The 98,787-nt window shown below is 37.3% G+C and carries 72 protein-coding genes and 3 tRNA genes; 43 read left to right on the top strand and 32 right to left on the bottom strand.

All coding sequences use genetic code 11. The features are described 5' to 3' along the window. From PLJ10_04615 to PLJ10_04585, 7 genes are all read right to left on the bottom strand, one after another. The coding region (locus PLJ10_04615) for a hypothetical protein (GenBank protein HOK08926.1) at nucleotides 1-1,466 on the bottom strand (1,466 nt) is incomplete at its 3' end. Continuing rightward, on the bottom strand, nucleotides 1,456-2,385 hold the full coding sequence (locus PLJ10_04610) for an ABC transporter ATP-binding protein (protein ID HOK08925.1): 930 nt from the start codon (nucleotides 2,383-2,385) through the stop codon (nucleotides 1,456-1,458). The genes PLJ10_04610 and PLJ10_04615, both read right to left, overlap by 11 nt. A 10-nt stretch (nucleotides 2,386-2,395) precedes the next feature. Next, the gene (locus PLJ10_04605) at nucleotides 2,396-5,797 is read right to left on the bottom strand and encodes a hypothetical protein (GenBank protein HOK08924.1); all 3,402 of its coding nucleotides are present in this window, start codon (nucleotides 5,795-5,797) and stop codon (nucleotides 2,396-2,398) included. After that, entirely contained in the window at nucleotides 5,794-6,720 is a 927-nt protein-coding gene (locus PLJ10_04600; GenBank protein HOK08923.1) for an ABC transporter ATP-binding protein, read from the bottom strand. The genes PLJ10_04605 and PLJ10_04600 overlap by 4 nt, the downstream gene beginning before the upstream one ends. Next, nucleotides 6,713-7,117, bottom strand: coding sequence for a GntR family transcriptional regulator (locus PLJ10_04595; protein ID HOK08922.1), 405 nt, complete (start codon nucleotides 7,115-7,117; stop codon nucleotides 6,713-6,715). Before PLJ10_04595 ends, PLJ10_04600 begins: the two co-directional genes overlap by 8 nt. A 283-nt stretch (nucleotides 7,118-7,400) precedes the next feature. Continuing rightward, a complete protein-coding gene (locus tag PLJ10_04590) occupies nucleotides 7,401-8,453 on the bottom strand; it encodes a hypothetical protein (protein HOK08921.1) in 1,053 nt (350 codons plus the stop codon). 421 nt (nucleotides 8,454-8,874) lie between these two features. Continuing rightward, on the bottom strand, nucleotides 8,875-10,404 hold the full coding sequence (locus PLJ10_04585) for a PilT/PilU family type 4a pilus ATPase (protein HOK08920.1): 1,530 nt from the start codon (nucleotides 10,402-10,404) through the stop codon (nucleotides 8,875-8,877). A 434-nt stretch (nucleotides 10,405-10,838) separates the two neighbouring features. Here PLJ10_04585 and rpmH point away from each other — a divergent pair, with 434 nt between their 5' ends. From rpmH to mnmE, 6 genes are all read left to right on the top strand, one after another. Then, the gene (gene rpmH, locus PLJ10_04580) at nucleotides 10,839-10,997 is read left to right on the top strand and encodes a 50S ribosomal protein L34 (GenBank protein HOK08919.1); all 159 of its coding nucleotides are present in this window, start codon (nucleotides 10,839-10,841) and stop codon (nucleotides 10,995-10,997) included. 30 nt (nucleotides 10,998-11,027) lie between these two features. Beyond that, a complete protein-coding gene (gene rnpA / locus PLJ10_04575) occupies nucleotides 11,028-11,384 on the top strand; it encodes a ribonuclease P protein component (protein ID HOK08918.1) in 357 nt (118 codons plus the stop codon). Continuing rightward, on the top strand, nucleotides 11,377-11,637 hold the full coding sequence (yidD, locus tag PLJ10_04570) for a membrane protein insertion efficiency factor YidD (protein HOK08917.1): 261 nt from the start codon (nucleotides 11,377-11,379) through the stop codon (nucleotides 11,635-11,637). Before rnpA ends, yidD begins: the two co-directional genes overlap by 8 nt. Before the next feature lie 81 nt (nucleotides 11,638-11,718). Then, on the top strand, nucleotides 11,719-13,635 hold the full coding sequence (yidC, locus tag PLJ10_04565; GenBank protein ID HOK08916.1) for a membrane protein insertase YidC: 1,917 nt from the start codon (nucleotides 11,719-11,721) through the stop codon (nucleotides 13,633-13,635). Between the two features lie 68 nt (nucleotides 13,636-13,703). Beyond that, nucleotides 13,704-14,762 (top strand): RNA-binding cell elongation regulator Jag/EloR, encoded by a 1,059-nt coding sequence (gene jag, locus PLJ10_04560; protein HOK08915.1) that lies wholly within the window; start codon nucleotides 13,704-13,706, stop codon nucleotides 14,760-14,762. Nucleotides 14,763-14,804: 42 nt separating this feature from the next. Beyond that, complete coding sequence (gene mnmE, locus PLJ10_04555) at nucleotides 14,805-16,187, top strand: tRNA uridine-5-carboxymethylaminomethyl(34) synthesis GTPase MnmE (protein HOK08914.1); 1,383 nt, start codon at nucleotides 14,805-14,807, stop codon at nucleotides 16,185-16,187. A gap of 192 nt (nucleotides 16,188-16,379) precedes the next feature. On the opposite strand, the gene PLJ10_04550 is transcribed toward mnmE, so the two are convergent. After that, nucleotides 16,380-16,456: transfer RNA gene (locus tag PLJ10_04550), tRNA-Val, on the bottom strand. Nucleotides 16,457-16,618: 162 nt separating this feature from the next. Here PLJ10_04550 and PLJ10_04545 point away from each other — a divergent pair. The 14 genes from PLJ10_04545 (at nucleotide 16,619) to speB (ending at nucleotide 31,945) form a co-directional block, all read left to right on the top strand. Further along, a tRNA-Glu gene (locus PLJ10_04545) sits at nucleotides 16,619-16,696 on the top strand. A gap of 85 nt (nucleotides 16,697-16,781) precedes the next feature. Beyond that, nucleotides 16,782-16,857: transfer RNA gene (locus tag PLJ10_04540), tRNA-Gln, on the top strand. A gap of 58 nt (nucleotides 16,858-16,915) precedes the next feature. Further along, nucleotides 16,916-17,875, top strand: a complete 960-nt coding sequence (locus PLJ10_04535; protein HOK08913.1) for a ribose-phosphate pyrophosphokinase — start codon at nucleotides 16,916-16,918, stop codon at nucleotides 17,873-17,875. Nucleotides 17,876-17,895: 20 nt separating this feature from the next. Next, a complete protein-coding gene (locus PLJ10_04530; GenBank protein HOK08912.1) occupies nucleotides 17,896-18,546 on the top strand; it encodes a 50S ribosomal protein L25 in 651 nt (216 codons plus the stop codon). A gap of 128 nt (nucleotides 18,547-18,674) precedes the next feature. Beyond that, entirely contained in the window at nucleotides 18,675-19,250 is a 576-nt protein-coding gene (gene pth / locus PLJ10_04525; protein HOK08911.1) for an aminoacyl-tRNA hydrolase, read from the top strand. A gap of 19 nt (nucleotides 19,251-19,269) precedes the next feature. Continuing rightward, on the top strand, nucleotides 19,270-19,809 hold the full coding sequence (gene ilvN, locus PLJ10_04520) for an acetolactate synthase small subunit (protein ID HOK08910.1): 540 nt from the start codon (nucleotides 19,270-19,272) through the stop codon (nucleotides 19,807-19,809). Between the two features lie 210 nt (nucleotides 19,810-20,019). After that, nucleotides 20,020-20,769, top strand: a complete 750-nt coding sequence (locus PLJ10_04515) for a C4-type zinc ribbon domain-containing protein (GenBank protein ID HOK08909.1) — start codon at nucleotides 20,020-20,022, stop codon at nucleotides 20,767-20,769. A gap of 41 nt (nucleotides 20,770-20,810) precedes the next feature. Continuing rightward, on the top strand, nucleotides 20,811-22,112 hold the full coding sequence (locus tag PLJ10_04510; GenBank protein ID HOK08908.1) for a folylpolyglutamate synthase/dihydrofolate synthase family protein: 1,302 nt from the start codon (nucleotides 20,811-20,813) through the stop codon (nucleotides 22,110-22,112). A 64-nt stretch (nucleotides 22,113-22,176) separates the two neighbouring features. After that, a complete protein-coding gene (locus PLJ10_04505) occupies nucleotides 22,177-24,186 on the top strand; it encodes an alpha-galactosidase (protein ID HOK08907.1) in 2,010 nt (669 codons plus the stop codon). Between the two features lie 210 nt (nucleotides 24,187-24,396). Continuing rightward, nucleotides 24,397-25,299 carry a hypothetical protein gene (locus PLJ10_04500; protein ID HOK08906.1) on the top strand — a complete coding sequence of 301 codons (903 nt, stop codon included), beginning with the start codon at nucleotides 24,397-24,399 and terminating at the stop codon, nucleotides 25,297-25,299. A 113-nt stretch (nucleotides 25,300-25,412) separates the two neighbouring features. After that, nucleotides 25,413-28,934 carry an alpha/beta hydrolase family protein gene (locus PLJ10_04495; GenBank protein ID HOK08905.1) on the top strand — a complete coding sequence of 1,174 codons (3,522 nt, stop codon included), beginning with the start codon at nucleotides 25,413-25,415 and terminating at the stop codon, nucleotides 28,932-28,934. A 424-nt stretch (nucleotides 28,935-29,358) separates the two neighbouring features. Further along, nucleotides 29,359-29,754 (top strand): adenosylmethionine decarboxylase, encoded by a 396-nt coding sequence (gene speD, locus PLJ10_04490; GenBank protein HOK08904.1) that lies wholly within the window; start codon nucleotides 29,359-29,361, stop codon nucleotides 29,752-29,754. A gap of 187 nt (nucleotides 29,755-29,941) precedes the next feature. After that, nucleotides 29,942-31,021, top strand: coding sequence for a deoxyhypusine synthase family protein (locus PLJ10_04485; protein HOK08903.1), 1,080 nt, complete (start codon nucleotides 29,942-29,944; stop codon nucleotides 31,019-31,021). 9 nt (nucleotides 31,022-31,030) lie between these two features. Next, nucleotides 31,031-31,945 carry an agmatinase gene (gene speB / locus PLJ10_04480; GenBank protein ID HOK08902.1) on the top strand — a complete coding sequence of 305 codons (915 nt, stop codon included), beginning with the start codon at nucleotides 31,031-31,033 and terminating at the stop codon, nucleotides 31,943-31,945. Between the two features lie 107 nt (nucleotides 31,946-32,052). Here the strand turns inward: speB and PLJ10_04475 are convergent, their stop codons facing one another. The 3 genes from PLJ10_04475 to PLJ10_04465 form a co-directional block, all read right to left on the bottom strand. After that, nucleotides 32,053-33,033, bottom strand: coding sequence for an ABC transporter permease (locus PLJ10_04475; GenBank protein ID HOK08901.1), 981 nt, complete (start codon nucleotides 33,031-33,033; stop codon nucleotides 32,053-32,055). 50 nt (nucleotides 33,034-33,083) lie between these two features. After that, a complete protein-coding gene (locus tag PLJ10_04470; GenBank protein ID HOK08900.1) occupies nucleotides 33,084-34,496 on the bottom strand; it encodes an L-fucose/L-arabinose isomerase family protein in 1,413 nt (470 codons plus the stop codon). A gap of 115 nt (nucleotides 34,497-34,611) precedes the next feature. Next, a complete protein-coding gene (locus PLJ10_04465) occupies nucleotides 34,612-35,748 on the bottom strand; it encodes a hypothetical protein (protein HOK08899.1) in 1,137 nt (378 codons plus the stop codon). A gap of 162 nt (nucleotides 35,749-35,910) precedes the next feature. On the opposite strand from PLJ10_04465, the gene PLJ10_04460 reads away from it, so the two are divergent. The 3 genes from PLJ10_04460 to PLJ10_04450 are packed head-to-tail and all read left to right on the top strand — an operon-like array spanning nucleotide 35,911 to nucleotide 38,933. Continuing rightward, on the top strand, nucleotides 35,911-36,939 hold the full coding sequence (locus tag PLJ10_04460; GenBank protein ID HOK08898.1) for a Gfo/Idh/MocA family oxidoreductase: 1,029 nt from the start codon (nucleotides 35,911-35,913) through the stop codon (nucleotides 36,937-36,939). 33 nt (nucleotides 36,940-36,972) lie between these two features. Next, nucleotides 36,973-38,085 (top strand): 3-dehydroquinate synthase, encoded by a 1,113-nt coding sequence (gene aroB, locus PLJ10_04455; GenBank protein ID HOK08897.1) that lies wholly within the window; start codon nucleotides 36,973-36,975, stop codon nucleotides 38,083-38,085. A gap of 26 nt (nucleotides 38,086-38,111) precedes the next feature. Then, nucleotides 38,112-38,933: a tetratricopeptide repeat protein gene (locus PLJ10_04450; protein ID HOK08896.1), complete on the top strand. Its 822-nt coding sequence runs from the start codon at nucleotides 38,112-38,114 to the stop codon at nucleotides 38,931-38,933. A 25-nt stretch (nucleotides 38,934-38,958) separates the two neighbouring features. Here PLJ10_04450 and PLJ10_04445 read toward each other — a convergent pair whose 3' ends face one another. Genes PLJ10_04445 through PLJ10_04435 form a run of 3 tightly spaced genes read right to left on the bottom strand, consistent with a single transcriptional unit; the run spans nucleotide 38,959 to nucleotide 40,145 of the window. Next, on the bottom strand, nucleotides 38,959-39,363 hold the full coding sequence (locus tag PLJ10_04445; protein ID HOK08895.1) for a NifB/NifX family molybdenum-iron cluster-binding protein: 405 nt from the start codon (nucleotides 39,361-39,363) through the stop codon (nucleotides 38,959-38,961). A gap of 35 nt (nucleotides 39,364-39,398) precedes the next feature. Continuing rightward, entirely contained in the window at nucleotides 39,399-39,725 is a 327-nt protein-coding gene (locus PLJ10_04440; protein ID HOK08894.1) for a hypothetical protein, read from the bottom strand. 24 nt (nucleotides 39,726-39,749) lie between these two features. After that, nucleotides 39,750-40,145: a DUF134 domain-containing protein gene (locus tag PLJ10_04435; protein ID HOK08893.1), complete on the bottom strand. Its 396-nt coding sequence runs from the start codon at nucleotides 40,143-40,145 to the stop codon at nucleotides 39,750-39,752. Nucleotides 40,146-40,346: 201 nt separating this feature from the next. Between PLJ10_04435 and aceE the strand changes: the two genes are divergently transcribed. Genes aceE through lpdA form a run of 3 tightly spaced genes read left to right on the top strand, consistent with a single transcriptional unit; the run spans nucleotide 40,347 to nucleotide 45,845 of the window. Further along, a complete protein-coding gene (gene aceE, locus PLJ10_04430) occupies nucleotides 40,347-43,040 on the top strand; it encodes a pyruvate dehydrogenase (acetyl-transferring), homodimeric type (protein HOK08892.1) in 2,694 nt (897 codons plus the stop codon). Nucleotides 43,041-43,065: 25 nt separating this feature from the next. Further along, entirely contained in the window at nucleotides 43,066-44,391 is a 1,326-nt protein-coding gene (locus PLJ10_04425; protein ID HOK08891.1) for a 2-oxo acid dehydrogenase subunit E2, read from the top strand. A gap of 26 nt (nucleotides 44,392-44,417) precedes the next feature. Next, a complete protein-coding gene (gene lpdA / locus PLJ10_04420) occupies nucleotides 44,418-45,845 on the top strand; it encodes a dihydrolipoyl dehydrogenase (protein HOK08890.1) in 1,428 nt (475 codons plus the stop codon). Between the two features lie 333 nt (nucleotides 45,846-46,178). Here the strand turns inward: lpdA and PLJ10_04415 are convergent, their stop codons facing one another. Beyond that, entirely contained in the window at nucleotides 46,179-46,658 is a 480-nt protein-coding gene (locus tag PLJ10_04415) for a CYTH domain-containing protein (GenBank protein HOK08889.1), read from the bottom strand. A 24-nt stretch (nucleotides 46,659-46,682) separates the two neighbouring features. After that, nucleotides 46,683-48,617 carry a hypothetical protein gene (locus PLJ10_04410; GenBank protein HOK08888.1) on the bottom strand — a complete coding sequence of 645 codons (1,935 nt, stop codon included), beginning with the start codon at nucleotides 48,615-48,617 and terminating at the stop codon, nucleotides 46,683-46,685. Between the two features lie 397 nt (nucleotides 48,618-49,014). Here PLJ10_04410 and PLJ10_04405 point away from each other — a divergent pair, with 397 nt between their 5' ends. Both PLJ10_04405 and PLJ10_04400 read left to right on the top strand, forming a co-directional pair. Then, entirely contained in the window at nucleotides 49,015-51,987 is a 2,973-nt protein-coding gene (locus PLJ10_04405) for a response regulator (protein ID HOK08887.1), read from the top strand. 123 nt (nucleotides 51,988-52,110) lie between these two features. Next, entirely contained in the window at nucleotides 52,111-52,599 is a 489-nt protein-coding gene (locus tag PLJ10_04400; GenBank protein HOK08886.1) for a cytidine/deoxycytidylate deaminase family protein, read from the top strand. Between the two features lie 291 nt (nucleotides 52,600-52,890). Here the strand turns inward: PLJ10_04400 and PLJ10_04395 are convergent, their stop codons facing one another. The 6 genes from PLJ10_04395 to PLJ10_04370 form a co-directional block, all read right to left on the bottom strand. Further along, the gene (locus tag PLJ10_04395) at nucleotides 52,891-54,099 is read right to left on the bottom strand and encodes a DegT/DnrJ/EryC1/StrS family aminotransferase (GenBank protein HOK08885.1); all 1,209 of its coding nucleotides are present in this window, start codon (nucleotides 54,097-54,099) and stop codon (nucleotides 52,891-52,893) included. Between the two features lie 4 nt (nucleotides 54,100-54,103). Next, nucleotides 54,104-54,997 carry an NAD(P)-dependent oxidoreductase gene (locus tag PLJ10_04390; GenBank protein ID HOK08884.1) on the bottom strand — a complete coding sequence of 298 codons (894 nt, stop codon included), beginning with the start codon at nucleotides 54,995-54,997 and terminating at the stop codon, nucleotides 54,104-54,106. Nucleotides 54,998-55,035: 38 nt separating this feature from the next. Further along, nucleotides 55,036-56,991 (bottom strand): metallophosphoesterase family protein, encoded by a 1,956-nt coding sequence (locus tag PLJ10_04385; GenBank protein ID HOK08883.1) that lies wholly within the window; start codon nucleotides 56,989-56,991, stop codon nucleotides 55,036-55,038. Nucleotides 56,992-57,077: 86 nt separating this feature from the next. Further along, nucleotides 57,078-58,685 carry a sodium/solute symporter gene (locus PLJ10_04380; protein ID HOK08882.1) on the bottom strand — a complete coding sequence of 536 codons (1,608 nt, stop codon included), beginning with the start codon at nucleotides 58,683-58,685 and terminating at the stop codon, nucleotides 57,078-57,080. A gap of 154 nt (nucleotides 58,686-58,839) precedes the next feature. Continuing rightward, complete coding sequence (locus tag PLJ10_04375) at nucleotides 58,840-60,327, bottom strand: hypothetical protein (GenBank protein HOK08881.1); 1,488 nt, start codon at nucleotides 60,325-60,327, stop codon at nucleotides 58,840-58,842. Nucleotides 60,328-60,413: 86 nt separating this feature from the next. Beyond that, the gene (locus PLJ10_04370) at nucleotides 60,414-61,271 is read right to left on the bottom strand and encodes a prolyl oligopeptidase family serine peptidase (GenBank protein ID HOK08880.1); all 858 of its coding nucleotides are present in this window, start codon (nucleotides 61,269-61,271) and stop codon (nucleotides 60,414-60,416) included. 122 nt (nucleotides 61,272-61,393) lie between these two features. Between PLJ10_04370 and PLJ10_04365 the strand changes: the two genes are divergently transcribed. Beyond that, nucleotides 61,394-63,232 (top strand): helicase-associated domain-containing protein, encoded by a 1,839-nt coding sequence (locus PLJ10_04365; GenBank protein ID HOK08879.1) that lies wholly within the window; start codon nucleotides 61,394-61,396, stop codon nucleotides 63,230-63,232. An 18-nt stretch (nucleotides 63,233-63,250) separates the two neighbouring features. Here PLJ10_04365 and menD read toward each other — a convergent pair whose 3' ends face one another. Together menD and PLJ10_04355 are read right to left on the bottom strand one after the other, a co-directional pair. Then, nucleotides 63,251-65,032, bottom strand: coding sequence for a 2-succinyl-5-enolpyruvyl-6-hydroxy-3-cyclohexene-1-carboxylic-acid synthase (menD, locus tag PLJ10_04360; protein HOK08878.1), 1,782 nt, complete (start codon nucleotides 65,030-65,032; stop codon nucleotides 63,251-63,253). Nucleotides 65,033-65,053: 21 nt separating this feature from the next. After that, nucleotides 65,054-66,472 carry an isochorismate synthase gene (locus PLJ10_04355; protein HOK08877.1) on the bottom strand — a complete coding sequence of 473 codons (1,419 nt, stop codon included), beginning with the start codon at nucleotides 66,470-66,472 and terminating at the stop codon, nucleotides 65,054-65,056. A 208-nt stretch (nucleotides 66,473-66,680) separates the two neighbouring features. Here PLJ10_04355 and PLJ10_04350 point away from each other — a divergent pair, with 208 nt between their 5' ends. Then, nucleotides 66,681-69,719 carry a sulfatase-like hydrolase/transferase gene (locus PLJ10_04350; protein HOK08876.1) on the top strand — a complete coding sequence of 1,013 codons (3,039 nt, stop codon included), beginning with the start codon at nucleotides 66,681-66,683 and terminating at the stop codon, nucleotides 69,717-69,719. A gap of 174 nt (nucleotides 69,720-69,893) precedes the next feature. Here the strand turns inward: PLJ10_04350 and PLJ10_04345 are convergent, their stop codons facing one another. The 5 genes from PLJ10_04345 to PLJ10_04325 form a co-directional block, all read right to left on the bottom strand. Beyond that, the gene (locus PLJ10_04345) at nucleotides 69,894-70,109 is read right to left on the bottom strand and encodes a hypothetical protein (GenBank protein ID HOK08875.1); all 216 of its coding nucleotides are present in this window, start codon (nucleotides 70,107-70,109) and stop codon (nucleotides 69,894-69,896) included. Nucleotides 70,110-70,257: 148 nt separating this feature from the next. Beyond that, entirely contained in the window at nucleotides 70,258-74,469 is a 4,212-nt protein-coding gene (locus PLJ10_04340; protein HOK08874.1) for a hypothetical protein, read from the bottom strand. A 34-nt stretch (nucleotides 74,470-74,503) separates the two neighbouring features. After that, nucleotides 74,504-78,325, bottom strand: coding sequence for a hypothetical protein (locus PLJ10_04335; protein HOK08873.1), 3,822 nt, complete (start codon nucleotides 78,323-78,325; stop codon nucleotides 74,504-74,506). 70 nt (nucleotides 78,326-78,395) lie between these two features. Continuing rightward, nucleotides 78,396-78,992: a leucine-rich repeat domain-containing protein gene (locus PLJ10_04330; GenBank protein HOK08872.1), complete on the bottom strand. Its 597-nt coding sequence runs from the start codon at nucleotides 78,990-78,992 to the stop codon at nucleotides 78,396-78,398. Between the two features lie 57 nt (nucleotides 78,993-79,049). After that, a complete protein-coding gene (locus PLJ10_04325; protein HOK08871.1) occupies nucleotides 79,050-79,241 on the bottom strand; it encodes a hypothetical protein in 192 nt (63 codons plus the stop codon). Between the two features lie 497 nt (nucleotides 79,242-79,738). Here PLJ10_04325 and PLJ10_04320 point away from each other — a divergent pair, with 497 nt between their 5' ends. The 4 genes from PLJ10_04320 to PLJ10_04305 all read left to right on the top strand — a co-directional run bounded on the left by PLJ10_04320 (nucleotide 79,739) and on the right by PLJ10_04305 (nucleotide 84,170). After that, nucleotides 79,739-80,017 (top strand): metal-sensitive transcriptional regulator, encoded by a 279-nt coding sequence (locus PLJ10_04320; protein ID HOK08870.1) that lies wholly within the window; start codon nucleotides 79,739-79,741, stop codon nucleotides 80,015-80,017. Between the two features lie 36 nt (nucleotides 80,018-80,053). Further along, nucleotides 80,054-82,495 carry an FAD-dependent oxidoreductase gene (locus PLJ10_04315; protein HOK08869.1) on the top strand — a complete coding sequence of 814 codons (2,442 nt, stop codon included), beginning with the start codon at nucleotides 80,054-80,056 and terminating at the stop codon, nucleotides 82,493-82,495. 27 nt (nucleotides 82,496-82,522) lie between these two features. After that, nucleotides 82,523-83,290, top strand: coding sequence for a DUF1638 domain-containing protein (locus PLJ10_04310; protein ID HOK08868.1), 768 nt, complete (start codon nucleotides 82,523-82,525; stop codon nucleotides 83,288-83,290). Nucleotides 83,291-83,402: 112 nt separating this feature from the next. Then, on the top strand, nucleotides 83,403-84,170 hold the full coding sequence (locus tag PLJ10_04305) for a DUF72 domain-containing protein (protein HOK08867.1): 768 nt from the start codon (nucleotides 83,403-83,405) through the stop codon (nucleotides 84,168-84,170). A gap of 43 nt (nucleotides 84,171-84,213) precedes the next feature. Here PLJ10_04305 and PLJ10_04300 read toward each other — a convergent pair whose 3' ends face one another. Continuing rightward, on the bottom strand, nucleotides 84,214-85,458 hold the full coding sequence (locus tag PLJ10_04300; GenBank protein HOK08866.1) for a Gfo/Idh/MocA family oxidoreductase: 1,245 nt from the start codon (nucleotides 85,456-85,458) through the stop codon (nucleotides 84,214-84,216). Between the two features lie 21 nt (nucleotides 85,459-85,479). After that, on the bottom strand, nucleotides 85,480-86,724 hold the full coding sequence (locus tag PLJ10_04295; protein ID HOK08865.1) for a Gfo/Idh/MocA family oxidoreductase: 1,245 nt from the start codon (nucleotides 86,722-86,724) through the stop codon (nucleotides 85,480-85,482). Between the two features lie 185 nt (nucleotides 86,725-86,909). Here PLJ10_04295 and PLJ10_04290 point away from each other — a divergent pair, with 185 nt between their 5' ends. The 9 genes from PLJ10_04290 to PLJ10_04250 all read left to right on the top strand — a co-directional run bounded on the left by PLJ10_04290 (nucleotide 86,910) and on the right by PLJ10_04250 (nucleotide 97,329). Then, a complete protein-coding gene (locus tag PLJ10_04290) occupies nucleotides 86,910-87,530 on the top strand; it encodes an SIS domain-containing protein (GenBank protein ID HOK08864.1) in 621 nt (206 codons plus the stop codon). A 25-nt stretch (nucleotides 87,531-87,555) separates the two neighbouring features. Beyond that, entirely contained in the window at nucleotides 87,556-88,308 is a 753-nt protein-coding gene (locus PLJ10_04285; protein HOK08863.1) for an inositol monophosphatase family protein, read from the top strand. Next, the gene (locus tag PLJ10_04280; GenBank protein HOK08862.1) at nucleotides 88,305-88,784 is read left to right on the top strand and encodes a YhcH/YjgK/YiaL family protein; all 480 of its coding nucleotides are present in this window, start codon (nucleotides 88,305-88,307) and stop codon (nucleotides 88,782-88,784) included. The genes PLJ10_04285 and PLJ10_04280 overlap by 4 nt, the downstream gene beginning before the upstream one ends. A 46-nt stretch (nucleotides 88,785-88,830) precedes the next feature. Next, complete coding sequence (locus tag PLJ10_04275) at nucleotides 88,831-89,763, top strand: SDR family oxidoreductase (GenBank protein ID HOK08861.1); 933 nt, start codon at nucleotides 88,831-88,833, stop codon at nucleotides 89,761-89,763. Nucleotides 89,764-89,784: 21 nt separating this feature from the next. Beyond that, a complete protein-coding gene (locus tag PLJ10_04270) occupies nucleotides 89,785-92,919 on the top strand; it encodes a PD-(D/E)XK nuclease family protein (protein ID HOK08860.1) in 3,135 nt (1,044 codons plus the stop codon). After that, nucleotides 92,897-96,292, top strand: coding sequence for a UvrD-helicase domain-containing protein (locus PLJ10_04265; GenBank protein ID HOK08859.1), 3,396 nt, complete (start codon nucleotides 92,897-92,899; stop codon nucleotides 96,290-96,292). The genes PLJ10_04270 and PLJ10_04265 overlap by 23 nt, the downstream gene beginning before the upstream one ends. After that, a complete protein-coding gene (locus PLJ10_04260; GenBank protein ID HOK08858.1) occupies nucleotides 96,289-96,879 on the top strand; it encodes a hypothetical protein in 591 nt (196 codons plus the stop codon). Before PLJ10_04265 ends, PLJ10_04260 begins: the two co-directional genes overlap by 4 nt. Nucleotides 96,880-96,977: 98 nt before the next feature. Further along, nucleotides 96,978-97,106: a hypothetical protein gene (locus PLJ10_04255; GenBank protein ID HOK08857.1), complete on the top strand. Its 129-nt coding sequence runs from the start codon at nucleotides 96,978-96,980 to the stop codon at nucleotides 97,104-97,106. 79 nt (nucleotides 97,107-97,185) lie between these two features. Beyond that, complete coding sequence (locus PLJ10_04250; protein HOK08856.1) at nucleotides 97,186-97,329, top strand: hypothetical protein; 144 nt, start codon at nucleotides 97,186-97,188, stop codon at nucleotides 97,327-97,329. A 2-nt stretch (nucleotides 97,330-97,331) separates the two neighbouring features. Here PLJ10_04250 and PLJ10_04245 read toward each other — a convergent pair whose 3' ends face one another. Further along, entirely contained in the window at nucleotides 97,332-98,156 is an 825-nt protein-coding gene (locus PLJ10_04245; GenBank protein HOK08855.1) for a sugar phosphate isomerase/epimerase family protein, read from the bottom strand. Nucleotides 98,157-98,787 lie beyond the last annotated feature (631 nt).

Here is a 98,787-nt window from a genome sequence, read left to right as displayed (position 1 = left end):
ATGGCAAGCAATATTATTAATATGCTTGATGGATTAAACATTATTAGCCATACAATAACCCCAGATAATAATACCAACCCAGTAACAAATACTATCAGAGGGAATGTAAAATATGTCATGTTTGAGAAAGGCATCTGAGATATAAATGTATCCATTCCAAGAATAAGATGTGTAGGGAAAACGTGTGTTTTAATCACTATATAAAGATATATAAACGTAATAAGCCAGATAATCGGTAAGATAATAAATAGGTTGATATTTCCAGCCAGCAAATGTACATAACTTCGTTCTTTACGAGTTAAAGGTAACTGAGATAACTGGAATACTCCTTCTTTAAATTTTCTTTTCATTGGCCGACTAACTTTTAAGTACCAGACAACCCCAGCTAATAACAAGGCGATAAGAGGGAATATCAGAAATACAAAATCAGGATAACCGAAATAGAAAGGTCTAAAATTCTTGCCGACATACATCACAGTAAATAAAATTAGACCATAAAATATGGATAGGAAGCCCCAAAAGATAAAAGTCCATCGTGGGATAATAAAACCAGTATCTTTTAATTCAAACCAGATTTGAGCAATCCTTGGATTAGGGAATCTTTTGATAAACAGTTCTGGGTTTGCCCATGTCAGAACACCTATTAATCGAGAAGGGATTAAGGTTTCCAATTGTTCTCTAACCCCTGACCTTATTCGTGAGACAATTTTTATGCTTAAAAACCAAATAATAAGGAAGTATATGATAGACAATATAATGAATAGGATAAAATAGAATGTGGGCATTACTATTATGGTTTCATAAAATGAATTAGTAAAAGGTACATAGCCCACAAATAAGGATAATACATCAAACAAAACTCTGTAGTTAATAATAAATAATGTAATGCCAGCACATGTGAAAACGAGGCCAAGTAACCCTGTTAAGACTGGGAAAAAAATAAAGAGCCAACATAAAAACTGAACCGTTAAATATACAATTCCATGTATAAAACAAGGGTAAATAAGATGCACATAAAATAGGACTTCAAATGGAATTTTTTTTGAAAAATCACCATAGTAGTAGAAGTCATTGAATGTACTTACGTTCCACGGTGTATTGAGAAGTAGACCATATCCTAATACAACCCTACATAGAACAGTAACTGCTATAATCAAAATAAATCTTGTCAGTAATGATACTGATACAAGCAAGTAAGGTGTAACTGGAAGGGTTAAAATTCGACGTGGAAAGCCAATATGCATCTCTCCTGAATTGCCTATCTGTAAGAGTAGAAGAAAAGAAGTAACATATACAACTATATAACAAAGGAGGTCTACATCTTGCCAGTGAATAAAAGGTAATGACACGAAAATTCTCTGTAATAAAGAAATTAATATACATGACCCTAAGACAACCGATACAATACTACCCCCTACGTAGAGCTCTTCCCATAATAATGCTTTCCATGGAGAATTAAATTTCATGATTCAACTCCTTATCCTGTTTTTTTACATAAGCAATAAAAATATCTTCTAACGATGGAGTAGTAATGTCTATAATGTCACCACCTTTTTTCTGTATCTCCTCTTTTCCTTTGTCTTCACTCCCTTCATACATTACCTGATATCTATACCCCATTTTGCTTACTCGAATTACTCCTGGGATATTATTCAATTGTAAGTCACCATTTTTTGGTCTTATTCCGAACATATGATACTGAGATTTAATTTGGTCTAACCCGCCGTTTAACACAACATGCCCGTGATGAATCATGCATACATCGTCTGCAACCCGCTCTACCTCGTCCAATAAATGCGAAGAAAATAGCACCGTTCGACCTTCCTCCGCTACCGAACGAACCACCGCAGATAATATGTCCATCCGTGCCACTGGGTCTAAACCCGACGACGGCTCGTCCAATAACAATAAGTCCGGCCGATGTGCCATCGCTACCAATAAACCCGTCCTCGCTAACTCCCCTCGCGATAATGCTCGTATCCTCCGCTTCGGGTCTAATTCAAATTGCTCCAACAACCGATACGCATACTCCATATCCCAACTCGGATAAAAAGCAGACATATAGCGGATAAACTGCTCTATCCGCATCCAACGTGGCATATCCCGTGTCTCGGATAAATACCCAATACGACTCAACACTTCCTTCGGATGTAGAACAGGGTTCAAACCAAATACAAGTACCGAACCCTCCTCTGCGTAATATGCTCCTAATATATGATTGATTAACGTCGTTTTACCAGCTCCGTTCTCCCCAACCAAACCAAATACCCGACCACGATGCACTTCTATAGATACATTTTTTAAGGCTACCTTTTTGCCAAAACATTTTGCAAGTCCTTTAGTCTCTATTACTATATCATCTTTTGATTGAAAAATATTCTCCATATTATTTTTCCTATTCATACTCTTTTTTTGGTTGAAAAGCATAAGAATAAAAAGGCTGAGTCCGCATATCTAATGGATATATGATTGAGACAATATCTTCGTATTGTTTTACGGGCATATTCGGCGCATAAAAATATTTACCTGTCACTATACCTCCCCCATCATCAGAACCATCATCTCCATAACTATAAACAATAAAACCTGTCTTATTTAACTTTCGAATTGTCAGAGGAAAACCATTATTCCAAGGGTCACAAGGAACTTCATTCATATACTTTGGAAAGAGTACCTCTAAATTTGGAGGGAGGGTATTATGCTGTAGACGATACAATTCTGTAGCTAATGCAGTTTTTATAACTAAATATCTAACTTTTGCATACATATCATCTTTGAAGTGATAAGTGCGGGGTCTATACTCCTCTAATGGGTAATTTATATAACTGTAGATGAAAAATTTCGATAAATTCTTTAATTGTTCATGATCCACATAACCATTCTCTTTTACAAACTCCCAAAGCTGAATAAAGCCATCGAAGCATCTGTCTGTTTCTCTCCGTTCATACAATCTCAAACCTAATAAATCTAAAACACTTAAATACTTTTCTTCTATGGCATTGCAAAGGTCTTCTTGCATAAAAATATTTGCCATCCATCTCTCATATAACGTTTCAGGAGTATTAGCCAATGATGACAATCGACGCACTTCAGATTTGTTAATTTTAATAAATTTTGACCAATATTCTTTTGGTGAATTTGCTAACTTAAACAATCTTTTTCTTCCCATTTCTAATCGTGTTATTTTATAATCGCATGTTTCCAATGGAACTTCATCAAGAATTTCTATAAATTTCTTAATAACCTCTTCTGGCACATCAATATGATTTAAATACCACTCACAAAATCCAGCAATTTTGAGCATTATCCAATCGCGATGGAAATTTATTTTAGAGTCAATATCTATTGTTTTAACAAGGGTAGACACGTCTTTTAATACGTCTATCATCCCGTTAATATCCCCATCAACACCTTTTAATAGTGCCTCTAAAACAAGTTCACCAGCGAACATGTTTAGTTTCACGTAAGGGTCAAATTCCTTATAATCTGGTTCTTGTATTAAATCAATGGGATACTGGCTTTTCGTCACATCGTGCTTCAAAATCTCGTGAAGTCTTGATGTGATTCTGGTTCCGTATGTTTCATGATAATTTTTACTTGCAGTGTATACGAGACCAGGCAAAGGCGTTTCTGTTTTCATAAATTGTGTCCAGCATTGCCTATAACCAACACAACCATCAACCATGAACACAAAATTACATGTGTTCGGATTTGCGGATTCATAATCTTTGACGATTTCATCGTAGAGTGGAAACAATTCCATAATTTTTAAGGCTACGTTTTCATCATCAGGAATCTTCTTTGATATAGCATCAACGGAAGTAGAAGTATAAGAAAATGTTACTGGTTGGGTTGAATAATTTAGGTACTTCCATATATCCACACGATTGATAAAGATAAATAGAAGTGCTACGAAAAATACAATATTAGCTCTCCAGAAGAATCTTGGTAATTGATTTGGCGAGAATATGATTGCAAAATTAGGTTGTTTCCAAAATCGATGCCAACGGAAACCGAAGAAACGTAATAGAACCGACAGCCAAGGAAGAAGCAGAACAATAGTGAAGCCGATATATAACTTCATCAGCCATAACTGTTCGCGGATAGAATCGACCTTATAATTCCACGGATATATACTTACAAAAATAATTGTAAAAAGAAATAACACATAAAGCCAGTCTGTCTTTTTGAGAAGTTTCATTTGGTAAACTCGAAGTATTAAGAACAGACAAAGAATATAAATCAGGAAAAGATAATTTGCCTCTATTGGATGTAAAATATGAACTAAAAACTGAATTTTATTGAAAAGATAAACCGCAACGTCATGCCAAACCCAATCCTTTTTCATGGTGAGTCTTTCGAGAGTGAAAAGGATGGAATCGGAATAACCATAAAGTAAAAGCCATCCACCTAAAACAGGTAGAATTTCTTTGCATGCCAAAATTGCCCATAACAAAAAGGATAGTGTGAGGTAAGATAAGATAAAAATTGATAGTGTCTCAATAATCCCTGTTATTGAAAGGTATATAGGTTGATGAAGTATGTTTCGGAATGTGATACCAAGATTACTTAATAAGGGATAGGACTCTACATAAGAAAAGGGTTTCCCTGTAGCAATATATATTGCATTTAATACAAATACAAACCCCACCGCAAAAAGAACATCGATAAATAATACTGATAAATAAGCAAAGACTGAATAATATTCATTGATAGGCACATGCTTTGTAAGCCCGGAATATTTTTCATGTTCTTTCCCCATTCGTAATGTATAGCGCAAATAGCAATAAATACTTGCAAGGCATAAAGCGATAAACGGTGCCTTTATAAAGGCGGTATTTAAAAAGTATTTGAAAACATAGTTAAAATCGGTATACATCCAATTGCCGTATCTGTCATTCACATCAAACCACGAATATAAGTTAACCGCCAACCATAGAAGGAATGTCCATTTGAGTAAGAATAGTTTGTGATAATGTAGTTCGTACCAAAAAACTGATGAAAATTCAGATTTAAATGGTTTTATTCTTGAAGTACGTGACTTAAATGGATTTAAAAATGTGAGATTTGGTGCTACACTTAGAAAGTCAACAAGTATATTATGTCTATAACATTTTATAATGAGTAAACTGGCTGGGTATACAAAAGCAACGGATATTGCAAGAGTTACAAGTGGATGTGAAATAAAGAACCGACGAATCGTTAAATAGGAATAATATCCAAACGAATAAATAGATAAAAATTCACTATCAATACGTAAAACAATAGCCACAATTAAGATTATTAATATATAGAAAATCGGTTTTGAATAGTGGAATAACCAGACAAATAATTGTAAGAATAGAAACAGACTTCCATCCGTTGCTAAATTAATCAAAAAAAAGCGGTCAAAAATGTGATTAAATATCTGATATCCAACAAAACTATTACGTGGAAAAAATAAATATATACATACACTTCTTAGGACAAAAACGTGGAATAAGAGGAGCCCCAATCGTAAAAATAAAATTAATGTTACTGGTAAAAAAACATTAATCGGCAAATAAAATAATCGTTTCTGATATCCAGTCCGAAGTTCACCAAAATTCCCACGCACAAGCAAAATTAATAACCCATTTAGCCCTGGCAATGCATAGGTAAATATATCAATATCACTCAAATAATATGTAACGTGCGGGTCAAGATACTTCTGAATAAATGCCAATGCTAAACCAATAAATAAAAGTAGAAAAGATATAGACCCTGAAATATAGAATTCTTCCCAAAATAGTGCTTTCCATGGGGAATTAAGTTTCATAGGTTTACCTCCTTTTTATGGCATTTAACATACGCTATAAACACATCTTCCAATGATGGAGGCTGAATATTGATGATAACCCCACCTTTCTGCTGGATTTTTGACTTGCCTTCTTCAATGTCCCCTTCATATAACACCTGATAACCATGCCCTAACTTTAGAACACGGACAACACCCGAAATCGTCTCAAAATCTGCGTCCTCGCCAGATTTTTGAACTTCATATATATGAAACCGATTCCGTATCTCATCCAACCCGCCGTTTAACACAACATGCCCGTGATGAATCATGCATACATCGTCTGCAACCCGCTCTACCTCGTCCAATAAATGCGAAGAAAATAGCACCGTTCGACCTTCCTCCGCTACCGAACGAACCACCGCAGATAATATGTCCATCCGTGCCACTGGGTCTAAACCCGACGACGGCTCGTCCAATAACAATAAGTCCGGCCGATGTGCCATCGCTACCAATAAACCCGTCCTCGCTAACTCCCCTCGCGATAATGCTCGTATCCTCCGCTTCGGGTCTAATTCAAATTGCTCCAACAACCGATACGCATACTCCATATCCCAACTCGGATAAAAAGCAGACATATAGCGGATAAACTGCTCTATCCGCATCCAACGTGGCATATCCCGTGTCTCGGATAAATACCCAATACGACTCAACACTTCCTTCGGATGTAGAACAGGGTTCAAACCAAATACAAGTACCGAACCCTCCTCTGCGTAATATGCTCCTAATATATGATTGATTAACGTCGTTTTACCAGCTCCGTTCTCCCCAACCAAACCAAATACTCGACCACGACGCACTTCTATGGATACATTTTTTAAGGCTATCTTTTTGCCAAATGTTTTATTTAATTTTTCTGTTTTAACAATTATTGAATCATTAATAGCTTCTGATGATTTAATCATTGTCTTTCTCCTTATCTATATTAAGTTTTATTTTTTCACTTCGTTTTTGAATAAGTTCTATCAATTGGGGTAAAGAAAAATTAAGATGTTTTGCTGAAACTAATAATGAATCAATATGCTCATAGAGGATTCGACATCGTTCTTCTTCTGAAAACAATACCCTTAGAGGGGCAACATACGTTCCAGCACCCTGACGTGTATATATCAACCCTTGATTTTCTAATTCCCGATATGCCTTTGCAACTGTGTTTGGATTGATAAGCAATTGTTGAGCTAATATACGGACAGGAGGTAATTCATCATCCGCTTTTAAAGAGCCTGTCGCAATGAGATATTTGAACTGCCGAACAATCTGGATGTATATCGGTGTTCCATCATGAGTATTAATTCGAATCATATTTTTAATCCTTATGTATTATTGTATTATTATTATAATACAATTATAGTCTTTTGTCAAGAGGATTTTAAATTTTTTTATATTTTCATAATTTATTGATAACAATTGACTTATGAGGCAATTATTGTCAAATTGATTTGATTTGATTTAATTTTGGATGAATTTTATCATCAAAAATCTGCTTTTTTATGGTACCCTACCCAAATCAAAATTTAAAGATATTTTAGTTAAATTTCTCTCATTTTTTATAAGCGTTAATTTCTATTTTAATTTTTACAGACAGTTAAGGAATGAGCCCTTTTAATTTCAAATCCTGTGTTAACCATTCTGCCATTATCTGGTTGGTTTTAGGAGTAGGATGGCCGTCAATTCCTAAATATTCATTTTTCTCAATTAATGAGTTAACAATTTTACTTTTATCTTCATCGACAGAGAAATCAATAACGATAAATTTATCCAAATCTGAGAGATAATTCCTTAATAAAGGGATAGCATTTGAACTTCCCGGATTGAATAAAAAGACAAAATGCAATTCTGGAAAATAAGTGGAGAGGATATCTTTTGTCTTTTCCAATATTTTTACAAACAGAATAATATCTTCATCCTTATATTCCAATTTCATATCATGTTGTGATATAAAAAATATTTTTTTCATCAATACTGATGAGTTAATCAGCCTGCTAAGTAGATATTGCATCGGGTATACTTCCATAAAGAGTCCTTTATACGAAAGTTCATCCTTTTCAAGTACAACACAAGGTAAGCGTCTTCCCCAACTACCTATTAAATTAAACTTTCCTGATACTCTATCCAAATGGTGTGGAATAAAAAGGTAGACAAGAAAGCATGGTAGAGATTCGACCTCAGTAAAAAAGTCAGGCTCTGATACTTTTAGATACATTTGTTGAGGGGAACCTGAGGGCATTCCGTAATTATAGACTTTTATTGTAGGATTAAGTTTTGCAAAGTATGAAGGAAAGGTTTCATCATCATTTACACCAACCCCAAAAGTATAAGAACATGGGAAAAAGAGAGCAAGTTTTGTTTTTTGACTATTCTCCTCCTGAGGGGTAATTCTTCGTCCTTTTTCATCTATTGTATAATGATATATTACTTGTTTTTCTCCTTTCTGTATTTTGCAATAGCCATTTACATCAGGTCTTAATTTTCTTCCAAGCTTTGAATCTGGTATTAAGATAGATGGTTCTTCATGGATAGTTATCTTTTCATGTTCGAAAAGAAATAATCTACAAATAAGTTCTGCGGTTAAAAAAATACATGCTAATAGGAAGCACCCAAATAAAAAAGCGAGAATATTAGATAAATATTTTTTCATTTTTATTAAGTCTTTTCATGATTAATAATGGGTTTACATATTATTAAACAGAAATATTTAGTAATCGCAAATGTATTAAATAGAGGTGGGATTTATAATACAATTACAGCATTTTGTCGAGAGGCGTTTTAAAATTTTTTAGTTAAATTTCACTTATTTTTTATAAGTGTTAATTATCATTTAAACGCTGAAGACAGTTAAGGAATGAGCCCTTTTAATTTCAAATCCTGTGTTAACCATTCTGCGAGATAAGTATAAATAATAGATTAAGGATACATAGTAAGAATATACATCCAAGGAAAAAAGCAAAGAGATTAGATATGTACTTATTTTTTATTTTCATTTACTACATTTTCCCTATAATAATTATTATCAGTTGGAAGGATTTTACAAAATACTCATGAACAAAATAAGTAAGAAATTATACCTTGAATGCCTCGTGTTCACCTTTACCCTTTATTGAGTCAAGTCGTGGCACGGAGTAGGTACCCATAAGAAGTTGGTCAAAGGTACTACGGTCTGTTACTGCTTCTCGGGCATGCTCAAGCGTAATAAGCCCCTGCTTATACATTTTGTGGATATACTGTTCAAAAATAAAGGAATGGGATACTGTTTGTTGCATCCCGACGCGGATAAGGTCTGTATCCCCTGAAAGAACACCATCATTAATAGCTTTGATGTCATTATACATAATCTCAAGGGCAGGTATACGACCACCACCAACTTTAGGAATAAGACGCTGGCAGATAATACATCGTATACAATCCCTTAACTGCAATCGGACGAGGTCTCTTTCAGAAGGGTCAAAAAAACTGACGATTCGATTGATGACTTCGGAAGCAGTATTTGAGTGCAGGGTGCTGATAACTAAATGTCCTGTCGCAGCCGCATTAATTGCAGAGCGAATGGTATCTGGGTCTCTCATTTCACCAATAACAATGACATCTGGGTCATGTCGGAGTGCACCTGTTACCGCATCATTAAATGTTAACACGTCATCACCCATATTTCTTTGTGAAACAACGGATTTTTTATTTACATGAACATATTCAATTGGATTTTCGATTGTCAAAATGTGATATGACTTATGTGTATTTATCCAATCAATTACCGCTGCGACTGTGGTAGTCTTTCCGCTACCTGTCATCCCTGTTACTAAGACAAGCCCATGATTTATATCTGCAATTTCCAACATTGTATTTTTGGGGATGTTCAATTCTTCAAAGGAAGGTATTCGTTCAGGTAAAAATCGGAAAGTGCAATGAGGTGCACCCATTTTATAAAAGGCAGATACACGAGCATATCCAAGTCCTGCTTGATGGTAACTAAAACTGGTCTGATTGGACTTTTCGAATTCTTCGCGGTAGCGGTCGGGGATAATTTGTCGGATTAAATCTAATATCTGTATTGCCGATAATGGTCCCATCAACTCGGAATGCTTCATATCACCATCGACACGAAACAGCGGACATTCCCCAGGGGATAAATGCACATCACTCGCTTTGTATTGAATCATCGCTTGAAATAGAAGTTCTGGACTAATCCGGTCAATTCGGTAACGGTCCCCGCGAACTTTCCATACCTCCGGAAGGGTAATACACTGACAGACTTTATCAATTGCTTCAAATACTTTTGGAAGGCTTGCTGGTGTCACCTCATCGCGTGTAGAAACAATGAGCCATTCTTGTTGCCGTTCTGCAGAACACACAGCCGAATTCTCTTTTACAACGCCTAAAATCCGCACAAGACACGCTTCTGGAACTCGCATCCGAAGAATCCATCTCGTAAAATCCCCCTGAAAATCATCCCGCTCTGCTTCAAACTCCATATTATTCGCTTTTGCAAGAATGAAACGTGGAATCCCTTCTTTCAAACGGATCTGTTCTTCTATAACCTTCACAATAACACGAACTGTAGGTGTCTGACCTGTTCCAATAATAAATTCTGCCATAGAGGTCTCCCTCAATTTAATTAAATAGGACTAAATTATTTTCATGTTATTTAATTTCATAATTATTAATTTTAAGTTTTTTTCATATTTCCTTAATAGGAATAATACATTATTAGAACAAGAATTTCAATTTATTATTGCAAATTCTAATATTTTATGGTATTGATGAGAAAACAGTAGATTTTTAAAACAACATTTTTTACTACTATACTATAACTCAAATATATAAAATGTTAGGTTCCTTTTTATATTATCTTACCTATAAGTAAATTTGAATCCATAATTTTTATATTTGAAATGATATACATAAAGATTATATAATAAATATCTTAATTTGCGATTGAAACATTAAATTTATTAAGGGGATAATATTTTTAAGAGATATATAACAAATTTAAATTTTTAATGAGTATCAAAAGTAAAAGGAGTCACGAGTGAAAAGAACGTATCAACCATCAACTACACGAAGGTTAAGAACCCATGGTTTTCGTGCTCGTATGGCAACCCGTTGGGGTCGAGCGGTATTAAGTGCCCGTCGTAGAAAGGGTCGTAAGTATTTAACGGTATCAGACCGTGTTGAGAAAAAATATTAATAAACAATACCATGGAGGGTGAAATAAATTGTGCCCCGTCAATTCAGCTTTTCCAAAGAATATCGACTTCGAAAGAAAAAGGATTTCGAGTATGTTTTTGAGAAGGGAAAGCGATTTTCGGGGAAAGGTTTGGTTTGCTACTGGTTTTCCGATGAAGTGTCGGGCAACAAACTGGGAATTGTAGTTTCAAAGAAGGTAGGACAGTCGGTGGAAAGAAACAGAATTAAAAGATATATTCGTGAGTATTACCGACTCAATCGGCCACGTTTTTTGAAAAGTGGAACCTTGATTGTAGTTGCCCGCCCTGAAGTTTCGAACTGGGACCATCAACAGATTGATGCAGAGCTGGAACAACTCCTTAAAACGGCGGAGATTCTCGATGGCTAAAGTTGCAATTTTATTAATTAAAGCTTATCAGAAGGGGTTATCTCCTTTATTAGGGCAACACTGTCGGTTTTACCCGAGTTGCTCAAATTATGCCATCGAATCTTTCCAGCGATATGGATTTATCAGAGGAATAATATTAACTATCTGGCGGATTTTAAGATGTCAACCTTTTTGCAAAGGTGGTTATGACCCTGTTCCTCTGGAATTCCTTAGCTGTAAGAAGCATCACTCCTATAAAAGTCCCCTTTCATAGTATTTTCACTTCATATCGGATTGTAGTAGCAGTACCCTCCAATGAGTTAATACCGTATATTATGTAATGGAGTTTTAGAACATGTTTGGAGATGATGATAATAAAAAAGTATTCCAAAACCAAATAATAGGGTTATTATTACTCACCGCTATTGTGGTTGTTTGGAGTTACTTTTTTATTCCCAACCCTCCCAAAACCACCCCAGAAGACAAAACCAAAACTTCTGAGGGTGCCAATACAGCTCCTTTAGAAGTTAGCGAGAAACATACTGCTGTTAACGATAAACAGAATGTAGACCAGAAAACAGAAAAAACCTCACTTACCGAAATAAATTTACCACCTGAACCTGATTCCATTGATGAAGAACAGACTAAAGTTCTTTTGTCAAAGGATGACATGGAAATCATTTTCACCAGAGTCGGAGCACGGGTTAAATACCTAAATATCTATTTAAAGCCCAATCGCAATGATTTAGTTCAGCTTATCCCAATTTGGAGGAATACACCAGACAAGGACTCAGTATACCCCTTTGGACTACGTTTCCACGACCATCCATTAGCAGATGTCTTAGATACAAAAATTTGGGATGTGCAAGTTGATGATAAAGAGCATGTTGCTCATTTTTCATATACTATCCCTGAATATATAAAAGTTGAAAAAATATTTTCCTTCGGCGAATCTCCTTTTACATTAGATGTGCGTATTCGAATCTCCAATCTCGCAACAAGTATATTTCCAGCAGAGGAGCAAAATCGTGTAAATCCGGTGTTCTCTCTAAACTGGGGTCCTAACGTAAAGTCGGGAGATAATAATAAAGGAATACCACAGACAGTCATCTTTGAACGAAAAGGTGAACTCCTGAGATATGTAACATCAAAATTTACTCCAAAACCTGACCCATTAGCTTTTTTAGAGAGGGTTTATGATTTAAGGTGGACTGCAATTCGAAGTGCTTACTTCGTTATTGCTATGAAACCTGAATTTAACGGGGCTCAAGGGTGGATAACAGGAGGACCGAGACATTTCCGTGTCGGCGTTGGTGTAACACAATGTCAAGTCTCGCCAGGGGAAACACAGGAATTTTTAATAAAAGCCTATGTTGGTCCTAATCGTGGTTCTCTTCTTGCGAAAGCGTGGACAGGATTAGACCAGGTGTGGGAATTTTTCACCTCTGTTAAAGTTATGGACAAATTTGCAAAAATCCTTCTCGGTATTTTGAATTTCTTTTATGAATGGACGATACCAAATTATGGTGTGGCTATTATTCTACTCACCATCCTTGTTCGATTGGTCGTTTTTCCATTGACATGGAAAAGCATGGTTAGTATGAAGAAGATGCAAAAACTGGCACCAGAAATAGAAAAATTAAAACAGGAAATTGGTGATAATCAACAGGAACTACAAAAAAGGATGATGGAACTTTATCGTGAACGGGGTGTTAATCCATTGGGTGGTTGTCTCCCCTTATTCCTTCAGTTACCAGTTTTTATCGCTCTTTATCGAATGCTCTGGAGTGCGGTAGAGTTAAGAGGTGCCCCTTTTATCTTCTGGATGAATGACATGTCCCAACCAGACCGATTAATAAATTTACCGTTCTCGATTCCTTTCCCATTTAGTGGTGGTCATTTAGAAAGTATTAATTTATTACCAATATTGATGGGTATTTCAATGTACTTAAGTCAGAAATTGACACCAGGTGCTACCGCAGTTCAAACGCCACAACAGCGGATTATGATGAATATCATGCCGATATTTTTTACACTTATCTGTTATAACATGGCATCGGGATTAAGTTTATATATTCTGGTAAGCACATTGTTAGGAATTGCTCAAAATTACATTATCCCGACAAAAGATGTAGATATAACGCCTCGGAAAACACCCTCCGCACGGAGGCATTTTTATACTGCTGCACAGGAAAAGAAACGGCAGTGGGCAAAGGAATTACGTCGAGAACGTAAATTAAAACAGAGGAAAGTTAATGAAGATGATAAATAGCTTAATATACAGCAGTTTATTGATAAATAAAAACACTAACCCGTAAAATTTATGATGGAGAATGTGCCATGAGACAAGTAGAATCTATAGGCGAAACACTTGAAGAAGCCAAGCAAAAGGCACTGGAAGAATTGGGTATCAAATTAGAAGATGCCGACAGCATCGAAGTGCTTGATGAAGGGAGTAAGGGTTTCTTAGGGATTGGCGCACGCCCTGCAAAAGTACGCATCACCACAAGTAAAGCCCCCGAAGTGAAACCGGAGAGCAAAAAATCAAAAGAGCCCTCTGAGAAATCGGAAAAAGGAACAGCAAAACAAGTTAAGAGCAAAGAGAAAGCGTCTGACCGAGTTCAAACAAAATCGACATCCAGCACTGCCTCTCAAAAAACTCAAAAAGTTGAGAAAGAAGAAGTAAAAACAGCGAACCAAGAACAACAAGCCCAAAAAGATTCAAAAGAAAAAGCAAGTAAAGTTAGCATTACTGATGCTCAAGGTAATGAAACTGCATCCCTCTTAAAAGAAATTTTGCAGAAGATGGGAATAGAGGCTGAAGTTCGATTTGTTCGCACTAAAGAGGGAACTCCCAAATTAGACATTGAGTCACAGGAAGGGGCATTGCTTATCGGCAGAAAAGGTTCTAATCTTGAGGCGATAGAGTTCATTATCAACCGAATTGTTTCTGGTGCGGAAGAAAATGAATCTATTGAAAAATTCGTTGTTGACACAGAGAATTATCTTGCAAGACGGAAAGAATCCCTAAAACAATTAGCCTTAAATTATGCTGAACGGGTTCGCAAGTCGGGACGGAAAATTAAACTTTCACCAATGCCTCCTCATGAACGGCGTGTTATTCACCTTACCCTCCAAGATGATAATACCGTAGAGACATTTAGCATTGGAAAGGGTGATAATCGCTGTGTAGTTATTGCTCCTAAATATCGTCCACGAAACCGTTTCCAACGTGATAGACGGGACAATAGGCGAGATAATACCAATCGTTATCCCGGTGGTAGAAGACAAAATGATAGACGTGGTGGAAGAAGAGACTACAGACCTGATTGGAGAAGGAGAAATCCAGGTAGGTCTCCTTATAGCGATGACACAGAACCTGGCCAGATTTCAGAGTAATATTCTATCTAAAAATTATTCTATTCCAAGAAGGGAAACATAATGGGGTATGAATTAAGAGATGATACAATTACTGCTATCTGTACCCCATTAGGGATAGGTGCTATAGGTATCATTCGCGTCAGTGGCTCCGACGCCATACCTATCGTGTCAACTCTTTTCAAGCCAGATGGGAAAATTAATATATCCGAAATCAAGAGGGGCTTAGTCACAGGTAAGGTTATAGATGAGCATGGAAAAATTATCGACAACGTGCTTATCCTAATAATGAAGGCTCCCCATTCTTATACTGGTGAGGATGTCGTCGAAATTCAAGCACATGGAAACATGCTCATATTAAAAACGATTATTAATGCTCTTCTAAAAAAAGGCGCACGTATTGCGGAACCGGGAGAATTTACTAAACGAGCCTTCCTAAATGGAAAATTGGACTTAACCCAAGCAGAGGCTGTTTTAGACCAGATACTTGCCAAGACAAAAAAATCACTTGAATTATCCCGTTCTGCCTTTGAAGGACGCCTTTCAGAAAAAATTCAAACATATAGTGACCAAATTAAAACCATATTGGCTCAGGTTGAAGCTATAATCGATTTTCCAGAAGAGGACATACCGAAAGAAATCTGGGAACAGTCTATTCATTCCCTTAAGCATTTATCCTCTGACATGGAACATCTTTCCGAAACCACAGAAAAAGGGAAAATTATACGAGAAGGGGTCATTGTCGTTATTGCAGGGAAACCGAACGTGGGAAAATCGAGTTTGTTCAATGCTCTGCTCCAAGAAAGCCGTGCAATTGTTTCACCTTATCCAGGCACGACACGTGACCATCTGGAAGAATATGTGTCCTTAGGAGGTGTCCCCGTCCGTTTAATTGACACCGCGGGACTAAGAGAAGTTTCAGAACCCATAGAAAAAGAAGGCATCGAACGAGCATGGAAAGCCGTTGAGAATGCTTACACTATTCTATTTGTCGTCGATGCAACCAATATAAATAATGAAGATGTTCAACTATACAAATCGTTGAAAGAAAATATGGATAAAACAGTATTATTAGTAGTAAACAAAACGGATTTAAATGAAAATCCTGAGATACCTCCTCTACTTTTAGAAAACATCAAGACCATCGTTTACACCTCAGCAAAGACAGGTGTTGGAATAGACGAACTGGAAAAAGAATTAGTGACAGTCCTTTTAGGAGAACAAGAAATATCAGAAGATATTATCCTTTCTCATGAACATCAAAAACACAGTTTACTAAGAGCCAAAAAATGTGTTGAAAATTGTATTCAAAAAAAAGAATTATCACCAGAATTGATAGCTTTTGAACTACGCGAAGCCCTTCATGCATTAGGTGAAATTACAGGTGAAACTGCCACAGAAGAATTGTTAGATATAATTTTCTCCTCCTTCTGCATAGGGAAGTAAAAACTGGAGACATATAATTTACATTGTTATTAAAGCATTATGAAACACTAAATAATAATATCGCTTCTTCATCTAATTTTTTTAATTTTACATAGTCCGAATAAAGATAACAAGACAGGAATAAAAATTAATTTTATTTCGAGAAGATTAAAAACAAAAACAATTTATTGTTTAATCAATTTATAAAAAACATGGTGGGCGATACTGGACTTGAACCAGTGGCCTCTGCCGTGTGAAAGCAGCGCTCTAACCACCTGAGCTAATCGCCCACAATAAATATGAATAATAGCATACCAAAAATAGGTTTTTTTTGCAAGTTAACCATTTTTTTGAGAACTGTTTCTATGTATGGAACCCGCATAAAAAATGGTTATTTGAAAAAATGAACTTATTTTTGGTAAAATATAGTTCCAATTTTTTAATGTTTTTGCGTCCCCATCGTCTAGCCTGGCCTAGGACATCGCCCTTTCACGGCGGCAACAGGGGTTCAAATCCCCTTGGGGACGCCAGTTTTTTATTCTGAATCATATTTATTAGAAATCGATATAGATTTGAAAAAAAGGTAGATTTTTTTATATACTTTTATCCTACGATTGGGGCGTCGCCAAGTTGGTAAGGCACCGGGTTTTGGTCCCGGCATTCGTTGGTTCGAATCCAGCCGCCCCAGCCATTTTTTTCTATAAATATTTTTTGTTAACTTTCAAAATTAATTATGATGAGAGCGTTATATGACATGTGCGGGTGATTTACAAATTTTTTCTGGTAATGCATCCAGAAAACTTACAGAAAGTATCTGTGAGTATTTAGGAACCACTCCGGGCAAAGCGATTGTTGACCGTTTTAGTGATGGAGAGGTTCAGGTTCAAATTTGTGAGCATGTGAGGGGAAGAGATGTCTTTTTAGTGAATAGTACCTGTCCCCCTGTTAATGACCATTTAATGGAATTATTGATTATGATAGACGCGGTACGTAGAGCCTCTGCGGACCGGATAACTGCTGTTATCCCCTATTTTGGCTATGCACGCCAGGACCGAAAAGATAAAGGAAGGGTTCCAATTACTGCCAAGTTGGTTGCCAATTTAATAACAGCCGCTGGGGCGAATCGAGTTTTAACAGTTGATTTACATTGTGGACAGATACAAGGTTTCTTTGATATTCCCTTGGATCATTTACGAGGTGATGTCGTTTTCGTTGAAGAGTTTTCTAAACAGCATTTTAATAATGACTTTGTAGTGGTATCTCCAGATATGGGCAGTGTCGCACGAGCCCGAGAGTTTGCATCAAGACTGGGTTTACCTCTGGCTATTGTTGATAAAAGACGTCCAAAGGAAAACCAGTCCGAAGTAATGAATATTATTGGTGATGTTGAAGGATACCATGCGATTCTTTTTGATGATATGGTAGATACAGCAGGAACACTTGTAAAGGCAGCATATGCCCTTAAAGCACATGGTGCTCTAAGTGTTCGTGCCTGTGCGACACATCCCGTTTTAAGTGGAAAAGCAATTAAATCTATTCAAGAGTCACCTATTGAGGAAATATTTGTATGTAATTCCATTGAATTGAAGCCAGAAGCTATAGATACGGGAAAATTTAAGGTTTTAACATTAGCCCCGTTAATTGCTAAGGCTATAAAGAATATCCACAATGAACAATCTGTAAGTAGTCTTTTAACACAACATTTATAAACATGTATGGAGAAAAAATTATGGAAATCCCAACAATTAAAGTTCAAGTTCGTTCTGGTGAGGGGAAAAGTCATGCAAAGAAGGTGCGTAAAGAGGGAAATATTCCATCAGTCCTTTATGGAATGAAAGAACAAAATGTCTTACTTAAGATGGATGCACGTACCTTCACCAAAATGCTCAGTCATTTAGAAGGGAAACATCCTATTGTAAAATTAGAGGTAGAAGGGAATTCATTCTTAGACTCACCAGCGATTATAAAAGACATTCAACGTCATCCAGTTACTGATTCCATCTTACATGTTGATTTTCAAAAAATACGTTTAGACCAAAAAATACATACCGCTGTTCCGATTATTCTTGTAGGGCAGTCCGAAGGTGTAAAAATGGGTGGCGTTTTAGACCATCAGCTTCGAGAGGTAGATATCGAGTGCCTTGCACTTCAAGTTCCATCACATATTGAGGTTGATGTTACTACATTAAAATTAGGACATGCTATCCATGTTTCAGATGTTATTCCACCCGAAGGTGTAAAAATATTGACGGAACCTGAACGTGTGGTTGTATCTGTCCATGTGCCTCGGACTATGGAAGCAAAGATGGCTACTGAAGAAGAGAAACCAGAAGAAGCCGAAGAGGCAAAAGAAGAAGCTGAAGAGAAAGAAAAGGAATAATCAATCTTTTTATTTATTTTTGTCTGAGGTACATGGTTTTTATAGCATCTTGACTTTTCAAAATGAAAAGTTTAAAGATGCTTTTTATTTTATTATGTTTCAAACTTTTATTCTGGAACGCACTAATAATGAAAGTCATCGTTGGATTAGGAAATCCAGGTAAAAAATACGAACGAACACGACATAATATAGGATATAGAGTTGTGGATTGCTTGGCTCAACAGATAAGTTGCACTCTTTCCCGTGAAGATTTTCATGCCCATATAGGGTTCGGGAAAATAGGAAATGAGAAAGTGTGCCTAATGAAGCCGACTACATATATGAATCTCAGTGGAGAGTCTGTACGAAGTATAAAGGATTATTATAAACTTGACGCAAAAGACTTTTTGATTGTCCTTGATGATGTGGAATTACCTTTAGGCACAATCCGTTTACGTCCACAAGGAAGTTCAGGTGGACATAAAGGTCTTCAATCCATTATTGATTGTTGTCATACTGATGAAATTCCACGTCTTCGATTGGGTGTCGGTAAACCCGAATCTCCGAGTATGGATTTAGCTGACTTTGTGCTAATGCCTTTTGATGAGGCTGAAATAACAGCCGTGGAAACAATGATTCAAACAGCAGTTAACGCTTCTGAACATTGGGTTTTAGAAGGAATTGAAAAAACAATGAATCAATTTAACAAAAGAGAAAATAACTAAAATAGAAGGGATAATAACCATGACAACAACACATGAACAAACTCACACAATTAGTATCCTTGTCGAGAACCATTTTGGCGTTCTGGCTCGCGTTTCAGGGTTATTCAGTGCGCGTGGATATAACATCGATAGTCTTTGTGTCGGTGAAACAGAAAATCCAGAAATATCCCGTATGACGGTAACTGTGCGCGGAAATGAAAATGTGCTATCTCAGATAATAAAACAATTAAACAAACTGGTAGATGTTATTGAGGTTCAGGATTTAACCAAATCTGCCTTTGTCGAACGTGAGTTGGTTATGATAAAAGTAAAAGCAGACCGCAAAGTTCGCGCTGAAGTTGTTGAAATATGTAATATTTTCCGTGCTCGTGTCGTTGATGTGGGTACACAAGCAATGATAGTTATGATTACAGGTGCCAAAGGGAAAATTCAGGCATTCATAGATATGATGAGGTCTTTTGGTATTATTGAATTGGTTCGTACTGGAACTATCGCAATTGAACGGTGCGGTTCAAATGGGTATAATACTAGCAATGATGATGACGAGAATGATAATTGAAAATTGAATATTTTAATGAATTTACCTGATGTAAGCATGTTAACAAAACAATTGAAACAGCGACGTATTTATGATTTAGGGATAAATACCCCAAACGTGGTATCTATCCCATGCCGATATAAATCCTTTCGGGTAAGGCATTGAACACAACAGCCACAGCAATTTTTTGCTGTGGCTTTTTTATTATAAATTACAAAAGGAAAAGGAATTATGAAAACTCAAATAAAAAATCTGCTCGAACTTCAAAATATCGACCTTCATATAGAATCCTTATTGGCAAAGGAAAAAGAAATACCAAAGCAACGAGACAAATTAAAAATACAAGAAAAAAAACTGATTCAAGAAATAGAAGAAAGCGAAAAGAATCATAAAAAGCTAATTTTAAATCAACGTGAATGTGAACGAAGTATTGCCCAACTCCAAGAACAAATAAAAAAGTATGATACTCAACTTCAAGGGGTAAAGAAGAACGAGGAATATCAGGCATTGTTAAAAGAAATTGATGAAATAAAAAAGCAGGTTGGATTAAAAGAAGAAGAATTAATACAGATTATGTATCAAATTGACGAAGCGAACCATTTTGCACTCGAAACAAAAAAAAGAATCGAAGCAGAAATCCAACAATTGAGACAGCAGGAGAATAAAATAGACCAGGAATTACAAGAGGTCGTTCAAGAAAGAAAAGGACTGGAAAGCAAAAGGGCAGAGGCAGAAAAGATGGTGAACGCAGAATTTTTAACCCACTACCGTAGAATAAAACAACGGAGGAAAACAGGTCCCGTAGTTGTTCCACTTAAAGATGAGATATGTTCTGGTTGTTTCATGCAAGTTCCACCCCAAATCGTAAATGAAATTATGGCAGGGGAAAAAATACATACCTGCCGACATTGTGGAAGAATTTTATATTATCCTGATTCGTTAGCAGACGAAGAACCTATTATTATTCATCAAGAATCTTAAAATAAGAGTTCCTCAAATGAACACAAAACTCATTTCTATTTATGGATATTTTCTCTACTAATCTGCCTAATGATGATATTGCATTTCTTCACTCATTGGTATTGCATGGGGTTAAGTTAGGTCTGGATAGTATTACTACCCTCTTAAAACATGTAGGGGAACCACACAAAAAGTTTTTATCTTTGCATATTGGAGGCACTAACGGAAAGGGAAGTACAGTAGCATATTTGGATAGAATTCTCAGAGAGCAAGGTTTCCGTGTAGGTAAATTTACAAGTCCGCATTTAATAAACCTATCAGAAAGATTCCAAGTAAATGGGGTACCAATCCCACCAGAGGAATTACATGACCAAATTGAATTTTTCCGTACTTTGACAACAACTGTGGGAATATGTCCTACCTTCTTCGAGTTTTGCACTGCCATTGCATTTCATTGGTTTGCACAACAGAAAGTTGACTGGGCAATTATTGAAGTGGGCATGGGAGGACGACTGGATTCAACCAATGTTATTTATCCTGAAGTAAGTGCTATTACTAATATTGCATTAGAGCACACACAATATCTCGGAGATACCTTAGAAAAGATTGCATGGGAAAAAGCTGGAATTATCAAAGAAGGGGTTCCTGTCGTAACAGCTGAAACAAAATATGAGCCCTTTAAGGTTATTCAAAAACAGGCGGAAGAATTAAAAGCACCATTGTGGCAAATAGAAAAAGATTTCCATATCCAGTGGGAAAAAACTGAAAATTTTTCCAGGTTAAATTATTATAGTTCTGTTCGGAAAATAGAAGGGGCTGTATCTGGTTTATGTGCTTCATATCAGAGAGAGAATGCTGGCGTCGCTCTGGCTATGATAGATTGGTTACAATTAAGAGGGTTCTCAATTAAAGAGGAGGCTATTCTCCATGGTCTTGCTAATGTGCGTTGGCCTGGACGATTTGATTTGGTATCACAATCTCCATGGGTTCTACTCGATTCAGCACATAATCCAGACGGCATGAAACAAATTGTGAAAGAAGTGAACAATGTTGTTGTGATTTTAACAGTAGCTGATGACAAAGATATTGGTGGGATTGTTCAAACATTAGCACCCATTACCAAAAAGTTCATAGTGACCCAATTCTATGGAAAGCGAGCAATGATAGTAGAGGACATCGTTGAAAACATTATTCCAACAGGAGTCCCATATATAGTAGAAAAAGATTTCCACTCTGCTTTGAAATATGGATGGGAACGAGCCCTACAAAAAGACAAATTGCTTATAACAGGTTCTATTTATGCGGTAGGTCAAACCTACCAATGGCTTATTGAAAATGGTATTATCAACAAAATCGAGTTTTAATTATATTTTTTAAGAGTATAATGTAAAGTAACATTTCGATTATAAATATAGAAAGGAGTTTATTATGTTCTGGCGATATATGCTATTAGCGATATTGGTTCTTTTAGGAATTCCATTAGCATTTGGACAAACCTCCGCTAATCAAGATGAATTAAAAATGGCAAAAGACTGCTTCGAACGTTGGTTCGGCGAAAAACTACAAAACAAATCAGACCTGTTCCCAGGCTCTCTAATAATTAATGGTGAATCTGTCACAAGCAAAGTGGACTCTTGGCAACGAGAAATCACACCAAAAGAGAAGAGTAGTGTTATATGTCGGACATTAACGCTAACCCTACCTGAAATCGGTTTCGTAGTTCGTTATGAAGGGGTATACTATCCTGATTTCCCTGTCATCGAATGGACTGCATACTACAAAAACATTTCTAAAGAAGATTCTCCATTAGTACAAGACCTTAAAACGATTGACCAAAGTTTCCCTGAATTTGCAGGTCAAAAAGTAATACTGCATCGGAACAAAGGGGATAATTGCACCGCGGATAGCTACGAACCGATTATAGAAGAAATAAATAAAGAGTCTGAAATAACATTATCTAACACAGGCGGACGCCCCACACAAATCACATTTCCCTATTTTAACTTTCAAAGAGACGACGGTGGGCTTATTTTCGTTATTAGTTGGGCTGGTCAATGGTCATGTAAATTTAAAAGAGATGCAAATGGAGTTTTGAACATTCAAGGAGGACAGGAACTTACACATTTCATATTGCATCCAGGAGAAGAAGTTCGTGGACCTATGGTAGTATTGCTTTACTATTCTGGAGACAAACGACGCGGACAAAATTTATGGCGACAATGGATGATTGCCCATAATTTACCCCATCCCCACGGAAGCCCTCCTAAGGTACCTTTACTTCTCGCATGTAGTTCTCATCAATATGGAGAAATGGTTAACGCTAATACGGATACACAGTTAATGTTTATTGAAAAATATCTTAAACGAGGATTTCCCCTTGACTATTGGTGGATGGATGCAGGTTGGTATCCTTGCGATGGGCAATGGCCCAAAACAGGGACATGGGAAGTAGACCAAACCCGATTTCCTGGTGGATTTAAGCCTATCTCCGAATTTGCTCACAATAAAGGGGTCAAAATACTTGTATGGTTCGAGCCTGAGCGTGTTCATGCGGGGACATGGCTCGCCGAAAATCATCCAGAATGGATTTTAGGCGGAAACAATGGGGGATTGTTAAACCTCGGGAATCCTCAGGTACGGGAATGGCTTACAAATCACATAGATACCCTTCTTACTAACGAAGGTATTGATTTATACCGACAGGATTTCAATATAGACCCATTGAAGTTCTGGCGGGAGAATGATACCCCAGATAGGCAGGGAATTACCGAGATTCAGCATGTAGAAGGATATTTTGCATACTGGGATGAACTGTTGCGTCGTCATCCCAATATGTTAATTGATTCCTGTGCCAGTGGTGGTAGACGCAATGATTTAGAAACTTTACGACGGGCTGTGCCTCTCCTACGAAGTGATTACATTATGGAGCCTATCGGCAATCAATGCCATACCTGGGCGTTATCTGAATGGTTCCCATTTTACGGCACAGGTACTTCTAAAACATCAGACTATGAAGTCATAAGTGTATTATGCCCCAGTTTTACTGCCTGTTTTGACCAAAGGGATGACAATATAAACTGGGAACGATTGCAAGAACTTATGCAACAACGGAATGTATATGGAGAAAATTACTTTGGCGATTATTACCCATTAACCCCTTACTCACTCAGTAAAAATGTTTGGATTGCCTGGCAATTTAATATGAGCAAAAAAGGCACAGGGTTTATCCAGGCTTTCCGTAGAGAAGGATGTGACAACAGCGAGATAAGTTTGCCCCTTTATGGGCTTAACTCAAATAAAAAATATAAAATTACACCTTTGACAAATAATGCCAAATCATTAGAAATTAATGGTGATGAGTTAATGAAAAAAGGAATTCCGTTACAAATACCCGAAAAGCCTGGAGCATTAATTGTCATATACCAAACAACAGATTAACCTTTAATAAAAAGGACAAATATTATCACAAACCTTACTTATAACGTTTTCTTACTGTAATTTAAAATTTCCAATTATAATTAACAGAGAATAAACATTATTTCATAATTTAAAAAAATTATTCATGGTTTATGGTATACTTCAACCGTGAAAATATTATTTGTATCAATGGTTTTTAATAATGTGTTATATATTTAGGATAAAATAATAATGCGAAGTAAGAATAATGTTTTTTTAATTGTATTATCTATTAATATTTTTATTTTATTTTTGATAGTAAATACTTCATTTGCAGGAGAAAAAGAATCGCAGAGAGAAGAACTAACGGGGTGTGAGATAACGGGAGATATAACTATCTCACAAGACTTATCTGGAGAGGGGGTCTACATTAATGAAACGAAGTTATATTATATTCCTGGTAGTGCCGTTATTGTCACAACAAATCTAACAAAAAATACATCAGAACAGATAACAGCCTTAGGTTTAACTTCTCTCTTTCCTAACGGTTGGAAGTTTTTAGGTGTTTCCTCTGTAAATTCTCCTCCAATATATCCTGTAAATGATAAGATTACATCGAATGGCACTGACCCCTTTGAATTTGCTTGGATTTCTATCCCCTCATTCCCATTCAGTTTTAGTTTTACTGTACAAGTTCCTTCAGATATGCAGGGTCCTTGCCAAATAATCTCACAGGCGTTGTTTCGTACGACAAATGTCCAATTTTGTTCAAATATTGTTCAAACTTCATTTGCAGGGGATATGCACCCCCCAGAAGGTGAAGGACTACAAGAAGGAATTGCAGAAGGAAATGGAGAAGGCATTGGAGAAGGACTACAAGAAGGAATTGCAGAAGGAAACGGAGAAGGCATTGGAGAAGGCTCTACGGAAGGCAAACAAGAAGGCACAAATGATGGGGTTAAGGATGGAGAAGATAGTAGAGAAGGGACATCTTCAACAGAAGGGGAAGGTAGTATAGATACACCTTCAGATAAAGCCTGTGGTTGCACTGACACATCAGAAGATAAATATCTATGGCAAAAATATCTAATCGACTTTTTATTGGTTGGGATGCTTTTAATTATTATGAGTGGCACTGAAAATCGAAAAAGGTAAATCTCTAACAAAAAAATCACGTAGTCGGACAAATAAGTGTGATATTTGTCCGACCATTTTTTTGAGGCTATGTATATGCTAATATTAATTATAACTTAGGAAAAGGAAACGCTATGAGACATCAAGTAAAAAAACTTTTTTTGGTTTTATTTCTTTATTTAATATGTACTTGCACTTTTATTCTTTCCGCTTCAGAAGAAAATACCCATCAGAAAGAATTGTGGTTCCAAAAGTTTCAATTTGAACCAATAACATCAGGGGAAATATCGCCAAAATCTGAAATCAAAGATGAAGAAGTTATCTTCACAATAAAAACAAAAAATGTAGGAAAACAATTTGTTCGTGCTTCTATTCCATTTCCATACAAAAAAATGAAAGTGACAGATAAAGTAGTATTACAATCACAAGGAAGAGAAATCCCTGCAGATTGTCGTGTTCTTACTACCTACGGAGGTGGAGAAGGTTATGTCCGCAGGGCATTACTCTCGTTTACAGATAATTTTGAAAGAAAGGAGAAGCAATATATTGTTATCTGCGACAAATTAGCCTCATCAAAAAAGTTGGACAATAGCACATCATTACAAATAGGTGGCAATTCTTTCGAATATGACGGCAAACAAATCATTGTTAATAATGACAAAGATAAACCTTTAAAAATAACGTTAATTTGTCCAATAACAAACAATAGGGAAATAAAAAAGGAAATTATAGAACAAGGGGATCAATATTTATGGGCTCGCTGGCTACAGTGGGATGATGCTTTCCCTAAAATTATTGAATTACGAGCAAATGCAGAAGGGCAATTTGCGGTGCGAGTATTTTTACAACGATGTGCAAAGGAAGATGGCTATGCACCAGAGTTTGGTTTACGTATTGAAGGCGAAGGACATATATCAAAGATTCTTGGAGATAGCATTACACTGTTGGACAACTACTTTGAACATGAACTAAAAGAAGGGAAAGACATTTCATTTCGGACAGAAACAGGCAAAAAATTATGTTTTCCAGATGCAGTAAACTGGCGAAAAGGCTCCATTTACAGCAAACCTACTTCCAATGGGTGGAACGTTACTTATTTGCGAAGTCGGGAAATAGACAAAGTTCCACACCAACCAATGGCATGGCGTACTGCGTGTTTGTATATCGGTCCTTCAGATATGAGTGAATGGAATGAATTATTGGAACCACCAGTGATTTGTTGTGTCCCAATTTCTATGTGGAAATCTATATATCATTGTGAAGAATGTCCGGAGCCGGAGAATGAATTATTAAAAGAAATTGTCCGTTGGCATAGAAACGCTATGGCAATACCAAGGCTTTATGGAGATGATTTCGGGAATGTGTCCACTATGCCCGTAAACTCTGTTTTTGGGATGAACCGATTGAATCATAATACAGAAATATTTTATGAATCTCTACGAACAGCAAACCCAGAAATACGAAAGACCTTCTTACTGTGGTGTCAAAATTATACACAGTTGTCAATATGGTGGGGCGAGTTAGAAAAAACAAATTTTGGAGGAACGCGTTATAACAATATTCGAGGCAGAGACCCCAAAATACATGAAGATGACAATAATTTTATGTGGCGTTCTAATGACTCTGTTACCTTCTGCACAAAAGGCTTTGACAATTTACTTTTTGCGTATGAGGAGACTGGTGACCCATTTTATGCATGTGGTTTAAAGTGGCAGATTGAATATGCAAAAGAGAATGTTCACGCCAATACAGGGGAATGCAGAAATGTAGGGGTTGTAAAAGATTTTATGATTCTATACCATGCTTTGGGGAAACAAGAATATGTACAACATGCCTTACGACTGTTCCGTGAATTACGTGAAAAATTATGTGATAATCATTTATTTTCTCAAGGTGGTGAACCATTAAAAAAAGATGTGCCATTTATTCAAAATGACCAGACTGGATATAAAAATCCGTTCCCGAAACCTTATATTTTGGGCTATGCATTGCAGGGATTGCCAGATTTGTATAAGGAATTCCCAGATGAACCTCGTTTATATGAAACCATAGAATCTATTGCAAAGTTTATTGCGGAAAGTGGCGACCCTGTAGGTGGTTGGCGTTATCCCCATCCACGTTCACCACTTACATTCATTGGACAAGGGATTGAACATGCCCAGCAATTGGTAGATGCTTGTTCCGTGTTAAAGGAAAAGTCCCCTTATTTTGACCTTTGTTTAGATAGAATTGAAACTGTTTTACAGGCACGGGTTGCAGGTTTAATACGGAACCAATGTGTCTTGAACAGTTTAGGACCATGGGAATATGCAACAGGTAAGGTAGAAGCAGGAAAAAATTTAGAAGAAATATACAAAACGTTTGAGGAACGCGATTATTCAAGAGATTATACAGAGGGAAATATCTCCTGCACAGATGTCTTGCCTCCCGAAGGAGTAGTTTTCTTTGCAAGTGTTCTGAATTATTACCTGAAACACAGGGACGCAGAGCGTGTTTTGAATATTTCACACCCTGAATTACGGACAATCTTGATGCGTATGACATTACCGAAAACAGAAACAAATATAGAGACAGGCAAAAATTGTTCTATCGAAAAAACACTTCCTAAATTTACGGCAGATTGGCTAAAAAATTATGTGCCTTCTTTTCGTTATGAACAGGGGAAATTTACTAATTTCGAAGATTGGAAGAAGGAAGGTCGTAAGAAGGTTTTTGAATGTCTCGGTTCTCCACCACCGTTTACCTTGTTCAGACCCGAATTAATTATAGAGGAAGATCGAAAATCTTATGTTGCACGGAAACTGATTATGAACATATCTGAATGGGAACGTATACCAGCCTATTTGCTAATCCCGAAAGGGACACCTCCTTTCCCTGCGGTCGTGTGCTTGCATGACCACGGTGCACATTTTAGTATCGGTAAAGAAAAGGTCGTCCAGCCTATAGCGGAACGTGATGAGGTAGTTGATGATGCAACAGATTGGGTAAATAAATATTATGGTGGTAGATTTATCGGTGATGAACTTGCAAAGCAAGGCTATATTGTTCTCGCAATTGATGCCCTATTTTGGGGTGCACGTCAGGAATGTGAAGGTAGTCAGTATGAACATCAACAACAATTAGGGTCAAACATATTTCATTTAGGAACATCATGGTTGGGGATTATAACATGGGATGATATTCGTTCTGTGGAGTTTTTGAAAAGTCTACCAGAGGTTGATGGTGAACATATAGGTGCAATAGGACTTTCCATGGGAGCACATCGCACATGGATGCTAAGTGCATTATCGGATAACATTAAAGCAGGCTGTGCTATTTGCTGGATGGCTACCACACCATCATTGATGGTACCTGACAATAATCAGACACGAGGGCAATCCGCATATTCAATGTTAGCACCAAATCTGTATTTGTATCTGGACATACCCGATGTTGCCAGTTTAGCATGTCCGAAACCAATGTTGTTCTTCAACGGCACAAAAGATATTTTATTTCCATTAGAAGGTGTAGAAGAAGCATATAAGATTATGGGGAATGTCTGGCAGACTCAAGGAACACCAGAAAACTTGCATACAAAAATATGGAATGTCCCTCATGAATTTAACCGCGAAATGCAAGAAGAAGCATTTCAATGGCTAAATAAACATCTAAAATAAGATTAACATTTCCAATAAAAAGTACATTTTATTTTTTTGAAAAAATACATTTTAAATATTTTTTGAAAAATTTCTTTTATTTTTTTTATTAAGAATTTGTTTTTGTAACAAAAAAATTTTTGTAACAAAAAAATAACTAAAACTGTATATTTATGAAAGCCTCATAAATAGAGGCTTTCATAAATATGACTGTTTTTAAAAAAAATTTAAAATTTTTGTAACTTTTAACTTGATTTTTCGTATTAAATTTTGTAACATTCTACCAATTTAAAATATATAGCCTGCATATCTCCGTGTGATATGGAGGCGGCACAAGCCGACCCCAAGCCCTAAGCTCCTTAGTGAGGCGACCAGCGTAAGGCGGCAACGCGGTACCAACTAAAAACAATAAACCTATAGGAGGGTTTATGAATTGCACAAGGGCATGCATCTTATTATCGATTGTCGGAATGTGTCGCGCGACCTATGCTTAAATGACAAGCTGGTGTTGAACGTGATGGCTCGTGCTGCGGAACGAGCCGGCGCGACTGTAATTTCGCAAGTTCGTTACAAATTTGGGAGTGATTCCCCCCCCGGATTTGCCGCCTTGGTCATGTTAGATGAAAGCCATTGCTCTGCTCATACCTATGCAGATTTAGGGCTCATCGCTATGGACATCTTTACTTGTGGAAAGACAGACCCACGGATTGTGTTCCGTTATATCCAAGAAGAATTAGATCTCGGAGATGTTACAATCCGTGAGTTGCCTCGGTTTCCCATTGAAGAAGAGATACCGTCGTCAATTCACAAAATTGAGTCCTTTGCAATGGCAAACAAATAATTTTTTCTGGATGCTTGGGACAGATAATTCCTGCCAAAATAGATAGGGTGTTTTTTTCTCTAAATAGAGCAGGAATAACGTTACAAAACAAGCAAAGGGAGAGTATTCTCTTAGGCTATACCTTCCTTTGTTATTCGATTTCTGTTTATAATACTCTAAATACAATGCAGATAATAGGAGAGTAGCCATGCATCGTGAATTACATGATGGTCGCGAAGATGGCCTTATGCCTCTTGAAAGTCTGGATTTGTCTAAAATACATCGGTTTAGTGACCTCATCAAAGCAATGAGAAAGACTGCTTTCACTGGAAGAACATTAGGAGAAGCATTCGAAGTATTATTGCAAATGTTTCGTGATGAGGATTGCAGTGTTGTTCTTACTCTTTCAGGAGCTATGACCGTGGCAAAACAAGGTATGATTATTTGTGAAATGATTAACCGTGGTTTGGTTCAAGCGGTCATCGCAACAGGTGCACTTATTGCCCACGGTGTTACCGAAAGCATTGGACTTACTCACTACGCTGTAAATCCAGAGGTAGATGATAAGGAACTTTTTGAAAAAGGTTATAACCGCGTATACGACACATTAGAGATGGAAGCCAATTTAAATGATGTATGTGAAGTGGTAGCTCGAGTGTTGGATTTAATCGAACCTGAAGACGGCTTCTGGTGTTCTTATCGCTTCTGCCATGCTATCGGAAAAGAATTAGAAGATTTAAATTATGGTCCTGGCATCTTACGAAGTGCTTATAATAAAAATGTTCCCGTTTACATACCCGCCTTTACTGATAGTGAAATGGGACTGGACTTTTCTACGTGGGCAATGAAAAAAGCCATTGAAAAAAGGCAGCAAGAAAACAATGTTTGGGACCCAGAAGAATTATTTCAGGCTGTGCCTAATTTTAACCCATTTTTAGATTTACAACATTACGCCCGATTAATCGGTAGAGCAAAACGATTAGGAATTATAACCATCGGCGGTGGTGTTCCCCGCAATTGGGCACAACAAGTAGGACCTTATTATGACATAACCGCAAACCGATTAAATGTAGAGATAAAACGACCTCGATTCCAATACGGCGTCCGTATTTGTCCTGAGCCTGTTTATTGGGGAGGCTTATCAGGTTGCACCTATTCCGAAGGCGTGAGCTGGGGCAAATTTGTGCCACTCGAAGAAGGTGGTAGATACGCAGAAGTATTAGCAGATGCGACACTTGTTCTGCCTTTCTTAATGAAATGTGTTTTTGAAGAATTAGACGCAAATTAAGAGGGCTGTATGAATAGAAGTGGAAAAACATATTTGTCTGAAAAAGAAAATTTCATGGCGTTGTCTCAAAATTTTTCTCATTCGGACACTGCAAATGTTATAGTGTTGCCTGTACCATTTGAAAAAACATCAACATTCGGAAAAGGCTCAAAAAAAGGACCAGAAGCAATCATCAACGCCTCACACGAAGTAGAATTATACGATACTGTATTAGGGTACGAGCCATATAAAACATGCGGAGGAATTGCTACATTATGCCCTCTACGAACTACTTCCATCTCAGGTTCAAATTTGGCAAAAACATTAGAAAAAGAGGTGAGCTACTGGCTAAATAAGAAAAAATACATTGTTACCCTTGGTGGTGAACATTCAAGCATTGTAGGTTCAGTTTACGCACATATAACTACATATAAACCCCTCACCATTATTCAGTTGGATGCCCATAGTGACTTGCGAGATGCATACCTAAACGACAAATGGAACCATGCTTGTGCTATGGCACGTATTTTAGACCGACATAATGAGAAATTAATTCAGGTGGGTATACGGAGTGAAGCACCAGAAGAGCCAGAAATCTTAAAACAAGAAAAGAACCGTGTCTTCACCTTCTACGCCCATAAACTAAAAGAACGAGAAAAGATATCTATAAAAGAAATCGTAGACCTCTCCGATGAACAGGTATACATCACATTAGATTGTGATGTTTTTGACCCAAGTATTATCCCATCTACTGGGACACCGGAACCCGGAGGTCTAACTTGGGAATGGATTAATCATTTCTTCTCTGTCTTATCAAAAGAGAGAAAAATTGTCGGATTTGATGTAAGTGAACTCAGTCCCATTCCCTTCCTGCACCATCCACAATTCACCATAGCAAAACTAATTTACAGACTTATTGGACTCATCTTTCCACCTAAAAAATAACGAACCCCTATCCTATAAGAAAATCCCATACATTACACTCTATCTTTTTTATATGAAAAATTACATAGTAAAATGACAATATGACATCGAAATTCAACGTCAGAGGGTTAGCTTTGTATGGTTCCAGATAGACGTTTGCGGAGATTATCGTAGAAAACAAGAATTACAAGTAGAGCACCGACAAATACTTGTTGCCAATAGGCATTAATGTTTTCAATATTACAGAAATTTCTGAGAACCATGATAATCAGAGCCCCTGCTAACGCAGAAATAGCACCACCTTCACCTCCCATCAGGCTTGCACCGCCAATAACACATGCGGCAATGGCATCTAATTCGTAGGTTTGCGCAGCGTTTGGGTCGGCAACGCTGGTCCGTGATGCTAATACCAGACCCGCCAATCCTGCCATGGCTCCACATAAGACATAAGCAATGGTACGAACAAGCTCCACACGTATTCCAGAGAGTCGCGTTGCAGTTATATTTCCGCCAATAGCATAAAGTGCTCTACCGAAACGGGTCATCGTAAGGACGAACGCAAATATAACTGCTAAACTACCTGTGATTGAAACTGGTATCCACCAGTATAATGTTCCGCCCAACCATGAGAAGCTGTTAGGCAAGCCGAAAATGGTCTGAGCACCACTAATAACCAAAGTAACCCCACGTGCTGCCATCATCATACCTAATGTGGCAATAAACGGAGGTATTTTCCCCTTAGTAATTAATAACCCATTAATAAAACCAGCAAAACCTCCACAGGCAATTCCCACAAAAATACCGATTATTACCACAAGATAATCGGGATAGTTGGCTTGGTGTAAGTTTTTCATCAATAGGCATGCAGACATACTTGCAAAAGCAGCGACACTTCCGACAGAAAGGTCAATTCCTGCTGTTAAGATAACCAATAATTCTCCAACACACATAATCCCAATTACAGAGGTACGATATGCAACACTGGTCAAATTTTCTACTTTTCGGAAATCAGGTGAAATAAACGCAAGAATAATACATAATATTGCAAAAATAATTAGAGGAGATTGTCGGGATAATGTTCTTTTCACACGACTGAATTCTTTTGGCATATTTAAACCCTTTTTAGTTTTATCGCTCTACCAAGTATGCATTATTTTATCTAACTAAAATGATAATACACATCCCAGCCAAGATATTTCTCCCATGCCTCATAAACGCTTTGTGCTGATTTGCCGAGTGTTACTGCCACATGGTGTTCAAATCCGTTAATACAGATATAGTGAAGAAGTGTTTGAAGATTAATAATCTTGGCAACACCATAACCACCGAAAGAATTTAATTTGTCATTAGTAAATTCTCCTTCACCAACAAATGCTTGAATTTCACCCAAATCTTCACGTGTACAGACACGTGCGAAAGTCATAGGGCTGGATATGATTTGCCCTGTAACAGTTCCATACGTATTTTCTTTTCCAACGGAACCTGCAATTATCGCCTGATAATCCATCGCTGGCTTTTTAAAGAATGATTTGGGTAAATTGGAACAGTGGAACATAACACAACGGTCTGGGTCATTTTTGTAATTGTTGTTCCAATCCAATAATGCACTGGGACGTTGCGAAGCAAGGGACAGAGAATACATTGAAATAGCTCCGCATACATCTACTTCACATGCACTTGGTATAAGTTTTTCACTTAGCATACTCATACATGTGCAAGGCACTACTCCGAAATATGTTTCAAGTGCAGTCCAACATTGGATAGCCGTGGCATCCAATTCCTTTTCTTTAATCCATCGTTCCGTGACAATAGAAAAGCGAGCCATCCGCTCGATTGCTGTCACTGGAATTGACTTAACAGATATATATTCTGAGATTTCTTTGCACTTTTCTTTGACCAACGTGTCATTTGCAGAAAGCTTCTCCGCTTGTCCCAAAATTTCAGATAGGTCTATTGTTTCAATGGATATGCCGTAATTTTCAAGGAGTTTTTCGCTGTATCGAACCGTATTAAATGCAGAAGGACGTGCCCCCATTGCACCAACACGGCAGTTTTTTAGTCCACGGACTACTCTACATGTCCCTGCAAATGTGTGCAAATCTTCTAAAAACTCGGGGGAGTTTAGTGGTTCTGTGTGAAATGTTGTTAAAGTAAAAGGAATGCGGTATTGATTTAGGTTTGCACAAACGCTGATTTTACCACAGAACGAATCCCTTCTCCGACTAATACTCATTTCATTAGGGTTGTCTGGTTGTGCATGAATTAATATTGGCACTTGTAGGTTGGCTAAACGTAATGTATTGGCAACAGCACGCTCATCACCAAAATTTGGTAGTGTAACAATAATTCCATCAATATCATCCCTATGTTTTTTAAATAAATCAGCACATATTTTTGCATCTTCCCATGTCTCAACTGCTCCATACTTTGTATCCTCTTCACCAAGTATTACAATACCAAAACCTTGTTTTTTCAATAGTTTCACAATTTCAGCATGCCCTTCTTTGGCAAGGATGTCAGGGAAGAACCCTCGATTTCCGACGATAACTCCAAAAGTAAGATTCTTGTTCATAATTCTTTTCCTTATTTGTTTTCTTCTTTTATAGTATATTAATCACGGATTACATTTAGTCTCAAATTATGGCTGTCATTTTTGGATATACCTGTGATATTTCTTAATTGTCTTTTCACATTTCTGATTCGGAAACTTCTCGACACATAAAACGGATACGATTATACCGAAAATTATAATCAGGGTCTCCTCCAATCTGGCAGGAATAGAAAAGATATATCATATCTTTTCCTTTCTCATTGATTACAATTGCTTCGGGCACATGCGTCGCAGGAGTATCTGGGTCAGGGTCAATATAACCTGTAATCTGCCAATGGACACCATCTTTTGATATGGCTTCAGTAATTTTTCTTCCTTTCCAGCCATGATGTTCATATCCACCAGGGTCTGCATAGGCATAATAAATGTTTTTAACCTTGACAACATCAGGGTTTGGAAATTCCCAAAGGCAAGGATTTTCGCCAATACGAATCAATTTCCAATCTTCAGACTTCATGAAATCTCCATGATTCTCAGCATAGCCCATTGCAGTTCCACGTGGTGTCCAGTAATCAAACCAAATTTTAAACTTGCCGTCTTCATACATAATTGAGGGACGATGGTAAGTACCCCATAAAGTAACATCTCCTGCCTTATCTTTGGAACCTAACTCGCCAACATATTCCAAAATAGGCTTTTCCGAACGTTTCCAGTGTACCCCATCATCAGACACGGCACCCATAACACAATAGAAATCGCCATCCGTATCGTTAGGTGTATCCGCAGGAATTCTGTCTTTATCATGCCCAGTAGCACTATATGCCATGTAGTATTTATTCCCTACTTTAATAACAGATGGGTCACCATTATGCCATTCATCAAAATAGGTTCCCGAAGTACTAAATAACGGCTTCCACAACTTCGGATTGCAGGTAATATCCCATGTATTATCACCCGAATATACCTCCCATGGTCCTTCCAATTTCTTTGACCGTGCCATAAAAATAGCATCACAACCCTTAAAGTCAGGAATGTTTCTATTGCAGTCCTCAACTGCCCAACCAAAAAACCATGCTTTGAATGGATATTCTGCATCAGGTTCATGAAGTACATGAAAATTGTACATATTACCAAAGCCACTCAAAATATTTTTATAATTCTTTTGCCATAAGGCTGAACAATTCTTAATCTGGTTATTACTGGTAATCCGAAACTCCAAAATAAAACATAAGCAGAGTAATGAAATTGTAAAAACAATTCGTTTGCTAATCATTCTTATATCCTTTCTATTTCCTTGGTTTATCATTTAATAGGTTTATTTAAACAAGTTAAATTATGTAAATAGAATACGTTTTTGGGATAATAATGTCAATTTACAAAAAATAGCCAATTAAATTGATAAATGACAAAATAATGTTTAGAAGGAGATAGCTACATGAGCAAGAAGGTACGAGTTGGAGTCATCGGTTGTGGTGCGATAGCTGAACGAGTTCATGTGCCTGATTACCATGCTTGTCCGCAAGCAGAACTGGTTGCATTTTGTGATGTAGATGAAAAGAAAGCAAAAGCATTGGCAGAACAATTCGCACCTCAAGCACGCATTTATACCGATTATCAAAAAATGTTTAAGGATGGAGGCATTGATGCAGTTTCAGTATGCACACCCAATATTTATCACGGACCTGCCACTATCTGTGCCATAAAAGCAGGGTGTCATGTTTTGGTAGAGAAGCCTATGGCAACCAGCGTAGAGGAAGCACAAAAAATGATAGACACCGCAAAGAAAGCAGGTGTGTTACTGATGGTGAATCAAAGTCAACGACGTTTCCCAGAACATCGCAAAGCGAAAGAAGTAGTAGAAAGTGGAATATTAGGGAAAATTCTCCACGTTACCGCAATGTTTGGACATGCTGGGCCAGAAGAATGGAGCCCTACTGGAAAATGGTTCTTTAATAAAAAAGAGGCTCGCTTTGGGGCTATGGCAGACTTAGGTGTTCACAAGGCAGACCTTATTCGGTATCTAACAGGAAAAGAAGTAGCAGAAATTTGTGCATTCTTCGCCCGATTAGAAAAGCCAAACGCAACTGTGGAGGATAATTTTGTGTCTGCACTAAAATTTACAGACGGAACGTTAGGCACATTATCAGCGTCATGGACAGTAAAAGGAATGTCTGCTGATTACATCATACTTCATTGCGAACGTGGTAGTCTTCAGGTAGGTTTAAACCCCGAAAAGCCCGTCGTAGCAAACTTAGTAAAGCCATTATGTGATATTGTATTTCCACTTCCAGAGCCATATAGCAATGTCAGTTGGGGTATTGACATAGGTGGTGCATTTGTCCGTGCTATTTTAGGTTTAGAACCTCCGTATTGCACCGCAGAAGAAGGGAAAAAGGCATTGGAAATTATCCTATCAGCAGAGAAATCCGCAATTACTGGAAAAACAATTAAGTTGAAACACTAATTGAAAACCTATGTGTATTTGAAAGCTACATCTATGAGCAAACAAATAGGAAATACAAAAACGGTTTGGGTCAAGCTGATTGGGCATACATATCCTATTCATATAGGGCAGAATATTTTCTCTATGCTTGCAGATGAACTCATTCGTCTGGACTGGAAAGGGAAAGTTGGCTTGATTACAGACGAACAGGTGGCGAAGTATTACTTAGATATATGCGAGCAAGTATTAAAGAAAGCTTGCCCACAAGGATATGTAATTCATATCTTACCTGCAGGTGAAGAATATAAAACATTGGAACAAATTGAACATATATGCACTACTATGTTAGAAGGAGGGTTAGACCGCTCAAGTGGAATTATTGCTATGGGTGGAGGTGTTGTTGGAGATGTAGCTGGCTTCTTTGCATCATCCTATATGCGTGGGATACCGTTCATACAAATCCCAACAACTATTGTTTCACAGGTGGACGCAAGCATCGGTGGAAAAACAGGCGTAAATCACCCATTAGGCAAGAATATTTTAGGGGCATTTTATCAACCTCAACTTGTTTTAATAGACCTTAACTTTCTAAAAACACTACCTGAACGCATCTATCGTGAAGGTTTTGCAGAAATTATTAAACATGGAGTTATCGCTGACCAAGAACTTTTCGAATACTGTTTAATACATGCAGAGATAATGTTACATAAAAATTTAGAAGCATTAACATATCCCATTGTTCGCTCATGTGAAATAAAAGCGGATATCGTTATGAAGGATGAAAAAGAACAAAATATCCGTGCATACTTGAACTATGGGCATACTTTCGGTCATGCTTTCGAATCCGTAACAAATTACCAAAAATTCCTTCACGGCGAAGCAGTTTCTATTGGAATGGTATCTTCCGCAGAATTGGCAGTCCTTATGGGTTATGTTAACGACGAAATCCCCAAATTACATCGCGAAGTCTTACGTAAATACAATTTACCAGTTGCATGGCAGGATATTCCTGTGGACAAAGTAATTCAATCCATGTATCGTGACAAAAAAACAAAAGTCGGAAAATTAAGATTCATCCTGCCAAAGAAAATAGGAGAAGTCACAATTGTCTCTAATATACCTGAAGACTCAATACGGCAAGCACTTTCACGGATAATGCAAGGCTAAACGGTAATTGTTAGGAGAAAGAACGCATGTCTTATGAACAAAATACCTTTGATGAATTATACGATCGGGGATTAACTGCATTAATGAAAGGTGAGTTGGAAACCGCAGAAAAATTTCTTTCCCAATCACTCAAACTAAGTCCAGATTCACATCTTGCACGATACCAATTAGGCCGTTGCCTTCTACGTTCTGGAAATTTACAAAAGTCCCAAGAACTTCTTGAACAAGCCATTCACCTCCAACCAGAACATATCCCATCTTTAACCGATTTGGGTTTTACCTATCTATGTCAAAACCGCATAAAAGATGCCTACAATATCTTCCAAAAAGCAATCACTTTAAGACCTCACCACGGTAAATCCCTATTAGGTTTGGCAATTTGCGACTTTTCAGAGGGAAAATGGGATTCTGCTTATGACTGGGCAAATCAATCCGTTAAATTAGGGGGTAGCCACTTTATGGCTTTATTCATGCTTGCAAAAACAGAAAAAGTATTAGGATTCCTCGAACAAGCAGAAGAACATTTTAAAAAAGCAGAGGAACTATTAGAAAAAACAACGGAAGTAGCACCAGAACAACCTGAAAGTTACTACATAAGAGGCGAAATATCTCTATTAGGTGAATTTTACAACAAAGCCTTGGAATTATTCCGTAAAGTCGAAAGCCAAATAGATAAACATAGAACCTACTACTTTTATCATGAATGGTTTAATATCATCACTGTATGGAACAAACAAGGTATCTGTCTTAAACAATTAGGGAAAAAAGAAGAAGCACACGAAATTGGCAAAAAAATACTCGAAAGAGACCCCAACAACAAATTCGGCAAACTCTTAACGGAAATTTGAAAGTAACACATCATTTGAAGCCACATTAGTGGTGGTGACATGTTAAATTTTCTTCGTTTTTTAATGTCCCGTTTATGAAATGCTCAAGGGCTGTCTTTATGTCTTTTTCAGATGTGATTATCGTTCTTATATTAGCAGACTCGAACCTACTTTTCATTCCATATCCCATTCCACCCGCGATAACTACATCAATATTCGCAAATTGTTGTGCTACTTGTTCATGCGTATCTATGGAATGATTATGCTCATGGGAATGCGGTTGTGAATGTTCTATATCATGTGGATGCTGAGCATGCCCAGTAATCGTATTCGGGATGTACTCTTCATTTACGATATTACCGTTTTCAATATCGACAATTAAAAAACCTTTCGTTCGCCCAAAATGTGCTGAAATATTTTTTTTATCATTTGTTGGAATAGCAACTTTCATAATAGTTCCTTTCAAATTTAGGATTAGTGATTTTTTTACGGTTCTATGTTTTTTACCTTTGATGCATGCAGGATATTCCCTCTGGAATTGCGATAAAATGCATGTGGACCTCTACCACAGCGACATGGACCAATATAAGTCCATTCGGAGGCTTCTATTGTTTCGTTCGACAAATCGCTTTCCGGTGGGTTAGATGCTGGGTTGTTTGGAGACATCCATCTCCAACCTTGACGATAATAACCCGGGGAAGATAATCCAGGTGTTGGATTATCGGGAGACATCCATCTCCTACCCTGACCACCACCGAAACGAAATTGTCCACAATTATTAAATGAATTAGCAAAATGTCTTTGGGTTCTCATTGTTAATCTCCTTATCATTAAAGTTTATTGTTTGCTTTCATTTTGATATTGGTCTGATTCCAAAAAATAAGCCTTTCTTTTACAATGCCTGTGGCAATGCCTACCACTTCCACGACTTTTTTGTCTACAAACAAAATCGACAGGTCCTCCTGTTATTCGTATAGGCCGTCCTTCAACAAGTGCCATAGTAACCTTATGTCGTGCTTGTTCAACAATTCGGGAAAATGTTGGCCGAGAGACTCCCATCTCTTGCCCCGCCTCTTCATGATACATTCCCAAATAATCTGCAAGGCGAAGTGCTTCAAACTCATCAAGAGACAATAATACAGGTTCCCTTTTCGCACTTTCCTGCTCAAAAGGGATGAATTCCTCAATAGGAGGACATGCATTCAATCTTCTTGAGCAATAGGGTCTTGCCATTAAAACTCCTTTTAATCTTCATAATTTATTATGAACATATGTTCATAATTATAACGCAGTTTCGTAGCAAAAGTAAACAACAATAATTTATTTTTTGGGAAAGATACTCAATAAATAAAATAATGAATTAATTTGTTAGTATAATTAGTTAATTAATGGTTAATATTTTGTAAAATAATAAGAAACACAGGGGACGTTAATATGAGCAACCTTGAGCATACAGGTGAGAGGTATAATGAAATAGATGGTTTCTCTTTTCCTGATGAGGAATGGATTGATGCATTAAAAGCCTATTTAGAAGAACGTGGTCCTCAAGTGACCGCAAATCTGATTCGACGGCTACAGGATTATGCATATCTCTTAGGGATTCGTAAACCCTGCCCCGCAACTACGCCGTATGTGAATACCATCCCTGTGTCAGAACAGCCGGAATATCCAGGTGACCGTGAATTAGAACGAATTATAAAGTCGTATATCCGCTGGAATGCGATGGCTATGGTGGTTCGTGCAAACCGTGAAGCAGATGGCATTGGGGGACATATATCTACTTATGCTTCCGTAGCCACTTTATATGAGATAGGATTTAACCATTTTTTCAAGGCACGAACTGAAGACTATGGAGGAGACTTGATCTATTTTCAGGGGCATGCAGCACCTGGAATATATGCCCGAGCTTATTTGGAGGGACGACTTTCTGAAAATGACCTGAAAAATTTTCGACGCGAACTAAGTAAAGATGGTGGTCTACCGTCATATCCACATCCACGACTTATGCCTGGGTTCTGGCAATTTCCAACCGTATCTATGGGCTTGGGTCCTATTATGGCGATATATCAGGCACGGTTTAACAAATATTTAGAAAACCGCGGTTTGAAACCTAAAAATGGTGGTTATGTATGGGCATTCTTGGGTGACGGAGAAACAGACGAGCCAGAGACATTAGGTGCTATTAGTTTAGCCAGTCGCGAAAAATTAGATAATCTTATCTTCGTTATCAATTGCAATTTACAACGTTTGGATGGCCCCGTACGTGGAAATGGGAAAATCATACAAGAATTAGAAGCCATATTCCGCGGTGCAGGCTGGAATGTAATTAAGGTGATATGGGGCAGTGATTGGGACCCGCTGTTTGAGAAGGATGAGCATGGACTATTGGTAAATGCGTTAGGTGATATTGTAGACGGTGAGTATCAGAAATTTTCTGTTTCATCCGGGGAATATATTCGCAAAAAAATGATAGAACATGAACCTCGTCTGGCTCCTTATCTCGAACAGGTTTCAGATATACAATTACGCCAATTGCGTAGAGGTGGACATGACCCGGTAAAGGTATATTCCGCATATTATCACGCATTACGGACACAAGGGGCACCCACCGTAATATTGGCAAAAACAATCAAAGGATATGGGCTCGGTGAAAGTGGGGAGGGGAAGAATATAACCCATCAGCAAAAGAAATTGAATGAAGACGAATTACGTGAATTTCGAGCACGGTTTGGTATTCCTGTCTCCGATGATGAGATTGCTTTTGCCCCGTTTTGCAAACCACCTGAAGACCATCCTGCTATGATATACCTGCAAGAGCGACGTAAGGCATTAGGCGGATATTTGCCCCATCGCGAAGTATTGGCACCACCTTTACCCGCACCTGAAAACGAACTCTTTGATGAATTTTATAAAGGCACACCTCGCCCTGTATCCACAACAATGGCATTTGTTTCTATTTTACGAAAATTATTACAACATGAACGGATTGGCAAATTAATCGTTCCGATCGTGCCAGACGAAGCACGCACTTTCGGTATGGAAGGATTGTTCCGACAAATAGGAATTTATTCATCACAAGGGCAAAAATATGAGCCTGTAGATTCAGAATCGGTTTTGTATTACAAAGAGGCGACAGACGGACAAATCCTCGAAGAAGGGATTTCTGAAGCAGGTTCAATGGCTTCTTTTATATCTGCGGGTACTGCTTATGCGAGTCATGGGATTAATACTATTCCATTCTTCATCTTCTATTCCATGTTCGGATTTCAGCGGATTGGTGATTTAATCTGGGCTTCTGCGGATATGAAGGTACGTGGCTTCCTTGTAGGTGGCACAGCAGGTAGAACAACTCTCGCTGGTGAAGGTTTGCAACATCAAGATGGTCATAGCCATCTTATGGCAATGTCTGTTCCCTGCCTTCGTGCGTATGACCCTGCGTATGCCTATGAAATAACGGTTATCGTGCAAGAGGGTATCCGTAGCATGTATGAAAAGCAGGAATCGGTTTTTTATTATCTAACCGTCGGCAATGAAAACTATACCATGCCACCTATCCCGTCGGGAAAGAAAATACGCGAGGGGATTATCAAAGGGTTATACCTATTCCAACCTTCTTCTTTGAAAAAATCGAAAATAAAAGTAAATGTGTTAGGCAGTGGTTCATTACTTAATGAGGCACTAAAAGCACAAACCATACTGGAAGAGAAGTTTAATATCTCTGCAGATGTATGGAGTGCCACAAGTTACAAAATGCTTCGTGAAAATGCACTGGAAACAGAACGATGGAATAGGCTACATCCAACATCTACAAAAAAAGTTCCCTATGTAACTGAATGTTTGAACAACAGAGCAAATGCGACCATTGCCGTTTCTGATTATGTAAAACTTGTCCCAGACAGCATAGCTCGATGGGTTCCACAAACATTTATATCGTTAGGAACAGATGGCTTTGGGCGTTCTGACACACGAGAAGCCCTACGCGATTATTTCGAAGTAGATAGCCGTTATATCGTGTTATCTGCATTGTTTGCGTTGGCTCAAAACAAAAAAATAGATGTGAACATAGTAAAAAAATACATGCGGGATGCAGGTATCCCTACAAATAAAAAGTATCCTATGGACTTATAAAATATGATTAAAAAAGGAATATACTATGCCAAAGGAATTTAGATTGCCCTCATTAGGGGAAAATGTTGCAGAAGCAACTATCGGCAAGATTTTAGTGAAAGTTGGAGATACCATCCGTAAAGGGCAAACAGTCCTAGAAATCGAAACGGATAAAGCGGTAGCAGAAATACCTTCGTCGCTGGATGGTAAAATATTAGAAATTCATGTAAAGGAGGGGCAAAAAGTAAAGCCTGGCATCTTGATTTTCACTATAGATGAACAAACAGGGGTAGGCACAGCACCTCCTGAACCTGTAGCCACACCCATAGTAGAAAAAACACCCCCTCTTCAGAAGGAAACACCCATCCCTCCTGTTGTTGAGAAACCTACACCACTACGACCTACTTCAATTTCTGTAGGAACAGGTCAAAAACCAAAATCAGATATTCCCATTCTGGCTCCTCCATCGGTTCGCAGATTGGCACGCGAATTAGGAATTTCACTGGAAGATGTCCCTGCATCTGACCCATCAGGGAAAATCTCTGCAGAAGATGTTATGGCATATCATAAAAGGAAGACAGAAGGTATACATGTGGTAGAATCGGAAATAAAACACGATATACCTGCATCCGAAATTGTAGAGGAAGTAGAGGGGTCGTCTTCCAGAGATTCATGGGGACCTATCGTAATTGAGTCGATGAGCACCATTCGCAAAAAAACTGCAGAACAAATGATGCGTAGCTGGTCCGCCCCACAAGTAACCCACTTTGATAAAGCTAACATAACGCAGTTAGAAGAACTTCGTGAAGCTTGGTCAAAGAAAATTCAATCCACAGGTGGCAGATTGAGTATGCTTATTTTTACATTAAAAGTTGTTGCAGAAGCACTGAAAAAATTCCCAAAGTTCAATGCCAGTATTGACCTCGAAAAAGAACAGATTATCTATAAAAAATATTATCATATTGGTGTTGCGGTAGATACAGAATATGGGCTTCTGGTTCCCGTCATCCGAGATGTGAATAAAAAATCAATTAAAGAACTTTCCATTGAACTACCACAATTAGCGGAGAAAGCCCGACAACGGAAATTGGCTTTAGAAGAATTACAGGGGGCTACATTTACCATAAGCAATTTAGGTGGTTTAGGTGGTATTGGTTTCACACCAATTGTAAATGCACCACAGGTGGCTATTTTAGGCATGTCCCGTTCCAGTATGGAACCTATATACCAAAATGGGACATTTGTCCCCCAACTCATGCTACCTTTAAGTTTGTCATATGACCATCGTGTTATTGATGGTGCGGAATCCGCTCGCTTCGTTCGATGGATTTGTAATGCTCTTGAAAATCCATGGAATATGTTTTTTGAATAATAGAACATTGAAACAAAGGAGGTCTTATGCCAGAAGTAATCCAAACACAGGTTGCAGTTATTGGTGCAGGTCCTGGAGGTTATGGATGTGCCTTTATGTGTGCTGACTTAGGACTGCAAACAGTTCTTATTGATGTAGAAAAAAATCCAGGTGGAACCTGTCTCTATCGGGGTTGTATCCCGACAAAAGCATTACTTCACATATCCCATGTGATTTCCAATGCATTAGAGGCGGAAAAATTCGGTGTTCACTTCCAAAAACCAAAATTAGATATTGATAAAATACGAAAAAACGTGCAGGGTGTCGTTGAACACTTAACAGGTGGTTTAGGGCAATTAACAAAGTTGCGGAATATTAATTATATTCAGGGACGAGCCAGTTTTCTGGATTCAAATACATTAGAAGTCTTTTTGATGGATGGGCGTGAATTACGCATCAATGCTGAATATACTGTCATTTCTGCTGGGTCAAGACCTGCATTATTCGGACAGCCTATTGATTCACCAGATATTATGAATTCCAATACCGCTATTAACATAGAGGAGATACCAGAACGCTTGTTAGTTATCGGTGGAGGATATATCGGGCTGGAATTAGGTACTGTCTATGCTACTTTAGGCTCTGAAGTAACCCTTGTGGAGGTTACCGATGGGCTTCTGCCTGGTGTAGACCGTGATTTGGTACGTCCGTTAGAACAACATTTAGAAAAAGTTTTACATCAAATCCACTTAAAAACACTGGTCAAACAATTAAAACCGCAAAAGAAAGGTATCTCTGTTGAACTGGAAGGAGCGGATATTAAAAAACCACAGCAGATTTTTGATAAGGTCCTTGTATCTGTAGGGAGGAAACCCAACAGTAGTGGTTTGGGCTTAAAAAATACGAATGTGTCCGTGGACGAGAAAGGTTTTATCCGTGTGGATGAACAAAGACGAACAACGGACCCATATATCTTTGCTATTGGCGATGTTGCAGGCGGACCTATGTTAGCCCATAAAGCAACACATGAAGGACGAACCGTCGCTGAGATTATCTCTGGCAAGAATGTTGCCTTTGAACCACAAGCCATCCCTGCAGTCGTTTTCACAGACCCTGAAATTGCATGGTGCGGGCTTACCGAAGAACAAGCCCGCTCAAAAAATATACCCGTTCAAGTATCAAGATTTCCGTGGTCTGCCTCAGGTAGGGCTATGACTATGTTCCGTGGAGAGGGATTGACAAAACTCATAACCCATGCAGAAACGCAACAGATTCTTGGGTGTGGTATCGTTGGAGCCAATGCAGGTGAACTCATCGGCGAAGCCACATTGGCAATAGAGATGGGAGCGACACTAGAAGACCTCGATCTAACAATACACCCACATCCGACACTCAGCGAAACTATCATGGAATCTGCTGGTGCATTACTCGGAAAAAGTACCCATATCTACCGCAAAACCTCACGAAAAGAATAAACAGCAAAGGCGATTCACAAATCGCTCTTATTACTCACATTCATTGATAAATCCTTGTGAATCAGTGCCATAGAAAATTCTTACCATGAAAAGATGGTACCCGCATAGTTCTTAATAGAATGAAACAGATGTGCTGATATGGATGTTGATGCAATCGTTTTTAGTCTTACATGACATGTATGAATATAAACATAAATTCTGACAACATTAGAATAAAAATTCATCTATAAACTATGTACGGAAAACAAGTATTGAACTTTGTATATTCATATGAGACAACTGTTTAAATTATGTATTTTTAAGTGATTTATTTTATTTAGAGGCTTTAAAATATTATTTATTCTCTTGCCATAATGTATATGGATATTTACATAGGTAAGAATTAAGGTATCGTGCATCATGGCTTACCTCTTTACCTAACCATGGGGGAATGGCTATTTCGTCTCCTTCATCTTTCAATTCTATCTCTGCAATAATCAACCCACTATTTGCCCCCCAAAATTCATCTATTTCCCAACGTTGTCCTTCATAGACCACAATGTGTCTTGTTTTCTCGATAATATATCCTGTAATAAAGTTTTTTATCATTTCTTCAGCATCTTTATACGGAATCACATACTCGAATTCATCTCTTGTTGTGGCTACAATCGCTTTTTTTAGGTTCAATGTGCATTTCTCTGGTTCAATACGAATGCGAACCGCAAGAGGTGGGTCTGTATAAATATATGCTTGCTTTATTGTAATAGATTTAATGACCGAAGAACGCCACTCATCGGATATAACTAAGAATTTATGTTCTATTTCTTTTGGCATCTTAAATTTTAAGAACAACGTTTTTTATTTATCTAACGACTTTATTTCTTTAGATACAATTTCATTCCATTTCGATTTTAACTGATTTCCAATATCGGGTTGAGTATGAATAAAAATGATTGTTTCGGATTTCAATTCTGGCAAAACAAACGAAATTTCTTTACCCCAATTTGCTTTTAAATCCATAATTCCCTGAGGTCGTATTTCGAATAATGACTGCCCCTTTATAGGGATATTTATATTTATTTTTAGGTCTTTCTTTTCCTTAAAAGGATAGGCTTCGGGATGTATTTCATAATCTAAATTTGTAATGCATAATATCAAGAAATCGCGTCCCTGTAAAGGTGCAACATCTACATTTTCTGGGGCGGAGCCTTTGAATGGTATTGGTTCAGAACACAGGAAATAATCCCGTAATAGGCTCATCACTCTTCCCCACCCTTGCATTGCCCTTTCCAATTCAGGGTATTTTTCGGCTACCTTTTTATCATGATTAAACCAGAGAATCCCTTTGGCTCCTCTGCCCAAATTTAATATCAATTGAGCACCTAATTCCTCTGGTGTCGGCACAGGTCGTTTTGGCCGTTCACCCCAATTTGCAATTGCCTGACTCCACACCCAGATAGGTTTTGGTTCTGAGGCTATTTTAAGGTCGTGCGTGTAATATGCAGTTTCCTCTAACCTCGTCCCATAAAGTTTAGGCCATTTACTACTGGATGGGGCTGTGACGGAATAATGGTCTTGACACGGAATATCGCATATCGAAGCATATTCAAAAAACTTGATATTTCTGCAAAGTGTAATAAAGGTGGGCTTGGTATTGTCATATTGGCATAAGTGTTGATTGGTTAGGAACATGATATTTGCAGGAATAGACCAATCTGGTTCATCCTGTAACATCCAACACACAACTTGTGGGTGCCCCGTGAATTCTCGGACGGTATCCACATTCAAAGGAACACCTGTATGAACCATAGCACGGAAACCATATTTAGGTACTACCTCTGTAAAGAAAGGATTGTCTTTTTTCCCACCTTCTACCATCGTATCAATATGTAAATTATATAAAGTCTCGTATGTTTCTGGTCCATTCGACCAAACACCGATAGGGAAAAAATCTTCAAAAGCACGGCGATGAGCAAAATATAGTTCTTTCGTTTTCCCACTATCTTTTGAAACTTCTACCCCTGCAATAAACCATGTCCCAGAATTCATAGATTGAGAAAGTTGAACCTCTCCAATTGCCATCCCTTCAGGGGCTAACTCTTTAACATTCCAATCCACAGTAATTTCATTTTGCGGAAAAAACAGAGTATTATCTATCTGATATGTGTCTTTTGAAAAATTACGAAGGAAGATAGTTATTTCCTTCATTTTCGGTAGCACACGGATATATGTAAGGCGAAGAGGTTCAACTGTCAACGTTCCATCTGTAGTAGCACATAACCGAGAATTATCATCCACTAATTGCAGTGAGAATTTCGTTCCCAATGCAAAATCTTCAGATACCGCATTTATTTCTAACACACCTAATTCTCCAGGCTGGACTGTTTGATTAATATAGCGGTCCCATGCAACAAAATGATTCAAAATCCAATGGGAACGGTCTTTACGGTTCCAACGCCAATAACGAACCCTTACAGGTTCTTGGGAAACATTACGATAATATACATGAACCAACCCCCCTTTGTTCTCTATATCACTTTCAAATTCCTTTACCTTTTCCTTTTCCCATTCTGCTGGACGATAGATTATCTTTTCAATTGCAAGACGCATGGATGATTTTCCTTCTAATTTTGCACCGAGTTGTGCAGTCTGAGCAGTAGCCTTAAAAGTGAAAATGACAACAAGCGATAACAAACACAAAATAATTCTACTCATCATAATTGTCCCTTTCCTATATGTTTTCATTGTTTTTATATTAGAAATAAATGTAGCAATAAATTGTAATATATTCATACCCCTCATTTCCTCTTTTAATTACCCAGAAGTTCATAAATTCATATACACGTAAGACCGAAAATATTCATTTTAAATTTTAAATTCCATACATCAAATTTGCTTATTTTAATTTTATGTAAAATTACTATGACTTTAAGGTCAACGAATGTAATTTAGTTAACAAATATTAAAATAAGATATTCAATAAAACTTTTTTGTAAATAAAACATATATTAAACAAATAAACTGATATTTTTTATGTTAATTTGGTAATTGCCGTAATTTCCGTTTATTTTCAAAATTTTGTTAGTAATTATAGAATTAATATAAATTTTTATTTTATATTACAAAATTTCATATAATAATATAGATGTTATAGAAACAAATTATTAAAAACACCGGGTAAATATAAGATATGCAGTTCTCACTGCGAAATATTCGTAATCGTTTTGCCACTTTTTACAAAAATTTGCCAATAGTTCAGCAGCTTTTTATCCTTTCTTTAGTTCCTACGATAATAGCGTTATTTATAGCCTGCTTTACATTTTACATATTTGACACTGCCTTATTACGGCAAATGCTGGAAGAGGAATTAAGAATTTCAGCTCAACATTTGAGTGAACATATATATCCTTTATTTGAAAAAGGGGAGATACAGGCAGAATTATTTCAACAAGAACTAAATATTTTGAAGCGTAACGAATGGATAACGATGGCTTGCATTTACAATAAGGATGGGAGAATAATTGCACGTTATTTTAAGGAAGGCAAACAACAGGATTTACCTATTAGTCCAAATCAAGTGGGTTTCTATACAAATGATTCTAACTATTTGTGCCTATATTATCCAATTACTCCGTCGAAAGGAACATATTTAATAAAGCAAACAGAATTTACTACGGAACGAGTTCCCATTCTCTTATTAGCCATTACCAAATCCGTATTTTATCACAGGCTTATTGCCTTTAGTAGTGCAACAATCGGTGTTCTACTTTTAGGAATCTTTGTTGCTTTCCTTGTGTCTGTAAAGCTTCACACTATTATTTCAAAGCCAATCACGCATTTATCGAAGTTGGCTCAACATATCTCTCAGGAAAAGGACTATTCGGTACGTGCCTCAAAATTTGCTGACAACGAGATTGGAATTCTCACAGACGAATTTAATGAGATGCTTCACCAGATAGAGATTAAAGAACAATTACTTCGTCAAGCTAACAAAGAATTAGAAGAGAAAATAAAGATTCGGACAACGGAGTTGCAGGACGAAATTGAGGCACATCGTAGAACGTCTGAACTTTTACAGAAAGAGATTGAGGAAAAAATGCGCGCTGAGAAGGCATTGCAAACGGCAAAGGAACAGGCTGAGTTACGAGCCCAAATCAAGAGTGATTTCCTTGCAAATGTGAGTCATGAAATACGGACTCCTATGACAGGGATATTGGGGATGTCCGAACTTTTACTGGATTCGGATTTGTCTGAAACTCAAAAGCGTCAGGTTGAGGTTATACATCGTTCTGGCAAATCATTATTACGTCTAATTGGAGATATCCTTGATTATTCAAAAATTGAAGCGGGACATATTGAAATAGAACCTGTTCCATTTGATTTTCATGTGCTTTGCGAAGATGTTATTGAATTGATGACACCTTTGGCACAGAATAAGGGTATTTCTTTGTACCTACGTTATGCACCAAACTGCCCTAAGAATCTGATAGGTGATGCAGGACGAATACGACAAATTTTAACAAATCTCATTAGCAATGCCATAAAGTTTACACATCACGGTTATGTTCTGCTAATGGTAAAATGTGATGGACTAACAGAAAATAAGGCTGCACTATCGATTACAGTAGAGGATACGGGGATTGGTGCTCCGCATGAGAAGTTAGAGGAAATTTTTGAGAGATACCAGCAAGCAGATGCACTTATTGCAAGGCAATATGGTGGAACAGGATTAGGTCTTGCTATTTGCAAATTACTTATTGACGCGATGGGTGGAACAATTTCTGTTCAAAGCCAAGAAAGGCAAGGTACCACATTTAACATATCATTGATTTTTCCTATGGATATATCAACACCTGTAAAACCTACTCCATCACATAGAGAACATCTACGAGGCGTTAAGGTATTGATTGTCGACCAAAGTCATATAAATCGGTTGATTCTCTTAGAACAATTACAATCGTGGGATATGCAAGCCACTGCCGTCGGTTCCAGTGGAGAAGCATTAAATTGTCTTAGAGAAGAAGCTCAAAAGGGTGATCCTTATCAGATATGTTTGATCGATGACCAGATGCCTGGTATCCAAGGCGAATCATTAGGCCGAATTATCAAACAGGACAATGTGATTAAAGATACTATTCTTGTTTTGCTAACACCGTTTGGGATAAAAGGAGATGCAAATCGTTTATTTGAGCTTGGGTTTTCAGCCTATCTGACACGCCCAATACGGCAGAGTGAGTTGATGGATGCTCTTGCTACGGTATGGTCAGCATATATTAAAGGAGAACCTCCCACGTTAATCACACGACATACTATACTTGAACAGCGAGAGCAAAAGAAAGAAAAACTGTATTTTAATGCTCAGATTCTGCTGGCAGAAGATAATTTTGTTAATCAACAGGTTGCGGTGGAGATACTCAAAGATTTGGGATGCGAGGTTACAATCGCAGTAGATGGGCATGAGGCAGTAGAATGCACAAAACAGAAACGTTTCGATTTAATCTTTATGGACTGTGAAATGCCAAATATTGATGGTTATACCGCCGCTCAGGAAATTCGTCGTATGGAGTCAGGAAATTTCCATGTTCCAATCATTGCACTTACCGCTCATGCGTTACAGGGAGACCGTGAACGATGCTTAAACGCTGGTATGGATGACTATCTCCCTAAACCGATTGAATTAGCTAAAGTAGTAGAGGTCTTAAAAAAATGGTTAAGCAAAGCAAAAGAAGAGGGCATTCAAGACAAAGAAAAACAAGATACACAACATACATTCACAGATATGATTAAAGAAACAGACATATATACATTTCCAACATTCGACCTTAAAAAGGCACTTGAAATTACAGGCGGAAAAATACACACAATTCGAAAAGTTTCTGCTATATTTTTGCAACATTTGCCTGCAAGATTAGAAGAGATACAAAAAGCACATGAAGAAGAAAAATATGATGAGTTAGTACGTCTATTTCACTCATTATCAGGGGCATCAGCAACTATTGGTGCTCGGAGATTAACGTATTTATCTCAAAATATCGAGCAGGAATTGCGTGGCGGAATTTATGATAATCTTAAAGTAGAAATCGAGATGATTCAAAAAGAATTTGGGGAATTAAAGACAATATTAGAGCAAATTCAATGGGATGAAATTGAAATAAATGCATAAATTACCGATACGCCACAGCCACTTAAAAAAACACATTCATAAACCTTCCACTTGTCCTAAAACAACAAAATGTGGCATATTTACTCCTGCATAAAAAAAGGTGACAGAAAGGAATAGAAAACAATGAATGCATACCAAAGACCTACATGGGATGAATATTTCATGGAAGTTGCACGCACGATTGCCAAACGTGCTACATGTGACCGTGGACGAAGCGGATGTGTCATAGCCAAAGATAAACAAATACTTGTAACAGGATATGTCGGCTCCCCTGTGGGATTCCCTCATTGTGACGATGTGGGACATCAGATGAAGAAAGTTATTCATGAAGATGGAACGGTAACCCAGCATTGTGTTCGCACAGTACATGCAGAACAAAATGCCATCTGTCAGGCGGCGAAATTAGGAATTAGTATTCAAGGCGGAACTTTATACTGTAAGATGACACCTTGTCGCACCTGTGCTATGCTAATAATCAACTGTGGTATAACCCGTGTTGTCTGTGAAAAGCGATACCATGCAGGAACTGAATCAGAAGAGATGTTCCGACAGGCAGGTATTCAACTTGAATATGTCTACCCCGACGAAGTCGAATCCTATAATAATCAATAAAATCACCAGAAACGTATTTGTCAAATACATTTTACACTTGAAAAATAAAAAAAATATAAATTAAAAGAAATAACAATATTCGGCTCCGTTGCGAGAGGAGAAAAAAAGTGATGTGGATGTTATAGTTAAATTTTAAAAACTCTCGATATTGTTTGTTGATTGACTTAAAAGACCATCTGAAAAAACTACTTCACAGAAAAATTGACCTTGTGCGTAATTCTGCTATAAGACGTGAAATTAAAGAGCAAATATTGGAATAGAAAATATTAATATGAATATAGGTTTTACCAGTTAAATACGCTTATTTTCGCGGGCGGATTTGCTAACTTTGGCAAGGGTATCTACGAGATAATCGAGGGCTTCATGGGTCAATCGTGGGTGAACAGGTAGTGTTACTAATGTTCGTGCTAATTCTTCAGCAACGGGAAATTGACCTCGCTTAAAACCTCGTTTCTGGAAAGCGGTGCTCCAATGTAACGGAATGTAGTGAATACCCAATTTGATGTTATACTTTTCTTTCATAATCCATAATAAATCTTCTTTGGACATCCCAAATTCTTCGGGGATAATTCGAATGGGATATAAATGGAAAACATGAGTACGGTCTGAAGGGACTTTGGGCGTAATAATCCCAGGAATCGTTTTCAATGCTTGCGTTAAGTATTCTGCATTTTCCTGTCGTTTTCTGTTCAGAGCATCCAACTTCTTCAGTTGTATAATTCCTACTCCTGCCTGAATATCAGTCATTCGAAAATTGTAGGCACAGTCGTCAAAGTCCTGCCACCAGAATTTTTTGCCCTTTGGAAATTTATTTTCATCCAGCAAACAATATTTTGTAGTTGGAGCATAAACCCGCGTCGCATGAGAGCGATACAGAGAGACACGTTCAAACAATTCAGGGTCTGATGTGGTAACCATTCCCCCTTCACCTAAAGTAGAAATATTCTTTTGTTCATGGAAACTGAAACAACCCAAAGCCCCAATATTCCCTGTTTTCTTTCCTTTATATTCTGCTCCGATTGCATGGCATGCATCCTCTACTATCGAAAAGTTATACTTCTCTGCTAATTTAAGTAATGGATCCATATCTACAGGCAAACCATATAAATGAACTGGTGCTACTACCTTTGTATTCTCCGTCAGTTTCTCTTCAACCTTCGAGATATCCATGTTGTACGTTTCAATATCTACATCCACAAAGTCCACTTCTGCCCCCAATGTAACTGCAGAAGCAGGAGTTGCAATCCATGTAATCGGTGTCGTAAGCACACGAACCCCCGAACGCACTCCAAGTGCAAGCATAGATAAAAATAGAGATGCGGTTCCATTGGAGACTGTGCGAGCATATTGGCAACCAATATACTTTGCGAATTCTTTTTCAAATTCCAAACAATACTCACTACACGTGGGTGCTTTTTCGCGAAGAATTCGCAATACCATTTCTTCTTCTTCAGCCCCATACACTGTACCAAACCTAATTTCCAAATCGTGAGGTGCCATTATTTTATCCTTTCGTTATAAAAGTTTTAACAAGTCTCATTCCATCCGCAATACCACAAAAAGGAGTCTTTAACACAGATTTTGCAAGAGCGTTGGATAATGAAGCATCTTTAGGACGCGGAGCCCTTAATGAATCTGTAATAATATGTGGATGAATTAATGTTTCATCCCAATTCATTTCCCGTGCAATAATTTTTGCCATATCATAACGAGAACTTCTTTCATTTCCCGCTAAATGTATTACCCCTTCAAATGTATTTTGAGCCAATTCAATCAACGCTTTGCCGACAGTAATAACATCAATAGGGGTTCTAAATTCGTCTTTTGGCATAGGAATTGGTTTCCCCTCCGCTATTTTCTTCTGCATTCGTGCAAGGAATGAATTACCTACACCTAAAATCGGGAAACCCATCACAAGAGATAATCTGGCAATAACACACGATATCTTTGCCTGTGATACATCGTATTCCGCCTGAACCTTTGTTTTTGCATAGTGGTTCAAAGGAGACGGGGTATCATTTTCTGTATACATTCCTTTTTTCCCATCAAACACTGTGTCCGTAGAGCAATAAATAAAGCGACTGGACAACTGTTCTGCAGATTTTAACAAGGCACGTGTTAAACCCACATTGACTTCCCATGCAAGGTTAGGTTGTTTTTCACATTCATCAATATCAGCCATAGCAGAAGTATGGATAATTACATTCGGTTGAATTTCTAAGACAATATTTGCCCATGCATCTTTATCATTGGTTGTAACTTTCATCCATCGAATATATTCAGGCAATGCTTCTGGTTTATCCTGTCTGGAAAGTGCATATGTCTCTATATCATTCGGAATCTGACGTAAAATGCTACCAGCAACAAAACCACTTCCACCTGTAATAAGGAGTTTCATATCATCTTTCCCTATATTGTACTGCTTTTACTCTTGTATTAGTAGGATAAATATCGAAATTCTTGCATATTTTGGATTTGTTTCACAAATGGTTCGATTTCTGATTTTACCAACGGTGCTATGGCTATAGCGGGTTTGTATGCTCCAAATTGAGCACGAAGTAAACCAATTTGGTAGGTATTGTCTTTTCTGGCAATTGTCGCATTTCTTACCTGAAATTCAACACCTGTTTCTTTTATTAAGTAGGTAACCAATCCATTTCCTTCTGCAATAGAAGTTGCCACGAACCGCGAATCTATGTTTGTAGGTATCGCCAATTCCACAAATTCACCTGCCTTTAATAGCCCCTTATGCGAATAAGTATCGCCTCCGATGATAATCCCTGGATTTATTGTAAACGGTTCAGATTTGTCCATTTTTATTTGTAATTGTTCTACTCGCACACCCTCACCTGTATTTCGAAAGACACTCTCTGCGGAAATGAGTAATTGCAAATCACTATTTTCATTTGTATTAACCGTTTCGACATTCGAAAACTCTGGAACCTCAAATTTTGAAAAGACATCATTATATCCCTTCTCAAGCAGGGAAACATCCTCTTTCTTTTCCAAGAGTAAGGTTCCATTACTTTGATAAATTCTCCAAACAATATACACCTCTGTATTTGTAGAATGAGCATACGCTCGTAAATGTGCAACATACTTCTCTTTAGGAGCGGTAGGATAATACGCAAATTGAGCATCCCCTCTCCGTGGAGTCATCACACCTGTATAATTATCCCCTGACGAAAGGAACAAACCTGGGTTATCCCATTGCCATTTCATTTCTTTTTTATTCTCATATGCAACGATGTCTATTGCTGGCAACATTTTCCCACCGGAAGGTCGTTCTCCATAAGCAGTCATGTCCAAATTTTCATTAAACCACACATCATCAACACCCATGAAATACACCTGAGTCTGAACATCTTTACCAATATAATGTCTATACATCGGTGTCTTTTGTCCATTACGACTTAGTCCAACGCCATAAGCAATAGAGGATGGCTTGTTCCTATCATAGGAAGTAGAAATTGGAATATGAAGATTTAAGTGTTGATATGTTGGGTCTATCTCATCAAAAAACTTTTTATCCGAACTACACCATGCACGAATGTAGATGCCTTCCTTACTTATTTCAAAATAAATACCTCCAATGCGTTCACCTCCAAATGGTTCCTTTGGAGGAAAACCTCCGAACCTTCCATTTGACACGAACCATTTCTGCCACCGAGGAAGAATTTCCCATGTATGGTTATGCCCATGCATCCAGAGGATAATCTGAGAATGCTCACGAAGTAAAGATATGACCTCTTCTGAGTTAGCAACCATCCGATAGCCAGTATCATCGTGCGGACATGTTGTCCCTTTAAGGGCATTGTGACTGAGGATTATAGTTGTCTCGTCCTTATGGGCTTTCAGGTCTAATCGAACCCACTCTAATGCTTCCCGAGAAACATAATTAGCACCCATCATTTGGGGTAAAGATATAAAATGAATTCCCCTCAAGCTAAAGCTGTAATAAGGTCTGCATGGTAAACTACCCAAGCATGCGGAACGGTATTCCCTGTTTTCACGGTTGTTGTGAGAAATCTCATGATTGCCAGGCACATAAAAAAGGGGCACCACTCCACAACCTTCCGAAACAACCTGTATCCATTCCGCCAAGTTTTCTATTTTTGCGGTATTATGATGAGCATCCCCTGTATCAATCAGTAAATTTAAATTAGGGAAAGTATTTAGGATATTCTTCATATTTTCCTTTAACACTTCTACAGATGGCTGTTTAGGATTATCCCAACCAAAATGGGCATCCGAAATAATAAAACCTTTAAGATTTGCCTCTTCTCTTCCTGTATCAGTATAAGCGGAACGAATAAAAGCCAGAGGACCTATAGAAGCCAAAATACATGAGGTTGAAAGAAAATCACGCCTCGATAAAAAGGTCTTCGTCATTATAAATTCCTTTACAATTATAGGGCTAATTTTTTATTAATTAAACCCCATAAAAATATATTTGTTACAATTATCCATAAATATATTTAGTTGCGTGTCCATATCGTCAGGTTTTTTAAATCTCTCGGCTTCTCGGGTAATAGAGTAATTGCCAAAACATAAGCAATAATGAAGATGATAATATTTCCTGTCAAACCTGCGTAATAAGTATCCATCGGCTGAGCAAGGAATTTACTCACACCTTCAGACAAACCCCAGCTCATAAACAAATCTTTTGTAATCAATTTTAATTCTATTAGGGCAATATAGGTTGAAAACAAAACAGTAATAATGATACCCACAAAAACTGCCCTCCCATCTCCACGTTTGGTCATGAAACCTAAGACATACAGTCCCAAAAGTCCTCCACCTGTAATTGATGCGAGTTTTGTTGCGGTATCCTGTAATGTTTTACTTTCTGCTATTAAAAGAAGGAAAGCCCCTCCAATCATAATCAAAGAACTAATGATGGATATTGTTTTTGCCGCCCATACATAATGCTGGTCTGAACGCCCTTTTACAAAGTGTCGTTTGTAAATATCCACAATACTTACTGCCGAGATAGCATTAATACTGGAAGACAGGGAAGACATCGCTGCAGCAAGAACACCTGCAATCACCAATCCTGAAAGTCCCGTCGGTAATACATTAATTACAAAATAGGGTAATATCTGTTCCGCCTTTGCCTGTCCTGTCAACATTGCATGAGCCTGTGCGTCTGGAAAAATCTTGTAATATACATACAGACTTGTACCAAGGAACATAAAAAAGCCCCAGGTTGGCACACTACATAGACAGCAAATCCATATAGCACTAAAAGCGTCTTTTTCACTCTTTGTTGCAACATATTTTTGTATTACATTCTGATTACTACTATATTCCGTCAACCACTGGGCAACTCCCATTATAAGGAGCATGAGAATCGTCTTTTCTGATAGCGAAAAGCCCCATTTTGCAGGTTCTAAAGCACCTGTTGCAGGGTTTAAATCTCCTAACATAAATTTCCCATCTGCCATGGCTTCATGAAGTACCGTCCCCAGTCCGCCAGGGATACTATATAAGACCATTCCTAAACATACAAAGCCACCTGCCCATAATAGAAATGATTGTATAAAGTCTGTCCAGATAACTGCCTCAATACCACCCAACACAGTGTAAAAGGATGTAACAATTCCCCCGATAAGCACACATAAATACGGATTTAAGTGCGTCATCTCATAGACAAGTAAACTCACAAGATACAGGATTAAACTAATCCGAATTAATTGCCCAATAACAAATGCAGTGGCCGCATAAGCACGGGTACCAGGTCCAAACCGCCCTTCAAGATATTCAAAAGCGGATACAATCCCTGCTTTACGGTAAAACGGTAGAAATATCAAACTGGCTAAATATACACCAACTGGAAGCATTAAACATAATAAAAAGCGTAAATATGCTGTTTTATATGCATCTGCTGGATAGGCAACGAAAGTAATGGAACTGATACTCGTAGCAAACATAGACAAGCCTATAAGCCAGCCTGGGTAAGACCTACCCCCAAGAAAATAGCCTTCCGTACTTTTTCCACGATGGGCAAATAAAGGTCCCATTGCTGCCATGGACAAAAAATAAATTATTAGGACACACCAATCAATTAATGTAAATTGAGACATTTATCTTTCCTTTATTCATTACTTTTATGTACTCATTGGACAATACAACACTCTATTGAACACATTTTGCTATCCTTTAACTTTACATATCTCTATGTCTTTATAGCAAATAGAGTTAATACCGTTTCAACTACTGTATATTCCTATTTCCCGTTCAGTTACTTGTCCTTATTCGGTAAGCATCTCTATTGGGAGTACGTTTATCTGGCGTACTTTGTAGTTTGGGAAAAGGATAATAATCAATATAATATTTCCACTGGGAAAGTTGTATTTCAAGGTAGGTTAATATCCATTTTATTTCTTCATCTGACAAATATGACCCAACAACATCATTTAAAGAGGCAGGATAATTCCCGTTATTTATCCGGTATTTTTCCAATAATACTTTTATAATAGACCCATATATTGCAGATAAAACTGTATTTCGTTGCCTCAAAATACTTTCCCAGAGTTCCCCAGAATTAAACAACCAATGGAAATGATATAAATTATATTTTGCATTATTCATTCTTATCTCTTCTATTGCCTCACTCATTTTTCCTTGTTTATATAATACCGCTTTTTCAACATCTTCCCATGTTGATGCCTCAAAAGTTTTTCCATACTTCTCTAATAGACGAGCAGTATTGGTGTATGCAAAAAAGACTTTAAATGAATTTTGGATTCCATTTATTGGATTTTGGTCAGTCAAACCTTCATTATAACTGACAAATGCTGACTCAAGTTCAAAAATATATCTTAAGTATACTGATCTGAAATCTATCGATTTAACCGACTCTTTTGTCTCTATCAATAAACATAATAAATCATTATAAAAAGAGTCAGGTAAACCAGGATAAGATAGTATTGTATCTACAACATATAAAAATTGTAATGATACTTGATTATCTATAGAATATACCCCCAACCTATAAATTAAATAATGGAATCCCTGTATCCATTCTAAGGCTGAATCATAGTCTCCTTGCTCTAAATAGATAAGGATGTTTGCCAACTCAATGAGCAGTATCTCATAATCAAATAGGTTAATAAATTTACCTTCTTTCATAACAAAATAAGGTATAACATACTTACTTTGATTGGCTTTCTTGATATTATCTAAAACAGAGTGAGAATGCTGTAAGAGATCCTCTTTCCAATTATGCTCTGGATAAATAGCAATGCCTCCTATTTGTTTTGCTATCTCTCCTATGGATTTTCCTTGGGGATTAGGATTTGCAGGAATATTGAACCAATCTGTATGTTTTGAATATGAATCAAATTCTCCTAAAATACATTTTTCACTGACTAAAAGTTTGTAATAGCGAAGATATTCCACCACATCCATTATGATATCTTTACTATCCATTTGTTCAAGGACATATTTGTCTGTAATATCAGAAATAAATTGTTTCCATTTCATTGTGCGGAAATACCCACGAGTAAGTCTCTCTGCGAGGTTGTTTGCAGCAACGTAATACACATATCCATTTTCAGAAGAACGTGTTCTTCTGATTATATTATCATATTCAAAACAAATCGGTGGTGCAGCAAAATACTCTTTTACAATAAACAGGATAATGAGTGGAAGCACCAAAATAACTATAAGCAGGATTAAAACACTTCGAAAAGACCGTAATCCTTTCTTTTTAGAACTAAACATAGTTACTTTACCTATATATTTGTAAGTGAATTATTTGACAATTACACAACGATAAACGATTAACAATATATCATATTTGACTACACTTACTTATGTTGTGAAAACAACCATTGAGGAAGTTCTATCTCTTCATAAGCCTTAACCCAACTATTATGTTTCACTCCCGGATATTCAGTGTACTTTATTTTTGTTCCGCCAGCATCCACTATCTTTTTAACAAAATCTCGAGTGCATTCCACGGGAACAACATCATCATCTGCACCATGAAATGCCCATATTGGCATTTCCTTTAGTATTTGAATCCTCTGCGTTACTTCCTCCGGTGTTTCGTCCGGAATATCTTCTCTCCCTAATCTCTGTTTAATAAATGATAATTCACCACCACCACAGATAGGCACTAATGCAGAAAATAAATCTGCACGTTTCGCACCATAAATCCACGTTCCGAAACCACCCATAGATAATCCCGTCAGATATATTCTTTTATCATCAATGTTATATTCTTTTCGCGTTTTTTCAACACACATATCAATATCATCCACCATTTCGTTATAAAATCTACCTGCAGGACATTGAGGGAATACTACTATGGCATTCCACCGTTCTGGATGCCGTCGAATTGAAGTAGCAAGCCCTACTTCTGTTTGCAACAATCCATTTTGACCACGTTCACCTGCTCCATGGAGAAATAAAATCATAGGTATTTTAGTATCAGGCTGATAACCATACGGGACATATACAACATATCTTTTCATTAATTTACCGTTATCCAGAGTCTTATTAATAAAACCTGTACACATTCCCGCTTTCTGCCTATACAACATCTGCTCCTTGCAATGAGCACAACCTATCGAAAATATTAGAACAGTTAAAACTACAGCATAGAAACAATACAACGACAATCTTCTTCTGAATGTAATTTTTGGCAAAATAATAAAACTCATCTAATAATCTCCTTTATCCTGGGAATATTCAAAATGTAACGTAATTTGAACTAATTATGTATTTACTATATAATGTTATGTTTACCTGGTGCAAGGAAATAAGTTTATAAAGGCGTGCATTGATGAGGTATAGTATTTCTCTCCTATCTGTATTTGAAGGCATGGATCAAACGGCTTTTAATATGGCATTAGAACTTCTTGCAAATAGCCGTGGTGGTCTGACATCTCATTATTTAGCGAATCGACTTGAAATAACGGAAGAAACCGTAAATTACCTTTACAAAAAATACCCAAAACTCTTCTTTTTCGATTTAAATCGAATAAAAATTGTTCCAGAATCGCTTCCACTCATAATAAGAGTTCGCAACAACTTAAATAGTCATGGAGATATTGTATCTATATTTAAGGCGATACAGGAACTGTCAAACGCAGAACGTAGAGAATTAGAACAGAAACTGCGAGTAAATCGTGTAGTAGGCTGGAGTTCGTTGGCTCATGATTTGGTATCAAAGATTTACAAAACACCAGATTCTGTTCTTGAATATGTTGCAAGTGGATTTTTTTCAGACTTAGCCAAAGAAATTTTTGATTTCGTCTGGCAAAACAAAATGGGAATATTGCCCATATCCCAAATACGTCAGAAGTTTTCAAATTACAGCAATTCAGAAATAGAAGATTCCCTCGAAGAACTATTAAATCAGTTCGTTCTTTTTGAACTGTTCCGTTTCAACGGACAAAATAAGTTGAACCGACACATTGCCATTCTGGCTGAAATCCGACATCACAAGGAAAAAATAAAAAATCTGAAAGAGCACTTTAAGCAGGCGATGGAGCCAGCCAAAGTTAGACCAACCAAAATTATAAATTATGGAATTCAGTTAGCAGAAAAAATGTCGAAGCTCCTTGCCGATATTGCAGTGACACCTCTCCATTTAACTCCCTCTGGTCAGATTTCAAAAACAGATAGCCAACGTGTTTATCAAGACGATTCAGCAGATACTGGGGTCTCAGTACATTCATACTTATGGATGGCTGGGGAATTAGGATGGACTGCTCAGGTAGATGACACAATACGTGTTGCTAATCTCGAAGAAGTATCGAAATTAACACTCCTTGAAAGGCAGAAAGCCATCGTTAACCTAATGAAAAAACATAGAACCGATTTACTTGCCTCTGTGATAAATACAGAATTAAGAGCCCTGAAACCTCAGACATGGTATTCTCTTAAAGAATTTTCACAACGGGTCGTTTCTCTTTATTTAGATTCATCAAAATACCATATTGTTGAAAAATTAGATGCATGGAGATATGAGCCTGAAAGTCAGGAATATGATGTAGAAGGATGTATGCTTACAATCAAAGGGTTGTATCATTGGAGTGGCATTGTTGAAATAGGCACAGTAAAGGAAAATACTTATATAAAAATTAATGATTTGGGAGAATATCTTCTATCAAATGAGGAACCCTCAGAAAAGCTTAAAAAACAATACTCCCGTAAAAATGAAATTATAGTCCAGCCTAATTTTGAGATTATCGCTCCAACTGTAGAAACAGACCCTATAAAATTAGTTTGGATTGAACTATTTACAGAAAAGAAGAGTTCTGCGGGGCCTGTAACTATCTACAAATTGACCAAAGAATCATTTTTACGGGGACTTCAAAGAGGTGCAGACCACAATTATTTTATTCAGTCATTAATACAACTGGCACGTAATCAACATATTCCAGATATTCTGATTTCAACAATTGAAGATTGGTCGCATACCGCAAAGCGTGTTAAGATTCGCCCCGTTATCCTAATTGAAACGAGTGATTCTGTTGTCATTGCAGACTTACTCCACAGGAAACGGCTCTCTAATATTTTTCATCACGTATCTGAAAATCAAATGCTCTATGCCAAAGGTAAACTCCTAAAAGAAATAAAAACACTCCTCGAAAAAGAAGGCTTTGTTGTAGAGTAGATATTTATTGAAATAGCCCTAACTTTTACGAATACATTTTAGTAATTCGTTCTTTAATCGCTCTTGGAGTTGCTTATGGAGTTGCAAATTTTCGGGTCGATTTGTTGGCACTTCAATTAACGTAGAACCTTCTTTGTTTATCGCCTCACTATATATCTTTTTAAACTCTTCAGGTGCATCAGTAATTGCATAATGAATCCCAAACATTTTTGCACCTGCTTCAAAATGATATCCATGTGGTACACCAAAATAGCGTTCGAATGTTTCAGGGTATGCTGAAATAGGTAGGAATGAAAAGATACCTCCTCCATCATTATTGATAACTATCAAAATAACTTTTACACCTTTGGTTGTTAACAATGACAAAGAATTCAGGTCATGAATTGCAGATAAATCACCAATAACAGAGGTAACTATCCGTTTCCTTGCGAATGAGATGCCTGCGGATGTTGCAATAGTCCCATCAATCCCACTTGCACCACGATTTGCTAAAACTAATCCATCAGACCCTGAGTTGGAACCATACATGTCGGCGTCGCGGATAGGCATACTGTTCCCTAAAAACAAATCGGTATTTTCAGGTTTCCACATGGAGATATATCGTGCAACGGTTATTTCATTTAACACATTTTGTTCTGATGTCCATTCTTCAACAATATTCTCTAAACAATTTGACCATTCTACTGTCTCTAATCCCCATGGATAAATATCTCGCCGACTCATCGCAGGTGCTAACCACGCACAAAAAGAAGTAATATCCGTTTCAAAACGATGCGAGACGCGATGTATAGGGTCTGTTCTTAACGGGTGGTCTGCAACCAACATATATTCAGGACGTTTCCTCTCCAAAAATTCTAATAGCCTTTTTGAGGTGATTGTCCCGCCAATATGCAAAACAAAGCGTGGATTGAATCGTTCATAAAATTCGGGTAAGAGTAACATTTGGTCATAATAAGGGACGGAAAATTCTGTTTTTCTACTCAATCGTAAACCAGATGTAACATCTGCAAAAACAGGCCAATGTAATGCTTTTGCCAGATTATATGCGGACTTAATTTCCTGCTCTTTCCTTAATTCGCCAATAACCAGGAGACCTTCTCGTACTGTTTCCATCTTTCCCAAAACAAAGATCTCTTGTTCAGTGGTTAGCCTTGTCTCTGGAAGGTTCCATTGTGTAAATGGCTTCTTATTTGCAAGCCATATATCCACTGGTTTCATATAATCCTTCGGAACATCTCCTTCTATAACTATCGGTTCTAATGGTTCACGGAACATACAATTAATATGAACAGGACCTGATGGTGCACGACAGGCACGATAAACTGCCTGTCCACCTGTAGTTAGAACTACTGCTGGAGAAATAGCAGAATCAGGGCAAGGCAGAGTAAACGACCAACGCACATAAGCCCCAAAAATATTTACCTGTTCGATTGCCTGATTTGCACCACATTGAAGTAACTCGGGAGGACGGTCTGCTGTGAGAATAATAAGTGGTATCCGTGCTAAAAATGCCTCTACAACAGCAGGATAATAATTTGCCACAGCAGTACCTGAGGTGCAGATAAGGGCTACTGGTTTACCAACTGCTTTTGCCCAACCTAAGGCATAAAACCCTGTTCCACGCTCATCTACATGCACATGGTGGACCACATCCTTTTGTTCTGATACTGCAAGTGCCAATGGCGTAGACCGTGAACCAGGGGAAATACAATAACCACAGATACCATTTCTGTTTAATTCTTCAATTAATAATCGTGCCCATAAATGGTTCATATTCGGTGCTTCAAGGATATGTTTCATATAGCATCTCCAACATTATGATTATTTCTGGACTTGACTATTTTCACAAACCAAGACATTAATGTATCCCTTAATCTTACTTTCAAGTTCGTACCATTCAGATTCAGGTTGTGAACCAATCACGATTCCTGCTCCTGAATATAGGGAGATGTGATTGCCTTGAACTAAAGCGGAACGTATCCCTACACAAAATTCTGCTGAGTCATAAGAAATCCAACCAACAGGTCCTGTATAAATACCACGATCTATTGGTTCTTCTCTTTTTATCCATTCTAATGCAGAACTTTTTGGGTAACCTCCAATTGCTGGGGTTGGATGTAGTAATTCTAAAATATCACTATCAGTCACTGAGGCTCTTAATATTCCTCGAAAATACGTATATAAGTGATGCACCGTTGATAAAGTAATAACCTGAGGCTTTACATCATATTCATAATTACAACACAGCTGTTCCATATTATTTTTAAGCATATTAACAACAATCTCGTGTTCCATTCGCTCCTTCTTATTAGTTAATAGCACGGACTTCAATTGTAAATCTTCATCTTCATTTTTACCACGTGGAATCGTTCCTGCTAATGCCTCCGTCTCCATATACGTGCTAACACGATAGTAAAGACGCTCCGGAGAAACACCGATGAATCCTCTATCAGGTGAAGGATTGAAACAAAAATGATAACATCGAAAGGCATCTTTTGATACCTTTCTAAGAATAGAGACGGGATCCAAGTAACGGTTTGACTCAAACGTAGATTCTCTTGCTAATACCACTTTTTCAAAAGAACCTCTGTCAATGGCTATTAATGCCCTGTTAACCAATTCAGTCCATTCATGTTTCGAAGGACAATCAATGCGGTTAAAAAATATATAAGGCTCTGATTCTTCACACAACGACTCATTAAGTAACCATACCTTTAAGCATTTCAGCATATCGAGAAATTGTTCTAATTCAAATGATGCATCTCCACCAACAATATTAGCAACAAGTCTCGTTCCAGAATTGTCTCGGAATAGTTCAACCCGAGGAACGACAAAACGATATGCCCGAAATACTTTCCATCGTTTCCCTCTACTATCTAACGGCTGAAACTTAGACCCGCCATAATATCGAAGTGTTGGTGATTTCAATGATATCTTTTCTTGAAGTTTACTAAATACTTCATTATATGAAAAACTGTATGTTTCTTCTTTTGATACAACAACATCCGCTTCACCCCAGCCAGCCATTTCAAATGTATTATCTCGTGAAGACCAATAATATCTTCCTATATGTTGTATCGAACATAATTCTTCTAACAAATCATAATCATCAACATACACTTCATATCTGTTTATTTTACCTTTATCGGTACTACAGGAACGAAGTGCATCCGCCACTTTCTCAATAAGGTTAAATGAACTTTGAAACTTTGACAAATTAACAAGTAGATTGTTATTCACAGAAGTAAATTAAACATTAAATTTTTGGAATACAAATTGAATTAAAAAGTATGTCAGATTTTATTCAAAAGGATAAAACTATCGCAAACCAGATAAAAAGATTATAAGACATAAAGTTATACATTGAGAACAAGAACACATATTTAGTATTCTTTATTGCTATAATTTTGCCATTTCTTTTTTTGTGCCTATATATAAGGAATGTTTCATGAAAAGAGTAATAATCACCTTGATAAAATTTATTATTACTTTTGGACTATTTGTATTGCTTTTCTGGCCTGAAACTTTTGGTCTATCACCTAACACCTTCGGAGGAATAAAACCATCTTCTTTGATAAACGAAATCCGTTCTTTAAATCCATCTCATGCTATCCCTTGGATATTATTTGCACTATTTATACGGCTTGGTGGGATCATGTGTGGAGTTATTCGATGGAAAATACTTTTGAATGGCCAAAATCTATATATACCATTTTCATATATGACCCAAAGTTGGTTTATCGGCCGTACCATTGGTATTTTTTTACCCAGCACCATTGGTTTAGATGGGTACCGTCTATATGATTCTGTCCGTTACACGGGGGATATTGTTCGCTGTACTACTGTTATTTTCATCGAGAAAATTATTGGGTTTATATCATTAACAACCCTTGTCTTTTTGACTTTCCCTTTGGGTTTTCGATTATTGAAATTTAATACGTTAATATTACTTATCATTCTCCTTATATTGGGTTTATCTGTCTTCTTCTTCCTGTCATTACTTATTCAACCTTATATCATTCAATTCATTTTGTACTCCATTCCTGTGCCTCAGAAAGTAAAGAATCTCCTAAACCGTTTAGGCTCGTCTGCAACTGCCTATGCAGGCCATAGAAAATATCTCCTCTTAGCAATCTTATGCGGACTGGCTGTTCATTTAAGCGCCTGTTTTATGTATTTTGGGACTATGATGGCTCTTCGTTCTGAGAATACCAGCCTTTGGGATGTTTTATTTGCAAGTCCGTTAATGATTTATGGAACGGTATTAGGACCTTCTATTGGAGGGGAAGGTATCCGCGAAATTGTGTTTGCAACCTTGCTGGGTGGAAAAGAAAACACATTAAAAGTCGTTGCTTTTGCTCATTTAGGATGGTGGATTGGTGATGTAGTTCCATTCCTGATTGGTTTACCTTTCCTCATTTTCCGCAAGCGACCTCAAAAAGAAGAGATTCAAAGACAAATGCAAAACATTCATCAGAGCCATCAAATTACAGACACCTTCTCTGCCGAAATTAATGTAGATGAATATCACATCATTAGAAACCAAATTGTAGTCAATATAATAGCAAGTATATTGGGTAGCGTTACTGCTGGTAGTATGTGCGGTCTATGTGAGTCTTTATGGATAACGCATATAATACCCAACTTAAAGGAATACCAATTATTGTGGTGGAGTCCGTTAATCTACGGGATTGCTTCCATAGCAATTGGTATCTCCGTAGGTATTTTTATATGTTCATGGATACCTTTGCTAATTCGTAGTTTTCCATCTTCCGCCTTTTCTTACTCCATTTCATTTTTTGCTACATTGTTATCTTTAGGCCTTTTTCTTATACTTTGGAGGTACTATAGAGATATTCTCTTTCAAAAACCCACTTCTTACATAACATATCTACCTATATCCCTTTACTCCCTCGGGGGTATGATTATTATCTCTACAATTTTATACACCATGAGTTTTTATCTCCTAAAAATGTTTAGGAAAACTATAATCCTTGTTTCACTTATATTAGCCATAATACCTACATTATTAGGATTCTGTATTCCTGTATTATTTTCATTAAAAACTGAAACCCATCCTATATCCTTAGCTAAAGCCCCTCAAAATGCTCCTAACATTATTTTAATAATTGCAGATGCTCTTCGTGCTGATTATCTACCTATGTATAACCCATCTATAGAAACAGTCACACCTACATTAAATCATTTCGTTGAACAGTCCATTCTATTTATGGATTGCAGTGCTCAAGCTTCATGGACAAAACCTTCTTTTGCGTCAATTTATACTGGCACAATACCTTCCAGACATCATGCCACTTCAAAAAATGCCGTGATTAATCCAGAACTTCCGACTCTCGCAGAAGTTCTTTTTCAACATGGGTACTATACAAAAGGATATGCAAATAATCCTAATGTCTATTCTATCTTTGGATTTGATAAAGGCTTTGTTGAATATACAGAACTTGAAGCGAAACGTGTGCTCTTTGCGAAGGCATCCAGCTCAAAATTGACGATATATGAAATCTTACGTCGTGTCCATGGAAAAATCTACACAACCTTTTCGAAACTATTAAAGCGTCCTCCCGATATAAAAGGATATTACCAACCTGCAGAAGCAGTAACATCCGAAGCAGTCCATTGGTTAAATAATCGCCCTTATAAAGAAAATCCGTTCTACCTCGTTTTACATTATATGGATACGCATGACCCTTATTTGAATAGAAATAATTCTACGTTTTTTGCTCGGGCTCTTCTTGGTAACACACCTAAAAGTGCTCTAACACCACCTATGAGAGAAGCATACATTAGTGAGATTGAACATTTAGATAAACATTTAGGAACTCTTTTTAATGAATTAAGTAAACTTGGCTTAGATGAAAACACATACATTATTTTTACTGCAGACCATGGAGAAGAATTTGAAGACCATAATGGCTGGTGGCATGGTTTTACTCTATATCAAGAGATGTTACATGTCCCATTAATCATCAAGGTTCCCAAAACAAACCTCAACAACGCACCTGTAAACAAAAGGATATCTTCGTTAGTACGGCTTATTGATATTCCCCCGACAATTCTTGAAGTTGCTGGGATTGAATCTCCAAATACTTTTGAAGGGAAGTCGTTATTAACTCAAGGAGGTGATATTGCTGAATCAGATAACAACATTTATACATGGGCAGAAAATGAAATAGAGGGACAAATTATGCAATCAGTTCGCAACCAACAATTTAAACTTATCCTATCAAACCCCGAAAATCCCCGTGGATTAAAACCAGAAGAATTATACGACCTGAATAATGATTCAAAAGAACTACAGAACCTATCTCATATTCCTGATTTCAAACAAATAAAGGATAGTCTCATGAATATTATCAATGAAATAAAAAATAGTGGCTCTACAAACAACATTACTTCCCAGCCAAAACAGGTTTCATTGCCAACAGAATTACAAGAAAAACTCAAAGCAATCGGCTATATGGAATAGGACTATATAGAGCAATGAATCAAAAACCTCATTAATTCCCGTTATTTAAAAATATGAAAAAGGAAAACAGAAAATACCCTCCGTAAAAAAATAGATAGTATCATTAAAACCGCTATTATTATGACAACCCATCTTTCCTTATAGGATAGTCTTGGCTTCATAGATAACAAATACTCATAACTTAATTGCATGCTTACATTTACTTCGTATCTCCTCGGGACACTGATCTATATATTGACAACAATGCTCTGATGAATTCCCTACTATTTCGCACGCCTTTGCACTTCGCTCACCTAATCGACGTTTTGCTAAAAGGTGAATACACACCCATGCACATCCGAACGTCGAAGTTAAAATAATTGTTAATAACAAGGTATATATAATGTTCATAAAGCTTCCTTTTAAATAAAAACAACAAAATGATTAAAATACTTTCCAATTATAGCATTGACACACAAATAGAATCAGGCGGGATATTAGATTTTTTTATTTGATAACCATAAAAACCGATCTTTTATGACAGTAAAAATTAAGAAATTTATTTTTCCTCCTCAATATAGATATAAACATAAACGTATTCGACAATCGGATTATTGAAAATAGAATTAAATGAAAATTCTAAAATACTAAGATAAATACCAGGTTTTAACTTCGATACTTTATTTTCGTCAAGTGCAACCATAAGTTCAAATGGGGTCTGGTTCTCAAAAATAATTCGGTCTTTTTCATCTGGTATTTCTATATCCTCATAATAATTCCCTTCTGCCACTTTAAAATCCCATTTTAATCCGACGTTAGTCGGTCTATGACTTCCCCCGATATTATAAAGATAAAAAGTGATTGCACCACCTCTGTTTAGTGAAATTTCATTACCATCACCCATTGCAGGGTCACTCACAATTTTAGGATATGGATTTGATGTCATAAAAGATGGATTATTTACTATTTCGAACAAGTTAGGATGAGTAAAGTATTTTGAATCTGGATGTTCAGATATTTTCGGGTCTATAACATTGAATTCCAAATTAAATTCCTGAGTAACATTATCAAAATGCAACACACACAAAGGCCCAAACGCACCATAAGGTAATGGGGTATTCGTTGGTGAAGAGAAAGTAAAAATAGTTCCTGCTTGTGAAAAAGTCCAATCAGAAATAATTCCACCTTGGGCAGGTGTAGGTTGTGATACAGACATTGTCATCCCTGCATTTCCCCCTGTTGTATTTACAGAGAACTGAAGTCTTGTAATATTTCTTGGCATATAATCAGAATATACGACGACATCAACAGCATTAGAATTTATTCCAGATGATATTAATTTAATTTGTCCTAACCTTACGTCGTTTGCGTACGTTAATAAATCAACATTGGAATAACTAAAGGTGGTTGATATTTCTCCTTGGTCAGGCAAGCATAGGCTGTTATCATCCGCTGGGGAATTGAATGATAAATTCATCGTAATCGTAGCACCTGATTTTTGGTTTAATGCAATATATTCAAACAAAATTTGACTCTTTATATCTTCTGCAATCGAACGGTCACATGGGTCAGATGGATTTGTTTGTAGCCAATCCTCTAATGTAGACAACAAAGGTTTTGTAATAGGTCTTCCTAAACTATCTACTTCGCCTGTATCTTGATTCCGTGTTGAATAGACATGTCCACCTGTTTCCTCAATTAATTGGAACAGAATATTATTATTAATTTTTTCACCCCAGCCAATAATTAACGGACGAACTCGGGTCATTTTTAGGAAATCCGTTACTGGACTCATCTCCCCCGGAGGTGTGGTTAACTGACCATCTGTAATTAGCAACATAATACGGTCATCAGACACATCAAAGGGGACATGGTATCCATCTGCAAGATATATTTCTAATGCCCCACTTGCTATTGCAGGAAGCAATGCCGTTGCACCGTGGTCAATAACATCTATATTCAGTAACCTGTTTTTTGCAACATCCCGATTAAATGTAAACAGTGGTTCCCCATCGTTATTTATTAATATCCGTATTGAACTATCAAACCACTCTCTTTCATTAAATAAAGCCAAACCTATCTTATAATTTTCGGGAATCTCATCAATCATAGGCAATACTGTACGAATATAAAATTCCCTAAGAGGGTCATCAGCATCCGATATGCCAGTTTCTCCCATAGATTGAACTGACTTTAACATACTTCCAGAGGCATCCAACAAAATTAATATAGTCCCATTATGAGGAATTAATCTCTCAGCTTTTACAAACGGGATTAAGAATCGATTTGATTCAGTAACATCCAGAGATAGGTCATCCTCCGTTATTAAGAATTTATCTGCTAATACAGGCAAAAAGCTTTCTGGAAATTGTATCGCTCGTTGTTGCACATCTCGTAATGTCATCACAAAACGGACTAAAGAAGGTATTCGCAGATTAGGGGGTGCCATCTCTGGAGTTAGCGCAGGTGCGGAAGCAGTAATTGTTACAATGGCAGGCTCTATAGAAGTATCTATTTCTACGTTTCCATCCACAATTTTCGTGGCTACCACACTTATTTGACCAGAAGCATTCGCTCCTTCTAACTTTTCCCTATCAATCGCTACAGAAATTGTTTTCCAGTCTTTCATTTGCCCCGAAGTACCAAAACTGACTCCTGATTCCGGAAAAACAGATATCCAATCTTTATTAGGTATAAGCATAAAATTCAAAATTGTTTCCGGATCTCCTACATTTGCTACGTCAAATGTTCTCAACATCTCTCTAAGACCATAGTTTAATGCCTTGGGGAGAGTTCCTATTTTCGGCATTTTTGGAACCTGTACCTCTACTAACAATTTAACATTGGGATTATTTATATCATTCGATTTGATTGATAACTCATAGACATCCCCTAAATATGTGAGGGTATCACGACTAATATTAATCTTTACCTTTTGTTCTTTTCCTTTAGCTAATGAACCCTGCAAAGGATTTATACCTGTTATCCATGCTGGTAACTGACTCGAATCTATTTGCCATTCTAATGTTCCATTGCCATTATTTTTTATAGTAAATTCTTGTTCTATCTCCTCAAAAGCAAAGTTGATAAAAGGCAATCCACTACTGTCTAACCCCTCCGCCTCAATTACAATTGCGGGTATTTGTGGAATAGACATACTTACCTGGACCAAAACGGTATTGGATGCTGTGGAAGACTCAACAACATTCCCCGTGATACTAAATTGATGCTGATACGATGGACCCTCTGCTTCATTTGCTAAGGACCTGTCTACCTTCACTCTTAATAAATCTGTCTGAGAGCCTTTTACCTGTCCTGAAGCGATACCCTGTGAATTAACTGGCGTAATACTTAACCATGTCGGGAAAGATGTGGTGTCTATCTGCCATGCAATTGTATCTTCTCCATCATTCCAAATAGCTAATACCTCTTCAGAACGAAGCTCACCGAAATTAATCAGTGTTGGCAAAGCCACCAATTTAGGGGCTCTGGATGCCTCCATTTGTACATTTACTACTGCTGAACCCCAATTTGAACTTATCGTTACACTTCCACGATAAGCACCCACTCTAACTGCTATTGGGTCAGCCTCAACCGTCACTGTTTGCGTCTCGCCCGCAGCGATATCAGCATTAGCAGGGCTTAATCTTAACCATGTGGCGTCCTCCGGAATAGCAGAGGTCCAACGCCATGATACCGGCGCCAAGTTCGTTATCGAAAATGTGGATGTTTGACGTTCTCGTATCTTCCCAAAATTAATATCTGTTGGTGAAACAGATAAAGCAGGGATTCTCATTCGGACGGCGACCGGAAGTGTAAATCCTGACGCTACATCGATAACATTAAGAGTCCCTGTATAGTCATTAGGTACCAAACCTTCTGGGTTTGCAACAACTGGGACAACAACTTTTTGATTTGAGGACAGGGTAAACTCCGATGTTTGCACAGATAACCAATTTGTAGAGCCTTCTGAAATTTGAATTCTAATAGATACATCTCCTGTCCCTAAATTAGTTACCGATAAATCTTGTTGAGATACTGAACTAATTAATCCAAATTGTATCTCTTCCGGACTGACTTGTATTGCAGAGACTTCCATGCTCACAGGAATCTGCAACTCTTGAGAATCTGCTGTAATTTTAACCGTTGTCTGATATACTCCAACAGACAAACCACTACGATTCACACGAAATGTCAGAACTACATCCCCATTAGCAGAAATCTCCCCTGTCTTGGGAACGACTGTTAACCATGTTGCATCATTTGGAATAGAGACACTCCAACTACTACTTATTCTACTTTGGTTCATCAAACTGACCTGAAGCTCCGTTAATACAGGTCCAAAATTTAACTCAGTCGGATTTACAGATAATTGCAATACCGCTGGCTTGGTAATACTAACCCGAACCACCTTTGTGCTACCACTACTTTTTACATATACTTCCCCGACACTGGTTCCCTCTGGCAATAAGGAGCGGTCTGCTATTAAATCAATAAATCTTACTTTTTCGCTCGATAACTTTCCACTAATTGTAGTTCCCGTTGTTACCCCCCCATCTTTAGATAATTTTAACCAATCATTTTTTGTTTCCGCTTCCCATTCCCAATTCCCTCTTCTGTTAAAAACAATCCGTATGGATTCTCTTGTCGAAACTTCACCGAATGTTACTGTTTCAGGTTCAACATAAAACTGAACAGATGGACATCCTGTTAAAATTATTAAACTTAATACAACATAAATTGAATAAAGTATCTTTTTTCCTTGCCTCATGCGAAGGCTCCTGTTTCTGATTAATAAGTTCAAACTATGTATTCATACCTATATTTATGTTTAGTGTGCCAAATAAATCTGATTTTATGACAAGTACATCCTGAACTTGCGTTCCAGGAGCATATCCCGTTCTGTCTACATACAAAGTTACTATCTCTTTCTCTCCCGGAGCCAATGTTGACTTCGGAGTATTTGAATTTGCTTGTTCTCCATATTTTAGCTCTGTAACCCATGCAGGAGAAGATTGTATTTCCCATGAAAACGTATCCAATCGATTATTTATCACCGTAAAGGAAATTGAATTGGCATTAGCAGGGATATTAAGTACCGTCGGTTTAACCCATGTTCCAGGGATATTTTTATCATTAGGCACAGGGTCCTGAAAATCAGGAAGCCCATCTTTATCTGCATCCCATACTCCTATATCTTCTGGATTAAAAGGCAATCCAGTAAGCCCTTCAATGGATGTTGAAGGTCCTGCTACTTTCGCGCTCGTAGTAATAGACAACAAACCATCAAGATATGTAGGTCCGCCGGGGTATAAGAAATACTTGGTACGGGAACTCTGGCGAGGTGTCGCAGGACTAACGAGAGACTCATTATCCACACGCATAGCCAGATTTAATATCGGCTCTGCATCTCCAAAAGACTGCACATACGTATCTAATCCGCTTAGTGTTATCTTAAACAAATTTCCAAACGCCCCATAAGTAAATGCATTATCTTCTGATGTTAGGATAAGATAAATACCATCCCCCTCTTTAATAAACCTCCAACCACTATTTTCATATGATAATAACCCTCCTTCCGCAGGCTCAACATTCATCTGAACATTTGCAAGTAATAAATTCCATTGCGCATCCGTAACACCTTCAGGTTTTTGCAAGAAATAACGTGTCCTCAGGAAATAAACATCCCTCGGTATATAATCTGCCCGAACAAATACCTCTGCTTGCCATGTTCTCCGTGTTGGATTTGTCGGGTCATTACCATAGAATAAACCTGAGGTTACTAATGACAATTGACCCGCTCGAACATCACCAATATAGGCAAATGCATCCTCTTCAAAAATACCGGTCAAAACAGGCAAATTTTCTCCAGGCTTATATTCAAAACGAATCGTATACTTAAAATCTTTCTGCTTTGGTGTAATATACGTTAGAACCATCTGGTTCTTTAATTCCTCCCAGATACGACCTGCACCATCATCAAGCCCAATAGATACACTTTCCCATCCTACTGTCTTGGATACTCCACTTACTTTGATAACTCCATCCCCATCGTTTGAAGTTATTGGAATTTCAGAAGTGACAACTACATCCGCATCTGCAAGTCCAGGTTGAGTTTTCACCGTAACTTTAACATTCCCCTTAGATGGTATCGTCCCTTGAGATGGTGTAATTTCAGAAATCCATTTCGGCAACTTGGATAAATCCGCTTGCCATCCAAGGTTTCCATCTCCCTCATTATATATATAGAAACTTAAATCATTACCTGAACTTTGCAAATCCGGCCTCAGAACCAATGATTTCTGATTACCCAATAACTGAACCAATTTGTTCACATCGTTTGCCACATATAAATGTCCACCCGTCTCAGTTGCAAGCTGAATTAGGTCTGCATTATTGATAGAACCACCAGAAGCAAACCCCAACGGATAAAGTCGAATCAAATTATCATGAGCCTTATTTTGGATATTACTTGCATCCACAGTAGAAGCATTGTCCCATCCGTCTGTAATAAAAACAATAGATTTTACGTCTGCATCATCAAACGGCAACGGATTTTTTGAATCTTCTGCCATAAGACGGTCAATAGCCTCTGACAAAGCATCATAAATATCAGAAGCACCCATTAAATTTGGAGGCACATAAAAAGATTCCAGCGCATCTTTCAAGACGTCTTTATTCGTGGTAAACGAACGGATTAACCGATTTGTTTGTTGCCTATCATTGTGTAACATAAGAGCAATCTGGTAAGAATCCGGTAAATCATAAATAAAATCAACAACCGCTTTCTTTACCCTTTCAATCGCTTCTCCCGGTCTTAAAGGATTAATTTTATCATTTACACCTGCATAATACGTACTACCCGTATAGTCCAGTAATATCACCATATTCCCTTTAATATCCTGAGGACCCGTCACAAAATAACTGGTCTCATATAAATCTAATGGAACCCCATCTTCCGATATGGTAAGACTCAATTTAGAAAGGTCATCATTGGTAACAGTAGGAATTGCTCTTGAAGATGAATCACGAAGTAAAAATACATATCTCATTACATATGGAGGCCGACTCCGATTCAAGGCTCCTTCAATTCTTAAAGGTTGACGTTCCACACGAATTTTTATTGTTTTCGATTCCACAGCACTTAACACAGTGGCTTCATTCGAAAACTGGATAGGGTCTCGGTCTAATGCCTCTATCGTGATATTTCGATATTCTACATCGTTTTGCAAATTGTCTCTGTTAATTGTAACTAAAATACGAACCCCATCTATTAACACATTCACTAATTCTGGGTGGAAGAAGTCCTCCGCATTTCCATCTTCACCATTCGCACCACCAATTGCAGGTTGTATATCAACAATAATTGGGTTTTCTTTACCCTCATCCTCATGTGTGATTCGAAAATATAACTTTGAATCCCGCGGACCTATATTCGCAATCCAAAACTCTTTCTGGGTATCTTCCCTGCCAAAATCCAAAACATCCAATGGAATAATCTCTGGTCGTGTTGTAGTCGTCTGAGGTGGCTCTGATATTGCAATTTTCGGTAGACTCATCTGTTCTATTTTAATAGGAACTGTCAATATACAATCTGATGTGTCAATAAGCAGAGTATATTGCCCTGCTCCTAATATAACTTCCTTGGGGGCGGTTACTACTGCCGAAATATCAACCTTATCACTTGCATTAATAGCACCCGCCGAAGGACTAACCACAATGCTATTTATAGGTTGACCACTGGCATCTATAATCTGGGCTGTCCAATCTTTCTTGGCACTACTGCGATTTGTAAATGTTAGTTTCGAAGGGGGCAGACTAACTACCGTTTCTGATGTTAACGCTTCCGTAGTAACAATCAAAACTAATTCTTTCGGTGATACCTCAAAGTCTGATTCGGAGCATATCGGAACAAAACGGAACTCAACAATTTGGTCTCCCTGCGGTGACCTAAACAGCAATCCAAAATCGGCAGAGCGTGCTTTATCCCAACTGACTGTAACTTGTGAACTACTTCCCGACGCTAAATTACCAGAAACAGGAGACACTGAAATATCCATCGGAACTTTATCTGTAGCCGTCTTATTTGACAAGTCAGGGATATATTCTACTGTCCAATTAAAACTCTCACTACCTATATTTTTTAATGTGATAGTTGTTTGCGTCATCCCCGGACGGATATTAACAATTTGCGGAGTAACTTCAAGAACATTAGATACCACCATAGAAACGGGAACTACGTGTTCCATTTTAGACGAACGAAATTTTAATCCAACATCTTTATACTCTCCAGAAGCCAAACCACTTCGTGTAACACGAACTTGAACTAATTGAACCGTGGATGTCTTGTCTGAGGTAGGTTCTGCCGATAACCATGGAACATCATTCTCATACCATTTGCTAAGATTCGAATCCCACATCACCTCGACCACTGACCATTCCAACTTAAATTTGCCCTTCGGTTTAATCGCTACAGATTTAACAACTGCCTTTTCTCCAAATGAAAGTACTTGTGGGTTTAACTCAAATTTCTGAGTCGGAGGGCAACCACTTATCAAAATAAAAATACCAGTAAAAACAAATAGATTGCATAAAAATAAAATAAATTTACACCTCGTCTTTTTCATTGAGGTTCCTTCCAATGTTTGACCTTCTAATTATTATGTACATAAATTAAAACTCAAAAAAATGTTACTATTATTTTGTTGGCTCAGCAAAAATAACATTAACTCCTGCATTAATCAATTTCTGATATACAGGCAGAAAATCCTCATAATAAGTCCCATCTTCTTTAACAGTCCATTCCGGACTCAAGGTCACAGTATCACCAGGACCCAACCCACCTGCATCTACGTTTGCTAATAATGGAGACCAATCGCGAATATCATTATCTGAACCGGAAAGGTCGAGATATTCAAGGTAGACCAACCCCGCTATTGGTGTTATATCTGTTATCTTATTATTTCCTAAATCAAGCCAAACAAGGTTTTTCAATTCCCTCAGTGGGGATATCGATATAATAGCATTGTCCCTCAGGTCCAACTTAACCAACGATGTGCAATACTCCAATCCTTGAAGGTTCTTTATACCCATACCACGAGCATTTAATTCCGTGATAGAATCCAGTTCTCCCGTGCAAACCACAAAAAAGGGTTTGCCCAGCTCGCTACGGATAACTACCTCCAATGCAGAATCAGGGAAAAAAATCGATGTCCCTTTAAGAACACAACAACCCGACAAAAAACTAAATAACACACAAATAAGTATCAAATAGAGAATGTTCTTTTCACTCATCTCATGTTACCTCATATAAATTTTAATATTAAAATTTTAAGTTGTTTTTATTTAGAGCTACGAAGAACTACTATTATTATTTCCTGTCCCAGTTTCAATATGGCATTTACCTTCAAGAAACGAAAAGAATGGGCTTTGACCTCCCATAGCGGTTAGAAGTTTGTTAATCAAAAAAGATACAAAACATACATTATCCATCCAACCAGCATACACAGGACGTTTACTTGAAATCATTCGAACATGTTTCACTGTTGAATCTCCTTCTGATATATATCGTTTTGTTTTAACGTTTGGTCTTTATGTTGTTACTTTACCTTACAGTTTATCACAAATCACACCAATTGTCAAGAATTATATATGCTTTTTTTACCAAAATTAAATCGTTTTATAATTTTACACTAATTATACTATCCAATGTCAAGAATTTTCCAATAAAATAAATTATTTTTATTCAGAAAAAAATCATCCCTATTTTCACACTCATCTTAAACTCTTGAACATAACTTGTTTTCCTCCACACACCATATAAAATTAAATTGTTTTTAGAGGCAACTGATAAATTAAACATAAACAATATTTATTCTCTGGTCTCTTCTTTTCCTTAATCTTTTCCTTTTTACATATAGAATGTCATGCATAAATCATAAAAATAATTCAGGAATAAAATTCATTCATTCAGAGTTGAAATACATATTAGAAAACATATATACTTATACATAGTATATGTATACAATTGGAGAAATATCATGGAATCAAAAAAACAAAAAACAAAATTGATTGAACGAATGAATCGGATTGAAGGACAAATCCGTGGCCTCAAACAAATGATTGAGAAAGAACGTCCCTGCTTCGAAATATTAAAACAAGTTTCTGCAGCACGTGGAGCACTTCGTTCATTAGGTCAAGTTATTTTACAGGAACATTTAGAGGAATGTATATCCTCTTTCAGTGCTGACGATAAAAAAACAAAGGAATTTAAAGATAATTTAGTTCAATTATTTTCAAAAATTTGTTCTCACGAATAAAGTTCAAAAATCAATAATCATATAAGGAGATTAGAAATGAAAAGACGAATAATCATTGTTGGTGGTGTGGCTGGTGGTATGAGTTGTGCCACACGCTTAAAACGGTTAGACGATAATTTAGAGGTTATCGTTTTTGAGAAGGGCTCCGATGTCTCTTATGCAAACTGCGGTATGCCTTATCACATTGGTGGAATTATTCCAGACCGCTCATCTCTATTAGTTCAAACAGTAAAAGGCTTACAGGGACGATATGGATTGGATATTCGAACTCAACATGAAGTGATTTCTATAAATAAAGAAAAGAAAGAAATTTTAGTAAAAAACCTGACAAACAACACAGTTCTCACATTTCCATATGACGTTCTCGTTCTCGCCACAGGCTCTACCCCTGTAATACCTCCTATCCCTGGGGCGGATGGACCAAACGTACATGTCCTTAACCATCTTAGCGATATGGACAAAATTATCCAATCATTAGAAACAGCCAAACATGTATGTGTTATTGGTGCTGGTTTTATTGGGTTAGAGTTGGCTGAGAACTTAAGACATCGTGGGCTCGATGTTTCCCTTGTAGAGATGCAAGACCATGTCATGCCACGAATGGACTCCGAAATGACCACACCAATTTTACAGGAATTGGTGCTAAACAAGGTAAATGTTTATTTACAGGAAACTGCCCAGCAAATCGAAAATGGCAAAGTCATCCTGAAAAGTGGCAAAACAATTGAAAGCGATTTAGCCTGTTTATGTGTGGGTGTTAGACCTAACAGTCAATTAGCGAAAGAAGCAGGCATTGATTTATCACCCTCCGGACATATCCGTGTCAATGAGTTCATGCAAACCAGTGACCCAAACATTTATGCGGTCGGTGATGTGGTAGAAGTAAAAGATATAGTAACAGGTGGTAGAACCTCCGTTCCCTTAGCAGGACCTGCAAATCGTCAAGGTCGCATTACTGCTGACCATATATGTGGAAGAAATTCAACATTCGGTGGCATCCAAGGCACTGGAATTGTTAAGGTCTTCAATATTGCCTCAGCACAAACAGGAATTACAGAGGCACAAGCAAAAAAACTGAATATAGACTACAAGAAAGCCTATGTTCATCCTATGCAACATCCACGCTACTATCCAGGTGCTCAGCCTGTGAGTGTAAAAATTTTATTTAGAACAGATGGAAGCATATTAGGGGCACAGGTGGTAGGTTCTGAAGGTGTTGAAAGCATGATCAATACTTTAGCAATGGCAATTCGTCATAATCGTACCGTCTTCGATTTAGAAGATGAAGAATTAGCATATTCCCCACAATGGGGTGGTGCAAAACATGGAATCAATATGGTTGGATATGTTGCATCAAATATCCTTCGTGGTGATGTAGACATCGTCAACCCAGATGATATGCCACAAAATGCTTATATATTAGATGTGCGAGAACCTGACGAGGCGGAAGCAGGAGCTATCCCAAACGCTACACTTATACCAGTTGACCAACTCAGAATGAGAGTAAATGAAATTCCACGAGATAAACCAATCATTACTTATTGTGCAGTCGGTCTAAGAGGATATATTGCCTATCGGTTCCTAAAACAACAAGGATTTAATGTTTATAATTTAAACGGAGGCTTTCGTACCTGGGCTTGGTTTCATAAAAAGCCACCCCTTCAACAAACATTTCCATCTTCAACAAGTTCAGTAAAAATAAAGAGTGGCCCCGCCGATGATTCTATCGTCACACCAAACCGTCACCAATTGGACGTATCAGGAATGCAATGCCCTGGACCTATATTAAAAGTGAAACAAGTTATTGAAAAACTTCAACCAGGAGACATTCTTGAAGTTTACGCTACAGATGTCGGATTTACTTGTGACGTCCCTGCATGGTGTGCAAAAACAGGACACCGTGTTTTACAAGTTCGGCCTGAGAAAAAAGGCTACATCGTCGAAATTGTAAAAGGGACAACCCCGTCCGAAATAGAAAATACCGATACCGCTTGTTCTGTTCCAACACAAAAAGCCGTTACTATCATCTGCTTCTCAAATGATTTGGACCGCGTAATGGCAGCCTTCGTTATTGCAAATGGCTCCATCGCAATGGGATATAAAACTACAATCTTCTTTACCTTTTGGGGGCTTAATGTGCTAAGAAAAAATCAACCAATTCCTGTAAAGAAAACAATCCTCGAAAAGATGTTCGGATTTATGATGCCATGTGGTATCGATAAACTTAAACTATCCAAAATGAACATGGGTGGACTTGGAACACAAATGATGAAACATGTTATGAAATCTAAAAATGTCATGCCATTATCAGAACTAATGAGTTCAGCAATTAGTTCTGGTGTAAAATTAGTGGCTTGTTCCATGACTATGGATATAATGGGTATTAAAAAGGAAGAACTTATTGATAACGTTGAAATTGGTGGCGTCGGTTATTATCTCGGTGAAGCTGGGAATGCCTCTGTTAACCTATTTGTTTAATCATTAATAAACATAAAGCCCATCATTATGGATGCATTAGAATTAAAAAGATTATTACATCAAAAATTAGGAAACAAAAAACAAAAGAGATACGCTATCGTGGCTTGCCATGTTCTTTGGCGAGAAATAGCCTACTACTCGTCACTATCACCCCACATTTACGATTATTTCTTTTTAGAACAGGGATTGCACGACGCTCCTCAACAACTTCAATCTGTATTGCAAAATAAAATTGATGAATTGGACAAAGCCAATTACGATGCCATACTCATTGGTTATGGACTTTGTAGCAATGGAACATTAAACATCACATCAAAACAGAAACCCCTTGTTTTTATAAAAGCCCATGACTGTATTACCTTCTTTATAGGAAGTCGTAAACGCTATCGAGAACTTTTCGACCAATACCCAGGGACATACTGGTTTACACCCGGCTGGATTGAAGATAGTGTCATGCCCGGTCCAGAACGTGAAAAAGCAATTCGAGAACTATTAACCGAAATCTATGGCAACGAAAATATTGACTATCTTGTTGAATCTTTAGAAACATGGAAAAAACAATATCAACGTGCAGTTTACATTGACTTGGGACTCGGAAATCGGGAATATGCAAAAGAGATTACCAAAAAATCCACTGATTATTTAGGGTGGGAATATCATGAAGTTAAAGGGAATCCAATATTACTTATACAATGGCTTTTTGGGGACTGGGAAAACGCAGACGAGTTCATTATCCTTCCTCCTGGCAAAAAATTAAAACCTACCTACGATGATGAAATTGTCACTATTGAGTAAAATATCCATAAACATCCCTAAATACTCGTAAGTTGAACACATCCTGTTTCTCATTAAAAATTAATAATCGCTATAATTTTTGTAATAAGCCTTAATATAAAGTTTCTTACCTATGAAGAATAAAAAAGAGACATCAAACATATATATCGGCACCAGTGGTTGGAGTTATCCACATTGGGCTAAAGGTGTCTTTTATCCCAAATCTGTACCCACACAAAACTGGTTAATATACTACGCCTCCATATTTAATGCAGTTGAAGTAAATTCTACCTTTTATCGACTGCCCAATCCCTCTCTATTAAAAAAATGGCTCGATATTACACCTACCAATTTTATGTTCTCTATTAAAATCTGGCGTCGAATATCTCATGATTTGCGATTAAAAAATGTCCATAAAGAAATTGATGATTTTTATCAATCGGTTCTACCTTTGCAAGAAAAAATAAAAGTATATTTATTACAGACACCTCCTTCTTTCATACCAGATATAAATTTATTAGATGAATTTCTCTGTGCATGGTCAGAACGATTTACAAATTCCTTGCTGGCAGTAGAATTGCGAAACAAAAAATGTTTCCATGAAGAGATATTCAATGTAATGAGCAAGCACAATGTATCCTTGTGTTTAGAGGATTATAAAGGTTGCGAAATTGACGATGTCATTACAGCAAATTGGATATACATTCGCAAACATGGGTCAACAGGCAGGTATCAGGGAGAATATACACAACAGCAATTAAAATCAGAGGCAGAAAAAATAAAACAATGGGTTACCGAAAGTAAAGAGGTCTTCATCTTTTTTAATAACGATTTTGGTGGGTATGCTCCTAAAAATGCATTGCAATTAATAGAATTTATAAAAAATATAAAGAGGATGTAAGAACATTACATCCCCTTTACTTATTTTTTTAATCTGTTACCTTTTATCCTTCTCGGATTTCTCGTTTCTCAGGGTCATAAATGTGCCGTTTACCAGTATCATAGGCAATCATTGCCATAATACATGCCACCGAATGCTGATACCCCGCATCTATATTTGCATTGGGTTCGTTTCCATTCCGCATACATTGTAACCAATCTAAAATATGGTCAGGACGTTCTACAGGCTCAATTTCTATTTTTTCCTTTAAAGCGTCCGTTTTTGTAAATGCACCATCAGGCAATAAAATCGGGTTGTTCCAATCCTCTAAGTCCATCAAACCTTGGTTCCCGAAAATCTTAAATGAATTACCCGCACCGTTACCAAAATTTGTTGAATAGGAGACCATAAATCCTTCTGGATATGTCCATAACACTTGAATATGGTCAGGACAAGAAAAATTATACTTATCCTTCCACGTGTAAATACCGCCAGAACAAACAGCCGTTTTAGGGAATTTTGCCCCTGTGATGTAATGGACAAGGTCAATAAAATGACTACCCCATCCTGGTATCGCACCATCTGAAAATTCACGATACCCATACCAACCAGAGCAAAATACAGGGTCAAAAGGTTTGTCTGTTACACCAGAAGTAAATTCCTTCCAGTTAACATCTTCCGGTTTCAGGTCTTCACGAATACGCGGATACCAATATGGTTGAGAAGCGTTTCGACATTGTTCTACACGGCTTACAGTACCAAGAATACCCGTTTTATAAACTTCTTTTGCTCCAGTAAAACTGGGATAACTCCGCAATTGTGTCCCTATCTGAACAACAACCTTGTTTTCCTTTACCGCATCATAGGCAGATATGAGTTCTTTCATATTCTTTGCCAGCGGTTTCTCACAATATGCATGCTTCTTTGCCTTTGCAGATGCTTCTAAATGAAGACAATGCACATGGTCTGCAGACGCAATGACTACCGCATCTACCTTCGCCTTTGTCAAAAGGTCTTGATACGATTCAAATTGTTGTGGGTCTTTCCCATACACATCTTTTACCATCTTAGCCATTTGTTCCCGTTTCTCTTTCCAAGGATCACAAATAGCAACAATTTCTACATTCTCTTTTTCACGATAAGCATTGATTTGTTCAAAATGAGCATGAGACCTACCTCCGCAACCTATCATTCCGATAGCGATACGGTCATTCGCTCCCGCAATGCGAGAATAACTCAACGCAGAAAGAGTTACCGCAGTCCCAATCCCTGCTGTCTTAAGAAACTCACGACGTGTCTTTGGTTCCATAGTTTTTCTCCTTAAAATTATTTATCCTTCACGGATTTCTCGTTTTGAATGGTCATAGACTTGCCGTTTACCCGTATCATAAGCAATCATTGCCATAATACATGCTACTGCATGTTGATAACCCGCATCAATATTCGCATTAGGTTCATTCCCACTTCGCATACTTTGCAACCAATCCAAAATATGGTCAGCACGTTCCACAGGCTCTATTTCAACCTTCTCCTTAAGGGCATCCGTTTTCGTAAATGCACCATCAGGAAGCAAAATAGGATTATTCCAATCTTGAAGGTCCATCAATCCCTGATTCCCGAAAATCTTAAACGAATTACCTGCACCATTGCCAAAGTTAGTAGAATAGGACACCATAAACCCTTCAGGATATTTCCATAACACCTGAATATGGTCAGGACAGGTAAATTTATACTCATCTTTCCATGTATAGGTATCACCAGAACATACCGCACTTTCTGGAAATTGAGCACCTGTAATGTAATGCACCAAATCTATAAAATGACTTCCCCATTGTGGGATAGGTCCATCTGAAAAATCACGGTAGCCATACCAAGCAGAACATAACACAGGGTCAAAAGGCTTATCGGTAACACCTGCGGTAAATTCCTTCCAATTAACATCTGACGGATTTAAATCTGTAACAATTTTCGAATACCAATACGGTTTATTCCCATTCCTGCATTGCTCTACTCTACCTACTTTACCAAGAATACCTGATTTATATACTTCACGTGCACCTGTAAAACTGGGATAACTCCGCAATTGCGTTCCTATTTGAACTATAACTTTATTGTCCTTAACTGCATCGTATGCAGAGATAAGTTCTTTCATATGGTTCGCCAATGGCTTCTCACAGTAGGCATGCTTCTTCATTTTTGCTGAGGCTTCCAACTGTCGAGCATGCACATGGTCCGCAGAAGCAATCACCACTGCATCCACATTCGCCTTAGATAAAAGGTCTTGATACGATTCAAACTGCTTCGGTTCTTTACCAAAAACATCCTTCACCATTCTTGCCATTTTCTCCCGTTTTTCTTTCCACGGGTCGCAAACCGCAATAATTTCCACATTTTCCTTGTCTTTATAAGCACTGATTTGCTTGAAATGGTCATGTGACCTACCTCCGCAACCTATCATTCCGATAGCGATACGGTCATTCGCTCCCGCAATGCGTGAATAACTCAACGCAGACAATGCAACTGCTGAACCGACAGAAGCCATTTTTAAAAATTCTCTACGTGTTTCAGTTTCCATAAAAAAATCCTCCTGAACTTACATTTATTGTCTTAAATACTCGTAATAAGATATGTCTACACTATTATATTAAATAGGTATATTTCAAAAACACATTAAAATATTTATCATTGCTCATATCTACATTAACATGTTAAAATTAATATAAAATATCTTCAGAATTAAATCCATCAGGAGATTATTATATGTATTTTATGAGTCATCTGTTTCAATCATCAACATCGTTCACCGAATATGTTCTCGGATATAACAATCGATTGTGCCAACTAAATAATAGTCTGGATAAAGATATACTACAGAAAATAGTCGAAACTATTGAACATAAAATCAATTCAAACAAAACCATTTTTTTAGCAGGGAACGGTGGAAGTTCTGCGGTACTGTCACATTGGGTTAACGATTTGGTCGTTGGAAACTATATTGAAGGACAAAAACCCATTCTCGCAATAAACCTCTCTGATAATCAGTCCGTCATAACCGCATTAGGTAATGATGAAGGCTACGATAATATCTTTGTAGGTCAACTAAGGGCATTGGCAAAGCCAGAAGATATACTTATTGCTATGTCCGTAAGTGGGAACAGTCCAAACATCATCAAGGCAGTACAATGGGCAAATGCAAACGGACTCACCACAGTAGGAATTGCGGGATGTGATGGCGGGAAACTTATCCCTGCATGTCATTACGGTCTACACATTGAAAGCACAAAAGATGAATATGGTCCCATTGAGGATATATTCTCTATCCTAACACATATCATAAGCACCTATTTGGCTCAAAAACGTGGAAAAAAGTTGCATCATTAACCAACCAGAACATGAATGAACAAAAATGAACACTGATGAATTATTAGAAATAGCGATGGTATCAGCAAGAAGAGCAGGGCTAATTTTATCCGAATTGTACAGACAAAATTGTAAAAACCTCTCTGAAGATAAAAATGAGATAAAATTACAAGCGGATAAAGAATCAGAAGAAGCCATCTTGGACGTATTAACAGCAACACCTTACCCTGTCTTATCTGAAGAAACAGGTTGGACGAAAGAATACGTTATTAATAAGCCATATTGGGTTGTTGACCCTTTAGATGGGAGTTTCAATTTCAGTCGTAAAATTCCTTTTTCCGCAGTCTCAATTGCATTAATGAAAAACGAAGAAACTGTGTTAGGTGTTGTTTATGACTTTTTAAGGGATGAAATGTTTTCTGCAAGTGAGGACACGGGTGCACGTCTTAATAACAATCCCATCCACGTCTCATCAACGCAAAAAGCATCAGAAGCAGTTATAGCCACAGGTTTCCCAATTGTCCGTCCCTACAATGACAATGAGTTTTATGAATATCTAAATGAATTGAAACGTTTTAATCGTGTTCGCCTTTTAGGACCATCCGCACTATCATTAGCCTACGTCGCATGTGGAAGAGTGGATGCTTTTATCCAGGATGAAGTCAAGATTTGGGATATTTCTGCTGGCACCGCTTTAGTTCAGTTCGCTGGTGGAGTTGTAACTATTGAGCATATAGAAGGAGTACCATTCACTAAAAAAATACGAAGTGCATGTAGAAAGGAGATTTGGATATCATGATTATTGACCATTTAGAAAACTGGAACAAATATTTCCATGGAGAGTTAACAGATACTGTATTCGCATTTATCAAAGGATTAAGTGATAAAAGTCCAGAAACGGAGATGTTACCACTCATAGGAGATGTTATAAAAACACGTGTAATGTCTTATACTACTAAGGATATAAAGGACGCCGTTTTTGAATCCCACAAAAAATATATGGATATACAACTGACTATTACTGGAGAAGAAAAAATAGCTTGGTTACCAGAGGCACATGCAAAACCCAGAACAAACTATGACCAACAAAATGATGTCACGTTTTATCATGTCGAGCCGAACCCAAATGCCATTGTGCTTAATTCTGAAGGATTATTTGTTGTCCTATTTCCAGGTGAAGTTCATGGAACTGGAATTTGGATTGAAAATAGTCCCAAAACTGTAAAAAAGGCAGTCATCAAAATAAAATACGATGAATTTTTAAAATCCAGATAAAAATTACAACAATTTTACAACGAAACTCTTTCGTTTGGAGGTATGTATGAGTCATATAAATTTAGTCACCGGTGGAGCTGGATTCATTGGTTCCCATCTCTGTGAAGCACTATTAAATCGAGGTGAAGAAGTGATTTGCCTCGACAATTTCTTTACGGGAAGAAAATCAAATATAGCACATCTAATAGGTCATCCAAATTTTGAAGTAATTAGACATGACATAACACAACCTATCTTATTAGAGGTAGATAGAATTTACAACTTTGCATGTCCTGCTTCACCAGTCCACTATCAGTTTAACCCTGTAAAAACAATAAAGACAAATGTTATGGGAGCATTAAACGTATTAGGCTTGGCAAAACGTGTAAAGGCACGTGTTTTACAGGCAAGTACCTCCGAAGTATATGGAGACCCAACAGTACATCCCCAACCAGAAACATACTGGGGAAATGTAAATCCAATTGGTAAACGTAGTTGTTATGATGAAGGCAAACGAGTAGCAGAAGCCCTGTTTTTCGACTACCATCGCCAAAATGGCGTCGATATCCGAATCATTCGCATCTTCAACACATACGGACCACGCATGCTCATCAACGATGGTAGAGTTGTAAGTAATTTTATCGTCCAGGCTTTAAAAAATGAACCTATTACTGTGTTTGGCGACGGCTCTCAGACCCGCTCTTTTTGTTATGTCAGTGATTTAATAGATGGTATTCTTCGGATGATGGATTGCAACGATTTCACTGGACCCGTAAATTTGGGAAATCCAGGTGAATTCACTATCCTCGAATTAGCAAAACTGGTTCTTGAACTTACAGGTTCAAAATCCGAAATTATTTTCAAACCTTTACCAGAAAATGACCCTTGCCGTAGAAAACCTGATATCTCACGAGCAATGGAAAAACTAAACTGGAAGCCAAAGGTACCTCTTCAAGAAGGCTTGAAATATACAATTGAGTACTTCTCCAAAATTGTCTAATTTACACAATAAAAGGAAATTATGAGCCATTTAATTGTTTGCTCTGGAACTCACCGCTCCCAACGGAAGAAGTACATCAATGACCTACTTAAAGAAGCCTACCCTCATGCAATACTAATTGTCCCTACTCGACAATATGCACAAAAACGAAGATTGGAATTGATAAATCATTTAAATACCTCGACTTTATTCGGTGAAGTAGTTACTGATTTTACATCATTCACCCAAAAACTTCTTCAAGGTCAAAACATTACATACCGCCTATTAGAAGACTGGGAACAAACACTCCTTATAAAGTCCATTGTGTTAAGTGATGAAGGGAAACAAAAATGTTCAATCTTTTCAGGTATATTAGCACCCGACAATCTGGCAGAACATTTCAATAAAATTATTCATAACCTAAAACAAACCGCAATAACACCAGACGATTTTGCTAAAAAGACACAAGGCAATCATATCGAGCCATGGGATGATATTCTTCTCTGGGTCTATAATGCCTATCAAAAAAAACTGACTGAAAATCACTGGTATGATATTCCTGGAATATTTTGGCAGGCAGAAGTGGAATGTTTAAAAACAAAACCTAAATATATACAAAACTTTTCCCTTGTGGCTTTCGACGGATTTGATGACTTTACCCCATCAGAAATAAGACTAATAAAATCGTTAATACCTCATTTTAATAAAGTGGTTATAGGAATTAATCTCGACCCATCTCCTAATCAAACAGACCTTTATCAGTTAGCAAACAATACCTTAAAAGAAATAAAAAAATCTATACCGTTAGAATTCATTTCATTCGAAACACCCCCTCCTCAAAATGCTATTGAATTCATCGCTCAAAATCTGTTTTGGCGTGATAAGCCAAAACCATTTCTTCCTCAATACTCAGCAGAAATAAAAATCAATCGTTATCCAAATCGAGAAACAGAAATTCGCGAAATTGCACGAGAAATAAAAAAACAAATTATTAAGGAAAAAATCCTTCCTCAAAAGATTGCACTGGTATATAGACAAATATCACCTGTCCGTCATATTATTGAACATGTCTTTTCAGAATATGGGATTCCCTTCCGTTTTTACCTACCACGAAAACTAAAAGAAACAATAATAGGGCAATTCGTTCAACGCTGGTTTTATCAACTGAAAGAAACTCAGTTTTCTGCCTACGTAGCCCTCCTACATGACCCTGTATGGAATATTCCAGAAGTTATCCGTGATAAATTTTTCTTGATTCTCCAACAAACAGGAATTCCGTTAGAAACACCTGTTATAGACCTCTATAAAAAAATAGACAAAATGTCACTCACACCTCAGGCTAAAACAGACAAACAAATATCACAAGAAGAACTATACCAACTGAAAGAATTATTAAGCCATTGGCTATCTTTACGGAATAAATTTAAAAAGGTAGATACCATCTCTAACTATATAAATATAACTATGTCTCTCCTTCATTCTTTATTCCAAAGACTTACACCTGAGACATTAATACATATATCAAAACAACCAGAAACAGAATACTCCGCTTTCCGACAAATAACAACCATTCTTAAAGACCTGCCAGAACTAATTAATGAACCAATTAAAATATCTCTGGATGAGTACTCACGGATATTAATAAATACTCTAAACGAAGCTTCGCTTTACAATTCCGAAAACAAATACGGTGTCTCATGTATCGACCTACCACTAATCCGCAATTTAGAATATGACTACATATTCCTCGGAGGGATGGAAGAAGGTATAGTCCCTCTGATGCCATCCATAAATGCCATCTATTCCGATAGCGACTTCCTTAAACTTCAACAATTAGGAATTCCTATTGACGATGTTCGAAAGCATATACAACGAGAGTGGCTGTTTTTCCAAAAAATCTTTGAGGTAGGTCAAAAAGGCGTTTTTCTCTCCTATGCCTTTTTCTCAGAAACTCAACGACAAAGAACACCAAGCCTTTTACTTCGCGAGATTCAGGACATCTATAGTTATATAAATGAGAATCAGGATAATCTAACTGTCCCTACAGAAAATGAAAACATAACACCTTGCTCACCAGCTGAACTTAAAAAAGCAGTATTTATGTTTTGCCCCGAAAAAGAAATGCAAAAGCAATATCCTGCCGAATTTCAAAATGCTTTATCGTTATGGAAAAGAGAAGAAAAATCACAAAATCCATATCTCGGCTATCTAAAAACCAAAGATATATTAGAATGGTTAACAAATCATTTCGGAAGCAGTCACATTTATAGTGCTGACCAGATTGAGACATATAAGAATTGCCCCTTCCTATTCTTCGCAAAACGAGTCTTGGGCTTACAAGAATGGGAAGAAGAACTGACAGAACCAAATGCTCTCATGTGTGGGGCATGGTCTCACGAATTACTGCACATTATCTTCAGAGATTACTTTGACATACTAAAACAACAGAATAAAGAGGTATTACAAAAAATAATCACAAATATCCTACAAGAAATAGCCAACCATGACAGAAAAACATTCTCACTTCCACCAAAAACAGTGGAAATCACATTGAAGCGGATTGAACGCTACCTGCTTAACTTTATTAACAACGCACTCATTGAAGAGGAATGGCTACCATCATATTTTGAAATATCCTTCGGTCACACCTCATACAACGAAGAAGACAAAAATAGCACATCTGAACCCTATGTTATGATGATTAAAAATATAAATGTCAAGTTTTCAGGGCGGATTGACCGTATTGACAAACATATTACAAAACCCGAACTACGAATCATCGACTATAAATGGAAAGAAACACCATCTATGAATGAGATGAAAAACGCTGACTCTATCCAGTTAATGCTATATACCACCGCTGTCGAACATCATCTATTCAAGCATCATCAAGCAAACCAAGCCTACTTCCTATCCATAACAAAAAATAAAAAAGTAGAAGCACCTTGGAACTCTCCTAAAAGCAACGATTCTACACGTGAAGAAATCGAAAATACAATGATACATGAAATACAAAACTCCATTTATAACATAACTCAAGGCAACTTCCCGCTAACAACCAAACCGAACAACTGCGACCGCTGTTTATGGAAAACAGCATGTAGATACAAAGAAGGTTCATATCAAATAGTAATTTCAGAAAATAAAGAAACTTATGACACCACTGAAACAACATAACGTTTTCAAAACACTTACAGAAGAGCAGAAAAACGCTGTTTTCTCAGATGCACGTGTCATTGGTGTAGATGCCTCTGCAGGTTCAGGTAAAACTCGAGTCTTAACCGCCCGCATTTTGAGATTGCTTATTGAAAAACAAATCGACTTAAATGATATCGTTGCCATCACCTTCACAGAAAAAGCATCAGCCGAAATGAAACAACGTCTTCGCGATGCCTTCCGCGAGTTTGCAACTCATGCCAATTCACAAGAACTTACCCGATGGCGATGGTTAGAACAACAATTAGAATCCGCTCATATCTGTACTATCCACTCGTTCTGTTCTTCAATACTCAGAGAGTATGCACTTAAATTAGGTTTCGACCCAGATTTCCGAATCATTGATGAACAAGAAAATTTTCTACTCTTGGATAAATTTATTAGAGAACAATTGCTTAACCACATCGAAAATGATGCCAATGCTTTTGAACTGGCTGTGGAGTTATCAATAGACGGTTTAATAAAAATCATCCGTACCCTTTTTGAAAATGCTTTATCTATTATTCACTGGATTGAACAGACAAAATACTATTCAACACCTGAAAAATATGCAGAAGCATTTGTCGAACATGTAAAACAGTCTTACGAACAACTCCTCTTAAACTTCAAAAAAAGTCTTTCTATAAAATTATGGATTTTACAGTTGCAACAATTCGAAAATAAACTTTCAAATCCTGAAGACTCATGGGAAATAAGGAGAAAAACATTAATAGAAGAATTAAACAAAATTCAACAGGCAGAAAATGCAGTAACAGTACTTAACATCATTGATAAAATATTAAACGAAAAGACAAAAAGAACTTCCCGAAGTGAAGAAGATAAAACAACTACAGACCAAATCAAAAAGATAATTAACAAAATCAAAGAACAACTAAAAAAAATATATATAACCGAATGGGAAGACTCATATAGCAAAAAAGTACTTACACTAAATTATAAATTAATTCATCTCTTTGAAAAGTTATACCAGCAATGGACACAACAAAAGCGAGAAGAAGGCTGGGTCAACTTTGATGACTTAATATATCTAACACGTATCTTTCTTAATCAATATCCTGATATCTGCAAAGAAATAGCCCAAAAAACTAAATATATATTCGTCGACGAATTTCAAGATACCGACCGCGAACAAGCCATGCTTATCAATGAACTCCTCCAAGCCTCCGATAACGTCTCCCTATTCTTTGTTGGTGATGCCAAACAGTCAATATATATGTTCCGCGGTGCTGAGGTAAAAGTATTTCAGAACCAACAAAAAACTACCGACAAAGTCATATCCCTTACAAAAAATTTTCGGTCTGTACCAGAGATAATAAACTTTATTAACACCTTTTTCAGTAATACAAATCTACTATTCGACGTCGAAGAACCATATCAAAATATGGTTCCTCATAGACAACCCTATCAACAGCCACGAGTGGAATTCCTATTTTCTCCCTCTCCAGATGACACAACAAATAACGAAGATATATATGACATAGAAGCGATAACAATAGCCAACCGCATCACAGATAGTATAGAAAAAGGGACAATAAACATCTATGATGAACAAACAAATCAACTTCGAGGGGCTCAATACGGTGATTTTGCCATTCTTTTCCGAACTACAACCCATTTATATCAATATGAAAAAGCCTTAAGAGACTTAGGTATTCCTTATCAAGTTGTAAGCGGAAGAGGCTTCTTTGAGGTTGAAGAAGTAAAAGATATTTTGAATTTTATCCATATATTATTAAACCCCTATCATGACATTTCTCTCCTCTCCTTCCTACGAGGTCCTTTCTGCGGGCTTTCAGATGAACAAATCATTCGCTGGCGAATATATGCTCCCCTTTATGAACTTATCCTCGACAATATCCCTATCCCAGAACAGGTATCCCATGACAACGCATATATCCGAGTACGCACTTTATACAGAACCATCTCCAATAAGAAACACCTACCCGTCTACGAACTTATTCAACACATCATTACTGAAACAGGATACGAAGCAGTCCTATCCGCTCAATCCTTTGGCACTCAAAAAATTGGAAACCTCCAAAAACTTCTCGCACTTACCAATGCCTATCAGGAAACACTTCCCTTGAATTTATACAACTATCACAGATTAATAAACCGCCTAAAATCCGAAATATTAGAAGGTGAGGCAGACCTAAACTTAGAACCACAGAACGCAGTTATATTAACAACAATTCATAAAGCCAAAGGTTTAGAATTCCCAATTGTTATAATTCCAGACCTCCATTCCTCACATAAAAACCGCTATCTTGAACGAATTCGTTTTCATCGTGATATCGGAATCTCATTAAGCTTAGATTCTGAATTCAGTGGAGAATTAGAAAATAAAAACAGCGACAAGATACCATGGCAAAAAATCATTGAACTCCAGAACAACTTCGACACAGAACAGGAATACGCACGACTTCTTTATGTCGCCTTAACACGAGCAAAAGATTACCTCATTCTTTCTGCAAACTCACAGGCTCGAAATAAACAAGATACCAAATCATGGTTATCTTTCCTCTCATCCTGCTTCCCTATCTGCAATCAAAATAATGAAGATAATGAACACCATCTATTTCATATCTGCGAAATAACAAAACCTGAAAAAATATATTCTAAAACTAACGTGCCAAAACCTAAAAATAAAATCATTCCCGATTTAGTTCAACCCATAAACCTAACCTATGAACAGTTCCTCACAGAACCAATTTCAGTAACAGAGTTATTAGACTGGATGTTTGATGATAATGGTAACCAACCATCGGTTAAGGTACTTGAAAACGAATATAACAAATACCATGCGGAACGTGGAACATTGTTACACACATTACTTTATCTCTGGGATTTTAACAATGATAAAGAACCTCTTTTAGAACACATCCTCTCCTTTACTAAAAACTATCTCTACATAGACAATATTGAAAATGAAATTCAGTCTCTTATTGATAAAATCCGAACAAATCCCGTGTATAATAGTCTTAGGACAAATGTCCCATTATATCGAGAAATACCGTTTCTTTGGAAAATAGAACCTATAACAATCAAAGGCACAGTAGATGCTGTTCTTTCCGATGGCACCATTATTGACTATAAAACAGGAAAAAACGCAAGTGAACATGCCGAAAAATATTGGAAACAGTTACAAATTTACTACTATGCCCTATCCGAAACAAATATAAAATTAAATAAAATATTAAATTTAGTATACATTGACCAACAAAAATATGATATAAAAATAGTAGATATATCAGAAAAACAATCACTGGTCTTAGAAATGAAAAATGCTATTATGAAACATATTCTCAACAATAACAAAGGAAAGGGAGTATGAAATTCACTGTCACATGTCCTTACTGTTCCAAAGAGGTTCCACTCAACTCATCAGAAGTCGGACAAAAAGTTATCTGCCCCTATTGCAATAAACCCTTTGTAGTAAAAATTATCGAACCTATTGACAAATCAGAGACACCACCAATCGCAGACAAAAGCAAACTATCCTTCCATCCTGAACTCGAAGAATCAAAACAGTTAATCAATAAAGTTGAAAAAGATATTGACGAAATGGAAGCCGAGAATATATTAGATAAATTTTATGCTTTAGAAGAACTCATTTCTAATTATATTGAAGAACAAAAATACGACCCAGATACAAAAGTAGCTTTATTAGTCATCGCCTCAAAAAAACAAATCGAAATTTCTAAACAGGTTAAAGAACACCTTCAAAAAAATTCACCAGGATTACCATTACCTGCCCATATCGGATATATAACTCTTTCAGATATACGCGAACGACAAGGGATATATGAAGAATGCATAATAATCTGTCAACAAGCCCTTGAAGAAGGTTGGACTGGAGATTGGCAAATACGACTCAATCGATGCCGAAAAACCTCCATGATAAAAAAACGCAAAACATAGCACATATGTTTTCCCCTACCAATCAATTCCTGTAACAAATCCTATCCTTATAAGTATTTTTATTTAGACGAAAATAAAAAACACAAGGAGAATATCCTATGCTATGGTTATTTTTAGAAGCAGTAGAAGCCTTCGTCAACGCAATATTTAAAGCCGTTAGTGATTTCTTATTTATATTGGGAATTCCTGTCGACTTAAAACCTATTGACATCGGGAACCAACGATAATATAAAGAACTATTAAGAAATTGAAACTTTTTCATCCCTTTATATATTCTATTATTAGAAACAGTTTGGAGATAAACGAGTGCGTACATACCCGACAATACCGCCAGAAAGGCTTGAAACAACAGGTGGTTTCCTATATACCATCGTCAACCAGTTTGTAGAAATTGTTAATCATATATTCAAAGCATTAGGCTGGTGGATTCGGGTCATACCATGGGAATAATTCTAAACAAATCTTAAATATGCGTCCTTAATCTGCTGAATCAAATTTTCGGGGGGTAAAGCCCAATATTTCTCAGAAAATATTTCTACCTCTATAAATCCATGAAAACCAGCCTGCTCCACCCATGCCCTTATTTGACGTATAGGAATACATCCTTCCCCCATCAAACCCCTATCTGTTAATAAATGCGTCGTCGGTGTCTTCCAATCCGACACATGGAACGCCTTTATTTTCCTCTCCGCCCGCATAATTTCCGATTGCAACCACGGTTCCCACCACACATGGTAAACATCAAGCACAATCCCCAACCACTCAGAATGCAATGCAGACACAATATTATTTGCCTGTTCCATCATATTTATTGCCGAACGATTATCCGCATACATAGGATGGAGTGGCTCAATTCCTAAACACACCTCCGCCGACTTCGCATGAGGCAAAACCTTTTGTATTCCATCCATAATCTGCTGGCGTGCCTCCGATAAAGGAACCCCAGGCTCCGCCCCACAGACAAGCACCAAAAGTGGAGCACCTATCTCATACGCCTCATCTATTGCCTTCATAGTCTCAATACATGCCTGCTCACGTTCCCTACCACTTGCACTCGGGAAAAAGCCCCCTCGACAAACACTAACTACGTTCAAACCAGAATCAGTCAATATCTTTTTAGACTCTTTCAACCCCGTATCATGAATATGCTCCCGCCATACTGTAATTCCAGGAACCTCATACTTCTGAAATAGCTTCACAATTTCAAAAAGAGATAAAAATTTAAACGTCATTGTATGAATAGCCAGACGACCATAATTCTCTAACCGTTCAACCATAAAAAATAAACCCTATATCATTCTTATAAAATCTCTAAAATTAAATCCTATTTAAGATATGTATAAAAAAGAATTATAGAGGAAGGGAAGAGAAGAAAAAAAACGAAACAATATGCAAATCATTTTCATTTTCTACCCTTCCTTAATGTCTCAGTATCAATGTTGATACTTCACTAAACAAAATAGAAACGCAAGTATCATTAAACTAAGGGGAGCATCCCTGCTCCCAAAAAAAATAAACATCAACATCCAATCTACCCATTCGTGAGCAAGTCCACCCCCGCTACATTATTACATTATGTAGACACCCCTACCTGAATTTTTTACTTAGCAATTACACACGGCAAAGAACACTTAACTACAGAACTTTTTCAATTTTTTCCTCCGTGTCCTCTGCAGTTTATTTCTTTTCCAAATGTAAGTGTAGTGGGAGCATCCCTGCTCCCCTAAAAAACGATTTTTCTCCACTGCAAATGATGATTGTAGTGTAATCAATCCAATCAGGAGTGGGGATAATCCCGTTACACGTCTTCACTCTTTATTGCAGACACATATATGTCTACCCCTACGGATAATCCCTCATAGGCACTCTTGCCTGTGCTACTTTTTAACCACAAGCACGATGTTTTTG

Origin of the sequence: Candidatus Hydrogenedens sp. (assembly GCA_035361075.1) — a bacterium.
In the GTDB taxonomy this organism is placed as follows: domain Bacteria; phylum Hydrogenedentota; class Hydrogenedentia; order Hydrogenedentales; family Hydrogenedentaceae; genus Hydrogenedens.
This window is presented reverse-complemented; position numbering and strand designations above follow the sequence as displayed.

Bases quoted from the DNA above. Each gene is read 5' to 3' on its own strand.
- PLJ10_04610 (HOK08925.1), bottom strand. From the start codon at position 2,385: ATGGAGAATATTTTTCAATCAAAAGATGATATAGTAATAGAGACTAAA.
- PLJ10_04605 (HOK08924.1), bottom strand. From the start codon at position 5,797: ATGAAACTTAATTCCCCATGGAAAGCACTATTTTGGGAAGAATTCTAT.
- PLJ10_04600 (HOK08923.1), bottom strand. From the start codon at position 6,720: ATGATTAAATCATCAGAAGCTATTAATGATTCAATAATTGTTAAAACA.
- PLJ10_04595 (HOK08922.1), bottom strand. From the start codon at position 7,117: ATGATTCGAATTAATACTCATGATGGAACACCGATATACATCCAGATT.
- PLJ10_04590 (HOK08921.1), bottom strand. From the start codon at position 8,453: ATGAAAAAATATTTATCTAATATTCTCGCTTTTTTATTTGGGTGCTTC.
- PLJ10_04585 (HOK08920.1), bottom strand. From the start codon at position 10,404: ATGGCAGAATTTATTATTGGAACAGGTCAGACACCTACAGTTCGTGTT.
- yidD (HOK08917.1), top strand. From the start codon at position 11,377: ATGGCTAAAGTTGCAATTTTATTAATTAAAGCTTATCAGAAGGGGTTA.
- yidC (HOK08916.1), top strand. From the start codon at position 11,719: ATGTTTGGAGATGATGATAATAAAAAAGTATTCCAAAACCAAATAATA.
- jag (HOK08915.1), top strand. From the start codon at position 13,704: ATGAGACAAGTAGAATCTATAGGCGAAACACTTGAAGAAGCCAAGCAA.
- mnmE (HOK08914.1), top strand. From the start codon at position 14,805: ATGGGGTATGAATTAAGAGATGATACAATTACTGCTATCTGTACCCCA.
- PLJ10_04535 (HOK08913.1), top strand. From the start codon at position 16,916: ATGACATGTGCGGGTGATTTACAAATTTTTTCTGGTAATGCATCCAGA.
- PLJ10_04530 (HOK08912.1), top strand. From the start codon at position 17,896: ATGGAAATCCCAACAATTAAAGTTCAAGTTCGTTCTGGTGAGGGGAAA.
- pth (HOK08911.1), top strand. From the start codon at position 18,675: ATGAAAGTCATCGTTGGATTAGGAAATCCAGGTAAAAAATACGAACGA.
- ilvN (HOK08910.1), top strand. From the start codon at position 19,270: ATGACAACAACACATGAACAAACTCACACAATTAGTATCCTTGTCGAG.
- PLJ10_04515 (HOK08909.1), top strand. From the start codon at position 20,020: ATGAAAACTCAAATAAAAAATCTGCTCGAACTTCAAAATATCGACCTT.
- PLJ10_04510 (HOK08908.1), top strand. From the start codon at position 20,811: ATGGATATTTTCTCTACTAATCTGCCTAATGATGATATTGCATTTCTT.
- PLJ10_04505 (HOK08907.1), top strand. From the start codon at position 22,177: ATGTTCTGGCGATATATGCTATTAGCGATATTGGTTCTTTTAGGAATT.
- PLJ10_04500 (HOK08906.1), top strand. From the start codon at position 24,397: ATGCGAAGTAAGAATAATGTTTTTTTAATTGTATTATCTATTAATATT.
- PLJ10_04495 (HOK08905.1), top strand. From the start codon at position 25,413: ATGAGACATCAAGTAAAAAAACTTTTTTTGGTTTTATTTCTTTATTTA.
- speD (HOK08904.1), top strand. From the start codon at position 29,359: ATGCATCTTATTATCGATTGTCGGAATGTGTCGCGCGACCTATGCTTA.
- PLJ10_04485 (HOK08903.1), top strand. From the start codon at position 29,942: ATGCATCGTGAATTACATGATGGTCGCGAAGATGGCCTTATGCCTCTT.
- speB (HOK08902.1), top strand. From the start codon at position 31,031: ATGAATAGAAGTGGAAAAACATATTTGTCTGAAAAAGAAAATTTCATG.
- PLJ10_04475 (HOK08901.1), bottom strand. From the start codon at position 33,033: ATGCCAAAAGAATTCAGTCGTGTGAAAAGAACATTATCCCGACAATCT.
- PLJ10_04470 (HOK08900.1), bottom strand. From the start codon at position 34,496: ATGAACAAGAATCTTACTTTTGGAGTTATCGTCGGAAATCGAGGGTTC.
- PLJ10_04465 (HOK08899.1), bottom strand. From the start codon at position 35,748: ATGATTAGCAAACGAATTGTTTTTACAATTTCATTACTCTGCTTATGT.
- PLJ10_04460 (HOK08898.1), top strand. From the start codon at position 35,911: ATGAGCAAGAAGGTACGAGTTGGAGTCATCGGTTGTGGTGCGATAGCT.
- aroB (HOK08897.1), top strand. From the start codon at position 36,973: ATGAGCAAACAAATAGGAAATACAAAAACGGTTTGGGTCAAGCTGATT.
- PLJ10_04450 (HOK08896.1), top strand. From the start codon at position 38,112: ATGTCTTATGAACAAAATACCTTTGATGAATTATACGATCGGGGATTA.
- PLJ10_04445 (HOK08895.1), bottom strand. From the start codon at position 39,363: ATGAAAGTTGCTATTCCAACAAATGATAAAAAAAATATTTCAGCACAT.
- PLJ10_04440 (HOK08894.1), bottom strand. From the start codon at position 39,725: ATGAGAACCCAAAGACATTTTGCTAATTCATTTAATAATTGTGGACAA.
- PLJ10_04435 (HOK08893.1), bottom strand. From the start codon at position 40,145: ATGGCAAGACCCTATTGCTCAAGAAGATTGAATGCATGTCCTCCTATT.
- aceE (HOK08892.1), top strand. From the start codon at position 40,347: ATGAGCAACCTTGAGCATACAGGTGAGAGGTATAATGAAATAGATGGT.
- PLJ10_04425 (HOK08891.1), top strand. From the start codon at position 43,066: ATGCCAAAGGAATTTAGATTGCCCTCATTAGGGGAAAATGTTGCAGAA.
- lpdA (HOK08890.1), top strand. From the start codon at position 44,418: ATGCCAGAAGTAATCCAAACACAGGTTGCAGTTATTGGTGCAGGTCCT.
- PLJ10_04415 (HOK08889.1), bottom strand. From the start codon at position 46,658: ATGCCAAAAGAAATAGAACATAAATTCTTAGTTATATCCGATGAGTGG.
- PLJ10_04410 (HOK08888.1), bottom strand. From the start codon at position 48,617: ATGAATATATTACAATTTATTGCTACATTTATTTCTAATATAAAAACA.
- PLJ10_04405 (HOK08887.1), top strand. From the start codon at position 49,015: ATGCAGTTCTCACTGCGAAATATTCGTAATCGTTTTGCCACTTTTTAC.
- PLJ10_04400 (HOK08886.1), top strand. From the start codon at position 52,111: ATGAATGCATACCAAAGACCTACATGGGATGAATATTTCATGGAAGTT.
- PLJ10_04395 (HOK08885.1), bottom strand. From the start codon at position 54,099: ATGGCACCTCACGATTTGGAAATTAGGTTTGGTACAGTGTATGGGGCT.
- PLJ10_04390 (HOK08884.1), bottom strand. From the start codon at position 54,997: ATGAAACTCCTTATTACAGGTGGAAGTGGTTTTGTTGCTGGTAGCATT.
- PLJ10_04385 (HOK08883.1), bottom strand. From the start codon at position 56,991: ATGACGAAGACCTTTTTATCGAGGCGTGATTTTCTTTCAACCTCATGT.
- PLJ10_04380 (HOK08882.1), bottom strand. From the start codon at position 58,685: ATGTCTCAATTTACATTAATTGATTGGTGTGTCCTAATAATTTATTTT.
- PLJ10_04375 (HOK08881.1), bottom strand. From the start codon at position 60,327: ATGTTTAGTTCTAAAAAGAAAGGATTACGGTCTTTTCGAAGTGTTTTA.
- PLJ10_04370 (HOK08880.1), bottom strand. From the start codon at position 61,271: ATGAGTTTTATTATTTTGCCAAAAATTACATTCAGAAGAAGATTGTCG.
- PLJ10_04365 (HOK08879.1), top strand. From the start codon at position 61,394: ATGAGGTATAGTATTTCTCTCCTATCTGTATTTGAAGGCATGGATCAA.
- menD (HOK08878.1), bottom strand. From the start codon at position 65,032: ATGAAACATATCCTTGAAGCACCGAATATGAACCATTTATGGGCACGA.
- PLJ10_04350 (HOK08876.1), top strand. From the start codon at position 66,681: ATGAAAAGAGTAATAATCACCTTGATAAAATTTATTATTACTTTTGGA.
- PLJ10_04345 (HOK08875.1), bottom strand. From the start codon at position 70,109: ATGAACATTATATATACCTTGTTATTAACAATTATTTTAACTTCGACG.
- PLJ10_04340 (HOK08874.1), bottom strand. From the start codon at position 74,469: ATGAGGCAAGGAAAAAAGATACTTTATTCAATTTATGTTGTATTAAGT.
- PLJ10_04335 (HOK08873.1), bottom strand. From the start codon at position 78,325: ATGAAAAAGACGAGGTGTAAATTTATTTTATTTTTATGCAATCTATTT.
- PLJ10_04330 (HOK08872.1), bottom strand. From the start codon at position 78,992: ATGAGTGAAAAGAACATTCTCTATTTGATACTTATTTGTGTGTTATTT.
- PLJ10_04320 (HOK08870.1), top strand. From the start codon at position 79,739: ATGGAATCAAAAAAACAAAAAACAAAATTGATTGAACGAATGAATCGG.
- PLJ10_04315 (HOK08869.1), top strand. From the start codon at position 80,054: ATGAAAAGACGAATAATCATTGTTGGTGGTGTGGCTGGTGGTATGAGT.
- PLJ10_04310 (HOK08868.1), top strand. From the start codon at position 82,523: ATGGATGCATTAGAATTAAAAAGATTATTACATCAAAAATTAGGAAAC.
- PLJ10_04305 (HOK08867.1), top strand. From the start codon at position 83,403: ATGAAGAATAAAAAAGAGACATCAAACATATATATCGGCACCAGTGGT.
- PLJ10_04300 (HOK08866.1), bottom strand. From the start codon at position 85,458: ATGGAACCAAAGACACGTCGTGAGTTTCTTAAGACAGCAGGGATTGGG.
- PLJ10_04295 (HOK08865.1), bottom strand. From the start codon at position 86,724: ATGGAAACTGAAACACGTAGAGAATTTTTAAAAATGGCTTCTGTCGGT.
- PLJ10_04290 (HOK08864.1), top strand. From the start codon at position 86,910: ATGTATTTTATGAGTCATCTGTTTCAATCATCAACATCGTTCACCGAA.
- PLJ10_04285 (HOK08863.1), top strand. From the start codon at position 87,556: ATGAACACTGATGAATTATTAGAAATAGCGATGGTATCAGCAAGAAGA.
- PLJ10_04280 (HOK08862.1), top strand. From the start codon at position 88,305: ATGATTATTGACCATTTAGAAAACTGGAACAAATATTTCCATGGAGAG.
- PLJ10_04275 (HOK08861.1), top strand. From the start codon at position 88,831: ATGAGTCATATAAATTTAGTCACCGGTGGAGCTGGATTCATTGGTTCC.
- PLJ10_04270 (HOK08860.1), top strand. From the start codon at position 89,785: ATGAGCCATTTAATTGTTTGCTCTGGAACTCACCGCTCCCAACGGAAG.
- PLJ10_04265 (HOK08859.1), top strand. From the start codon at position 92,897: ATGACACCACTGAAACAACATAACGTTTTCAAAACACTTACAGAAGAG.
- PLJ10_04260 (HOK08858.1), top strand. From the start codon at position 96,289: ATGAAATTCACTGTCACATGTCCTTACTGTTCCAAAGAGGTTCCACTC.
- PLJ10_04255 (HOK08857.1), top strand. From the start codon at position 96,978: ATGCTATGGTTATTTTTAGAAGCAGTAGAAGCCTTCGTCAACGCAATA.
- PLJ10_04245 (HOK08855.1), bottom strand. From the start codon at position 98,156: ATGGTTGAACGGTTAGAGAATTATGGTCGTCTGGCTATTCATACAATG.